Origin of the sequence: Lactococcus sp. S64 (assembly GCF_016516525.1) — a bacterium.
GTDB lineage: Bacteria > Bacillota > Bacilli > Lactobacillales > Streptococcaceae > Lactococcus > Lactococcus lactis.
Genome location: NZ_JACVUQ010000004.1, coordinates 57672 through 173014, shown reverse-complemented (window position 1 = coordinate 173014; position 115343 = coordinate 57672). Strand labels below are relative to the sequence as shown.

Sequence of the window (115343 nt, the reverse complement as noted above, 5' to 3'; positions counted from 1 at the left end):
ATCTTAGCTAACGATGTTGTAACGCTTGAAGGAGTTCCAGATATTTCTGATGTCGCAAGTTTAGTCGAAATCATGGAAATCATGGGAGCAAAAATTGAACGAAATCTTGAAGAAGGACGACTTGTGATTGATACACGCAGTGTTGTTTCTCGTCCCCTTCCTTATGGAAAAATCAACTCTTTACGTGCTTCTTATTATTTCAATGGGGCACTTTTGGGACGTTTTGGTCAGGCAACAGTAGGCTTGCCTGGTGGCTGTGATTTAGGCCCTCGTCCAACGGATTTACATGATAAAGCCTTTAAAGCTCTAGGGGCTAAGAAGATTCAAGAAGAAGAAGCTGAGCACTTAGAAGTGATTGGTGATTCGTTAGTTGGAACAACCATTTATATGGATGTTGTTTCTGTTGGGGCAACAATTAATACTATGCTTGCTGCTAGTCGTGCAAAAGGTTTAACTATCATTGAAAATGCTGCCCGTGAACCTGAGATTATTGATGTGGCGACACTTCTAAATAGTATGGGCGCACAAGTTCGAGGAGCTGGGACTGACATTATCCGCATTACTGGAGTGGATGAAATGCACGGTGCTCAACATACGGTGATTCCTGACCGTATCGAAGCGGGAACTTATCTTGCCTTAGCAGCTGCTATGGGAGATGGTGTCATCATTGAAAATGTTATTTATGAACACTTGGAATCTTTCATTGCTAAACTTGAAGAAATGGGTGTAGGTTTGACCATTCGTGAAGATAGTATTGAAGTTCATAAATCAGAAAATCTAAAATCAGTCAATATTACTTCTGTTCCTTACCCAGGGTTTGCGACGGATTTGCAACAACCAATTACACCACTTTTATTGAAAGCAAAAGGTCGTGGTTCAATTGTTGATACGATTTATCAAAAGCGTGTCAATCATGTCCCTGAATTAGCTCGTATGGGTGCTAATATTTCTGTTTTAGATGATCGAATTATTTATGACGCTCCCAATGAATTAACTGGTAGTTGTGTTCAAGCAACTGACTTACGTGCTGGTGCGGCTTTGGTTACTGCTGGAATTATTGCCAGTGGAACTACAAAAATCTCTAATATTGAGTTTATCCTACGTGGTTATGACCACATTATTGAAAAATTGACTGCTGTTGGTGTAGATATTCAATTGATTGAAGAGTGACAAAAGTGATTTATTTTCGTATAGACTAATGAGAAAGGAAATAAGATGGCTGATAAATTAAAATTTGAAATCATTGAAGAATTGATTGTTCTCTCTGAAAATGCAAAAGGTTGGCGTAAAGAATTAAATCGTGTTTCTTGGAATGATGCTGAACCTAAATATGACATTCGTACTTGGTCACCTGACCATGAAAAAATGGGTAAAGGAATTACTTTATCTGAAGAAGAATTTGGTGTTCTCTTAAAAGAATTAGGAAATAAATAAAAGCCCTGAGATTTCAGGGCTTTTTAATTTTTTAATGCTCGGTCTCAAGAGAGTTGAAAAGTTTAAAGACTTCGCTATAGGAATTTAAAAGAGAAGAGGCCTCATGATTCTCAGGATTTATTTTCAACTCATATAATGCTTTCAAATAGACCGTAGTTACTTTTTCGTAAAAAAATAAATCACTCTTAGTATGTGACTCAAGATATGTAAAAAGCAAGGGGAGAGAATCTAAAAAATTATTTTCTATAAATATGGGAATGAGGCGAAGAATTATCTTAAGAATTTTAGGACTGATAAAGTCTAAATATTCATCTTCAGCGGATATAATTTTTTGAATTAATTGCTCTTGTGTTTTATTATCAAGGAGAGAAAGACAAGAGCTATACAGATAAAGTTCATAGGCACAGAATTTATTAATTGAAAGCAGATATTCTTTTAGATAGAGAGTATCTTTTTTATTTACTTGAATATTAGGGTCAATCAGATGAAGTTGGGATTTGATTTGGATAATATTGAGTTTGTGACATTTTATACTGGGGTGAAGCGTAAGCAAGTCGGTCTCTATTTTAAGGAGCTGATGAAGTTTTTCTTTATCTTCAATTTCAAATTTTTGACAAAAGTCATAATTAAAAAGAGGGCCTTTAGATAAGTTAGAAAAATAGGCTTCATGATAAAATTCCTCAAGACTGACATTGATTGCCTTAAGACTACTAAGAAACTTTGTAAGCGTCATGTCCGTTTTCCCTCTTTCAAATTTGGAAATTTGAGCATAAGAAATATCTTCGCTAGCCACTTCTTTAATTTCCATATTTTTAAATTTTCTCAGCCTTCTAAAGGTTCTTCCTAAGTTAGTATCCATAACTTTCTCCATATGTTCATATATGATTATTTTTGTTTATTTAAAGCGTTGACTTTAATGTTAATAATATTATATAATAATTTCATAATTTTCAGTTAATTAAAGTCTTTTGATTTTATATATTGAAAGAAGGTGGGTCCAATGCAATGCTTAAGATTATAGTATAACCGAAAAAATAAAAGTATGGAGGAAAAATAGATGAATTATATAGATGGAAAAGCTATTGGTAGCCATGAAGTATATTTAAATAAACTTGGGAGTGCTACACTTAATGCTACTTATAGAGTCACTTATGTTAGCCAAAGTTCAAATTCTGCAACAGTTATGGTAAATGGAGAATTATTAGACTTGAAAGTTGGCACAATTATTTATGAGGGGCAATTTATCAGTACGAATTCTTCGCACGTGGAAATCATCAGTAGCATGAATCAATTATATAGATTAGGAACAGAAAGTGAATTTTGTATCGAAAATACGGCTGAGGGTATGTTGCCAGTAGTTTTTGGAAAGGTTTATCGTAAATTTTTACGTGGAATTCCAGAATTTATTTCAGGTGGAAAATATCGTACAAGTTGTTGGAATGGTATGGAAGAAACAGCTATCTTAAATTTGGACGGAACCAAAGATGAGTATTATAGTTTTGAAAATGCTGTAAATATTTATGAGTATGATGAAGCAGGGCGACAATTTCAAATTGCTCATATGGAGCCATTTACTAAAATGATTCTTTCATTTGATGAGAGTAGTAAAATGAGACAAAGATATAAAGTTTCTAGTGTTTTGGAAATGACTAATAGGGAGATAGATTGGATTTACAATGTCTTTGTGAAGCCTATTAACTGGAGATGATATGAGAAAATTTAAATCGTATTTTTTGTTGCTTTTTGAGGGATTGAAAACTTTTTCTAAAGCGAGTAGGTGGGGGACTTTTGTGCTTGTTATTTTGGTTCCGATTGAAGCACTTGTTCCGACAGGGATTATTTTTTCTATTCAAAAAGTAACAACCGAACTGGCTAAAGGTTCGGTTTTTTCGATGAGTTGGGGAATTTTTTGGGCAGTTTTGCTTTTGATCTCAAATATTATTCCGCCAGCGACAACGGCTATTTCAGGTTATTTGACGGACGTCTTGATTGCAAACATTAATCAAAAATTAATAGATAAAGCAAGTGAAATCAAGTCATTGGAAGTTTTTGAAAATGATGAATTCTATAATGATGTGGAAACAGTTAGGAGTGAACTTTCTTGGCGACCAGTAAATTTAATTGTTTTCACGCTTTCCAATGTTCGTTATATTATTTCTTTACTTTCTTTGCTTGTTTTACTTTTTAACTATACTTGGTGGTTACCTTTAGCAATCGTGATTGTTTTAGTACCTCAAAGTTTAATTCATTATCGAATTCAACAGGAGGCTTTTGAAACTTTGGTAACAAGGCGACCAGAAGCACGTAAGATGAATTATCTACTAGAAATTGCCTTAAATCGTGATTATGCTAAAGAGAGTCGTCTTTTCAATGTTTTTGATTTTTTGAAGAAACGGTATTGGAAACTCTTTTACACGGTACATAAGGAAGAAAATCGGATACGCATGCGACAATTTGGAATTGCTTTGATTTTTATTATTATAAGTTCACTTGTATCAATGTTCGCTTTTATTTATCTTGTATTTCAAGTTCGTTCAGGTAAATTATCTCTTGGAATTGTCGTAGGTTTTGCTTCAAGTTTGGTTGCAGCAATTTCGGCCTCGAATGGCCTAGTAGAGGAATCTGACCTGCTTTATGATACTTTGATGTGGTTGGAGAAATATCTTAAATTGATGAGAAAGTCATTCACTGAATCCGGCTATAAAAGTATTACTGAAATCAATCAAATTAGTTTAGATAATGTATCCTTTGCCTATCCAAAAGAAAATCAAAAAGTTCTTAAAAGTATTTCTCTTGGGATTAAAAAGGGGGAAAAAATCGCTATTGTAGGTCAGAATGGTTCCGGGAAATCAACCTTATTGAAATTATTAGCTGATTTATTTACTCCGACAAGTGGTCAGATTTTAATTAATAATGAAGATTTAAGAGAAATAAAGCATGAAGACTACTGGGCAAAAATTTCTCCTGTATTTCAGGATTTTTCAAGATTTAAATTTTCTGTCGGAGATTCTATTAGTTTTGAAGAGAAAACAGGAGTTGATGAAGCTTTACAATTTTCAGGATTGCCTGATTTGAATTCAGAACTTCAATTGGGCAAGGAGTTTGGTGGAACTGATTTGTCAGGAGGACAATGGCAGAAGTTAGCAATTGCTAGAGCTTTTTATAAAAATAATGTGGAACTGTATCTTTTTGATGAGGCTAATAGTGCACTTGATGTGCACAGTGAAAAACAACTCTATCAAAAATTGATGGAGCTGTCTGCTGGAGCAACAGTAATTTGGATTACTCATCGAATGACTTCAGTCAAATTATCTGATAAAGTTATCTACTTAGATAAAGGCAAGGTATTAGGGTTTGATTCTCATGAAAATCTGTTAAAAAATGAAAACTATGCGTCTTTGTATCGAGAACAATTTGAATAAAAAAACTGCTCATTACAATCGGGCAGTTTTTTAATGGGTAAATGTTATCACAATAAGGATAAGATAAATAATCAAAGTAATAAAGAAGGTCAAGCGCCACCAGAGTTTTAAAAAGCGACGATAGGTAAATTGTTTATAATAAAGCAAATCAAGCAACAACAAAACAAGCGCTAAGCCAGAAATGATTAGCAGGTAGTATGGAATGATGCTGATACTTGTAACATTTTTAGAAAAAATTTGCATCCCTAAGATGAGAAATAGTGTAAAAACATCTGGAATTTTTAGTTTGCGATTGGTTAAGTGACGAAGTCTAAAAAACTTGAAAATGAAAACCAATGCAATAAAGACAATAAGGGGATAAAGCGCCATAAGTACTTTTATAAACATAGACTAATTGTATCGGTTTTGCCTTAGTTTGTAAAGTATTTATTTGTGTGAGAAAGTGCACGAATAAGTGCTAAGCCAAAGATAGTAACAAGGACAGCTTTAATAAATTCAACAATGACAAATGGTGTGAATCCAAGCTTTAAGGCCAATGACCAGTCGACATTGGTAAAAAATTTGAGCCACAATGTTCCGATAACTAACATAAGCAGGTGTCCTACAATATTTATGATAAAAGCAGGGATGGTCTTATAATTAATTTGATGAAGGCCAAAAGAAATAAGGGTTCCCATTATTAAAAAGGCAATTAGAAAACCACCTGTTGGACCAAAAAGAACCGCAATTCCTGATGTCCCTCCAGTGAATACGGGAATTCCAATAAATCCTAGCAGGAGATAGAGTAAGATAGCAAAAAAAGTTTCACGCGCTTTTAGTACTGTGGCAACAAGTCCTACGGCAAGTGTTTGTAAGGTGACGGGCACAATACCAATTGGGATAAACAGAGGAGAGAGAACCGCAATAATTGCTGCACCAAGAGCAATTAGGGTTAAAGAATATAATTTTGTATTTTGCATTAAGAATCCTTTGTTTTATGTATAAAATAAAATATACTAAAAAAGAAGAATTTTTGCAAACTCTTGCTCTAATAAACAAAAAATTACTGACAGAAATTCTGTCAGTAATTTTATTCTCTAATTTCGACAAATTGAGCATGAACAAAGTCAGCGAGAACTTTAGGAGCGATTTTTATGCTACGCCCAACTTCGCCAGCTGAACAAACGATAAAGTCGTGCTCTAAGGCAATAGAATCAATAAAAATTGGGAATTTTTTATTTTGCCAAATCCCTACAGGATTATTTGCACCGTGAATATAACCTGTCGTTTTTTGCAAGTCTTTTTGAGGAATCATGCTTACTTTTTTATTGCCCGAAACTTTGGCCAATTTTTTTTCTGATAAATGCTCTGTCAGTGGAAGAATACCAATGACAGGACCAGTTTTATCGCCGATTAGTGCTAGGGTTTTATAAATATCACTGCGACTGATATCCACAGGGAGGCTATTACTTTCTAAAGCGTTAATTGCAAGTCCAGTATGCTCAATTTTTGCCTTATCAAGAATTTGTTCTACAAGTGTTTTCTTTAATTTTTGCTTTTTAGACATAGCTTTATTATAGAAGAATTTATGCTGACTGACAAGATAAAGTAATTTTACTGACAGATTTTATTTTTTGTAAAAGTTACTGACAGATTTTATTAGTAATTGCTATAAATGAAAAGTTTGGGGAATTTTTTGACGAAAATGATCAAAATGACAAATGCAGCAATAGCAGTAAAAATTGCACTGATTCCATTGACAGCAAGAGAATAAGCCACGGCTCCCCAGCCTTTCCAAGCGTATTGGCTCCAGAAAATGATTCCGGCAATAAAATGGAAGAAGTATTTAAGAAGAACAGCAACAAAAGTTCCCAAAAGAACTGGTGCAAGTTTTAGAGGGACTGTTTTTTGGCGGAAAAGTCCAGCAATTCCAAGTGAAACAGGGGCGATGAGATATTCAAGGAAGGCTTGAGACAAGGTTAAAATATAAGCGTGCCCAGTAATCATTGACAGAATTCCCCAGATTAATCCACCGACAAGTCCAGCTGTTAGGCCGCGACGAAAACTGAGAATAAGAATTGGGATACAGGCGATTTCAACAATAATCCAGCAATAAACAGTATTTGGAATAAGGCTGATGATGAAGGCGAGTGCCGCCATGAAGGCAATTTCCGTTAACAAACGGACATTGAACTTAGAATTAGACATAAAAAAACTCCTTTTTGATGCGCACAAAAGGAGGGTTAGAAATTAGACATTTGTCTTAACACATTCCTACGCTGGCATTACCCAGATCAGGTCAGATGGTATTTCTCGCTACTGACAGTTTTGTCAATAGACCCATTGTGCAAATATTTATTTTTACTCATTAAGTTTAGCACATTTTAAGTTGAAAAGCATTTTTTTAAGATTGTTAATCTATTTTATAAATTAAACTTAAAAAATATTTAAGGCAACATAAAAAATCAATAATTCAAAAAAAACGAAAGTCTGTTAGAATAAGTCTATACACAAATTCGGACAAAATAAAAGCGGTCGAGTAAGTAATTGTGAAGGTCAGCACAGAGAGCTTGTAGCGGTGAGAGCAAGCCTGAGTGAAGCAATGAAAATGGCTTGATAAGCGTAGCAAGAGTAAGGTTTAACTAAGCTCTTGACGGAATGGTTCTCGTTATTGAACTTGAAAGTTGCCTTTGGAATCTGAAAATTTTCAGTGAACTAAAAAGTGCTTAAATCAAGAATGGTACCACGATATAGCTCGTTTCTTTATATGAAATGAGCTATTTTTATTTAGCATGAGCGCTTTATCTTGAAGAATTTGTTTAGATTTAGAAAAATTAACAGGTGCACGGTTAATTTTTCTAATAGATGTAAAAGTTTATCAAAAGGGGAATAATTGATTTTGAAAAATAAATCAATTAGAAAAAAGGGAGAAGAAATGAATCCAAGAAACAGAAATATTTTAATTGTCGTTATTGTTGTTGTAATTGTTGCTATCGCTGCATTTTTCGGTTTTAATCATAAATCTGGTGAAAGTAAAACGGCAAATAAAACTGTGAATATTGGAATAATGACAGGAACAAAAGAAGATGATGCCATTTGGTCAACTGTTTCTAAAACAGCTAAAGATAAATATGGAATTACTTTAAAATTCACTCATTTTACAGATTATACACAACCAAATACAGCTTTGAAAAACGGCGATATTGATTTGAATGCCTTCCAACATTATGCTTTCTTGAATGCTTGGAATAAAGCTAATGACGGTGATTTGAAAGCAATTGGTAATACAACAATTTCACCAATTCGTCTTTATTCTAAAAAAATTACTTCATTGAGCCAAATTAAATCAGGAGATACAATTGCAGTACCTAATGACGCTTCAAATGAAAGTCGCGCACTTTATGTCTTGAAGAATGCTGGTTTGATTGGCCTTTCTGTATCAGGTGACACACTTGCGACGGTCAAAGATATTAATTCAAATCCAAAAAATTTGGTCATTAAAGAATTAGATGCGGCACAAACACCGCGTGCGCTTGATTCAATTACAGCGGCAGTAATTAATGACGATTTTGCAACAACAGCAAAATTAACGGTTGAAGAGTCTATTTACACTGAACCTGTAAACAAAGATAGCGAGCAATGGATTAATATTATCGTTGCAAATAAAAAAGATGCTAATAACAAAATTTATAAAGAAGTTGTCAAAGCCTACCAAACTGAAGCAACGAAAAAAGCAATTGAGAAAGCTTATCCTGATAAGAGAAAAATTGCTGCTTGGGGATTGAAACTCGACTAAGTAATTTCGTTAAAAAGTAACGGTTAGGTGAAAACTTTGGAAATTTCTACTTTAGAAATTTCTGCCTTAGGGCTAATAAATTTTACTGACAGAAGACTCAAACTGATTACGAACGGTTTGGTCAGTAGAAATTGGAGAAGATTATGAATCCTAGAAATCGTAATATAATTATTGGAATAATTGTTGTTGTTATTGTAGCTATTGCTGGATTTATCGGCTTTGGTCAAAAATCTCAAGCAAATAAAACGGTAAATAAAACAGTGAAAATTGGGATAATGACAGGAACAAAAGAAGATGACAGCATTTGGCAAACGGTATCTAAAACTGCTAAAGATAAATATGGAATTACTTTGAAATTCACACACTTTACGGATTATACTCAGCCAAATACAGCATTGAAAAATGGCGATATTGACTTAAATGCCTTTCAACATTATGCTTTTTTAAAAGCATGGAATAAAGCAAATAATGGCAATTTAGTGGCGATTGGGGATACAGTGATTTCGCCAATCAGCGTTTACTCAAAACAACTCAAAAATATTTCAGATATCAAAGAGGGTGGAACCATTGCGGTACCAAATGATGCTTCTAACGAAAGTCGTGCCCTTTATGTCTTGAAGTCTGCGGGCTTGATTAAATTGGATGTTTCTGGTCAAACACTGGCGACGGTCAAAGATATCACATCAAATCCAAAAAATTTGGTCATTAAAGAACTTGATGCTTCACAAACTGCGCGTGCTTTAGATTCAGTCGATGCAGCAGTTATCAATAATAATTATGCCGTTACTGCTGGTTTAAAGAAATCTGATGCCATTTTTACAGAACCAGTTAATAAAGATAGCCAACAATGGATTAATATTATTGTTGCTAATAAAAAAGACGAAAACAACACTGTTTATAAAGATGTTGTCAAAGCTTATGAAACAGAAGCAACCAAAAAAACTATTGCTAAAGCTTATCCGGACAAGAGTACAATTCCTGCTTGGGGCTTGAAATTAAAATAATTGTTTTTAATACTCAAATAAGTCTCTCTTCATTGAGAGACTTATCGTTCAAAGAAGGTCTGGACACTTGTGAAATAGAATATTTTATAAGTATTCAGTAGAATTTGGGGAAAAATTTGAATCCGAAAAATAGAAATATTATTGTTGCACTTGCAGTGATTATCGTTGTTGCTTTGGTTGCTTTCTTTAGTTTAAATCATCAAGCAAGTAAAAAATCAACCGCTCAAAAAACAGTTAAGGTTGGAATCATGAGTGGGGACAAGCAAGACCAAGAGGTTTGGAAATCAGTAGCTAAAACCGCCAAAGAAAAATATGATTTAAAGCTAAAATTTGTTTATTTTTCTGATTATAATCAACCTAATGAAGCACTTCTTTCGGGAGATATTGATGTCAATGCCTTTCAATCTTATAATTATGTGAAAACTTGGAATAAAGCACATAAGAGTGATATTGTGGCAGTAGGAAATACTTATATTACCCCAATGCACATTTATTCAAAAGAAGTCAGCAAATTGTCAGATTTAAAAGAAGGGTCAACCGTTGCAATACCAAATGATGCTTCAAATGAAAGTCGGGCATTGTTCGTGCTCCAAAGTGCAGGTTTGATTAAATTGACAACAAGTGATTCTAGCAAATTAGTTGGCTTACCAGATATCACAGAAAATCCGCATCAATTGAAATTCAAGGAAGTGGATGCAAGCCAAACACCGCGTGCGCTTGATTCTGTTGCTTTGTCAGTGGTTAACTATAATTATGCAACTGCAGCTAGCTTACCAAATTCTGAATCTGTCTATATGGAACCTCTCAACAAAACTTCTGCTCAGTATATTAACTTTATTGCTGCGACAAGTAAAGAAAAAAATAATAAAGTTTACAAAGAAGTTGCCAAGGCTTATGCTTCAAAAGCGACAGAAAAAGCAATCAAAGAACAATATCCAGATGGCGGAGAATTGCCAGCTTGGAACTTGAAACTTTGAAAATGAAAGGATTTATTTATGAATCCAAGAAATCGAAAAATTCTTTTTGGAAGTTTGCTTTTGCTGGTTATTATCGTTGGTTTAATCACTTTTACTTTAAGGCAAGGAAAAAGCAAATCTACTTCTGTCAGTAAAATCGTAAAAATAGGTTTGATGCCTGGTGGGAAACAAGAAGATGCCATTTGGAAACAAGTTCAAAAAAATGCAAAAGACCAATTTGGGATTACTTTAAAATTTGTCAATTTTACTGACGGAGATCAGCCCAATAAAGCTTTGGCTAACCATGAAGTGGACCTCAATGCCTTTCAACATTACGCTTACTTGAAATCATGGAATAAAGCTAATAATGGAAATATCGTATCAATTGGTGATACAATTATTACGCCGATTCATTTGTATTCGACAAAGTATAAAAATGTGACGGAAATTCCTGATAAAAGTACGATTGCTATCCCAAATGATGTTACCAATGAAAGCCGCGCCCTTTATGTTTTAAAAAATGCAGGACTCATTAAACTTGATACTTCTAGGGGAGCATTAGCAACGGTTAAAGATATCAGAGATAATCCGAAAGGCTTAATTATCAAAGAAATTGATGCAAGTCAAACCCCACGTGCGCTTGATTCTGTTGCTGCAGCAGTCATTAATTATAATTTTGCTATTTCAGCAAAAATTTCGGAGAAAGAATCAATTTATCAAGAACCTTTAAATGAAGATTCAGCTCAATGGATTAATTTTATTGCGGCAAATCAGTCTGATAAAAATAATAAAGTTTATAAAGAAGTGGTCAAAGCTTATGAGCAAAAAAATATCGCTGATACCATTAAAAAAGAATATCCAGATGGTGGAGAACTCCCCGCTTGGAATTTAAAATTGTAACTAAGAAAACTCGTCAGAGACGAGATTTTCTGTCAGTACTGACAAAAGAGAAAATAACTTTGTCAGTACTGACAGAGAATGAAAAAAGATAAAGGAAAACAATATGACAGCAATTATTGAATTAAATAATCTTTCTGTACAATTTCATCAGAAAGGACGATTAGTCACAGCAGTAAAAGATGCTACTTTACACATTGAAAAAGGGGATATTTATGGAGTAATTGGTTATTCTGGGGCTGGTAAATCAACTTTGGTCAGAACCATTAATCTCCTTCAAAAACCGACCAAAGGTCAAATTGTGATTAATGGTGAGAAGATTTTTGATAGTGAAAATCCTGTAAAATTTACTGGCGCGAAATTACGTGAGTTTCGTCAAAAGATTGGGATGATTTTTCAACATTTTAATCTTTTAAGTGAAAAAACCGTTTTTAATAACGTGGCTTTTGCTTTACAGCATAGCCAAATCGAAGATAAAAACGGGAAAAAACGTTATCTTACAAAAAAAGAAAAAACGGATAAAGTGACCGAATTATTAAAATTAGTTGATTTAGAAGAGCTTTCTGATAAGTATCCAGCTCAGCTTTCTGGGGGACAAAAACAAAGAGTTGCTATTGCGCGTGCGCTTGCTAATGACCCTGAGATTTTGATTTCAGATGAAGGAACATCAGCACTTGATCCAAAAACAACCAATCAAATCTTAGATTTACTTAAATCTCTTCATGAAAAATTGGGAATCACAGTTGTTTTAATTACACATGAGATGCAAGTGGTTAAGGAAATTGCTAATAAAGTAGCTGTTATGCAAAATGGTGAAATCATTGAACAAAATTCATTAATTGATATTTTTGCACAACCTAAAGAAGCTTTAACAAAACAATTTATTGAAACAACAAGTTCGGTCAATCGTTTTATTGCCAGTCTTTCTAGAACAGAACTTCTGGCACAATTAGCAGATGACGAAGAATTAATTCACTTAGATTATTCAGGTTCAGAGCTTGAAGACCCTGTGGTTTCTGATATTACGAAAAAATTTGATGTAACAACCAACATTTTCTATGGTAATGTTGAGTTACTTCAAGGACAACCTTTTGGTTCATTAGTTTTGACCTTAAAAGGTTCAAGTGAACATCGGGCTGCCGCAAAGGCATATTTTGTTGAAAGACATTTAAAATTTGAAGTTTTAGGTAAAATTGAAAGGACGGTAGACTAATGGCAGAATGGTTTGCACATACATTTCCTAATGTGGTTTATTTAGGATGGACAGGTGAGACGGGTTGGTGGACAGCAATTGTTCAAACGCTTTATATGACATTTATTTCAGCACTTATTGGTGGTTTATTGGGATTGATATTTGGAATTGGTGTTGTGGTGACTGCTGAAGATGGAATTACACCTAATCGACCATTATTTTGGATTTTAGATAAAATTGTTTCTATCGGACGGGCTTTTCCCTTTATTATCTTATTAGCAGCAATTGCTCCCTTGACTAAAATTTTGGTGGGCACGCAGATTGGTGTTACTGCGGCTTTAGTTCCATTGGCTCTAGGAGTGGCTCCTTTTTATGCCAGACAAGTTCAAGCTTCGCTTGAGTCTGTTGACCATGGAAAAGTTGAAGCAGCTCAAACGGTGGGAGCTGATTTTCTCGATATTGTTTTCACGGTCTATCTTCGTGAAGAATTAGCTAGTTTAATTCGTGTTTCAACCGTTACTTTAATTTCCTTGATTGGTTTGACTGCAATGGCTGGTGCGATTGGAGCTGGTGGACTAGGAAATACGGCCATTTCTTATGGATATAATCGCTTTGCCAATGATGTGACTTGGTTTGCAACCATTTTAATCTTGATTTTTGTTTTATTGGTTCAGCTTGTTGGTGATTTCTTAGCTAGACGGGTTTCACATCGATAATTTATCAAATAATTTTAGATAAAAATATTTTATAAAAAGGAGAAACAATGAAAAATAACTCTGTAAAAATTGTTGTTGCTACTGGGATTGGGGCTGCTTTGTTTGTGATTATTGGTTGGCTAATTAATATTCCTACACCAATTCCAAATACTAGTATTCAATTGCAATATGCGGTCCTTGCCCTATTTTCAGCCTTATTTGGCCCTTTAGCTGGTTTCTTGATCGGATTTATTGGTCATGCCCTTAAAGATTCATTTCTCTATGGTGCGCCTTGGTGGACTTGGGTTTTAGGCTCAGGTTTAATGGGCTTATTTCTAGCTTTTGGAGTCAAAAGAGAAACTTTGACTCAAGGAATTTTTGGAAATAAAGAAATCATTCGTTTTAATATTGTTCAATTTTTAGCCAATGTCGTAGTTTGGGGAATTATTGCTCCAATTGGGGATGTTTTAGTTTATAGTGAACCGGCAAATAAGGTCTTCACACAAGGAATTGTTGCTGGTTTAGTAAATGCATTGACTATTGCCGTAGCAGGAACTTTACTACTCAAACTCTATGCTGCTACCAGAACCAAATCTGGCTCACTCGATAAAGAATAAAAAGCTCCAGATATGCTAAAATAAAAGCAGCAAATATTTGCTGCTTTTACGCTTGTATCGGTTTAATAAAGCACAAAAAATAAAGTATCTCTAAAAAGAAGGATAAAAATGGAAGCCTTAATTTCGTTCAAAGATTTTACATTTAAATATGATTTACAAAAAAATCCAACTTTAAAAAAGATTAATTTGGAAATATTTCCTGGGGAAAAAGTACTGATTGTCGGTCCTTCTGGTTCAGGTAAATCAACGATTGGTTCTTGTCTTAATGGGATTTTGCCTCATTTACATAAAGGAGAAGCAAGTGGGGAACTCTCAATTGCTGGTTTGCCCTTTGGGACTTCAATTGCTGAATTATCTGAAAAGGTGTCGACGATTTTGCAAGATACTGATGGCCAGTTTATTGGTTTGAGCGTTGCTGAGGATATTGCTTTTGCTTTGGAAAATGATGGTCTGATTCATGATGAACTGGTCAGTAAAGTGGCCTATTGGTCAGACAAAACAGAAACAAATAAACTCTTGAATCATCGCCCCCAAGATTTGTCGGGAGGACAAAAGCAGCGGGTTTCTTTAGCTGGTGTTTTGATTGATGAATCGCCAATTTTGCTTTTTGATGAACCTTTAGCCAATTTGGACCCGCAAACTTGCTTAGAAACAATGGCTTTGATTAAGGATATTCATGAAAATAATGAAGTCACTACGATTATCATCGAACACCGAATCGAAGAAGTTTTACCGCTAGGCATTGATAAAATTGTCGTGGTCAACGACGGCGAAATTGTTGCAACTGGAAGTCCTGCTGAATTATTAAAAACAGAAATTTTTAATGAAAATTCATTACGCGAGCCCCTCTATCTCTCAGCATTAAAAGCTGCAAATGCTACAAAATTACTGACAGATTTTTCTGACCTAAAAAGTTTGGAAGTTCTGTCAGCAAAAAAATTACTGACAGATTTTTTAGACACTTATAAATTTACTGACAAGGCTGTCAGCAAAAATAATATTCTGTCAGTAAAAAATTTATCAGTAAATTTTGCTCAACATGAAGTTCTAAAAGGTATTAATATAGAAGTTCAAGAAGGAGAAAAAATTTCAATTGTCGGGAAAAATGGAGTTGGTAAGTCAACCTTTGCCAATGCGCTCTGTCATTTTGTTGAAGCGGGTGGCGAAATTTTATACCGAGGGCAATCGATTATTGCTGATTCTATTTCTGAACGTGCGAAAAAAATTGGCTATATTATGCAAAATCCAAATCTGATGATTTCGCAAAATATTGTCAGTGATGAGGTGGCAGCTGGTTTACGACTCCGTCATGTTGATGAAAAAATGATTCAAGATAAAGTTGAAGAAATTTTGAAAGTTTGTGGGCTTTATCCTTTTAGAAATTGGCCAATTTCTTCCTTGAGTTATGGTCAGAAAAAAAGAGTAACGATTGCTAGTATTTTAATACTAGAACCTGAAATTTTAATCCTTGACGAGCCAACAGCTGCTCAGGATTTACAATCTTATCGGGAAATCATGGATTTTCTTGACGAACTTAATCGCCGTCTTCATTTAACAATGATTATGATTACACACGATATGTATTTAATTACAGAATATAGTGACCGGACCCTTGTTTTTGCTGACGGGAAAATTATTGCTGACAGCAGTCCTTATCAAATTTTAGAAAATGAAGATTTTGTAAAAATGGGCAATTTAAGTCAACCAAGCCTTTATCAACTTGCCAGACAAACAGATACCAATCCCGTTTTACTGACAAAAGCTTTCATCAATTTTCAGAATCAGGAGAGATTAAAGCATGAATAATCAACTTAGTGTTCTAGGCTATCAAGCTGGAAATTCTTTTATTTACCAACTGAATGCAACAGCAAAACTCCTTTTCTTTCTATTGATTTCTATCAGCAGTATGGTGACTTATGATACGAGATATTTGGCTTTTGTTGCTTTATTTTCGGTAGTTTTATTTTATTTTTCTAAAATTCCTTTTTCATCAGTAAAAAGGGTTGCCCAATTTGCAGCAATTTTTGCGATTTTAAATCTGCTTTTTGTATTTATTTTTGACCCTGGATATGGCGCGCGACTTTATGATTCAAAAACAATCCTTTGGGGACCTCTTACTTTAGAAGAACTTTTTTACCTTTTTAATCTCGTCTTGAAGTATTTTTCAACCATTCCGCTCGCTTTACTCTTTATCTTAACTACTAATCCGAGCCAATTTGCCAGTAGTTTAAATAAAATTGGTCTGCCTTATCGTTCCTCATATTCGGTTTCCTTAGCACTGCGCTATATTCCTGATATGCAAGAAAAATTTTTAGCAATCCGTAATGCTGGACAGGCCAGAGGAATGGATTTATCAAAAAAAGTAGGACTTTTTTCGCGAATAAAATTAAATGTTCAATTGTTACTTCCTTTAATTTTTTCCAGCTTAGAACAAATTGATACTATTTCCACAGCTATGGAGCTTAGACGATTTGGTAAAAAGAAGAAAAGAAGTTGGTATTCTTATCAACCTTTGAATGTAAAAGATTACTTGGTTATCTTGCTTTCGCTTTTAGGAGTGGCGATTGTTATTCTTCTCTTCTTTGTAAATCAGGGCCGATTTTTTAATCCATTTCATTAATAAAAAAGCAGGTTTTCTGCTTTTTTTCTTATCTTGCAAAAATGGGTGGAAAATGGCATAATAGGACTTGTAAAAAACTTTTGACAAGCCAATTGTTTGCAAAAGATAATAAAATTTGAATTAAATCTTAAAAAAGAACTTCCAAAAGAATTAGAAGGGAAAAACATGGAAAATAAAATACGTGAATTGCGCCGATTATCTCATCTTTCACAAGAGGATGTCGCACATATCGCTCACGTCTCGCGTCAGACGATTAATGCGATTGAAAATGACAAATACGACCCAGAGTTAACGCTTGCTTTCAAACTTGCGGAAACCTTAGGGACAACCGTTGATGAGCTTTTTAACTATCAACCAACCGTTGTGAAAAGGAAAGAAAACGATGTATTTTGGTGCGAAAAATATCAATGTGTCTTATGGAAAAGAGCAGGTATTGAAAAACGTAACGCTGTCGATTGAAAAAGGAAAAACGACAGCTATTATTGGAGTCAATGGTTCTGGAAAATCAACGATTTTAAAGGCACTTGGACGTTTAATTAAATCGGATGGACAGGTTATCTTTGATAATCAACCTTTAAGTCAACATTCTAATCGTGAAATTGCTAGAATTTTAGCGCTCTTACCTCAATCAATTACTGCCCCAGCTGATATTACAGTCTATGAACTTGTCAGTTTAGGACGTTTCCCACATCAAAAATTAATGCAACAACGTCTCTCAAAAGAAGATATTTTGTTCATAGAAGAATTGATGAGAGAAACAAAGATTTGGGACATTCGAGAAAGTAAGATATCAGAACTTTCTGGTGGACAAAAACAAAGAGTTTTTATCACGATGATTTTAGCTCAAGATAGTGAGATTATTTTATTAGATGAACCAACGACTTATCTAGATTTAGCTCATCAGTTAGATATTTTATGTTTATTAAAAGATTTGGCGACAAAGAGAAATAAAACCATTGTTTACGTCATTCACGATTTAAATCATGCCGCTCGTTTTGCTGACAATCTAGTCCTTGTTAAAGACGGAGAAGTGGTTGAAGAAGGAACTGTTGATGAGTTATTTACTCAAAAAACGTTGAAAGAATGCTTTGGATTAGATGTCACTTTAGGATGTGATACCTTTACCAAAAAATTAATGATTACTGGGGTGAAAGATGCCTAAAAAACATTTTCTGACAATCTTTTTTGCCCTAGTTTTTTCTTTACTTTTTTTGTCAGTAATATACCTGATGCTTGGAAATAAAAATGTTCCTCTGACAGAAATTTTAGTAAATAAAATGGTCTTACAATTAAGATTTCCACGGTTAATAAGTCTATATCTCACAGGATTTCTCTTATCTGTCAGTGGATTTATTGTTCAAATTATGACTAGAAACCCAATTGCCGAAATGGCAACTTTAGGGATTTCTGGTGGTTCGAGCTTGGCTTTATCACTCATTTTAACTTTGGGTTGGTCAACGAATGATGGGATTTCAGTTCTAGTTTCATCACTAGGAGCATTTATTGCTTTAGCCGTCGTCATGCTTTTGACTGCCAGAACGCATTTTCAGCCATTAAAAGTTGTACTAGTTGGAACGTCAGTTGGACTTTTTGCAACTAGTTTAGCCAGCTCCTTGACTTTTGCCAGCCACGATACACAGGCCTATTTTCGCTGGATTGTGGGTTCTTTTTCAGGGATAACTAATACTAAAGTTCTTTTGATGGCAGTAGTAAGTCTTATTTTTCTTATCCTCTTGCTTTTATTTTCAAAACAAATTTATTTATTGAATTTTGGTGATGAGCTTGCTCAATCTTTTGGGATTTCTGTCAATTTTGTTCGTTTAGTCATTATGTTTTTAGTTGCGCTGGCTTCTGGTGTAACTGTTGCCTCAGTTGGGGTGGTCAGCTTTGTCGGTTTGATTGCTCCACATATTGCCAAGAAGCTTGTCAGAGCTAATTTTTGGCAAAATGTAATTCTGTCAGTACTGACAGGAATGTTATTGCTTGTTTTAGCTGATTTGATAGCCAGAAATTTATTTAAACCTTACGAATTTCCAGCAGGAAGTCTAACCATGCTTCTAGGTGCTCCCTTCTTTCTTTGGGTTATTACAAAGGAGGCAAAATAAAATGAAAAGAAAATTCACTTTACTTTTTGTCCTGCTTTTGGTTTTGATAGTGGTTGATTTGACGCAATTTTCAACAAATCCTCAAATTCTATCAATCCTAATTCCTAATTTTCGTCTTCCTCGTTTAATAACAATCCTGTCAGCTGGAATTGCTCTTTCCTTATCAGGCTTTATTATCCAAAATATTACAGAAAATCCTTTAGCTGATAGTGGAACAATTGGGATAACCTCTGGTGCTTCGGCAGGAAGTGTTGCTTTTTTACTGATTGCTGACCATTTTAAGCTGACAGGACTTTGGAATTTTTCCTATCCTATTTTTGCTTTAATAGGTGCTCTTCTTTCATTTGTCTTAATTTACTTTTTTGCCTTAAGAAAGCAAGTTTCTTCTGTCAGAGTTTTACTGACAGGAATTGCAATTACCGCTTTTTTCCAAGCATTAATCACAATTGGTCAGCTTTCAGTCAATGCCTTTGACTTTCAGAAAGTTGCAGTTTGGCTGTCAGGAGATATCTGGCAAACGGGAAGCACTTATTTGTTCATTTGTGTTCTCTTATTAGTAATTGGCTTGATTATTTTGCCATTTTTCTTAAGAAAACTTGAAATCCTCTCACTAGGCGAAGAAATGGCAACTACTTTAGGATTAGAAGTTCAAAAAACGAAAATCTATCTTTACTTGTTAGCGCTCCTTTTTGCAGCTGTCGGTGTTTTATTGGTTGGAGGATTAGCATTTGTTGGTTTAATTGCTCCTCATATTGCTCGTGAAATCGTTGGTTTTAAATCACGAAAAAGTTTAATTGCCACCGCACTTTCTGGTATGATTATTTTATCTTTTGCTGATATTATTTCACAAACAATCATTGCGCCATCAAGTTTACCTTTAGGTTTTGTAGTTGCCTTTATTGGCGCTCCATACTATATTTATCTTATTCAAAAAGTTTAAGAAATTAATTTACTTTTAGTAAATTTCTTATAAAAAAATATCGGCTTATTTTTAAAAAATAGCCTAAAAATAGAGGAGAATCTTTTGAAAAAAGTACTCACAACCCTAATCGCTGCAGGAGCTTTACTTACTTTAGCTGCCTGTTCATCAAATTCATCATCAAAAAAAGCGACATCAAGCGATGATAAAGTGACCTTTCACGCTTTAAATGGGGACGTCAAAGTTCCTAAAAATCCTAAACGTATTGCTGTTCAAAATTATCCAGATGAAGTCGCTTCATTAGGTGCAAATGTTGTTGGAACAGATTCATGGGCCTTTCCAAATACCTTCTTATCAAAAGACCAAAAGAAGAATATGGTTGATTTAGGAGCACCAAAATTCAATATGGAAAAATTAATTGCTCAAAATCCTGATTTGATTATTACAGTTGATAAAGACCAAGTAGCAGACTATCAAAAAGTAGCCCCTACTGTTCTTGTCAATTATAAGGACCTCTCAGGAATGAATAAATCATTGGATTACTTCGCTAAACTCCTTAATCGCGAAGATGAAAAAGCAAGTTTCCTTAAAAACTTTAAAAAAGAAGCCGATAAGCAAAAAGAAAAATTGGCAAAGGTTGATGTTAAACCAGCTAAAAACACAATTTCACTTCTTGAACTCCAAGGAGATAAGGTTTATGCCTTCGGTGACAATTTTGCTCGTGGCGGACAAGCTTTGACGACTGGTTTAGGCTTTAAAGAATCAAGCAAAATGGCCGAACTCTCAAAAGGCGTAGGTTATGCTGAAGTAAATACCGAAAGCTTAGGAGAATTTGATGCAGACTATATCTTTATTGACTTTGCAGATAAAGATAAAGAACAATATGCTGCATTAAAAAATAATCCAGCTTGGCAAAACCTCAAAGCAGTTAAAGAAGGACATGTGATTACGATGGACTACGACAAAGTTTACTTCTTTGGCGGACCAACAGCGGCTAAAGAAGAGCTGTCACTCTACACTGACGCTATCATTAAAGCTACAAAATAAAAAGAAAAAGTGTATAATCAACTTATACACTTTTTTTGTAAAAAATTAAGGACTTTATGACATGAATATTAAACAATTACGGTACGTCGTCGCCATTGCTAATAGTGGAACTTTTCGTGAGGCTTCAGAGCAACTCTTTGTTAGTCAACCCTCAATGTCGATTGCGGTTAAAGACTTGGAGCAAGAACTAGGTTTTCAAATCTTTGAGAGAACAAATACAGGTGCGACTTTAACTATTGAAGGCGAACGTTTTTATGAACAAGCACAGACTGTTTTACGTAATTTTGAAACTTTTGAATCAAAATATTCTAAGCCAAAAGAGTCTGATAAGACTTTCTCAGTTGCCAGTCAACACTATGATTTTCTAGCACCAGTTGCAGTGGAATTTGCAAAGAAAAATCCTGAAATCAAAAATTTTAGAATTTTTGAGTCAACCACTTATAATATTTTGCAAGAAGTGGCGCAAGGGCACAGTGAACTTGGAGTGGTTTATCTCAATAAACAAAATCGCTCAGGGATTTTAAGAATGCTCAATAAACTTGAATTAGATTACGAAGAAATTTTCTTATCGCAAACGCATATCTATATTCGCAAAGGCCATCCACTAGCTCAACGTGAAACAATTTCAGATGATGATTTAAAACCGCTGGATCGTGTGCGATTTACACAAGAAAATGAACAGTTTCTTTACTATTCTGAAGATTTGGTTGAGACTTTTGAAAATACCTTGATTTATAACGTCACTGACCGTGCAAGTTTAAATGGAATTTTAGAACGGACAGATGCCTACGCAACAGGTCTTGGTTTTATTGATAAAGAGAGCGTCCATAATGTAACAGTTGTCCCTATGGAGGGAGACAATGGAAATAGTTTGATTTTAGTCAAGCATCGTGGACATTTATTATCAAATGCGGCGACTTCTTATAAACGTAGTCTTGAAGTTTACTTTGAAAACTATGAATTTTAAACAATAGCTAAAATAAATACTCTCTGAATAATTTTCAGAGAGTATTTTTATAACTTATTATAATTTACTTGCTTGGTCTTTTTGAGCCAAACGAATGAGGAACATTGCAAGGAGAATGATAATGATTCCCCCAAGTGGAGTAAAGACAACACTTGAGCCTTTAGAAATTTGTCCTCCAACAAATGAGCCTAAAGTAATTCCGACATTGAAAGCTGCGATGTTAAAAGCTGAAACTAGAGTAATATCTTTTGGCGTAAATTTCTCTGCCAATTGAACAACGTATAGTTGTAAACCAGGGACATTCATAAAGGCAAACAAGCCCAAAAGTAAAGTTGCAATCAATCCCAAAGGTTGCGAAGCTAAACTTGCACTGATAAAAAGAAAAAGTAAACTCAAAGCTAAAGCCGCAAACATTTTTTGAAGGGCAGGTAGGATATTTTTATTTGCTAGATGTCCACCTAGTGAATTACCAATGGCAACCATCACACCATAAGCAACCAGAATAATCACTACTGTACTTGCTGAAAATCTAAAAGTTCCTTCAAGGATTGGTGTAAGATAAGTATAAGCCGCGAAAGTTCCTCCATAACCAAAAGCGGTGATAAAAAGAGACATTAAAATTGATTTATTAGTAAAAATTCTAGCAAGCCCACTTAAATTAATTTTTCCGGGAATTGGAAGCCCTTTTGGAACAAGAATACTAGTAGCAATCAGTCCAATTAAGCCAATAACAACAATGAAAACAAATGACATATGCCAGTTAGAGTGCTGACCAATGAAAGTCCCTAAAGGAACACCAATGACAGTAGCAACGGTTAATCCTGTAAACATGAGGGCGATTGCTGAGGCCCTTTTCTCAGGTCGAACAACATCAGCGGCAATGACTGTGGAAATTGACATGAAAATACCATGAGCAAGTGAGGCAAGAACCCGTCCTACTAAAAGTAAAAGGAAAGTTGGAGCGAAAGCTGACAGTAAATTACCAAGAATAAAGAGACCCATAATCGAAACCATCAAAGTTTTTCGATTCCAAGTTCCTGTAAGAATAGTTAATAAGGGAGCACCAACCGTTACCCCTAAAGCATAAAGAGAAACGGTTAAACCCGCTTGAGATAAACTAATATTAAAGGTGTTGACAATCATTGGCATTAAACCAACACTGATAAATTCGGTTGAGCCGATAGCAAAAGCATTAATTGCTAGAGCTAGAAGAGTGAGACTGGGAGATATTTTTTTCATTATGCTTCTTTCTTAAAAATTAAAATGTTCTGGATCTGGACCGACACGAAGTTCTTCATTGAGTGAATTGATAGCTTTCATATCTTCAGAGTCAAGTGAAAAATCAAAAATTTGACGATTAGCTATCATTCGTTCACTTTTAATAGATTTTACATTTACTAAAATATCTTGTTGAATATCCCAACGAAGAATAATTTGAGCCACAGATTTTCCATGTTTATCAGCAATTTTTTTGAGGACTTCATTGTCTAATAATTGACCTTGCATCAAAGGTGACCAAGCTTGAACCTTGATATCATGAAGTTCTAAGAAATTACGAAGTTCTTCTTGTGATAATTTTGGATGGAGTTCAATTTGATTTAATACGGGAGTGATTTCAGCATAGCTAAGAAGTTCTTCTAAATGTGATTTTTGAAAGTTACTGACACCAATCGCTTTTATTTTGCCTGCTTTATATAAATCTTCCATTGCTTTCCAAGCTTCTTTGTAAGCATAATGTGTGCCTGGCCAGTGGATAAGATATAAATCTAGATAATCTAAATCCAATTTTTTCAAACTTTCTTCAAAGTTTTGAATTGTTTCTTCATAAGAATGATTATCTCCCCAAAGTTTTGAAGTGATGAAAAGATCATCACGAGAAAGTCCTGTCATAGCCAAACCTTCTTTAATTCCTTGACCAGTTCCTTCTTCATTTTCATAAATTTTAGCTGTATCAATTAAACGATATCCGTTAACAATTGCGTTTTTGACAACATCAGCGGTTTCGTCATTTGGAATTTGAAAAACTCCCAAACCAAGTTCCGGAATTTCAATCTGATTATTAAGTTTCATTTTTTGCTCCTCATATATTTTATTTTGGCAGAAAATTAGTATATAATAAATAAAACCTCTTGAACAGTACCTACTTTTTTGTGTCATACATACTAAAAAGTAATAATTGGATAAAATAAGGGATTAGAAAGGAAATTAATTTTGAAAAAAATTTATAATATTGGTGTCGAAGCGACAATGGATGTTATTGGTGGAAAATGGAAACCAATTATTTTGTGTAATTTAAGACATAATCCAAGTCGTCCAGGAGAATTGAGACGTCAAATTCCAGGAATCAGTCAAAAAATGCTGACTCAGCAATTAAGAGAATTAGAAATTGATAATATTATCGTCCGTAAGGTTTATAATCAAGTTCCACCGAAGGTTGAATATTCTCTAAGCCCTTATGGTGAAACTTTAAATGGTTTATTAGATATTCTTTGCTCGTGGGGTGAAGGTCATGTCCAAACTTTAAAAAGTATGGGTGAAGAAGTTCAAATTTTAGAATAAGAGAACTTAGAAGAGGATCCGCAAGATGTACCAACCAGCTTTCAATAAAATTCATCACATCGCTATCATTGCCGCAGATTATGAAAAATCTCGTCAGTTCTACGTTGATATTTTAGGATTTTCAATCATTCGAGAAAATCATCGTCCAGAAAAAGGAGATATCAAGCTTGATTTAAAGATGAATGAAGAAACAGAAATTGAATTATTTATCAAATCTGATGCCCCTAAACGCTTAACTTATCCAGAAGCAAAAGGCTATCGCCACTTAGCTATTAAAACGACAAATATTGAAGAAGATAGAAATTATTTAATAAGTCAAGGAGTCAAAGTGGAGGAAATTCGTCAGGACGAAATTACTGACAGAAAAATGCTTTTTTTCTATGATCCAGATGACTTACCAATAGAACTACATGAGTAATTTTTAAAAAATGGAAATGAAGAAATGGTTTTTAGGTTAGCCAAAGCTTCTGTCAGTAAATAAAAGGGCTTACAGAAAATAAAAGCTAGAAAAAAAAGGAAAAATGTAGTAAAATTAACTTTGTAAATGAACGAACTAAATTTCGTTCAAGTAAAAATAAACGGAGAATACACAAAATGCCAAAATTAGTATTTGCACGTCACGGTGAATCTGAATGGAATCTTGCTAACCTTTTCACAGGTTGGGCTGACGTTGACCTTTCTGAAAACGGAACTAAACAAGCGATTGAAGCTGGTAAATTGATTAAAGAAGCTGGAATCGAATTTGATATTGCTTACACTTCAGTATTGAAACGTGCTATCAAAACAACTAACCTTGCTCTTGAATATTCAGATCAACTTTGGGTACCAGTTGTTAAATCATGGCGCTTGAACGAACGTCACTACGGTGGTTTGACAGGTTTGAACAAAGCTGACGCTGCTGCAAAACATGGTGATGAACAAGTTCACATCTGGCGTCGTTCATATGATGTATTGCCACCAGCAATGGATCATGATGATAAATATACAGCTCACGGAGACCGTCGTTACGCTGGTCTTGAAGATTCATTGATTCCTGATGCTGAAAACCTCAAAGTTACTTTGGAACGTGCTCTTCCATTCTGGGAAGACCAAATCGCTCCAGCTTTGAAAGAAGGAAAAAATGTCTTCGTTGGTGCTCACGGTAACTCAATCCGTGCACTCGTTAAACAAATCAAAAAACTTTCTGATGACGAAATTATGGATGTTGAAATCCCTAACTTCCCACCACTTGTTTTCGAATTTGATGACAACTTGAACGTTCAAAACGAATACTACTTGGCTCCTAAAAAAGCATAATATTTGAATGAAAATACTCTAAGTTATAGTAGATACTCATCTATTTAGGACTTAGAGTGTTTTTTTGTAATCAATGCAATAGTTTGTAAGTTTTTGAACAAATTAATTGATTCTTCATTTTATTCTTGAGATAATTTAATAGTAAAGCTTTAAAGAAGAAAAAGGAGAATCTTATGTCATTAGTAGGTAAAAAAATAGAAGAATTTTCAACAGATGCTTATCTTGGTGGGAAATTTATTAAAGTTTCCGATAAAGACTTTTATGGAAAATGGTCTGTGCTTTGTTTCTATCCAGCAGACTTTTCATTTGTTTGTCCGACAGAGTTAGAAGATTTAGAAGAAACTTATCCAACCTTGAAATCGCTTGGTGTAGAAGTTTACTCAGCTTCAACTGACACCCATTTTGTCCATGCTGCTTGGCATGAACATAGTGATGCTATTTCAAAAATTACTTATCCAATGCTTGCAGACCCTTCACAAAAAATTTCACGTGCTTTTGATGTTCTTGATGAAGAAGCAGGATTGGCTCAACGTGGAACATTTATTATTGACCCAGACGGTGTGATTCAAGCGCTTGAAATTACGGCTGATGGTATTGGACGTGATGCAAGTCAATTGGTCGATAAGATTAAAGCTGCTCAATATGTGCGTAATCATCCAGGGGAAGTTTGTCCCGCTAAGTGGAAAGAGGACGGAGCAAGTCTTCACGTTGGTATTGACCTTGTAGGTAAAATATAGAATAAAAAAAGTGAGTCTTGGCTCACTTTATTTGTCTTTAGAAACTTAATGACAGAAAGGTTTAATATGATTTTAGATGAAACTCTTCGTGCTCAGTTGATGCCTTATATGGATTTGTTGGAAAATCCAATTATTTTAAAAGTTGATGCAGATTTAGAGAGCGAAAATGGGAAAAAAATAGTAGAATTTACAGATGAACTTGCAAGTTTGTCCGAAATGATTTCAAAAGAAACAGCAAAACTCAATCGAAAAACAGCTTTCTCTATTGAAAGAGAAGGTGTTTCTGGAGTCCTTTTTTCAGGGCTACCATTAGGTCATGAGTTGAATTCATTGGTCTTGGCGCTTGTCCAAGTAAGTGGACGCCCTCCACGGATTGAACAAGAATTAGTTGAGCGAATTCAAGCGATTCAAAATCCACTTCACTTTGAAACTTATGTGAGTTTAACTTGTCATAACTGTCCAGATGTTGTCCAAGCATTAAACACAATGAGTATTCTCAACCCCAATATTAGTCACACAATGATTGAGGGGGGAATGTTTCAAGAAGAAGTGGAAGCAAAAGGAATTATGGCGGTTCCAACTGTTTTCAAAAATGGTGAAGAATTTCATAATGGACGAGCTAGTCTTGAAGAATTACTAGAAAAAATTACTGGTCCAGAGAGTTCGGAAGCTTTTTTTGATAAAGACCCTTATGATGTTTTAGTTGTTGGTGGAGGCCCTGCTGGTGCAAGTGCAGCTATTTATGCTGCACGTAAAGGGATTCGGACAGGTTTAATCGCTGAACGCTTTGGCGGTCAACCACTAGAAACTTTAGGAATTGAAAACCTCATTGGAACGCCTTATGTTGAAGGGGTTCAACTTGGTCGTCAGCTTGCAGAACATGTGAAAAAATATCCTGTAGATTTGATGAACTTGCAAAAAGCAGTTAAGCTAGAGAAAAAAGATTTGATTGAGGTGAGTCTTGAAAATGGGGCACTTCTAAAAAGTAAGTCAGTCATTATTTCAACGGGCGCTCGTTGGCGAGATTTGGGAATTCCAGGAGAGCAAGAATTTAAAACCAAAGGAGTCGCTTACTGTCCACATTGTGATGGTCCTTTGTTTGCAGGAAAAGATGTAGCGGTTATCGGTGGCGGAAATTCAGGAATCGAAGCAGCTATTGATTTAGCTGGTTTGGTTAGACATGTTACTGTTCTTGAATTTTTACCTGAACTTAAAGCAGACAAAATTTTACAAGAAAAACTTGCGACCCTAAATAATGTTACTGTCCTCACCAATGTAGAAACAAAAGAGATTTTAGGAGATGACAAGGTTAGAGGTTTGAATTATCAAGTTCGCGGCTCTAAAGAAACTGTTCATTTGGAACTTGCTGGTGTCTTTGTATTAATTGGTTTAGTTCCGAATACTCAGTGGTTGGAGGGAACAATTGACTTATCCGCGCGTGGAGAAATTTTGACTGATAAAGTTGGAGCGACAAATCTTCCTGGTGTTTTTGCAGCGGGAGATTGTACGGATAGTGTTTATAAGCAAATTATTATTTCAATGGGGACTGGGGCGACCGCTTCTCTAGGTGCTTTTGATTATTTAATAAGAAACTAAAATTTTAGATGACAAAAAAGAAAACGTATTTGAGTTTTCTTTTTTTATTTGATTAAATTGATAGGAATCAAAATTGTAAGGAAAAGTTTTCATAAATGTGGTAAAATGTTTAAGTACAAATTTTGAATGTAAAAACTATTTATAAAACTCATTCTTGGAGTCGAAATGTCAGATAATAAAAGAAAAAATGATAAGCGCAAGCAATCCGATAAGTCTAAAAAATCACATAAAGAAGTAAAAATTTTAAAAGATCCAACTAAATTAATTCCAAAACGAGTGAATCTCTTGTTTTTTGTTATCTTTGTTTTGTTTATGATTTTAATTGGAAAGCTCTTCAATATGCAGGTATTGAATTCACATTTCTATGCCGAAAAATCAATTAGTGCAGGTGGAGATGTTCAAATTATTGAAGGTGCGCCTCGCGGAAATATTTATGATGCAACAGGAAAAGCTTTGGCATCTACAGTTGCGGTTCAGGCTGTTGAATTTACAAGAAGTCAAAATGCTACTGCTGATGAAATGTATCAGGTAGCCAATAAGTTAGCAACTATTTTATCTAATAACATTGATGTTGCTGATTTGACAACGCGTGATAAAAAAGACTATTTCTTGGCTAATTCTAAAAATCTAGAAAAAATAGCTAATAGTTTATCTGAAAAGGAAAAGAAAGATAAACATGGTAATGATTTAAGTGGTTCACAAATTTATGATGTCGAATTAAGTAAAGTTAAAGATAGTGACTTGAATTTTACGGCAGAACAAACTTTTGCCGCAAAATTATTCAAAGAAATGAATAGTACTACTACTTTTAACACTACTAAAATTGCTACTGGAAATATTACAGCAGAGCAACAAGCGACAATTGCCGAACAAGAAGGCGATTTACCAGGAATTACAATTGGAACTTCTTGGGACCGTTCATATGCTCAAAATTCTTTGACACCACTTATGGGAACTATTACTTCACAAAAATCAGGAATTCCAGCAGAGGATTTGGATGCCTATCTTAAAAAAGGTTATCAACGTAATGACCGTGTGGGAACTGGGCTTCTTGAAAAGGGATACGAAAGTGAACTTCAAGGAACACATAATATCAGTAAGGTTAAATTTGACAAAAATGGTGATGTTTCTGGAACAAAAACAATCCAAAAAGGAAAACGTGGGGATGATTTAAAATTAACTATTAACCTAGATTTCCAAAACGGGGTTAATAATATCGTTAAAACACAATTAGATCAACTGATTGCCCAAGGCTATGGTCAGTATAATAGAGGGGCTTATGCTGTTGTGTTAAATGTTAAAACAGGGGCAGTCTTAGCTTTATCTGGCTATCAACGAGATCCTAATACAGGAACAATTACGGAAAATACTTTAGGGACTTTCCAAAGTGTCTTCACACCGGGGTCTGTTGTCAAAATGGGAACATTGACTGCTGCTTGGAATGCTGGTGTAATTTCTGGAAATGACACTTTAACGGCACAGTCTATTCAATTTAAAGATTCTAATCCTATCAATGACTGGTGGGGAGACGCTTCACCAATGGCTTTAACAGCTGTTGAAGCTTTGCAATATTCATCAAATACTTACATGATGCAATTGGCAATGAGAATGTTAGGTGCTCCTTATACGGCAGCTAATCAATTTTTGGATGATACCAACCGAGTAAAAGTTTATGAGCAGTTTCGTAAGGCTTTTGCTTCTTATGGTTTAGGGGCATCAACTGGTTTTGATATACCTGGAGAATCAACGGGATATCTCCCTTCAGCTAAATCTGAAGCGGCTTCTGGGGTCAATGTATTGTATGAATCATTTGGTCAGTATGATAATTATACGCCGCTTCAGTTGGCGGTTTATGCGGCAACTTTAGGAAATAACGGAACTCGTTTGTCACCACATATTGTTCAAGGAATTTATGAAGGTGGAACTGACGGACAGCCTGGCACGCTTATCAAAAATATTACTCCTAAAATCATGGATAAGGTAAATATCACTCCCGATAATATGGATGTTCTTCATCAGGGGATGTATGCTGTTGTTCATGGGGCTGGTGGATTGACTACTGGTCGTTCAATGGATTCATCAAAGGTTTCTATCTCTGGTAAAACAGGGACTTCCGAAAGTACAAAAGTATTGGCAGATGGTAGTCAAGTTATTGTAACAGCTAATAATGCAGTGGCCTTTGCTCCTTCTGACAACCCAGAAATTGCTATTGCGGTTGTACTTCCAGATAATACTGAAAGTAATGCTTCAAGTGGAACAAAAGCAAACCAAAGTATTGTAACGGGAATTACTGATTTGTATTATTCAAATGAGGCTTTTCGTAAAAATTAAAAAAAGTTCTCTCTGATAGGAGAGGCTTTTTATTTATAAGTGATTGAGAATTCTATCACCTTTCCTTTTCATTTTCAGTCTTTTATAGTAAAATTAATAAATTGAATAAAATATTTACAAGTGAAGAATTGGTGAAATATGTATTATCCTGAACCTATTGCTCGCCTGATTGAGTCGTTTTCAAAATTACCAGGGATTGGTCAAAAAACAGCGACTCGATTGGCTTTTTATACGATTGGCATGGAAGATCAAGATGTCAATGAATTTGCAAAAAATCTTCTGTCAGCAAAACGGGATTTGAGTTTTTGCTCGATTTGTGGGAATTTAACAGAAAGTGATCCTTGCGCCATTTGTACCGACCCAACGCGTGATCGAACAACTATATTGGTCGTTGAAGAATCTAAAGATGTTCTTGCTATGGAAAAAATTCGGGAATATCGAGGACTTTATCATGTTTTGCATGGTACGATTAGTCCAATGAATGGGATTTCTCCTGATGAAATTAATGTTAAAACATTGATTACAAGATTAATGGATTCAGAGGTTAAAGAAGTGATCATCGCAACTAATGCCACTTCTGACGGAGAAGCAACCGCCATGTATCTGGCTCGAATGATTAAGCCTGCAGGAATTAAAGTGACTCGCTTGGCTCGTGGATTAGCTGTAGGGTCTGATATAGAATACGCAGATGAAATTACTTTATCAAAAGCGGTAGAGAATCGGTTGGAAATTTGATTTTTTCTGTGGTAAAATAAAAAAGACAATTACTGACAGAATTGTATTGTAAAAATATCGCATGCTGTCAGTAAAAAGAAGTGTCTGACAAAGCTGTCAGTAAAAAAGGAAGAAATATGTCAAAAGAAACATTAATTTTGTTGTATGGTGGTCGTTCTGCTGAGCGAGAAGTATCAGTTTTATCAGCAGAATCGGTGATGAGAGCTGTTAATTATTCTCGTTTTGTTGTAAAAACTTACTTTATCACTAAGGGTGGTGAATTCATAAAAACGCAAGAATTTACTGACAAACCTGCTGAAGAAGAAAAACTACTGACAAATGATTTGGCAGAATCTTATCCAAAGATTTCACCAGCAGCAATTTACGAAAAAGATGCCGTTGTATTCCCAGTTTTACATGGACCAATGGGTGAAGATGGCTCGATTCAAGGATTTTTAGAAATTTTACGTTTGGCATATGTTGGTCCAAATATTTTATCTGCGTCAAGCACAATGGATAAATTATTGGCAAAACACGTTTTTGAAGCGGTTGGTGTACCCCAAGTTCCTTATGTTGCGGCTTTTGCTGATGAAAATCAAGGAGAAATTGCTCAAGAAGTAGTCGAAAAATTAGAATTTCCAGTTTTTGTTAAACCTGCTAATATGGGTTCTAGTGTTGGAATTTCAAAAGTTGATGATTTAGCAGACCTTCAACCTGCGCTAAGCGAAGCCTATAAATATGATAACCGTGTTGTCATTGAACAAGGGGTGGATGCGCGTGAAATCGAATGTGCTGTTTTGGGAAATAATAGTGACGTTTCTGCAACGCTTCCAGGTGAAGTTGTGAAAGATGTTGAGTTTTATGATTACAACTCAAAATATATTGATAATAAAATTCAAATGGACATTCCAGCAAAAGTTCCTGCTGATTTAGCTCAAAAAATGCAAGAATATGCTATAAAAGCGTACAAAGCAGTCAATGGGACGGGCTTGTCACGTTGCGATTTCTTTGTGACTAAGGATGGAAATGTTTATCTCAACGAAATTAATGCCATTCCAGGATTCACACAATGGTCAATGTATCCATTGCTTTGGGAAAATATGGGCTTATCTTATTCTGATTTAATTGAAAAGTTAGTTGATTTAGCTAAAGAAACTTTTGAAACACGTGAAAATCATCTTTTATAAAAAATACAAATCTGTCAGTAAATCGATTGCTGACAGATTTTTTTGTCAGTAAAAAGTGTTATAATGGAGTCACTATGAAACTCACAATTCACGAAATCGCCCAAGTCGTTGGCGCAAAAAATGATTGGTCGCAACTGGCAGATTTGTCAGTCAATAAAATTGAATTTGACAGCCGTTTGATTGAAAAAGGGGATATCTTTTTGCCACTTAAGGGGGCACGAGATGGTCATGATTTCATCGAAATCGCTTTTGATAATGGAGCAATAATCAGCTTTTCAGAAAAAGAAGTCGAACAAGCTCATCTCTTGGTTGACGATAATCTGCTTGCTTTCCAAAAATTAGCAAAATATTATCTTGAAAAGACAAAAGTTCCAGTTATTGCGGTGACAGGTTCAAATGGAAAAACAACAACCAAAGACATGATTGCTGCTGTTTTGTCTAAGAAATTTAAAACATACAAAACACAAGGAAATCACAATAATGAAATCGGCTTACCCTACACCATTTTACATATGCCGGACGATACTGAAAAATTAGTTTTGGAAATGGGAATGGATCACCCTGGTGATATTGATTTTTTATCAGAACTTGCTAAGCCTGAACTTGCTGTCATTACCTTAATTGGTGAAGCACATCTTGAACATATGGGAAGTCGCGAAAATATTGCTAAAGGGAAAATGGGGATTACGGCTGGTTTGCATGGTGAGCTTATTGCCCCTGCTGACCCAATTATTAATGCTTTTATCCCAGACAATCAAAAAATTATTCGCTTTGGTTTGCCCGGTGAAGATTTATTTATTACAAAATTAGTCGAACACAAAGAAAAATTAACTTTTGAAACTAATTTTTTAGATGAATCAATTACTATTCCAGTTCCTGGTAAATATAACGCGACGAATGCTATGTTAGCTGCTTATGTTGGCTTACATTATGGACTTTCAGAAGCCGAAATTAAAAAAGCTTTGAAAGAAGTAGAGCTGACCAGAAATCGGACAGAGTGGAAAAAAGCAAAAAATGGTGCAGACCTTTTGAGTGATGTTTATAATGCCAATCCGACAGCAATGCGTTTGATTTTGGAAACTTTCCAAGCCATTCCTAAAAATGAGAATGGTCGAAAGATTGCAGTTCTTGCTGATATGTTAGAACTTGGACCCAGTGCAGCCCAACTCCATAAAGATATATTGAAATCTATTGATTTCAATAAAATTGATAAAGTCTATCTTTATGGTGAAATGATGAAAAACTTGGCAGAAATTTCGACTGACAAAGCGGTCAGCTATTTTACAGATTTAGATTTACTGACAGAAAGTCTGTCAGCAGATTTGAAACCAACTGACCAAGTATTATTCAAAGGTTCAAATAGCATGAAACTTTCAGAGGTTGTTGAAAAATTATAATGATAAAAAATACTGACAGAAAGTTAGTATTTTTTTATTTTCATTAAATTATCAGAAAAATACAACAATATTCTTGACAATGTATTTTTGAAAAAGTATAATAAGTCCACATTTAATTTTCAGAATAATATGAAAATTCAATAGTATCTTTACGATTTGGAGAAAGCAGATGAAACAAGGAAAAATTATTGGACTCACCAGCCTTATTGCCCTGTCAGGAATTATTTTAGTGGCCTGTGGCACAAAAACAAGTGAGCAAAAAAACATCAAATTTTCAATTCCCACAGATGTGGCATCACTTGATACTACAATTTTAACTGACCAGTATTCTTATGATGTTGCTGGAAATGTGGAAGAAGGATTGACACGCGTTGACTCTAAAGGAAATGCTGCCTTAGCACTTGCAAAATCAATTGACGTTTCAAAAGACGGCTTGACCTACACGGTTACTCTTAGAGATAATTTGAAATGGTCAAACGGTGACAAGTTGACTGCTAAAGATTTTGTTTATTCATGGAAAAGAGCAGTGGACCCTAAAACTGGTTCAGAATATGCCTATTTGATGGGGGCAGTTTCTGGGGCTAATGATATTATTTCTGGTAAATCATCACTCGATAGTCTAGGAATTAAAGCCGAGTCAGATACAGAATTTACAGTCACATTGGCACAACCAACACCATATTTTAAATTTCTCTTGTCAGAACCTGTTTATTACCCTCTTGACCAAAAAGTTGTTGATAAATATGGCAAACAATATGGAACGTCCTCAGATAAAACCGTTTATAATGGACCATTCATGTTCAAATCAGATAAAGGTTGGACAGGAACCAATAAAACTTTTTCAATTTATGCCAATCCAAACTACTATGATAAGTCGGCAGTCAAATCTAAACAAATTGATTTCCAGGTCATTTCAAATGCAAATACAGGAGCACAGCTTTATAAACAAGGGAAACTTGATTTTACACTCCTTTCAACAACTGATTTGATTAATGCCAATAAAAAGACGAAAGGTTATACTGTCTTTAAACAAGCACGGACAGATTATATTGAATACAATCAATCTGGTAAAAATGCCTCAAGTCCAGACGCCCAAAAAGCACTAGCTAATCAAAATATTCGTGAAGCCTTAAATTTGGCAACTAACAGAGCAGGAGTCGTCAAAACAGCCCTACCAGGTTCGACCGTTGCGACAAGCTTTACACCAGTGGGAATGAGCAAGACCTCAACAGGAGAAGATTTTGCAACTTATGCAAAACAAGATTATCGCTATGACCCGACAAAAGCAAAAGACCTCTGGGAAAAAGGATTAAAAGAGCTTGGTTTAACCAAGCTCACCCTTAGCCTTGAAGCTGCTGGAGATTTAGCACCGTCAGAAGCAACAGCCAACTTTTTACAAACAGCCTATCAACAAAATCTACCAGGCTTGACTGTCAATTTAAAACTTGTTCCATTCAAACAAAGATTGAATGACGCTCAAAATGGAAATTTTGATATGGTTCTCTCAGGTTGGGGTGGAGATTACGCTGAACCTTCAACTTTCTTGCAACTCTTTACGACAGGCCAATCATATAATGACGGTAAATTTTCTAGTAAAACTTATGATGATGCCTTTAAAGCAGCAACAACAACGCCAGACGTTCTTGAACCAGCCAAAGTAGATGAACATTACAAAGCGGCAGAAGCAGCCCTCTATCAAGGGTCATACATCAATCCAGTTGATTTCCAAGCCAATCCAGCTTTAATGAATCCTAAAATTACAGGCCTAGAATTTCATTCAACCGGTTTAGCTTACGACCTAAAATCGGCTTATGTTAAATAAAAAATACAAAAAGATAAATTTTCTGAAAATTTATCTTTTCTATTGAATATTCTTTCTGCAAAAATAAAACACGAACCAGTCAGAGCCCAATTAAATGAAAGGGTTTTAAATAAAAGTGTAGTAAAAAAATCTTTTTCAAAAGTTTGTGAAAATTTTCCGCTATTTAAAAATTAAATGTTAATTTTCAGAAAACATAACCATTATACTTTACAATTCAGGTTGAATTAAGTATAATACCAATATAATAAATTTTCTGACAATAATAAAAATTGCGAAGTCAGACACAATTCATGAAAGAGGGAAATTACATGAAGACTTGGAAAAAAGTTACCTTAGGTACAGTTGCACTTGGTTCGGCAGCTTTGCTTGCAGCATGCGGCAATAGCGGTTCTAGCTCATCGTCATCATCAAAAGACATTCAATGGAATTTGACATCACCTATTCAAACATTGGATTCATCACTCGCGACAGATACATATTCAAATATCATTATTGGTAATACCAATGCTGGTTTGACACGTGTGGACAAAGATGGTAAAGCACAGCCAGAATTGGCAAAATCAGTTGATGTATCAAAAGATGGCTTGACATATACTTTCCATCTTCGTGATGGCTTGAAATGGTCAAACGGTGATGCTTTGACAGCTAAAGACTTCGTTTATTCTTGGCAACGTGCGGTTGATCCAGCGACTGCTTCAGAATACGGATACCTCCTTGGCCCAGTTAAAAACGCCAACGAGATTAATGGTGGTAAAGCTGATAAATCAACACTTGGTGTTAAAGCAACTGATGACAAAACATTTGTTGTTACCCTTGCACAACCAACACCATACTTTGAATTCTTGACAGCTAACTCTGTTTATTACCCACTCAACCAAAAAGTAGTTGAAAAATACGGGAAACAATACGGAACATCTTCAGAAAAAATGGTTTACTCAGGACCATATAAATTTGAAAAATCAAAAGGTTGGAACGGTTCAAACCAAACATTCTCAATCGTGAAGAATGATGATTATTGGGATAAGAGTGCAGTTAAAACTAAAGAAATCGACTTCCAAGTGGTTCAAGACCCTAAAACTTCATTTAACCTTTATAAACAAGGTAAGATTGTCCAAGCAAGTATTGGTGACCCAGACCTTTTCAAAGCAAATAAAAATAATAAAGATGTCGTATCTTTGGATGAAGCAACAACAGCTTACATTCAATATAATCAATCTGGGAAAAATAAAGCTCTTGCTAACAAGAACATTCGTGAAGCCTTCAACCTTGCTACTGACCGCCAACAATATGTTGATACAGTAACGCCTGCTTCGAATCCTGCGACAGGCTTAACACCAGCGGGTATGGCTAAAACAAATACTGGTGAAGACTTTGCTAAGTATGCAGCACAACCATATAAATACGATGCCACAGCAGCTAAAGCAGCTTGGGCTAAAGGATTGAGCGAAATTGGCGAAACTAAACTTACTTTGACTTTAACAACTGATGATACATCAGCTTCTAAAGACTCAGCAACTTTCCTTAAACAAGCATGGGAAAAACAACTTCCAGGTTTGACTTTGAATATCAAATCAGTACCATTTAAACAACGTTTGAATGACTCTACTACTGGTAACTTTGATATGGTTATCTCACTTTGGGGTGGTGACTATGCTGAACCGTCAACTTTCCTTGATTTATTTGTAAAAGATGGACCAAATAATAATGGTAAAATCAATAACGTTACTTATGATAAAGCCATTAAAGCAGCTGAAGTAACAGATGCGCTTGATCCTGAAAAGCACTATGCAGACTATAAAGCGGCTGAAGAAGCACTTTATACAGAATCAAATCTCAATCCGCTGTACTTCCGTACAACTCCAGTCCTCCGTAATCCTAACCTTAAGGATGTACGCTTTGGTTCAACTGGTTTAATGTATGACTTCAAAACAGCTTACCTCAAATAATAATAGAGTTTTAGAGCAAGAAAGTTAGGATTGGCAGATTGCCAACCCTATCTTTTGCTTAGATTAGGAAATTTTTTATGATTAAATATATTCTTAAACGTTTGGGGCTTTTGCTTCTGACTTTGTTCCTGATTGTGACATTGACTTTCTTTATGATGCAAGTCATGCCCGGAACACCTTTCTCAAATCCCAAACTAACGCCAGATCAACTGGAAATTTTAAAACATGCCTATGGTTTGGATAAACCGCTTTGGCAACAATACTTTATCTATGTAGGACACATGTTCACAGGTAATTTTGGAACATCATTTGTTTATACAAACCAACCTGTTATTACAATGATCGCTCAACGTTTACCAGTTTCAATGCAACTTGGAGTTCAAGCGCTTATTCTTGGGACAATTCTTGGAGCCTTTATGGGAAAAGCTTCCGCTCGTCGTAAAAATGGCATCCTTGATGGAATTTTCGGTTTTGTTTCAGTCCTTGGGATTTCAGTTCCTTCATTCGTAATTGGTACCTTAATCCTTCTTTACTTAGGATTTAATTTGAATCTTTTCCCAATTTCTGGTTGGGGAACCTTCTCACAAACAATTATGCCAACAATCGCTCTTTCTTTTGCTCCAATGGCTGTGGTAACTCGTTTTGTTCGTTCTGAAATGATTGAGTCTTTATCTTCTGACTACATCTTGTTAGCTCGTGCTAAAGGACTTTCTGAAAAAGAAGTGGTCAATAAACATGCATTGCGTAATTCATTGATTCCAATGCTGACTTTGATTGGGCCAATGGCTGCCAATCTTTTGACAGGTTCGGTCTTGATTGAAAAAATCTTTTCAATCCCCGGGATTGGTTCACAATTTGTTGATTCAATTCCAGCCAAAGACTTCCCAGTTATTATGGCAACAACAATTGTCTATGCAGTAATCTTGATGCTATTTATCTTAGTTACAGATATTCTGACTGCAATTGTTGATCCACGAGTTCGTCTCTAGAAAGGGTTTGTCGAAATGGAAAATTTAAATAAAGACTTCACCCTTGTTGGTTCAAAGGGTTCAGATTCAACAGAAAAAATTGCGAAACCTGCCTTGAGTTTTTTCCAAGATGCTTGGCGTCGTTTTAAGAAAAATAAAGTAGCTTTGGTTGCCATGTGGATTATTGCGATTACATTGGTTTTCTCAGTAATCTCAGCATTTGTTGTACCACAATCAAAGGCAAATTACTTTGATCCAAATAAATCACAAGTTTATGGAAATCTTCCGCCAAAACTATCAGGTAATTTACCATTTTGGAATGGTGAATTTAAAGCACCGGGTTCTACTGAAAGAACAGATGTCTATAAATCACAAGATGTTCCAAGCAAAGACAAATATGTCTTCGGGACTGATAAATATGGTCGTTCATTAGCTAAACGAACAATTGTTGGTTTGCGTATTTCATTGATTATTGCCCTTGCTGCCGCCTTGATTGACTTAGTAATCGGGGTGACCTATGGGATTATTTCCGGCTGGATGGGCGGAAAAGTCGATATGGTCATGCAACGGATTATTGAAATCATCCAATCTGTACCTAACTTAGTTGTAGTAACAATGCTTGCTCTACTTTTGGGACAAGGAATTTCATCAATTATTATTGCGATTGGTCTATTTGCATGGACCGGGATGGCCAGGCAGGTACGGAACATGGTTCTCTCCTATAAGGAGCGTGACTTCGTCTTGGCCTCAAAAACTTTAGGACAATCTACTTGGAAAATTGCAGTAAAACATTTGTTGCCAAACGTTTCAGGGGTTATTGTTGTCCAAATCATGTTTGATATTCCAAGTATGATTATGTATGAGGCTGTTTTATCAGCGATTAACCTAGGGGTTAAACCGCCAACGTCTTCTTTGGGGACTTTGATTAATGATGGGATTGCAAGCTTGCAATTCTATCCATTCCAATTGATTATTCCAGCAGTAGTATTGTCTGTGCTTTCACTCACATTTATCTTCTTTGGAGATGGTTTGCGTGATGCATTTGACCCTAGAGCAAGTGAGGATTAGAAATGGCAGAAGAAAAAGTATTAGAAGTTAAAAATTTGCATGTCAATTTCCACACCTATGCTGGAGATGTTAAAGCGATTCGTGATGTATCTTTTGATTTAGAAAAAGGGCAGACCCTAGCGATTGTTGGTGAGTCTGGCTCTGGTAAATCAGTAACAACAAAAACTTTGATGGGCTTGAATGCGAAAAATGCGGTAATACCACAAGGTGAATTATTATTTAAAGGGCGTAACCTTCTTGATTTAAAAGAAGAAGAGTGGCAAAAAATTCGTGGAAATGAAATTTCAATGATTTTCCAAGACCCAATGACTTCTCTTGACCCAACAATGCGTATTGGAAAACAAATTGCTGAACCTTTGTTGAAACACAACAAAGGAATGAGCAAGGCCGATGCCATGAAACGGGCCCTCGAATTGATGCAACAAGTCGGAATTCCTGATGCCGAAGTGCATATTAATGATTATCCACACCAATGGTCAGGCGGGATGCGTCAACGTGCAGTTATCGCGATTGCCTTGGCTGCTGACCCTGAAATCTTGATTGCAGATGAACCAACAACTGCGCTTGACGTTACAATTCAAGCACAAATTATGCATATGATGGCTGAATTGCAAGAAAGAATTAATTCATCAATTGTCTTCATTACCCATGACTTGGGAGTTGTTGCTGGTTTTGCACATAAAGTGGCGGTAATGTATGCGGGTGAAATTGTTGAATACGGAACAGTTGAAGAAATTTTCTATAACCCACAACATCCATATACTTGGGGACTCTTAGATTCAATGCCAACGGTTGATTCAAGTGTGGACCGATTGGTTTCAATTCCAGGAACTCCACCTGATTTATTGAATCCACCAAAAGGGGATGCCTTTGCAGCACGTAATAAATTTGCCTTGGCAATTGATTTTGAAGAAGAACCTCCATACTTTGAAGTATCTCCAACACATTTTGCCAAAACTTGGCTTTTAGACCCACGAGCACCAAAAGTAACGCCTTCCGATAATATCTTGGCACGCTGGAAACGCTGGGAAGAATTGAAAGGGGATAAATAATGACAGAACCTAAAAAAGTAATTGAAATAAAAAACCTTGATTTGACTTTTAATAAAGGAAAGAAAGGGGCTAATAAGGCAATTAATAATGTTTCTTTAGATATTTATGAAGGAGAAACATTTGGTCTCGTTGGAGAATCTGGTTCTGGTAAAACGACGATTGGTCGAGCAATTCTTAAACTTTATGATAATTTCATTACTGGTGGAGAAATTCTCTTTGAAGGTAAAGATGTTCGTAATTTAAAAGGTTCAGAGTTGCGCGAGTATCGTTCAGAAGCACAAATGATTTTCCAAGATCCACAAGCTTCATTGAATGGACGGATGCGCGTTAAAGATATCGTTGCTGAAGGACTTGATGCCAATGGTTTAGTAAAAACAAAGGCTGAACGTGATGCTCGTGTATTGGAACTCTTACGTTTGGTTGGATTGAATGATGACCATTTGACACGTTATCCGCATGAGTTTTCTGGTGGACAGCGTCAACGGATTGGGATTGCACGTGCACTTGCCGTAAAACCTAAATTTGTCGTAGCTGATGAGCCTATCTCAGCACTTGATGTTTCAATTCAAGCTCAGGTTGTTAACTTGATGAGAGATATTCAAGCAAAAGAAAACTTGACTTACTTGTTTATCGCTCATGATTTGTCAATGGTTAAATATATTTCTGACCGAATTGGTGTCATGCACTGGGGGAAAATTTTGGAAGTTGGAACTTCTGACCAAGTTTACAATCATCCAATTCATCCTTATACTAAGAGTTTGCTGAGCTCAATTCCGTCACCAGACCCTATTTCTGAGCGGGAACGTACTCCAATTGTTTATGACCCAACGGCTGAATTGGATGGACAAGAACGTGAAATGCGGGAAATTACCCCAGGACATTTTGTTTTCTCAACAGAAGCAGAGGCAGAAATTTACAAGAAAAACGCTACTATATAAATAAAAAATTTAATGATAAAACAATTAGTTTTGCTGATTGTTTTTTCTTTTGGTTAATTACCAATCAAATTAATTTTTTAAGTCTTTAGTTTGTTGGTAAGATTTATAAAAATCAACTATAAAATCAGGGCAAATTTTGATATAATTAAAAGAACTATTTTTTTGAGGCTTAACCAATGTAAAATAAATTAAAAATATAAATGAATAATTAAAGAAAAAGAGAGTATAAATGACTTTACAAGAAGAAATAAAAAAACGCCGGACTTTTGCCATCATCAGTCACCCGGATGCTGGTAAAACGACGATTACTGAACAATTGTTGAAATTTGGTGGAGCCATTCGGGAAGCGGGGACTGTAAAAGCTCGTAAAACTGGTAATTTTGCTAAGTCAGACTGGATGGATATTGAAAAAGAACGTGGAATTTCTGTAACAAGTTCTGTTATGCAGTTTGATTATGCAGGCAAACGTGTTAATATTTTGGACACGCCTGGGCACGAAGATTTCTCAGAAGATACTTACCGAACATTGATGGCAGTTGATGCTGCGGTCATGGTTATTGACAGTGCTAAAGGGATTGAAGCACAAACGAAAAAACTTTTCCAAGTTGTAAAACGCAGAGGGATTCCGGTTTTCACTTTCATTAATAAACTTGACCGTGATGGACGTGAACCGCTTGATTTACTTTCTGAATTGGAAGAAATTCTTGGAATTGCTAGTGTACCAATGAATTGGCCAATCGGAATGGGGAAAAATTTCCAAGGTCTTTATGATTTTACGCATGGTCGTGTGGAAGTTTATCAACCTGAGGATGGCAAACGTTTTGTTGAATTTGATGAAAATGGGGAAGTGCCGGCTAGTCATCCTTTGACAAAAAATCCATTCTTTACTCAAGCTTTAGAAGATGCTGAATTACTTTTGGATGCAGGGAATCAATTTTCTGAGGAAGAAGTTGTTGCAGGGCAATTGACACCAGTTTTCTTTGGTTCGGCTTTAACTAGTTTTGGGGTAGAAACTTTCCTTGAAACATTTTTAGAATATGCACCAGAGCCTCATTCACACAAAACGGTGGACGAAGAAGAAATTGAACCTTTAAATCCTGATTTTTCTGGTTTCATTTTCAAAATTCAAGCAAATATGGACCCACGTCACCGTGACCGAATTGCTTTTGTTCGGATTGTATCTGGTGAATTTGAACGAGGAATGGATGTTAATCTTGTTCGGACGGGTAAGAAAGTGAAACTCTCAAATGTCACACAATTTATGGCTGAATCGCGAGAAAATGTTGAGAATGCTGTAGCTGGTGATATTATTGGGGTTTATGATACTGGAACTTATCAGGTTGGGGATACATTAACCACAGGTAAATTGAAAAAATCTTTTGAACCATTGCCAACATTTACCCCTGAGCTCTTTATGCGTGTCCAAGCGAAAAATGTGATGAAACAAAAATCTTTCCAAAAAGGAATTGACCAATTGGTACAAGAAGGAGCTATTCAGCTCTACAAATCTTATACAACTGGTGATATTATGCTTGGTGCGGTTGGGCAACTTCAATTTGAAGTCTTTAAAGACCGGATGGAGCGTGAATATAATTCTGAAACAATCATGACACCCATGGGGACAAAAACGGTTCGTTGGATTAAAGAAGAAGATTTAGATGAAAAAATGTCTAGTTCACGTAATATTTTGGCACGAGATCGTTTTGACCATCCTTTATTCTTGTTTGAAAATGAATTTGCCATGCGTTGGTTTAAAGATAAATATCCAGATGTTGAATTAATGGAACAATTTTCAGTATAAAATTACTGACAGATATTTTATATAGTAGAAAAGCTTATATTCTTTAAAAAATATCATAAAAATTTACTGACAGCTTTGTCAGTATATTTTTTATGAAAATATTTTAAAAAAGTAAAGGGCGTAAGCATTTTCAGTCAAAAAATTATGCTATAATAGATAAGTTACGTCAGGCGAGTCACATAAATTTCGCCTGTAGCAAGGGTTTCGTACCCTGTAATAAAAAGTTTGGCGTGGGAACACGCAGTAGAAATATAGGTAAAAAATGAAATTTAGTGAACTCGGCCTGTCAGAAGGAATCGTAAATACACTTACAGAGATTGGTTATGAACAACCAACACCGATCCAAGAACAAACAATTAAACTTGCACTTGAAGGGCGTGACGTTCTAGGTCAAGCGCAAACAGGAACTGGTAAAACAGCAGCATTTGGTCTTCCAACAATTGAAAAAATTGATGCTTCTAATCCAGCTATTCAAGCACTCGTTATTGCTCCAACCCGCGAACTTGCGGTTCAAGGACAAGAAGAACTTTTCCGTTTTGGTAAATCAAAAGGGCTTAAAGTTCGGACTGTTTTTGGTGGTTCAAGTATTGAAAAACAAATTAAAGGCCTTAAAGCTGGTGCACATATTGTTGTGGGAACACCAGGACGTTTGGTTGACTTGATTAAACGTAAAGCAATTAAATTGGATCAACTTGAAACTTTGATTCTTGATGAAGCTGATGAAATGTTGAATATGGGATTCTTGGAAGACATTCATTTCATCATTGAAAAAACACCAGAAGCTCGTCAAACATTGCTTTTCTCAGCAACAATGCCAAATGACATCAAAAAAATTGGTGTGAAATTCATGAAGAATCCTGAACACATCAAAATTGCAGCCAAAGAAATGACTGCTGACCGTATTGATCAATATTTTGTAAAAACAAAAGAATTTGAAAAATTTGATGTTTTGACTCGTTTGCTTGATGTTGAACGTCCAGAACTTGCAATTGTTTTTGGTCGTACAAAACGTCGTGTTGATGAATTGATTCGTGGTCTTAAATTGCGCGGTTACCGTGCTGAAGGAATGCACGGAGATTTGGACCAAAATAAACGTTTGGCTGTTTTGCGTGATTTCAAAGCAGGACATATTGACGTTTTGGTTGCAACTGACGTTGCTGCTCGTGGACTCGACGTGTCAGGAGTTACTCACGTTTATAACTACGACATTACTCAAGACCAAGAAAGCTATGTTCACCGTATCGGTCGTACCGGCCGTGCTGGTAAATCAGGACGTTCAGTAACATTTGTTTCATACAATGAAATGGGTTATCTTCGTGCCATTGAAAATATGACTAAAAAGCCAATGAAAGGCTTGAAACCACCTACAAAAGAAGAAGCTTACCAAGCGTCACTCTCAGTAGCTATGGATGATGTCCTTCGTGATTTGTCTGATGATTCAGCTAAAGCAAAATTGGCTAAATTTGACAAACAAGCAGCTAGCCTACTTGAAAAATTTGATGCTAAAGAATTGGTTGCTTTACTTCTTCAAGGTCGCGTAAAAGACCCTGATAATCAAGAAGAAGTTAAGATTACAGCTGAACGTCCATTGCCATATAATGGTGAAGGAAAAGGCTTCAAGAAAAAAGGTAAAGGTGGCGGCGGACGCTATAAAGGTCGTGGAAATGGCGACCGTGATGGCAACCGTGGCGGTTACCGTGGAAATCGTGATGGTAAAGATGGCGAACGCGGTGGAGATCGTAAACGCAACTGGAAAGACCGTGATGATAACCGTGGCGGTTACCGTGGAAAACGTGATGACCGTCGTTTTGACGATCGTAAACAAGGAGAAAAAACTCCTCGTAAACGTACCACAGGAACTGAAAAATCAGCTGGCTTCGTAATGCGTAGCCGTGGTGACAAATAAAAATAATCAAGAAATTTCGGTAAATAGAGGAATCATCAGTTAGCTGATGATTTTTTCTTTTGTCAGCTGTCAGTAATTTTATTGTTTGAAAGTTAAACAATAAATCTGTCAGTAGTTTTTGAATACAAGATTATTCTGTCAGTAAATTTGCACTGAACATAATTGGATTTAACAAGCTGACGGAGATGACAAATGATTTTTAAAAACTCTGTCGCTTTCCGTCAGTTTAAAGCGATTGCTTAATGAGCTTTAAATCGGCGAATAAAGAATTTGTCAGCTTTACTGATGATTCTGTCAGTAATTTTCACAATCATTTTTTAGAATTTTACTTAAAAAGAACTGATTTTATGCTATAATAGCGCTATGACAAATAACAAATTTAAATCAGGATTTGTGGCGATTTTAGGTCGTCCAAATGTTGGAAAATCAACATTTATGAACCACGTGATGGGACAAAAAATTGCCATCATGTCAGATAAACCTCAAACAACAAGAAATAAAATTCAAGGAATTTATACTACAGAAAATGAACAAATTGTTTTCATTGATACGCCAGGTATTCACAAACCACACAATGCTTTAGGCGATTTCATGGTTCAATCTGCTTATTCGACTTTACGTGAATGTGATGTCGTTTTGTTCATGGTTGCGGCTGATGAACCACGTTCAACCGGTGAAAATATGATTATTGAGCGCTTGAAAAAGGCAGAAGTTCCTGTCATTTTGGTCGTCAATAAAATTGATAAAATTCATCCTGACCGTCTTTTTGAAATTGTAGCCGATTATACTTCACAAATGGAGTTTTCTGAAGTGGTTCCAATCTCAGCTAAACAAGGGAATAATACAGAAAGATTAATTGATACGCTCTCTGAAAAATTGGACGAGGGTCCTCAATATTTCCCAGAAGATCAAATCACTGACCATCCTGAGCGTTTTCTTGTTTCAGAAATGATTCGTGAAAAAATCTTATTATTAACTCGGGAAGAAGTTCCACATTCAATCGCAGTCACTACTGACCAAATGACTCGAGATGAAGAAACTGGAAAGATTCATATCATGGCAACAATTATTGTTGAACGCAAGAGCCAAAAAGGGATTATTCTTGGTAAAGGCGGCGATATGATTCGTAAAATCGGGAAAATGGCTCGTCGAGATATTGAAATTATGCTTGGGGATAAAGTTTATCTTGAAACTTGGGTCAAAATCAAAAATGACTGGCGCGACCGAAAAATGGATTTAGCTGACTTTGGCTACAATCGTGATGATTATATGTAATGAAAATAGCGAATTGTCGCTATTTTTGTTTTATTATGAAATTTCCAGACAATTGTGATATAATATTGAAAATTATAATTATTATTGGGGGAAATTATGTGCGGTTTTTTATTTATGGAAACATCTGATTTAACGATAGAAGAGTTTAAAAGTAATTTGGAATTGATTGAGCATCGAGGACCAGATGACCAACAGCATGTTCGTGATACTTTGGGAAATGATTTTGGTTTTTGCCGACTTTCAATCATGGATTTATCAGACTTGGGACGTCAACCCTTTGGTTTAAATGGCAAAAGAGTTATGTGTAATGGTGAAATCTATAACTTTTTAAGTCTCCGTAAGTTCTTGGAAACAAAAGGTTATAAATTTACTGGTGATTCTGACTGTGAGGTTCTTTTACCACTTTTTGAAACTACTGGAATCGAAACAATGGTAAAAATGCTTGATGCTGAATTTGCTTTTGTCTTGGTTGATGAAAACACTGCTGAAATTTTTGCCGCTCGTGACCCCTTTGGGATTCGTCCACTTTTTTATGGTTATAATAAAGTAACTGGCAAAATTTCGTTTTCATCCGAAGCCAAAGCACTAATTTCAACATGTAATGATGTGACGCCATTTCCTCCAGGTTACTACTATGCCAATGGTGAATTTCATGTTTTTAATGACATTGCTGAGGTTTCAACAATTGTTGAAGAACCTTTGGCTGAAATTTCAGGACATATTCGTCGCAAATTGGAACGTGCAGTCAAAAAACGTCTTCATGCAGATGCTCCAATGGGCTATCTCTTGTCAGGTGGTTTAGATTCATCATTGGTTTGTGCGATTGCAGCTAAGGAATTAGAAAGTCCAATCAAAACCTTTGCTATTGGAATGGAAACCGATCCGATTGATTTGAAATATGCTCGTGAAGTGGCAGATTTCTTACGAACTGACCATACCGAAATTCTGATGACAAAAGAAGATGTACTTTCAGCAGTCCGTGAAGTGATTTGGCACTTAGAAACATGGGATATCACAACTATTCGGGCTTCTATTGGGATGTATTTAATCTGTAAATATATTCATGAGAATACAGAACTGAAAGTTTTGATGACTGGTGAAGTTTCTGATGAAATGTTTGGTTATAAATATACTGACTTTGCTCCATCAGCGGGTGCCTTTCAAAAAGAAGCTCAAAAACGAGTGCATGAACTTTATATGTATGACGTCCTGCGGGCTGACCGCTGTTTAGCGGCTCATTCTCTTGAAGCGCGTGTTCCTTTTGCTGATTTGGATTTTGCGGCCTATGTCATGTCTATTAATCCCAGCAGAAAATTGAATACTTATGGCAAAGGAAAATATCTCTTGCGTCATGCTTTTGAAGGGACTGAACTATTGCCAGATGAGATTTTATTCAGAGAAAAAGCTGCTTTTTCTGACGCTGTTGGTCACTCAATGGTTGACTATTTAAAAGAATTTGCTGACGAAAAATATTCTGATGAAGACTTAGCAAAGGCCAGTGAAAAGTATCCAAAACATACACCATTTACCAAAGAATCATTGATGTATCGTGAGATTTTTGAAGAATTTTATCCAGGATATGAAGATTGGATTCTTGATTTTTGGATGCCAAATCGCGATTGGGTTGGGGCAGAAGTTACTGACCCATCAGCTCGCGTCTTATCAAATTATGGTGATTCTGGAAAATAAATTTTGAAATCTTTATCATAAAAAAATGAATGAGAAATGTTAAAATAGTCACTGATGAAACTTATCTAATGATAAATTGTCAGTGATTTTTTTATATTTAAATTTAATTAAGAATACAAAAGAAAGTTGTCAGTAAAAAATGAATTAAAATTTACTGACAGACTTGTTAGTAAATTTTTTGATGTGAGGGAAAAATGCCAGAGTTACCAGAAGTTGAAACAGTGAGAAGAGAGCTTGAAAAAAGAATTGTTGGACAAAAAATTGTATCTATAGAAGCCACTTATCCAAGAATGGTTTTAACTGGTTTTGAGCAATTGAAAAAAGAATTGACAGGAAAAACCATTCATGGCATTTCACGTCGCGGAAAATATTTAATTTTTGAAATTGGCGAGAAAGATCGTTTGATTTCTCATCTGCGGATGGAAGGAAAATATCGACTTGCAAGCCTCAATGTTCCAATGGAAAAACATGACCATTTAGCCCTTAAATTTACTGACGAACAATTAATTTATGCTGACGTAAGAAAATTTGGAACTTGGGAATTGATTTTTACTGACCAAGTCCTTCCATATTTTTTGAAGAAAAACATTGGTCCGGAGCCAACTTATGAAACTTTTGATGAACAGATTTTCCGAGAAAAATTGCAGAAATCGACAAAGAAAATTAAACCTTTTCTACTTGAACAAACATTAGTGGCTGGACTTGGAAATATTTACGTTGATGAAGTGCTCTGGCTAGCAAAGATTCATCCAGAAAAAGTGGCAAATCAACTGACAGAAAGTTCTATTCATCTTTTACATGATTCCATCATTGAAATTTTGCAAAAAGCAATTAAATTAGGCGGCTCAAGCATCAGAACTTATAGTGCTTTAGGTTCAACAGGAAAAATGCAGGACGAATTACGAGTGTATGGAAAAACAGGGGAAAAATGTGTGCGTTGTGGCAATGAAATTCAAAAAATAAAAGTGGCTGGTCGGGGGACCCACTTTTGCCCATTCTGTCAGCAAAAATAATGACTTGATTTTTACTGACAGCTTTTAAAAATTAATTTAAAAAACTCAGTGACAAAGTTAATAAAAAAACGTATAGATAGAATATAGGGGCTTATAAAAAATCCTGAAAAATGCTATAATTAAACAATAAATAAAGAATAACGGAGATAAAATTTGGCAACAAAGAAAAAAACAAATTTTGATGATATTACCAAAAAATATGGCGCTGAACGTGACAAAGCTTTGGCAGATGCACTTGCTCTGATTGAAAAAGACTTTGGGAAAGGTTCACTTATGCGTCTTGGCGAAGCAGCCAACCAGAAAGTGTCAGTAGTAAGTTCAGGCTCACTTGCACTTGATATTGCGCTTGGTGCAGGTGGATATCCTAAAGGACGTATCGTTGAAATCTACGGACCAGAATCTTCTGGTAAAACAACAGTCGCTCTTCATGCCGTTGCAGCGGTTCAAAAAGAAGGTGGAATTGCAGCCTTTATCGATGCTGAAAATGCGCTTGACCCAGAATATGCAAAAGCGCTCGGTGTCAATATCGATGAACTTTTACTTTCACAACCAGACTATGGTGAACAAGGGCTTCAAATTGCTGAAAAATTGATTACATCTGGTGCGGTTGACTTAGTTGTTATTGACTCAGTTGCAGCTTTGGTACCTAAAGCCGAAATTGACGGTGAAATTGGTGATAGTTCAGTTGGGCTTCAAGCTCGTATGATGTCACAAGCCATGCGTAAACTTGCAGGACATATTAATAAAACAAAAACAACAGCTATTTTCATCAACCAATTGCGTGAAAAAGTTGGGGTTATGTTTGGTTCGCCAGAAACAACACCTGGTGGTCGTGCATTGAAATTCTATGCTTCTGTACGTCTTGATGTACGTGGTTCAACAAAAATCGAAGAAGGTTCTGGAGATAACAAGACCCAAATCGGTAAAATCACAAAAATCAAAGTCGTTAAAAATAAAGTGGCTCCACCATTCAAGGTTGCTCTCGTAGATATCATGTTTGGTGAAGGGATTTCAAGAACCGGTGAACTTTTAAACATTGCTGTTGATGAAGGAATCATCAAAAAATCAGGCGCTTGGTTTGCTTACAATGACGAAAAAATTGGTCAAGGAGCAGAAAAAGCGAAGAACTATCTCAAAGAACATCAAGAAATCTTTGATGAAATTGACCATAAAGTTCGTGCCGCACACGGTCTTCTTGATGAAGCAGAAGTAGCAGAAACTACAGAAGATACTTCAACAAAATCTAAGGCAACTAAAGCTAAAAAAGAAGAAAAAGTAGTCGAAACTGAAGAAATTGAACTCGAACTTGAAGATTAAAAAAACAGCTGATTATTCAGCTGTTTTTATTTTTTTAAAGAAAGTAAATAGTCCAAAAATAAGAACCCAAATCACAGAACCAATGGCCGGAACAATTGTATCTTTAAAGCAGAATAGTGAAATAAAGATTAGGACAAATCCAGCAATGGCTAATGGAATAAAGATGTGGGCTGCAGGTAAAACAAACCCTTTAGGATCAAAATCGCTTGATTTCCGATATTTAAGATAAGTAATTAAGGTCATCAGATAAACCACTAGAAAAAGATTGGTTGCGACACTTGTAATAAAGACAAAAGAATTAGAAATCGCAGGAATCATCGAGATGAATGGAGTAAATAGAATTAATAATGAGGTGAAAAGTAAAGCATTTACTGGTACACCAGCTTTTGAAAATTTAGTAAATGGTTTAAGTATTTTATCATTATTGAGTTTTGATAAAGAATAAAGATTACGAGTGATTGAAAAGAGGGCAGAGTTTAAAGCCGAAGCAGCAGAAGTTAGTACGACAAAGTTCACTAAAGCCGCTGCCCACTTGATTCCAATGAGTTGGAAAATGGTAACAAATGGTGATTTATCAGCCGGAATATCGCGCCATTGGTAGATACTCATAATTGCCAACAGTGCCCCAACATAAAAGAGGACAATCCGAATTGGAATTTGGTTAATCGCTTTTTTCAAAGTTGGTCTAGGATTATCTGTTTCTGCTGCAGTCATTCCGATGAATTCCATCGAAACAAAAGCAAACATGACCATCTGGAAGCTTTCAAAGAAATTAGAAAGCCCATTTGGGAAGAACTCGAAGCCTTTGGTGATATTAGTTACACTAACAGTATCAGTTCCTGTATGATAATGACTAAAAATGAGGATTATTGCCGTTAAAATCAAACCAATAATCGCCACAATTTTAATCATCCCAAACCAAAATTCGGTTTCTCCAAAAAATTTTGGATTTAAAGTATTCAATAAAGTTAGAAGAACTAATACAAAGACTTCTGTCATCCAAATTGGTAAATCCGGCAACCAAAAATTAATATAAGTCCCAATAGCAATTAGCTCAGCCATAGCTACAAAAACAACAACCAGTAAATAAGACCACTGAATAAAGTAACCAGGTTTTTCACCGAGATAACGTGAAACAAAATTTAAAAAGGAATGTTGATTGGGATCTTGGTAAAGCATCTCCCCGATAGCTCTTAAGAGAATATACATAAGCGCACCGATTATTAAATAAACAAAAATAATTGATGGGCCAGTGAGGTGAATCGATTTTCCGGCACCGAGGAATAATCCCGTACCAATTGTTCCAGCAATGGCAATAAGTTGAATATGCCTATTTTTTAAACCACGTTGTGAGGGCTTATTTTCTTCATTTTGATTTGTATTCATAATATTATATTATACGCTTTTTCATTTAGTTTTTCAGAAGTCACTCTGTCTAGGAAAAGATGACTCGCTTAGATTTTTTTATAGTGCGAGTAGAGTCCAAAGAAAATTGTCCAGACAATTGCTCCCAAGGCCGGATAAAAGGTATCAGCATTGAAAAACAAAGAAGCAAAGACAATTGCAAAGATAGCTACGATAAAGGGAACGGTAATTTGAGGTTTTGGTGTCAAGAAACCTTTAGGATTGTAATCTTCAGATTTGCGATATTGCCAATAAGTGTAGAGGGTAATAAAGTAAACCACTAAAAATAAATTAGTCGTACAAGAGGCTGCAAAATCGAAAGCATTTTTTATCTGAGGAATAAGAGTCAGGACAGGAGCCAAAAGCGAGAGAGCAGTTGCCATATAAAGGGCATTGATAGGAATTCCCGCCTTAGAAAGTTTTGTAAAAGGAGTTAATCTTCCTTTGTCATGCTGTTGAGCAAGTGAGTACATATTTCGTGTTGCTGAAAATAATGAACTATTAAGCGCTGAAGCAGCAGAAGTCAGGACAACAAAGTTAATGAGCGCCGCTGCCCATTTGATTCCAATAAGTTGAAAAACCATAACAAATGGAGATTTATCAGCCGGAATATAGTGCCAGTTGAAAATAGCCATAATAGCCAAAAGTGCTCCAACATAGAAAAGTAAAATACGTACTGGAATTTGATTAATTGCTTTTGGTAAACTCTTTTTAGGATTAACTGTTTCTGCCGCAGTCATTCCAATAAATTCCATAGAAGTAAAGGCAAACATAACCATTTGTAAGGCACCAACAAAGTTCCAAGCACCGTGTGGGAAGAGTTGAAAGCCATCAAAAATGTTGTTTAGTGAAGCAGAGTCATGAACGGTTTTTCCGCTTAAAACAGTGCTATAGTGAAAATTACCAGCTACTAAAATAATCGCAGTGACAATCATTCCAATGATTGCTGCTACTTTAATCATCGCAAACCAAAATTCAGTTTCACCAAAAAAGCGAGAATTTAAAGTATTAAGTCCAAAAAGAAGAGCTAGCATGACAATTTCAATCAACCAAAGTGGAACCTGAGGAAGCCAAAATTGAATATAAGTTCCGATTGCTGTCAATTCAGAGATACAAACAAAAACAATAACTAACCAATAAGACCACTGAGTGAAGTAACCTGTCCTGACGCCTGAATATTTTGTGACAAAATTTAAAAATGAATGCTGACTAGGGTCGTTGTAAAGCATTTCTCCGATTGTTCTTAAGAAAAAGAACATCGCAATCCCAATAAGAATATAAGCAAAGATAACGCTTGGACCAGTCATTTGAATGGTTTTCCCAGCTCCTAGAAAAAGTCCGGTACCAATCGTTCCAGCAATAGCAATAAGTTGAATATGTCGGTTCTGTAAGCCCCGTTGAGCTTCATGTTTCTCTTGAAGATTTTCCAAAAGTTTTCCTCCCTTAAATTATCAGATAATTCCAATAATGTGTTAATTATTATACCAAATTAATAAATTTGTATCAAGAGTCATATTCTTTTTTGCTAAAAATAACAGTAAAGTGTATCATTTGATATTTATGATATAATAAAAATATGTTAATAATCGACCAAAATCTATTGGAAATAGATAATTTGTTAGAAAAGATAATGGACGAGTTTTTGAAATTTCCAGAAGTTGAAGCTTATCAGAAAGCTAAAGCTGATTTTATGGCAGATGAAAATTTACAAAGTCAGCTTAAAACTTTACAGGATAATTCTGAATATATCGCTTTTCGCCCAGAGCTAAGAGCGCTTCAGCATGAAATAAATTTGAATGAGAAGGTTTATGCCTTTCGTTTGGCAGAAAATGACCTTCAACAAATTTTGACAGCTTTGACTAAGAAAATTACAAATAGTATTTCGGAACAGATTTATGTTGATGAGAATTTACCGTTGAAAGGAGGGCAACATGGACGACATCATGGAAAGCATTGAGAAAAAAGAAATTCGCCCCCTTTTTATAAAGGAGCGAATCGCAGTTTATGTTTATTGCTATTCATATAAAGGAACAAGACAATTAAGTAAATTTGGCGATGTGGTTTATACAAGCCAAAAATCAAATTATAGTTTACTCTATGTCAATAATGAAAATCTTTCAGATTTATTGAGTAAATTAAAAGATTTGAAATTTGTTAAAAAGGTACGTGTGGGTCATATTAAAGAACTTGACCAAAACTTTTCTGAAGCTTTTGCTCAAACTAATCTTGCCGTTAAAGAGGAAATTGAGCGCTTGTAAGTAAGGGAATAAAAGTGAGCTCACGTGTCAATAATGTAATTGGTATTGTGTATTATTTGAGTGAGCAGACTTTTTTTGTTAATATAGTAAAAAAAAGAGAGGAGACTTGGTAGAGTAATACTGCTTCATTAGATGAAGTTTGGAATTTGGAAAAAAGTTGTATTCTATAGATTCTGATTATCACTTCTTCTCAACCATGAAACGATACCCAAAACCAAGGAAGAAAAACTATGTTGGAGACTCATTATTACTTCACTCCCATTTTAGACCATTTAGAACCATTTGATCATAATGATTGGCATTTATATCCGATTGTCACTTTACCTGCGGCTAAGCAACTACGGGATGCAGAAGATTTGCCTAAAAATATTGTTTCGTTAAATGCTTGTTATGACCGTTTGCGAAAAGTATCACTTGATTATCTAACTGTAAATCTTTACGGACGAAAACAAGGAAGAGCTTTTCTCTTATTGTTGCAGGATGTTTTAGAAGAAACGACGATTTTAGATTATACAGTTCAAGTTCGTCAGCAGATTTTGAAAGAAATCGGCGTGTCTACTCTGAATTTTATGGAATATCGTTCTTTTGCTAAAAGACATCTCGCTTTAATGTTAAAAGATTTTAGAAAAAATGATTTTCAAGCTTCTCCAGCAAGTCTGATTATGACTAATGAGGAATGTTTGAAAATTGAAGATTGTCCTCATGCCCTCTTACAACAATACTTAGAACAAATTGAAAAAACTGCCTGATGCTTGTCAGACATTTTTTTTATAAAAAAATACTGACAGGATTCTGTCAGTAAAATTTTAAAAATTATTTTCGTAAATGTCTTAAACAGTCTAAAAAACGAACAACTTTGGATTTTGAAAAACGATATTCAACTCGATTTTTATCTAAAAAGTCAAAAAAGTCTTTTTTCCCTTGTTTGCTGTCATCTACTTCAAGCTCAAGCTCATAATCAGTATGCCCTAGATAATCATTCTTGTCTAATGCAGCAAGCCCAATTGGAAGATGTTGCTCATAACGAATCGTCGTCAAACTTCCAATTAAAGTGATTTCCTCAAGATTAATATCTCGTGCAGTTAGTAACTCACAGATTTCACTTAAATCAGTCTCTCCACAGACAATATTTCGCTCGCCAAGGAGTTGTTGAGCTTCTTCAAGACTGAGATCAATATTATATTCAATATTTCCAACTTCTTGCGGAACTTTTAAAGTCATTTCTGCGGACTTATCAAAAGTTCTAATACGCAAAGCCAATTTTTTCTTGCGTAATTTAAAATCTTTTGAATCTAAGTAGTGGTTAGTTTGCCTAACAGGGGTTACGTGAGTAAAGAGTTTTTTGAGCTGGTCATACTCAGCCAGCGACAATAGCGACTTATACTCAATCTCCAAATTCGTACTCATTAATTAATTTTTAAGATAATTTTCTAAAGAAAATATCTTTCCTTTCAGTTGGGTTAAACGATATATTAATTAAAAGTATATCAAAAGGCTGACTATAAGTAAAGTTGCGCCCTAAGTTGAAGAGGGAGAAAAGCTGGCTCAAAGCAGAGAAACAAAGGGAAGTTTTAAAAATGAAGGAGACTAGACAAGGACAGAAAATATGATAGAATTAAGGCTATGGAAAAAGTAGAAGAGAAATATCATTTAAAAGATTTTTGGGATTTTGGTTTGAAACAATTTCGGTCAGCAATTTTTGGAATTACCATTATTCTGTCATTAATTGTGACTACCTTCATCAAAATTCCACATCTTGCACGTTATGACACTTTATTGATTTGTGTCATCGTCATTCAAATGATACTTTTGGTCAGCAAATATGAGCGAGCTTATGATTTAATTCCAATCATGGTCTTCCATGTTTTGGGAATGATTTTAGAAATATTTAAAGTAAAGCATGGGAGTTGGTCCTATCCAGATGCCGGCTTATTTAAAATTATGGATGTTCCCTTATACAGTGCTTTTATGTACTCGGCAATTGGCTCATATATTGTTCGGGCAATAAAAGAGTTTGATTTAGAAGCAATCAATTGGCCGCATTGGTTGATGTCCATTGGTATTTCTGTTCTTATTTATCTCAACTTTTTTAGTGGAACCTTTGGCTTTGATTTCAGAAATATCTTTTATCTCTTTATTTTAATGATTTTCTGGAAAACTAAATTTACTTTTGTATTGCGGACAAAACGTTATCAAATGCCGGCAATTTTGAGTTTCTTTTTAATCGGTCTCTTTATTTATTTTGCAGAGAATATTGGTTCTTATTTTAGTGCTTGGACTTATTCTTATCAGTTAAAAGCTTGGCAATTTGTTGATTTAGGTAAAATCTCTTCATGGACTTTATTGATTATCGTTTCAATCATTATTGTTATTGAACTACAGAGATATTTTTCAAAAAAGATAAAAGTAAAAAATATAATTAAGAACTAAAAAGGGCAAAATGATTGCTCTTTTTTTATTGAAATTTAAAGCATTTAAGTAGCAATAATGTGAATAAAGCAAACTTATGTTAAAATATTAGATGTGATTCTAATAAATATAGAAGTCAGAAATCGTTTAAGATTTAAATACTCAAAAAAGGAGTATGTGAGAGCAATTGCTTTTGCAAAGTGAAAAAATGTTTAATTGGGAAGAATTCTTGGACCCTTATATCCAAACAGTTGGTGAGTTAAAAATAAAATTTCGGGGCGTTCGTAAGCAATATTTGAAGAAAGGACTTTATTCTCCGATTGAATTTGTTACGGGGCGCGTGAAACGTCGAGAATCAATCAGAAATAAGGCCAAACTTCGTGGTTACACACGCGAAAATTTAGCTGACATGGAAGATATTGCTGGTGTTCGAGTGATGGTCCAGTTTGTTGATGATGTTTGGGATGTATTGGAGCTTTTGCGTAAACGCAAAGATTTTAAAATTATTGAAGAACGTGACTATATTAATAACCAAAAAGCTTCTGGTTACCGTTCTTATCATGTAATTGTTGAATATCCAATTGATACAATTGATGGTTTCCAAATTGTCAATGCTGAAATTCAAATTAGAACTTTAGCCATGAATTTTTGGGCAACAATTGAACACTCCCTTAATTACAAGTACGGGGGCCTGATTCCTGAGGATGTCAAGGCAAGATTGACTAATGCAGCGCGTGAAGCTGCTCAACTTGATTTGGAAATGGGTGAAATCCGTGAGGATATTCAAGAAGCACAGTTACTTTTTGATAGTCCTCAGCAAAAACAAGACTTTAAAAAAGAAAATGGTGAAGAAAATGAACTTTGGTAAAAAAGTCTGGCTTATTGGAAATTCGAGTGAAAAATCCAAAAAAACGCTCAATAAATTGAGCAAGATTTTGAAAGCTGAACATTTCGTTTTTGATGATATTAATCCTGAAATTGTGATTTCAGTTGGAGGAGATGGGACGCTTTTAAGAGCAATGCACATGTACGAATATCAGCTAGATCGTGTGCGATTTTTGGGTGTTCATACGGGGCATTTGGGCTTTTATACTGATTTTACTGACGAAGATTTGTTTGAAGTCGTAGAGGCTCTTTATGATGAAAATCCAGCTCAAGCGATTCACTATCCACTCATTCGTGTTCAAGTTAGTTTTACTGACGGATATCAAATTGTACGACATGTTCTCAATGAAGCAACGATTCGACGTGCAAGTAAAACGATGGTTGGGGATGTTAGAATTTCTGATTATCTTTTTGAACGTTTTCGTGGGGACGGCTTGTCAATTTCAACTCCAACAGGTTCAACGGCTTACAATAAATCAATTGGAGGAGCCGTTGTTCATCCGCGAGTAAAAGCAATGCAAGTTGCTGAAATTGCAAGTTTGAACAATGTCGTTTATCGAACATTAGGTTCACCAATGATTGTAGCTGAGAAAGATACAATTACCGTTTGTCCTGCGCCAGAGGATGATTATAGTTTGACTTTTGATCAGTTGACTTTTGAATACAAAAATATCAAATCAATTGAGTTTTCTTTGGATGGAACAACGATTTCTTTTGCAAATTGTGCTCACACACCATTTTGGGAACGGGTCAGTAAGTCCTTTATTGGGGAGGTTGAGTAATGCAGTTTGCTTTTAGAAACGAGATTGAAGGAAGCATGGTTAAGTCAATGCTAAGCCGTCACGGTATTTCTAGGAGATTGCTGACAAAAGTAAAATTTGATGGTGGAAAAATAACAGTTAATGGTCAGGAAAAAAATGCCATTTATCGTCTGGAAAAAGATGATTTGGTGACGGTCACAGTCCCAGATGAGCCAGATAATGAAAAGTTAATTCCTGATGATTTTCCACTCAATGTCCTATTTGAAGATGACCACTATTTAGTGGTTGAAAAGCCAGCAGGCAAGCCATCAATTACAGGGTCCTTGCATCCGACTGGTGCCATGTCAAATGCTGTCAAAGGATATATTAGTCAAAAAAATTATGCTAATCAAACGGTGCATATTATCACTAGACTAGACCGTGATACCAGTGGAATCATGTTTTTAGCTAAACATCGTTATGCACATGCTTTAATGAATCAACATAAATTTCGCGACACGATGGAAAAACGCTATTTTGCTATTGTAAATGGCCAAGATTTGCCAGATTCTGGTCGAATTGATTTACCAATTGGACGTCGTGATGATTCGATTATTCAAAGGCAAGTTCGCTTTGATGAAAAAGCAAAAGATGCCCTGACTTCTTACGTTGTTGCTGAGCGAAAAAATGATTTAGCCCTTCTTGATATTATTTTGCATACAGGCAGAACTCACCAAATTCGTGTTCATTTTTCTCATTTGGGTTATCCTTTAATTGGTGATGATTTATACGGTGGAAATCATGATTTGATTTCACGTCAAGCCCTTCACTGTCACCATTTACAGTTCTTAAATCCTTTTACTGACGAAATGGTTCATGTTGAATTAGACATGCCAGAAGATATGAAAAACTTTTTATTTATTAAAATTTCCAGTTTTTAAGAATTTTAACAGATTTAATTTTTACAGGGTCAACAGGAGATGAAGCTTCGCCAGAACCACTTGATGTAACCTCGGCTTTCGCGATTTTATCAACGACATCCATTCCTGAAATAACTTGACCAAAGACAGTGTAACTTCCGTCTAAACTAGGGTATCCCCCTTTTTTATAAGCATCAATTATTTTTTGAGGATATTTAGTTTTGTCTTGAATTTGACTGGTCATATCTTGGGAATTTTGCACAATGAAAAATTGTGAACTGCTAGAGCTTGCTTGGCCGGTATTTGCTAAAGCAAGTGCGCCACGGATATTGTACAGTTGATTAGAAATTTCAGTATCAAATGTTTTCCCACCAAAAATTGAAGCAGTACCAGTTCCTTGATTAGAAGGGTCACCAGATTGAATCATGAAATCTTTGATGACACGGAAGAATTCATTGTTTTTGTAGTAACCATTTTTGGCAAGAACAAGGAAATTTTGAACCGCATTAGGGGCCAATTTAGGGAAAAGTTTAATATTGATATTTCCAGCAGTCGTTTTAATTTCGACCTCAGCTTCATCCTCAGCAACAGTTGTAGAAAGTTGTGGCAAAGTCAAATCATTAAGGGCAGTTGTAGAATTTTTTACTGCATCATGTAATTTATAATTTGTTGGATAATCAACTTTTTGGCTTGAAGAAGTGCTTGTACTACTTGCTGTATTATCAGTTGTTTTTGGACGATTTGCAAAGAAAACAAGGAGTCCAACGACAATAACTAAGACAATCCCAAAGATTGTAAAAAGAATTGTATTATTTTTTTTATTCGTATTCATAGGAATATTTTAACATAAAAATGAGTAATTATAAATTTTTATCAAATTAATTCTTGCAATTTCTAAAAAAAAGGTATAGAATATAGAAAAATCACGAAAGGAGAATCACGAAATGAATAACTTCTCATTACGCCATCATCATTTGCATAGATAAGAGTTGTGTCATACAGTAGGTATAGATACAGCTTTAGAGTACGCTCAAGTATCTATGCCGGTGATTCTCAAGAGACCGGTTGTAAAGACAACTGGTCTTTTTATTTGTTCGTGCTCTGGTTTGTAGAAAAAAACAAGAGATTAGAAAGCAAAGATTATGGAAAATCAAAATCAGGTCAAGCGCAACCTTAAACAGCGCCACATCACCATGATTGCATTGGGTGGTACAATTGGAACAGGTTTATTTTTAACCTCAGGAGCAACAATTAGTCAAGCAGGTCCCTGGGGCGCAGTTCTTGCTTATTGTTTTATTGGTATTATGGTTTACTTCGTAATGACTTCCTTAGGTGAGATGGCGACATATTTGCCCACTTCAGGTTCATTCTCCGATTATGGCGGTCGTTATGTTGATCCTGCTTTTGGCTTTGCATTAGGGTGGAACTATTGGCTCAATGGAGCGATTACCATTGCCGTGGATTTAACGACAGCAGGATTGATTACGCAGTTTTGGTTCCCGCACCTTCCGTCTTGGATATTTTCAGGAATTGCGACGGTCTTAATTTTTATTATTAATGTTATGGCGGTTGGAGCATTCGGGGAAACAGAATATTGGTTATCAACGATTAAAGTGATTACGATTGTCCTCTTTTTAGCTATTGGTTTACTTACCATTTTTGGAGTTTTGGGACAAGGAAATGTTGATGTCGTTGCCAATTTAAGTGCTGGCAATCATGGCTTTGTTGGTGGAATTTCAGGATTTGTTGGAGTTTTACTTATTGCCGGATTCTCTTTTCAAGGAACTGAGCTTTTAGGGATTACCGCAGGTGAATCTGAAGACCCAGGTAAGTCAATTCCTAAAGCAATGAACTCTATTTTCTGGCGTATCTTACTCTTTTACATCTTTTCAATCATTGTGATTGCTGCAATTATCAATTTTAAAGACCCTCGCTTGTTAAATCCAAATTCGACAGCTGTCATGAGTCCATTTACTATTGTCTTTAAAAATATTGGCTTTGCAGTTGCAGCTTCAGTTATGAATGCGGTCATTCTTACTTCGGTAATTTCATCAGCAAATTCAGTAATGTATGCTTCAACACGTATTCTTTATTCATTGGGACAAGAAAAAGGCGCACCAAAATTCTTTGGACGAACAGCAAAAAATGGAATTCCTTTTTATGCCCTATTAGCCACAACAATTATTTGTTTTATTGCTTTCTTAACTGGAATATTTGGAACGCAAATTTATCTTTTCTTGGTTGATTTATCATCACTAACAGGATTTCTTGCTTGGCTTGGAATTTCTATCAGTCATATCCGTTTTAGAAGAGCCTATATTGCTCAAGGGAAAAAATTGGAAGATCTTCCTTACAAAGCTAAATGGTTCCCATTTGGTCCAATTGTTGCGCTCTTGATGACTGCGGCAATTGCCATTAATCTTGACCCAGCCATGCTCTTTAGTGAGCACTGGGGTGAAGGCTTAGCTTTATACGCTGCAATTCCTATTTTCATTATTCTTTATTTTAGTTATAAATGGAAGTATAATACAAAAATTATTCCACTTGAAGAAGTAGATTTGAGTCGGGAAAAATAATATCTGAATCACAATTCGTATAGAGTTGTGGTTTTTTATTTATAATATAAAGAGAAGTAAGGACATTTTTTAAGAGTTACTTACCCAAAATTACCAAGTGAAAGAGGAAATGGGATGAAGTTTATCGCCATTGTTGGGACCAATGCTAGTTTTTCTTATAATCGAAAACTCCTTTGGTACATGAAAAAACATTTTACAAAAGAAGCACAAATTGAAATAGTAGAAATTACAGACCTGCCACTATTTTCTGAGGATATCAGAGAAATTCCTGAAGGGGTTCAGAAAATTGCAGAGGCAATAAGAGAAGCGGATGGTTTGATTTTTTCAACGCCTGAATATGATCATGCGATTACTGCTGCTTTGAAATCATTGATAGAATGGCTGTCATGGATAAAACCTCAGCCATTGAACAGTCTACCGGTTATGATTGTTGGGGTTTCTCTTGGAAATATGGGAACTGTTTTTGCCCAAGAAAACCTTCGACAAATTTTGAGTTCACCGGGTCTGGATGCTTTTGTTTTACCTTCCAATCAATTTCTTTTAGGACGAGCAGCTGAAGCATTTAATCAACAAGATGAATTGATCGATGAACGGACAATTAGCTGGTTGGAGCATTGTTTTAATAATTTTATGATTTACAGTAAAACATTAAAACCGATGAGACTTCCTTCGCTAAAAAAAGAGAATAATAAAGAAATAATTGAGAGTGAGGAAAGTAAAAACTCTACAGAAACCGATGAAGTTTGGTGGACTAAAGAAACGAATCAAGGATTGCCAGTTCTTTCCGATGCAGATACAGGAGCTTCTGAGTATGAAGAAGTGATTGAACCTGAAAATTCGGCCTATCTACAATTTTTGGAAGAGGGAGAAACTTGGGAGTTTGATGATATTGGAGAATTAAGAGGAAAATCGGAAGAAGAAGACTGATGAAAATTTTAGAAAAAAAGTCAACCTTGAAAATTTCCAAAACTTATCGAGCTTTAGGGACAGTCATTAGCTTAACAATTTATGGTCATCAAGACGAGGAATTATTAGATAAAACTTATCAATTAATCAAGTATTATGAGCAGCTTTTTACGGTAAATCGTGACCAATCAGAATTGATGGCTGTCAATCATAAAGCAGGAATAGAGCCTGTTCAAGTATCAGGAGTAGTTTATGGCTTAACAAAAATAGCGCTTGAAAAAAGCAAGGAAGCATTTGGTTTTAATGCAGCAATTGGTCCTCTCGTTAAACTTTGGCATATTGGCTTTTCAGACGCTAAATTGCCAACTCAAGCAGAAATAGATGAAAAGTTAAAAGTAATTAATCCAGATAGGATTATTCTAAGGGATGATGAATTTTCAATATTTTTGCCAGAAAAAGGGATGGAAATTGACTTAGGAGCGATAGCAAAAGGTTATATTGCCGACCGGATTAAAGATTTTTGGCATGCTTACGGTATTTCCTCCGGCATCATTAATCTAGGAGGAAATCTTCTATTGGTGGGAGAAGCTCCGCATCAGACAGATAAAAAATGGCGCATAGGCATTAGAAATCCTTTAACTAATGATAAAAAACCTGTGCTACAGCTTTTGTCTGGTGAAGGTTCTGTTGTGACTTCGGGAATTTCTGAGCGTTACTTGAAAGTGAATGATAAGATTTACCATCATATTATTGACTCCAAAACAGGTTATCCACACCATAATCAGCTGGCCAGTGTTACTGTTTTATCCCAAAAATCAATTGATGGTGAAATTGAAACGACCCGATTATTTTTTGCTGACGGTCCAATTGAAAATTGGCTGACAGAAAATCCGGAAGTTTATGGCGCTATTTTTATTAGTAAAGATAAGAAAATAAAAGCCGTTGGAATTCCCCAAAGTCAGATTTATGTTGCTGATCAAAGTTTTGAATTTGAATAAGTTAAAATTTAAGTGTAGATAATTTCTGTCAGTACTTTTGCCAATAAAAATTTACTGACAGAAATAAAAAAACCGCCAAATGCGGTTTTTATTTTTTATTTCATAGTTGGGAAAAGCAAAACGTCACGGATTGAAGTTGTGCCAGTAAAGAGCATCACTAAGCGATCAATCCCGATACCGAGTCCACCTGTTGGTGGCATACCGTGTTCGAGTGCTTCAACATAATCGTAATCGACACCAGTTGCTTCATCATCCCCAAGTTCTTTAGCTTTAGCTTGAGCTTCAAAACGTTCCAATTGGTCAATTGGGTCATTCAATTCGCTGAAAGCATTGGCGTATTCTTTACCGTTGATGAAAAGTTCAAAACGGTCAGTAAAACGTGGATCTTTTTCATTCATTTTAGCAAGTGGTGAAATTTCTTTTGGATGACCAAAAACGAAAGTAGGTTGAATCAAAGTTTCTTCAACATATTTTTCAAAGAATTCGTTAATGATATGACCAACAGAAGTGAAATGTTTTTCAACATGAATATCATGTTCTTTAGCAAGAGCTGTTGCTTCTTCAAAAGTCATCTCAGGCCAGAAATCAACTCCAGCAACTTCCTTGATGGCATCAACCATGTGAACACGTTTGAATTTTCCACCAACATTAATTTCTTTACCATCGTATTCAAGAACATCTTGACCAACCACTGTTTTAGCAACATGTTGGAAGATTCCTTCTGTCAAATCCATGATATCTTCAAAATCAGCATAAGCTTCATAAGATTCCATTGTTGTGAATTCTGGATTATGAGTCATATCCATTCCTTCATTACGGAAGACACGGCCAAGTTCATAAACTTTTTCCATTCCACCAACAATCAAACGTTTCAAGTGTAATTCAGTTGCAATACGAAGCGCCATATCAATATCAAGACTGTTATGATGTGTGTAGAATGGGCGAGCAGCAGCACCACCGGCTTCGTTGTTAAGTACTGGAGTTTCAACTTCAAGATATCCACGACCATCCATATAACGACGGATTTCACTGATAATTTTAGAACGAGTGACAAAACGATTGAAGCTTTCTTTATTTGAAATCAAATCCAAATAACGTTTACGATAACGTGTTTCAGTGTCAGTCAAACCATGGAATTTTTCAGGCAAAGGACGAAGCGCTTTTGAGAGGAAAGTCAATTTTTTTGCTTTAATTGACAATTCACCCATGTCAGTTTTCATGATTTCGCCTTCAACACCAAGGAAATCTCCGAGGTCAGCTTTTTTGAAAATTTCATAATTTTCTTCGCCGACTTCATCTTTACGAACATAAAGTTGAATTTGGCCTTCGCGGTCTTGAAGATGGGCGAAACCGACTTTACCTTTACCACGTTTAGTCATCAAACGACCAGCGACAATTCCTGAAAGTGCAAGTTCATGCAATTCTTCTTTCGTCTTTTCGTCATAAGCTTCGTGTAGTTCTTGTGAGTTGTGCGTACGTGTAAATTTATGTCCAAATGGGTCAATTCCCGCTTCGCGCAGGTTTTCCATTTTTTCACGGCGGACTTTCATTTGGTCATTAAGTTCTTCGATTTCAGCCAAAATAGTACTCCTTGTAATTTTTTATTCTCTCTATTTTAACATATTTTCAAAAAATTAACAGAAATTTTTTTGTCAGTAAACGCTTTAAGCATGGGCTTGAGAAGATTTTTTTACTGTCAGTAAAAAATGCTGATAAAATGACTGACAGAAATTTAGAAAATGATGAATGACCTTAAAGAATTTCTGTCAGTAAATTTTTTAAAACTCACTTAAATTTTTGATTTTTTTAATCACAGTTTTGAGCAATTTGTCTTGTTCAGACAAAAAAGAAAGACCATAAAAAATGCGTTGATAACGTTCGCCAAGACCTTGAAAAGCAATATTTTCATTAATAAATCGTTTTGAAATCAATGACAGGCCAATGCCAGCCTTAAGTTGACTGACAATCATATCATTGTTATTGACGCTGACCAAATTCTTTGGATTAAGATTATTTTCTTTAAGATAATTATGTGTATAATGAGCCACACCAGACCCTGCTTCGCGAATAAAAAAGATGTCACTTTCTGGATTGCCAGCAAGAACGAGTTCATCTTTAAAAAGTGGGAAAGTTTCGATGGTTTCATCCATCATCGGTTTTTCAATAATTCCAAAATGAATTTCATGATTACGAATTAAATCAAAAACCTCTTGAGAATCAAGCATCATTAATTCAATGTTAAGTTGTTCAAGTTCAGGAATTAAATTTTTAAAAATCAAAGGTAAAACAGTAGTTGCTGAACTATGGGAAGCAGCAATTTTAAAAGGTTTACGACTAGGTGTCTGATTTTTTAGGGAAAATTGTAATTTATTCCAATCATTGAGCGTTTTTAAAGCCTTAGGATAAAGAAGGTGGGCACTTTCTGTGGGAATTACTTCTTGGTGTTGCCCTCTTGAAAAAAGGTGAACTTTTAGTTCTTCCTCCAATTTTTTAATTCTAACAGTTGCGGTTGGCTGTGAAATAAAACATTGATTAGCAGCTCTGGTAAAGCTTTTGGTTTCAAACACAGCAATAAAAGTTTCGAGTAAAGCGAACATAAATCTTCCTTTAATTAATAAAAGTAATTTTAAAAATGATAATAATTTATTTTACAAAATAAAGGAGATTGTGTAAACTAATTGATGCTAGACAATTAAAAAAGGAAAAAGTAGAAAAATGTTAAAATTAAAAAATTATATTAAAAATGATAGACAGGCCATAATGAGTATTTTGCCAGGATTTCTGCTCTCATTTGCCATTGCTATAGTAAGTTATTTACTCAATCGTTTCATCTTCCATAGTTTAGGTTCAGCAACCATTGCAATATTATTAGGAATTATTTTAGGTAATTTGTACTTCAAACAAGTCACTTTGTTTGCAGGAACAGCTTGGTCAGAAAAAAAACTTCTGGAATTTTCAGTGATGTTTTTAGGGGCCACAGTCACTTTCCAAACCATTGGTAAGTTAGGATTCTCCGGAGTAGGATTTATACTAATACAAATGATTTCAACAATTATTTTTGTTTTGTTTATGGGTAAAAAACTAGGATTTTCTGCTAATGTTTCTGCCCTAATGGCTTCTGGGAATGCAGTTTGTGGTTCATCAGCAATTGCCGCAGTTGAACCAGTTATTGGAGCTGAAACCAGTGAGAAAAGAACATCGATTGCGATGGTCAATCTTATGGGAACTATTTTAATGCTAAGTCTTCCATTTTTAGGAACTTGGATATTCGGTAATAATGATTTATTAAGGGGGGCACTGATTGGTGGAACAGAACAATCTGTTGGTCAAGTCGTTGCTTCAGCAACAATGGTAAATCCAAACACAACAACCTTAGCCACTCTATTTAAAATTATGCGAATTATCATGCTCGTTTTTGTTGTTTTATATTTTGGTTTCAGAAGTAAAAAACAAAAAAGAAATGAACAAGGACCTACTCAAATAAAAATTAAAAGAAATTCTTTTTTACCCTGGTATGTTCTTGGTTTCTTAGTGCTTTGTACTTTAGATACATTGATTCATTTTGTGCCGGAAGTTTCAGCTACCGCAAAATTTCTATCCGGTTGGTGTGAAACCATTGCCTTAGCTGCTATTGGTTTACGACTAAATTTGGTTGAATTTATAAAAGCAGGAAAAAAATTACTGATTTATGGTTTATCTACTTTAGTCTTTCAAGTAGTTCTTGCACTTATTTTAATAAGCCTTTTAATCAAATAATTAGAATTAAAACGATAATAAAGTCACTAAACCAGAGATTTAGTGACTTTTTTGTGCTAATTATTATCAGTTAAATTTTTGAACCTAGTAAAAAATTATTAATCAATCGGACTCATTAATGTTAAACCAGATTAATCCCCAAAGTGAAGCAATGACTAAAAAGAGTAGAGCAAGCATTTTATTTTCCTTTATGTTTGTAAGGTTTGGATAGATTACTTAATAGATTCTATTACCTCTTTAAGTTGACTGACAGATTTTTCAAATTGTTTCTTTTCATAAGCATCAATATTTAGTTCAATGATTTCTCTAACACCATTTTGATTTACAATAGATGGAACACCGGTAAAGACACCTTCTTGACCATATTCACCACGTAAATAGGCAGAAACTGGTAGAATTGCTTGTTCATTATTTAAGATGGCTTTGACAATTCTAGCTGTACTCATTCCAATGCCGTAATAAGTAGCCTGTTTTTTATCAATAATCTCATAGGCAGCATTTTTTACCTTATTTGACAAATTAGACAAATCTTCAACCCCTATTTTTTTATTTTTAACAATAAATTCAAGAATAGGTTTTCCACCTACCGTCGTGTGTGACCAAACTGCAACTTCAGAATCGCCATGTTCGCCAATAATATATCCATGAACGCTCCGTGGATCAATTTCTAGCTTTGTGGCCAACTCTTTTCTAAAACGAGTAGTATCCAAAGTTGTACCAGTTCCGACAATTCGAGATTGATCAAGACCAGAAGTTTCCCAAGCGACATAGGTAAGAATATCCACAGGATTTGAAGCAATTACAAAAATACCATCAAAACCTGAGCCCATAACCTGAGTCACGATTGAGCGCATAATTTTAGCATTTGTATTAACCAAATCTAAACGTGATTGACCTGGTTTTTGATTCACCCCAGCCGTAACGACCACAATATCAGCATTTTTACAATCCTTGTAATCTCCAGCTCTCACAATAACATTTTCTTGCCCCCAAGAAACGCCATCTAATAAATCTAAGGCTTCACCCTCAGCTTTATCCTGATTAACATCTATCAAAACCAACTCATTAACAAGTCCTTGATTAATCATTGAATAAGCAATACTTGTTCCAACAAAACCTGTTCCTATAACAACTACTTTTCTGCTTGTAATTTTCATTTTTAGCTCCTTTTCAATTTATATATATTTTTTTTATAAAGCCTATCTGTTAAAAAGCCAAAGATAACTAATCATAGTACATAAAATTAAAATGATAGAAATTACAAAACTAATGATGATAAAAGCCAATTCTATCTCCTCCTTCAACCCCTTTTTCTGATGTCTTTTATAAAATCTATAATTATTTTATCTCTATTTTTGTAATGTGTAAAATGAATTTATTTTATCATTATTATTAATAAAAATAATAAAAAAACAAAAGCAGTTTGCTCATGTTTTTCTATTTTTATTAATTCTAATGAATTTCGGTTTCTTTTTTTATTTTACTAATTAATTTTTGAATCATAGGGTCTTTTTCTTCATCAAAAGAAACTCCTAGAAACTCTCTATGATAATTACTCCCAAGTTCTTGATAAGGGATATCATCAGTTAAAAATGATTTAGAAATTAAAGAAGAACCTAAGCCTGCTTTGATATGGGAAATAATCATCTCATTGCTATTCATACGAACGATGTTTCTTTGAGCAGAAGGAGCGGATTTGAGATATCTTTTGATATAATATCCAATTCCTGAACCAGATTCTCTGGTAAAGAATGTTTCTGAATCCGTATTTCCAGCAAGTACTAATTCATCTAAAAATAAAGGAAATGTTTCGGTTTGATCGCTAATGAGTAATCGCTCAATGATTCCAAAATGTAAATCATGATTTGCAACTAATTCAAATACTTTTTCTGAGTCATACATATTAATTTCTACATCTAAATGTTCCAACTCGCCTTCAAATACTTTAAAGATTCTTGGCATAATACTTAGAGCAGCACTGTGTGAAACCCCAATTTTGAAAGGATGTTTTGCAAGGGATTTTTTTTGAACTTCAGCTTGGTCTTCCTCCCATTTTTTTAGATAGGCAATAGCTTTGGGATAGAATAATATGGCGGCTTCAGTCGGAATGATTTCTTGGTGTTTTCCTCTTAAAAATAATGTTGATTTTAATTCTTCTTCGAGCTTCTTAATTCTCACGGTTACAGTGGGTTGGGAAATAAATAAATATTTTCCAGCTAAGGTAAAACTTTTAGTTTCATAAACGACGATAAAGGTCTCAAATAATGAAAACATGTGATTTTCTCCTTAAAATACAAAATAACAAATTATTTTTTTTAATTTATATGATTATAATAATTTATTTTACAAATTAAATCAACTATTATATATTATTAATAGAATCAATTATTAAAGACGAATTAATAAAAAATATAGAAAGAGAAGTCTATGATGTATTCAAAATTCATATCATTTTTAAAACAAATTCCCCTCCCGATATGTGGCTTAATTTTGGGTTTAATATCCTTAGGGAATCTCCTTTACAGTAAAGGTTACCCTATTTTAGGAAATTCTTACGATATGTTAGGTTTATTCCTGATGTTTTTAATTTTGCTCAAGATAGTACTGGCAATGAAACATACAATTTCGACTTTGAATGACCCAATTGTAGCCTCTGTTTCACCAACTTTTACGATGTCTTTAATGGTACTAAGCGTATTTTTAAAACGTTTGTCCGGCTTTAGTCTTCTTGCGAATGTTACTTGGTGGACTGCTTTAATCTTGCATCTTATCTTAATGATGTATTTTATTTATCTTCATGTGCTACCAAAAGAATTAAAAATACATGATGTTTATCCAAGCTGGTTTATTACTTTTGTAGGCATTGGGGTAATATCGGCAACATCACCAGATTTCGGTCTTGAAGTGGGTAAAGTTGTGGTTTGGATAACATTACTCTTTTACTTTATTCTTCTTCCTATTGTTATGCATAGAGTTTTCATTTTACGAAAAATGCACAAATCTTTACTTCCTTTGATTACAATTATCACGGCACCGGGTTCACTTGGTTTAGTAGGATACCTCACTGTTGTAGAAGCAAAATCTAAAATATTCGTTATCTTTTTATTTATTTTATCGCAAGCTATCTATTTTATAACTTTAGGCTTGCTGACAAAACTTTTGAGAAGTGCCTTTTATCCTAGTTATGCTGCCTTTACATTTCCTCTCGTTATTTCTGCAACTGCGGTAAATTTAACAAGTAAACTCAGCGTTTTTCAGTTCCTGAATTTAGAATTATTAGCGAATATGGAACTCCTTATAGCAATTGCAATCGTTACTTATGTGCTCATCAGATACTGTATTTTTTTAGGATCAAAATTAGTTCAGATTATGTCTGAAAAATATTCTCCTGAAAGTATATAAAAATAAATCATTGATAAAAATTACCACTAGGTCAATAATCTAGTGGCTTTTTATTTTGCTTTAAAAATAGAGTATATCAAGCTCAATAGAGCCTTAAGAAATCCTTTATAAATGAGACAATAATTTTAAAAATGCCTATAAAAAAAGGGACACATTGTGTTATAATTAGAACGCTGCGTGCTTTTTTTCTTTAATTAAAGAAGATTTGACTGGTTTTTTAACTTAAATTATTCAATTTTTTGAAGTATTTAATGATTAAAAGTATGCAAAAGAATATAGGAGAATAAAAATGACTGTATTATATGATGAAATCATGGTTCGTTATGGTGAACTTTCAACCAAAGGAAAAAATCGTGGTTACTTTATCAATCGTTTGGCAAAAAATATCCGCGAAGTCCTTGCAGATATGCCTGAATTAAAAATTACAGCAGTAAGAGATAGAGCACACATTGAACTTAATGGAGCAGATTATGCTGAAGTTTCAAATCGTTTAACAAAAGTTTTTGGAATCCAAAATTTTTCACCTTCAATCAAAGTCGAAAAATCAATGCCCATTATCAAAGAAGAAGTTGTGGCACTTTTTAAGGAGATTTATAGCGAAGGGCAGACTTTTAAAATTGCTACCAGACGAGCTGACCATAACTTTGAATTAGATTCAACAGAATTAAATATTGCTTTAGGAGATGTTGTTTTTGATAATTTCTCTTACGCAAAAGTACAAATGAAAAAGCCTGATATCACATTGCGCGTTGAAATCAGACAAGATGCGACTTATCTTAGTTTTGAAGATATAAAAGGTGCTGGAGGAATGCCAGTCGGAACGGCAGGACGTGGACATCTAATGCTCTCAGGTGGAATTGATTCGCCAGTTGCAGGTTATTTAGCGTTGAAACGCGGAGTTGAGATTGAGGCTGTTCACTTTGCTAGCCCTCCTTACACTTCACCAGGAGCTTTGAAGAAAGCCAAAGACTTAGCGGCTAAATTAACCGTTTTTGGAGGTTCAATTACCTTTATTGAAGTACCATTTACCGAGATTCAAGAAGAAATAAAAGCCAAGGCTCCACAAGCATATTTGATGACAATTACACGCCGTTTTATGATGCGCGTGGTTGATCGGGTTCGTGAAGAACGTGGTGGAAAAGTGATTATTAATGGAGAATCTTTGGGACAAGTTGCTAGCCAAACGCTTGGCTCAATGTCTGCCATTAATGAAGTAACTAATACTCCAGTTATTCGACCAGTAGTAACAATGGATAAAAATGAAATTATTGAAATAGCTGAAAAAATCGATACTTTTAATTTATCAATTCTACCATTTGAAGATTGTTGTACTGTCTTTGCACCACCTTCTCCAAAAACAAATCCAAAACTTGAAAATTGTATTCAATATGAAAAGAGAATGGATGTTGAGGGGATGGTTGACCGTGCGGTCAAAGGAATTATGCTCACAACAATTACTGGTGAAAACTGGGACCAAACTGAAGAAGAAGAATTTGCTGATTTCTTATAATAAAAAATGCTACTTATAATATTATGAGTAGCATTTTCATTTGATTAGGAAACTACGATTGATAGTCTAAACTTGACAAAGATTGGAAACAAGGATATAATTACCAACGTTATTTATAAACTTAGAAAAAATTAATTGAGTTCATCAGTATAACAAGACTTATTAGGAATTTTATTTAAAGAAGATGATACTCAATTTATAGGAAAGGATTTTATGTCAGACAGAATAAAGGCTTTAATTGCCTTAGGGATATTTACATTTATGTCAACATTGGATGGTTCAATTGTTAATATTGCTCTACCAACAATGTCAAAGGAGCTTCATGTCTCTACTTCTCAAATCACTTGGGTGGTGACAATCTATTTAATTGTAATTTCAGCGATTGTACTGATTTTTGGCCGTTTAGGCGATTTAATAGGTAAATCACGAATTGCCCGCATTGGTTGGGGAATTTTTATTTTAGGCTCTGCACTTGCTGGGTTAAATTTTGGTTGGGGCTTAGGTTTTCTTCTTTTTGCACGGGTGATTCAGGCTATTGGGGCGTCAATGTTTATGGCAACCGGTTTTGGAATTATTTCAGAAATTTTCCCACCTGAAAGTCGAGCAAGAGCACTTTCCATTTCAGCGATGTTTGTATCGGTTGGCTCAATCGCTGGACCTGCCCTTGGAGGACTGATTTTACAGGTCGCTTCATGGAATTATATCTTTTGGATAAATGTCCCTATCGGAATTTTAGCATGGATTTTTGGAAATCATGCTTTGCCAAAAGAAAAAACCAGTGGAAAATGGTCGGATATTGATTTTAAAGGTGGAACATTAATGACTTCTGTTATTGTTTTGCTTTTCTTAGCTCTTAATTTTGGGCAAGCTTTGGGTTGGACCAATCCATTAATTATTATTGGTGCATTGCTTGGCTTTATTCTCTTTGGAATATTTATTTTAACAGAGAAAAAGGTCGCTCAGCCTTTGCTTGATTTAGGAATTTTTAAATCAAAATTATTTTCAATGAGTATTATTATGGCTCTCTTTAATTTTACAGTAGCGATGTTCTCAAGTATTTTGTTACCATTCTACTTACAAGATTTTAGAAATTATGGGCCAGGCTTGGCAGGGATGATTATGATGGCTTATCCTGTTGCTATGCTGATTGCTAGCCCTTTAGCAGGTTCGGCAGCAGATAAAATGGATAAAGAAATTGTTACTTTTGTAGGAATTTCAGGGATTGTTTTGTCACAGCTTGGCTATTTACTGATAAATCCGCATTCTGCTCCATGGCTAGTTGTTGTTATTCTTTTGATTCAAGGAATGTCTATGGGGATTTTCCAAAGCCCAAACAATGCTTTGATTATGGAAACTGTTGACCGTAAGTATTTAGGAATTGCTGGGTCAGTTAATTCTCTTGCCCGTAATATGGCCTTTGTTTTAGGGACGTCTTTAGCAACATTGATTTTATTCACAGCGATGTCTAATCAGTTGGGTTATAAGGTGACAACTTATTTGCACAATCAACCAGATGTCTTTTTACACGGTTTCCACGTGGCCTTCTATTTTTCAACATTTCTTGTTTTAGTGACTTGGGTTCTTGGCTTATTCCGTTTGTTGGGACGTAAAAAGTAAAATAAAAACAATCTAAATGATTGTTTTTTTTGCTGACAGAATTTCTGTCAGTGAAATGTTTACATGTGTAAATTTTCACGTACTAAATATATTGATAATTTAGAAAAGTTTGCTATAATAATTTTTATAACACAAAAATAATTTCTATAAAGGAACAAAATATGTCTAAACTTCTTGTTGTAAAAGGTCACCCACTTACTGCTGATTATTCACTTTCACTCAAAGGTCTTGATGCTTTCGTCAAAGCCTATAAAGCTGCTCATCCAGAAGATGAAATTGAAGAACTAGATGTTTTCAGTGCTGATATTCCAACTTTGAATACTGAATTGGTCAGTGCAATGTTCGCAGGTGAAAATGCTGAACTTACAGCTTCACAAAAAGATAAATTGGCTCGTTTTGCTGGTTTTACAGAACAATTTTTGTCAGCTGATAAAGTAGTCATTGCTAATCCAATGTATAACTTGATGATTCCTGCTGAACTTAAATCTTGGGTTGATACAGTCAATGTTGCCGGTAAAACATTCAAATATACAGCCGAAGGTCCTGTTGGTTTAGCAAATGGCAAAAAAGTCTTGCACTTACAAGCTAATGGTGGAGTTTATGGAGCACAAGATCCAGCAACAATTTACATGTCAGCAATCTTCAATTTTATCGGTAGCGATTTTAGACAAATTGCCGTTGAAGGACATGCTTATGATCCAGAAAAAACAGAAGAACTTCTTGCTGAATTCATTAATAAAGTAGAGTTAGAAGCTCAAACATTCTAAAGAAAAGTCTGTCATTGAACAGACTTTTTATTGAATTTACTGACAGAAAATAGGAGAGTCATATGTTTTCTGTCAGTAAATTGAAAGGATAAAAAATGGTAAAACATCTTTTTAATTCACGTATTGATTGGTTAGGGGGAAGGAATTCCATCGGTGACTTACAGGCTGGGGCACTGAATGAAAAAATTTCAATTCCTAAAACTATGGATGGTCCAGGAGTCGGAACAAATCCTGATGAAATGCTACTCGGAGCAGCCAGTACCTGTTATTCGATTACATTAGCTGCCATGCTTGAGCGAAATGATATTCTCCTGGAACATCTGAAAGTAGATGCTAAAGGAATAGTTGATGTGACAAAAGGAACCTTTACTTATGAAAAAATAACTTATCATGTCGCTATGAAATTGACAAAAGAGTCAGATGAAGTTAAAGCAATTAAACTTGCCAAACGGGCAGAAAGTTCTTGCATGATTTCAAGAGCGATTCAAGGAAATATTGAGTTAGAAACGATTATTAGAATTGAAAAATAAAAAGTTACTGACAGGTCTGTCAGTAACTTTTTATTTTAATTTTTATTTTTCCGACGTTCTAAGAAGTCAAAAAGTAATGTATGATGATTACTTGCAAGTGAATAATCTTCAAGAATATTAACATTAAGACGCATATCTTTGGCTTCTCGTGCAGTAATTGCTCCAGAAAGTTCATGTTCAAAAATGACTTTACGTTCCAAATAATAGGCCCGCATCATTTCGGTAATGTTGTTAGGCTGAGCCTTATTCATCATCCGTGAAATATGACCACCAGTTGCGACGATTTCAGATGTTCTTAAACGTTCTGATTGCAAGAAATTCAATAGTTGCTCATCAAAGACACCATTTAAATTATCAAGAGCTTGCAAGATAAGTTCGGTATTATTGAAATAAAGTTCAGTAATTTCATCTCGTGTTGTTTCCATTGCCGCCTTTGTTTTCTTGAAATAAAAGTCAACATGTAAGACACGAGAGGTAAGTAAATGAAAAGCACGCAAGGCAATAACATAAACAAATTGGATACTGGAAACCAGTGAATGGACAATACTTGTTTCTAATGAGCGAATATATCGTTGATAAGTTCGGTAAGTATACATTGAAATTTTATTTTCACGCAAGGCAACTTCAAGACCTTCAGATTCAATTCGGATAATCAAAAGTTGCAAATCATTGTAATCAATCGCCATATCTGTTGACTCTTGTTCAATAATTAATTGTTGAATTCGTTCCTGATAAGCATCAATAGCGATATCATAACCCTGAGGGTTTTTAGCCGATTTCATATCCTGATGTAATTCATCAACTACCTCGGATAAAATCGCAATTTTAGAGATATTATTAACTTTAGAAACTTTTTTAACCGCAAAGAAAGGAAGAATGAACATTCCAACTAAGAAACTTAAGCCAGTTACCGCAGCGGCTAGAAAGACGAGAACGGGTTGAACATCTACAGTTCGTGGAACCAAAAGAATCGTTGCGATACTTACTGTTCCTTTAGAACCAGCAAAAGTGAGGAGAAATACATCATTCCAATAAGCAGAAAATGGTTGTTTTTGTTTAAGGGAGCGAAGCCAATAATAAAAAGCAATGACAATAAATCTGAGTGCAAATAATCCAGCAGTCAAGGCAAGAGCAAGAACAATTAAAAGTGCTGATGAATAAACAGGATCAACTAAAAGTGGAACTACAAGTTGATAAAGTTCAATTCCTAAGAAAAGAAAGACAAAGGAATTTAAAATAAATGTTAAAGTATCCCAAATTGTACTCTTGAGTTTTTCAACTTGAGCATCAAATAAAGTAGTTCTCTTAAGACCGTTTGCTGACATGACTCCAGCAACAACTGCAGCAATGATTCCAGAAACATGTAATTCTTCGGAAATGAGAAAGGCAGCAAGAGGAACAACCAGCTCTAAAAGAAGATAACCAGAAACATCCCGTGCGTCAACATCTTCCAGAAGTCTTAAGACAAGTCCTTTGATGTAAATTAAAGTAAAACCAATAGCAGCTCCACCAAGTGCTGAAATAACTAATTTCATTGTTGCATCTGGGAAAGAGAAATAACCAGTAACTAAAGCAACTAAAGCAATCTGAAAAGAAATAATTCCGGAAGCATCATTGAGCAAACCTTCACCTTGCAAAACACTCATAACCCGACGAGGGAAAGAGAAATTCTTTGATAAAGCTCCAACAGCTACAGCATCAGTAGGAGCGAGACTTGCTCCTAAGGCAAAGCAAGCAGCTAAAGGTAATCCCATGTAAATCCAATTAGAAATCAAACCCAATCCAAGGGTTGTAATGAAGACAAGAGGGAAAATTAAAACTAAAATAATTTTACTATGTTTTAAAATGTGTTTGACATCAGCTTCTTCGCTTTCTCTAAAAAGAAGAGGAGCAATAATAAATCCTAAGAAAAATTCAGGTGCGACATGTAAAACCTCGTCAGCACCAAAAAAGCCCAAAATAAGTCCTAAAACCACTTGAATAAGAGGGAGGGCAAGTTTTGGGAAAACTTTGTTAAGGACATTTGAAAAAACTAATACCAAAAGGAAAACAATGACATAAAAAATAATATGGAGCATAGAGTCCTTTCTGTGTAATTGACTAATGAGCGCTAAAAAGTACAAAGTAGAGCTATCAAAGCTAGCTCTACCGTACCTAATCTACATAATTTATTTCAAACGATTAATTGCTTTTTTCTTCAAAGCAATTTTTTCATTGATTTTTGAGCAGTCTTTTTTACCTAAAAGCGCTTTACAACGTTTGAGTTCCAAATCAGTGAGTTGACGTTTTACACGTTCTTTACGAGCAGCATCAAACTCACCATTTTTAATTAATTCAAGTTTTTGTTCAAGAATTAATTTTTTATTTTTAACTGCATCAATATAATATTTAAGCTCAGAAATATCATCGGCACTTGCATTTTTAGCCAACAAATCCCCTAATTTTTCATCAAGGGTAACGAGCTTATCAGTAAGTAGTTCAAGTTTAGCGTTGAGCTTTTCTTCTTTTTCTTCATCCGAAAGGGCCATGAAAGCTTCAAATTTCTTACTATCATCAAGTTTTTCAGATTCTTCAGGACGTTTATTGATGTACATCTCACGCAATTTATTTAACTTATCTTCAAATTTTTTATCTATCATTTTGATCACCTAAAAACATATTCAGTACAGTTATTATAACATATTGTGGCCTAAAAGAAAGAGCAATGCTCAAATTTTTTAATAAAAAAATCTGTCCCATTTAGAACAGAATTTTTGTTTTATTAATAAGTCAAAACGAAGTTTTTCTTTTTCCCACGACGAATGACAGTTAAACGATTTTCAATTTTATCTGAATCTGTAAGAACATAATCAAGTGCTTGAACACGTTCACCATTGATATAAATCGCACCATTTGTAATATCTTCACGAGCTTGTCTTTTTGAAGGAGCTATTCCAGCAGAGATTAAAAGTTCAACTAAAGTTAAATCTTCATCATCAGTAACTTGATGTTGTGGAGCTGCTTTAAGACCAGTTAAGATTGATTTAGCATCTAATTGACGCAAATCTCCGCCGCCAAATAAGATTTCTGATGTTTTAACTGCTTGTTCATAAGCTACTTTTCCGTGAACTAAGCTGACAACTTCACGAGCCAAAACTTTTTGGGCCAAACGCTCATGACGAGCTGCTTCAAATTGTTCTTCAATTTCAGCAATCTCTTCTAATGAAAGGAAGGTGAAAATTTTCAACATTTTTACAGCATCTGCATCATCAACATTAAGCCAAAATTGGTACATTTCATAAGGAGATGTTTTATCAGCATCAAGCCAAATTGCATTTCCTTCTGATTTACCGAATTTTTTACCAGTTGAATCTGTAATTAATGGAATAGTAATAACATGACCTTGCTTGTTCGCTTTACGACGTAAAAGCTCTGTTCCAGCAGTCATATTTCCCCATTGATCAGAACCACCAAGTTGTAAAGTAACATTGTGCAATTGGTTCAATTCGTAGAAATCATAACCTTGCATAATTTGGTAAGCAAATTCTGTATAAGAAATTCCACTTTCCATCCGTGATTTTACAGAGTCTTTAGAAATCATGTAGTTAACGGTGAAATGTTTACCCACATCTCTGAGGAAATCAATAAAAGTCAGATTTTCAAACCAGTTGTAGTTATTGGTCATTTCTGCCTTATTTTCACCATTTTCAAAATCCAGGAAACGCTCAAGCTGACTACGGATTTTTCCAGACCATTTTGTTACAGTGTCTTTTGTTTGAAGTGAACGTTCTGAATCTTTGAAAGAAGGATCACCAATCAAACCAGTTGCACCACCAACAAGCGCATAAGGTTTATGTCCAGCCATTTGTAGACGTTTCATTGTCAAAATTAGTACAAGATTACCTAAATGAAGAGAATCAGCGGTAGGGTCATATCCTACATAATAGGAAACCATGTCCTCCGTCAGCGCTTTAGAAAGCGCAGCTTCGTCCGTTGTTTGGAAAACCAAACCACGTGCTTTAAGTTCGTCAAAAATGTTCATAAAAAAATCCTTTCTATAATGATTGAGCTGTCCACTTTGGATAAAAAGTAAAAAAATTAACAGCACTGTTTTACATTATAACAAATTAATAAAAAAAATTCTGAAAGTGGCGAAAAATTATTTTAAATTTGATATAATAAAGGCATGAAAAAATCCTCAATTGACTCGCAAGAAGAAGCACGTGCGCGTTTAAAAGAAAAAATGGAAAATAAGCGGCGGAAACAAAGTAAGTCTCTGTCCAAAAATCCTAAAGATAATGATGAAAAATCGGGTTGGTCAATCACTTTTAAGGTGGTCCGCGGACTAATTGTAATTTTTGGAATAATTTTTGCTTTAGTGGGTGTCTTTGGTGCGGCGACAGGTGTAGGCTATTTTGCTCGATTGGTTGAGCAAACGAAGACACCAAATAAAACGGAAATGCTTGCAAAAATTAATGATATTCATGGCGTTTCTGTCATTAATTATAGTAATGGTCAAGCAATTTCGGATATCTCTAGTGATTTGGTGCGTGTTACTGTCAAAAGTGACGAGATTTCTCCTAATGTTAAAAATGCTTTAATTGCAACAGAAGATGATAGCTTTAAAACGAATAAGGGCGTGGTTCCTAAGGCAGTTGTTCGTGGAATTCTTGGTTCAGTAGGTGGTGGCACAAGTTCTGGTGGTTCAACCCTTACCCAACAGTTAATTAAACAACAAGTTTTAGGAGATAGTGTTACCTTCCAACGTAAAGCTAGTGAAATTGTCTATGCTCTTAAACTTAATAGCTACTTGAGTAAAGACCAAATTTTGACTGATTATTTAAATGTCTCACCTTTTGGGCGAAACAATAAAGGACAAAATATTGCAGGGATTCAAGAAGCTGCTCTTGGTATATTTGGAAAATCTGCGAAGGATTTAACAATACCTGAGGCTGCTTTTATTGCTGGGTTGCCACAAAGCCCTATCGTGTATTCTCCTTATGCGGCTGATGGTTCTCTAAAGTCAAAAGAAAACATGAGTTATGGTCTTGAACGTCAAAAAGAAGTCTTGTTTTATCTTTATCGTGGGGGCTATATTTCAGAAGCTGATTACAAGAAATACAAAGCTTATGATATTTCAACAGAATTTTTACAACCAGGAGTAGCTCAATCACAAGAACATGGTTATTTATATAATGTTGTTTATAATGAAGCAATTACTGATATCTATAATTATTTGATTAAGCGAGACAAAGTTTCGGCAACTGATTTAGGAAATGATAGTACTAAACAACGTTATCGAGAATTAGCTGAACAGTCATTGCAAAACGGTGGTTATACAGTAACTACAACTATCAATCAACAAGTATATGATGCAATGCAAAATGCCGTAACTAATTACAGTGGTTTGATGCAAGACGGTACGGGTCTTATTCAAACTGGTAATGTCTTAATGGATAATAAAACAGGGGCTGTTTATGGCTTTATTGGTGGATTAGACTTCTCACAAAGCCAAGTAAACCATGCCTTTGATACTAAACGTTCACCTGGTTCTTCAATCAAACCAATACTAGCTTATGGACCGGCAATTGACATGGGCTTGATGGGTTCTGCAAGTGTTCTATCTAACTATCCCGCAAAATATTCGAGTGGGCAAGACATCGAACACGTCGGCAATAAGGGAACGGAGATGATGCCATTTTCAGAAGCCTTGAATGTTTCTTATAATATTCCTGCTTATTGGACCTACCAAACGATTTTGAATAAAGGAAAATCTGTTGAACCTTACATGACGAAGATGGGATATGATGTTGCAGATTATTCTGTAGAGTCACTTCCTCTTGGAGGAGGAATTGATCCAACGGTGGTTCAACATACGAATGGTTATCAAACTTTAGCCAATGGTGGAAAATATGAACCATGGTATATTGTTGATAGTATCAAAGATGATACAGGAAATGTAATTTATCAACATCAAACTACTGGGGGGACTCAAGTATATTCTGAAGCAACATCTACCATTATGGAATATATGCTTCAAGATGCTATCAAATCTCAAAAAACAAGTAAGTTTTATGGTGAGTTACAAAGCCTTAATTCTTCTCTTGCAACTAATGTTCAATGGGCTGGTAAAACAGGAACAACTGATAATTATACAGACGTTTGGATGATGCTTTCGACACCTTCAGTGACACTTGGTAGTTGGGCTGGTCACGATGACAATTCTGCAATGTCTCAGAATTCAGGTTTTATTAATAACGCAAAATTTACAGCTAATTTGGTGAATGCAATTAATGCTGCCGATCCAAATATTTTCGGACCTGGTCAAAAATTTACTGACCCTAATAGTGATCCAAATGTGACTAAGAGTAAAGTATTAGTTTCTACGGGTGAAAAACCAGGAAAAGTTAATGTTAAATTATCAAATGGTAAGACACAAGAGGTTAATCTCGGTGGAGACACTACGACAAGCTTCTGGGCTACAAAGTCTGGTGCCCCTACAACCACATATGATTTTTCTATTGGTGGTTCGGCAAGTGATATAGCTGCTGGTTGGAAAAAGATATTGCCTAATTATAACTTTGGTCAATAAAATACAAAAAATCACTAGGATAGGTTTCCTAGTGATTTTTTCTTTTGTTTTTTAAATTTAATAGTTTTTAATTTCAGCTACTTTTTCAGTACTAAGTGATGTTACGATATTTCTCAAGAAAGTTTGTGCTTGATTGAAATCATCAATATTGAAAATTGTTTGATGACTGTGAATATAACGAGCAACAACACCAATCGTTGTTGAAGGGACTCCATTATTAGCTAAGTGGGCAGCACCTGCATCAGTTCCACCTTTAGCCATATAAACTTGGGTTTTAACTTTAGCCTTATCAGCAGTTTCAAGCAAGAAATTTTTCATTCCAGGGAGCATAATATGACCTGGGTCAAAGAAACGAAGCGTTGTTCCTTCTCCAAGACGACCGTTGTCATCACCAAACGTATCGCTAGCAGGTGAACAATCAACAGCAAAGAACAAATCAGGCTTGAACATAGTTGTAGAAACTTTGGCTCCACGAAGGCCAACTTCTTCTTGAACATTGGCTCCGATAATCAATGTAGCAGGTAATTCTTTGTCAGCTAAAAATTCAAGAAGTTCAAGAATCATTAAACAACCATAACGATTGTCCCAAGCTTTAGAAATAATATTTTTACCATTAGCAGAGAGAATTGTTTCAGTTTCTGGAATGATTACATCACCTTGAGCGATTCCAAATTCTGCAGCTTCTGCAGCATTTTCAAAAGCTCCATCAAAGACAATATCAGAAATGGCAGGAATTTGAGGAGTAACACCAGTTCCACGAAGAAGATGTGGAGGAAGCCCACCAGTTACGACAGGAATTTTTTTACCTGTACGTGTGAATAATGTAAAACGTTGTCCAGAGACAACTAAAGGATTCCAACCCCCAAGTGGAACGACCCGGAATGTTCCGTCAGCCTTGATTGAGCTGACCATAAAGCCAACTTCATCCATGTGGGCTGCAATCATAATACGTGGGGCATTTGCTACTTTTGAAGTTTTAGTGACAAATATACCACCAAGACCATCAAATTCTGGTTGATAACCAAGAGCAATCATGCGTGTTTTTAAATAGTCACGAACAGGTCCCTCAAAACCAGAAGTCGCTTGAATTTCTGTCAGTGCTTTTACTTTGTCGAATAGTTCCATTTTTCTCCTCCGGAATACTGAAAAATTTACTGACAGATTTGTCAGCAAAAATTTTGATGATTTACACTATAATTATACCAAGAAATATGTTAAAATTTCCATATGAAAAAAATACTAAAGTTTGGTTTGGGAATTATTGCGGGTGCAACAGTTGCTCACGTTGCTTATCATGGCTATAAAACTATGGAAGAAGAAGTGATTCATGAACTTACTGACAGAGCTCGGCAACATTTTTCAACAAGAAAAATAGACGCTTTTTGGATTTTTGAGGAGCCAACTACGGGTGCTCTTTTTGAGGGAGGACTTGTCAGTGAAAATAAGGCAATCACTTTTGAAATCAATGCTAAAACTTTAGAAGTCTTTGAAAAAAATGAAGAAATTCTGTAAGAAAGCTTAGTATTCATTTAGAAATAAAAGGAGAATGTAGAATGATTATTCCAGAAAATATTGAAAATTTAGCCGAACTTGTAAAAGGACCGGAAAAGACAGTCTTCTTTTTCACGGCTGGTTGGTGCGGAGATTGTAATTTTATTAAGCCAAAAATGCCAGAAATTGAAGTAGAAAATCCAGACTTTAAATTTGTTGAAGTAGACCGTGATGAATATATGGATCTTGCGATTGAATGGGGAATTATGGGAATTCCAAGTTTTGTCGTGATTGAGGATGGCAAAGAAAAAGCTCGTCTAGTAAATAAATTACGTAAAACAAAAGAAGAAGTCAATACTTTCTTAGCGAGTGCGAAATAGTATCATCGCAGGACAAGCGTTGATATATTAAGGATTATATTCTATAATAATCAAAGTTAAGAAATTAAAAGGGAAAAATAAGAAAATGATTGCAACATACAACACAAATGTCGGTGACGTTTTAATGCTTATCACTGCAAATGATAAGGGAGAAAAAGTAAACTTCGAACGTAAGGGAAAAGTAGCTCGTGTTTTTATTGAAGAAACTGGAGCGACGGTTGCTTGGAATATTTTTGAAGCGAAATCTCTATTGGCTAATTTGTCAGGAAATGGTCAAGTCGTCTTATCATCTGATGATATTGAAACGTTGAACAAAGAGCTTGGTAAATCAGGATTTAGCGATGTTCTTGTTCACGATGCACAACCCAAATTTGTTGTCGCTGAAATTGTTGAAATGGAAGATCATCCAGATTCAGACCATTTACATATCTGTAAAGTTAATGTTGGTTTTGCCGATCCAGTACAAATTGTTTGTGGTGCTCCAAACGCAGCTCTTGGCTTAAAAACAGTTGCTGCTTTACCTGGTGCTATGATGCCTAACGGCTCATTGATTTTCCCAGGAGCCCTTCGTGGTGTTCAATCTTACGGAATGCTTTGTTCAGCTCGTGAACTTGAATTACCAAATGCTCCTGAGGTTCGTGAAATCATTGAATTATCATCAGATTTATCCGCTGGTAAAGCTTTTGATTCAGAAACAATGTGGCAAGCATAATAATAAAACTGTCAAAATAGTTTATTTTGGCAGTTTTTATCTAAAAAAAATAAAATAAATTTTTCACAAAGTTCACAAGCGCTTACAAAAGAAAATAGAAGGACTTATGCTAAACTGAATAATGTAAAAAGAATTTTACATTTAAAGGAGAATTATTAGCATGAAAATCGTAGTTATCGGTACGAACCACGCAGGCATTGCTACAGCAAATACATTAATTGATCAATATCCAGGCCATGAGATTGTTATGATTGACCGTAACAGTAATATGAGTTACTTGGGGTGTGGGACAGCTATTTGGGTCGGAAGACAAATTGAAAAACCAGATGAGCTGTTTTATGCCAAAGCAGAAGATTTTGAAAAAAAGGGAGTAAAGATATTAACAGAAACAGAAGTTTCAGAAATTGACTTTACTAATAAAATGATTTATGCCAAGTCAAAAACTGGAGAAAAGATTACAGAAAGTTATGATAAACTCGTTCTGGCAACAGGTTCACGTCCAATTATTCCTAACTTGCCAGGAAAAGATCTTAAAGGCATTCATTTTTTAAAACTTTTTCAAGAAGGGCAAGCCATTGACGAAGAGTTTGCTAAGAATGATGTGAAACGGATTGCTGTGATTGGTGCTGGTTATATTGGGACAGAAATTGCTGAAGCTGCCAAACGTCGTGGAAAAGAAGTTCTACTTTTTGATGCAGAAAGTACTTCACTTGCTTCATATTATGATGAAGAGTTTGCTAAAGGAATGGATGAAAATCTTGCCCAACATGGAATTGAACTCCATTTTGGGGAATTGGCTCAAGAGTTTAAGGCAAATGAAAAAGGTCATGTATCACAGATTGTAACTAATAAATCAACTTATGATGTTGACCTCGTTATTAATTGTATTGGATTTACAGCCAATAGTGCATTGGCTGGTGAACATTTAGAAACCTTTAAAAATGGAGCAATCAAAGTGGATAAACATCAACAAAGTAGTGACCCAGATGTTTATGCTGTAGGAGATGTTGCCACAATCTATTCTAACGCTTTACAAGACTTCACCTACATTGCCCTTGCCTCAAACGCTGTTCGCTCAGGGATTGTTGCTGGTCATAATATTGGAGGAAAATCAATAGAGTCTGTTGGTGTACAAGGTTCTAATGGAATCTCTATTTTTGGTTACAATATGACTTCTACGGGCTTGTCGGTTAAAGCTGCTAAAAAAATCGGCCTAGAAGTTTCATTTAGTGATTTTGAAGATAAGCAAAAAGCATGGTTCCTTCATGAAAATAATGATAGTGTGAAAATTCGTATCGTTTATGAAACAAAAAGTCGCAGAATTATTGGTGCTCAACTTGCTAGCAAGAGTGAAATAATTGCAGGAAATATTAATATGTTTAGTTTAGCTATTCAAGAAAAGAAAACGATTGATGAATTAGCCTTACTTGATTTATTCTTCTTACCACACTTCAATAGTCCATATAATTACATGACTGTTGCAGCTTTAAATGCAAAATAAACCATAAAAATCTATCAATTGATAGATTTTTTATTTTTTTTGTGACAAATGTCCTAACTTTACGTATAAAAAGTTAGGAGGATTTTATTATGAATAAAACCATGTTAATTGGACGCTTAACCAGTGCGCCAGAAATTTCAAAAACAACAAATGATAAATCATATGTCCGTGTGACCTTAGCAGTCAATCGCCGTTTCAAAAATGAAAAAGGAGAACGAGAGGCAGATTTTATTTCAATTATTATTTGGGGAAAATCTGCAGAAACTTTAGTTTCTTACGCAAAAAAAGGAAGTCTTATTTCAATTGAAGGAGAAATTAGAACTAGAAATTATACGGATAAGCAAAATCAAAAACATTATGTCACAGAAATCTTAGGACTGAGTTATGATTTACTTGAAAGTAGGGCAACAATCGCTTTACGAGAAAGCGCTATAAAGACTGAAGAAACCTTACTTGATGCGGAAGAACTCCCTTTCTAATTTATTTCATAAAATCTAAATGTTTTCTCTTGACTAAATCTGACCATTGAGATAAAATAAGAATATGTTAGCACTCGTTTAATAAGAGTGCTAAAAAATAAAAAATGGAGGAAAATATAATGTTGAAACCTTTAGAGAATCGCGTAGTTTTACGTGTAAAAGAAGAAGAGGAAAAATCAATGGGTGGAATTGTGTTAACAAGCGCTTCCCAAGAAAAACCTCAAACAGCTGAAGTTGTTGCCGTCGGTGAAGGGAAAACAAATCATCATGGAACACTGATTTCTCCACTCGTAAAAGTAGGGGACACAGTAATTTTTGAAAAATTTGCTGGAACGACCGTAAAAATGGATGGTGAAGAATTCTTGATTCTCAAAGATTCAGACCTTCTTGCAATTGTAGAGTAAAATTATAAAAGCAATCATTTTTTTTGGTTGTCTTTTGTCTATCTTAAAATCTATAAAATTAAAAATATATTCTTAAAAAGGAGCTAAAATGTCAAAAGATATTAAATTTTCAAGTGATGCTAGAACAGCGATGATGCGTGGGATTGATATTCTTGCTGATACAGTAAAAACAACCCTTGGACCAAAAGGTCGCAATGTTGTTCTTGAAAAATCATATGGATCACCTTTAATTACAAACGATGGTGTAACGATTGCCAAAGAGATTGAACTTGAAGATCATTTTGAAAATATGGGAGCTAAACTTGTTTCAGAAGTTGCTTCAAAAACAAATGATATCGCAGGTGACGGTACAACAACAGCGACAGTTTTGACACAAGCTATCGTTCGTGAAGGTTTAAAAAATGTTACCGCAGGTGCAAATCCAGTTGGTATTCGCCGAGGAATTGAACTTGCTGCTGAAACAGCTGTTGCGTCAATTAAAGAGATGGCAATTCCTGTCCACGATAAATCAGCAATTGCGCAAGTAGCTACCGTTTCATCACGTAGTGAAAAAGTGGGTGAGTATATTTCTGATGCAATGGAACGTGTAGGTTCTGACGGAGTTATCACCATTGAAGAATCAAAAGGGATGCAAACTGAACTCGATGTTGTTGAAGGAATGCAATTTGACCGTGGATATTTGAGTCAATATATGGTTTCTAATACAGAAAAAATGGTTGCTGAATTAGATAATCCTTATATTCTTATTACCGACAAAAAAATCTCAAACATTCAAGAAATTTTACCGCTCCTTGAACAAATCTTGAAAACAAATCGTCCACTTCTTATTGTAGCTGATGATGTTGATGGAGAAGCATTGCCAACGCTTGTTCTTAATAAGATTAAAGGTGTCTTTAATGTTGTAGCTGTAAAAGCACCAGGATTTGGTGATCGTCGTAAAGCTCAATTGGAAGATTTGGCTATCTTGACAGGTGGTACAGTAATTACTGAAGAACTTGGTCTTGATCTTAAAGATGCTACTCTTGAAGCTTTAGGACAAGCAGCTAAAGCAACTGTGGATAAAGACCACACAACAATTGTTGAAGGTGCTGGTTCTGCTGATGCTATTTCTGATCGTGTAGCTATTATTAAAGCGCAAATTGAAAAAACAACTTCTGATTTTGACCGTGAAAAATTACAAGAACGTCTTGCAAAATTAGCTGGTGGTGTTGCAGTTGTTAAAGTTGGTGCTGCAACTGAAACAGAGCTCAAAGCAATGAAACTCTTGATTGAAGATGCACTTAATGCAACACGTGCAGCCGTTGAGGAAGGTATTGTTTCTGGTGGTGGTACAGCACTTGTTAATGCTATTGCTGCTTTGGATAAACTTTCAGAAGAAGGAGATATTCAAACAGGTATTAACATTGTTCGCCGTGCTCTTGAAGAACCAGTTCGTCAAATTGCTGCCAATGCAGGATATGAAGGTTCAGTTATCATTGATAAACTTCGTTCAGAAGAAGTAGGTACAGGATTCAATGCTGCAACTGGTCTATGGGTTAATATGATTGAAGAAGGAATTGTTGACCCCGCAAAAGTAACTCGTTCAGCTTTGCAAAACGCGGCTTCTGTTGCTGGTTTAATTTTGACTACTGAAGCAGTAGTTGCTAATAAGCCAGAACCAGCTGCTCCAGCTATGCCTCCAATGGACCCTAGCATGGGAATGGGTGGTATGATGTAATAAAAAAAGAACCCTTAGGGTTCTTTTTTTATTTGCTGTTGAGTAACTAAATATCGTAAAGTTGACTAGCATGTTCGTGACTAGTATCAAGGATCTTCAGGTCCTTTTTGGTATCGACATCATGTTGCTGTAAGTAACCATCCATAGTAAGATGAGCAAGTTCTTTGATATTATTATTTAAACTCAAGTGCCCTAGAAAGATTCGTTTTGTCTTATTACCATGAATACTAAAAGCAGCCTCAGCGCCGTCCTCATTAGATAAGTGGCCCTGGTCACTTAGGATACGTTGCTTTGTCCGCCAAGGATAAGCTCCCATGCGGAGTATCTCAATGTCATGGTTTGATTCCATAAGATAAGCATCTGCATTTTCAATGGTTCCACGCATTCTATCGGATACATAACCTGTATCAGTTAGCATAACAAAACTCTTGTTATCTTTCATGAAACGATAAAACTGTGGTGCGATGGCATCGTGACTCACGCCGAAAGATTCAATATCAATATCACCAAAAGTCATTGTTTTTCCCATTTCAAACAGATGTTTTTGTTCAACAGGGATTTTTCCTAAAGCATTTTTACTATCTAGTTCAGACCAAGTATCTTCATTTGCGTAAAGGTCAATACCATATTTTCTTGCCAAAACACCAATCCCTTTGATATGGTCACTATGTTCATGGGTAATTAATAAAGCATCAATATCATGAATGTCACGGTCAATTTCTGATAGTAAACTTTCTATTTTTTTTCCAGATAGTCCGGCATCAACAAGAATTTTTTTCTTTGGGGTTTCTAAGTAAAAAGAATTTCCTGTTGAACCAGAGGCTAAAATGGAATATTTAAAGCCATTTTGTTCAGTCATACAGTCTATTGTAGCAGAAAAATAGTGGGATTGCCATGAGCTTTTATATTTTATTTGAAAATAAATTTATCAGGTAATTCATTAGCTTAAGAGAGTTTTTTGTGTTAAAAGTCTAGGTTTATTCAAAAAATGAGTCCACAAATATGTATGGACTCTTTTTAGGGAAATTATTCATTATCCTCAAATTCAAACTCATCAGTACCATCATCCCAGTCATCTGCGGCTTCTAAAGAATATGGAAGAGTGAAACTAAAGGTCGTTCCTTTTCCTTCTCCTTCGGAGCTTGCAAAAATTGTTCCGCCATGTATTTTAACAATATCATGGACAATGGAAAGGCCTAAACCTGTCCCCCCAACTTTTGAATTTCTTGAAGCATTATCAACTCGGTAGAAACGGTCAAAAATCTTAAGTAAATCAGATTTTGGAATTCCCATTCCTTGGTCACTGATGGAGATTAGAACGTCACTTTCACGTTTTTCAACGGAAATTGTAATAGTTCCACCTTTAGGTGAATACTTAATTGCATTTCCGATGATATTGTCAATGACTTGAGCAATTTTATCGGTATCAATTTCGACCCAGATGGGCTGTTCAGAGTATTTTCTGACTAGAGTGAAATTAGAAGAGATTAAATCGTTTGATTCGGTTTCTAAAATTTGGTCTAAACGGTTAATTTGATAGTCTAAGAAGGCAATTAAATTAATCATTTCTTTATTAAGAACGATTCGGTCTTGATCCATTCTTGATAAAGTCAAAAGGTCGGAAATCATTCGAATCATCCGATTAGTTTCAGTAAGTGAAACATTAATAAAGGATGAAGCTGTTTCTTTATCCTCAATGGCTCCGTCTTCTAGTGCTTCCAAGTAGGCTTTTACTGAGGTGAGCGGAGTTCGGAGTTCATGAGAAACATTGGAAACAAAGAGACGGCGCTCTCGTTCGGCCTTGTCTTGTTCAGTCATATCATGTAAGACGGCAATAATTCCTGAGATGAAACCAGATTCACGACGAAAGAGGGCAAATTTAATGTGGAGCGAAATGGATTCATTCCCAGAATCATGTGTCTCAATAGTTATTTCAGGTTCTTTTTCTAATAAATCATAAAAATTATATTGGTCAGTAATTTTTAAAACTTCAACAATATTTTTTTGCATCAAGAGATCATTATCTGTATTCAAATAGTGCAAAGCTGATTTATTGGCCATAATAATATTTCCACGACGATCGGTGGCAATGACGCCATCAACCATATATGCGAGAATACTATCTAATTGATTACGCTGATTTTCAAGATTGTTCTGCGTGCGAACAATATCTTCACCAAGTTTTAAAATTTCATCATATAATTCATTGATTTCACTCGTCCCTTTTGGGATTTTATCGCGATTTAAATAGCCATTTTTTATGTTATTCATCTGTTTAGAAACATTCACAATCATGCGATGTTGCTGATTGAGAAAGACTAAAACAAAGACGAGTGAAAATAAGTAATAACCAATAAAAGTACTTAAATGAGCAAAATTGTAATCAAAACTGCTCATAAAAAGGATGACAAAAAGAAGTAGGTGTGCAACTACTCCTTTAAAAATCATTGAATTAAAAAATTTAATCATGTGGGTTGCTCATGTAGTAGCCAACCCCGCGGCGTGTTGAAACGTATTGTGGACGGCTTGGAGTATCTTCAACTTTTTCACGTAAACGACGAACAGTAACGTCAACTGTACGAACATCTCCAAAGTAGTCATAACCCCAAACGGTTTCCAAAAGGTTTTCACGAGTGATCACTTCGCCAAGGTGTTGAGCAAGGTAGTAAAGCAATTCAAACTCACGGTGTGTAAGGTCGAGTTGTTTATCATTTTTATAAGCCGCATAGTGTGCTGGATTGATACGGAGGTTTCCGATAATCAATTCTTTCTTGACATTGTCAGTAGATTCAGCAGGCGCGACATTGATACGACGCAAGTTTGCTTTAATACGAGCTAATAGTTCACGGTTTGAGAATGGTTTTGTGACATAATCATCAGCACCAAGTTCAAGACCAATTACTTTGTCAAATTCACTATCTTTAGCTGACACCATAATAATTGGAGTGTCAGAAGTTTTACGGATTTCACGTGCAACATCAAGACCATCAAGTTTAGGTAACATCAAATCAAGCAGAATAAGGTCAGGTTGTACTTCTTTAAATGCTTCAAGAGCTTCTTCACCATCAAAAGCTGTAAAGACTTCAAAACCTTCTTTGGTTAAATTAAATTTTACGATATCTGAGATTGGTTTTTCATCATCAACAACAAGAATTTTTTTCATAGTTGTCCTTTCAAGTGGAAAATTTTTTATTGAATGTTACTCGTATTTATTTGAATTAACAAATCAAGTAAGCTGTTTCAGTTATATTATACAATTTTTAGTAAAATTACGCAAAAAGAGACCCTATTATTTTTAGAAAAAAGATAAAATATTTGTTTTTTTGGTATAATAGAGGCTATGAATGGAATTCTAATTTCCCTTGAGGGACCCGATGGAGCAGGAAAAACAACGGTTTTAAAAGAAATTTTACCTGAAATCCAAAAAATGAAGCGCGAAATTGTCCCAACTCGTGAACCAGGCGGTGTTCGAGTGGCGGAAGAAATTCGCCAAATTATTCTTGATCCAAAGAATACAGAGATTGATTCTAAAACCGAGTTAATGCTTTTTGCGGCGGCGCGTCGTTTACATATGCAAGAAAAAATGTTGCCAGCTTTACAAGCGGGTAAAGTTGTCATTGTTGACCGATTTATTGATTCATCTGTCGCCTATCAGGGGTATGGCCGTGATTTGGGTGTCGAAGTTGTTGATTGGCTTAACTATTTTGCAACAGATGGGTTGAAGCCTGATTTGACGCTTTATTTTGATGTTGATACGGATGTTGCCCTTGAGCGAATTATGAAAAATCGAGCTGATGAGGTAAATCGTTTAGATTTGGAAAGAGCTGAGATGCATCGTAAAGTTCGTGAAGGTTATTTGGAGATTGTTGTAAAAGAACCTGAGCGTTTTGTAAAAATAGATGCAAGTCAACCTTTAGAAAAAGTGGTAGCTGATACACTTTCCGTCCTCAAAAAAAGATTTGTCAGTGAATTTTAAAGACAATTTAATCTGTCAGCAAAATTAAGAATGCTAAAAAATACTTACATTTTTCAAAAAATGAGGATGTTAAATAGTTTTTTTAATTTTGTTATTTAGACTAGATTTGGTAAATATTTAGAAAGGTTTCTTGTGGAAATAAAAGATATTCAGCCTCAACTTTATAAGCAGTTCTCAACGATTTTGCAACATGGAAAATTAAGTCATGCTTATTTATTTTCAGGGGGATTTGGTTCTTTTGAATTAGCAATCTGGCTGAGCCAAGCCTTATTTTGTGAGAATCCTGAAAATGCTTTGCCTTGTGGTCATTGTCGTTCCTGTCGTCTTGTTGCCCAACAAGAATTTACCGACTTACATATCGTTGAACCTGATGGACAAACGATTAAAACAGCACAAATTCGGGAGCTGACACAGGTTTTCAATGAATCTGGTTATGAGGGAAATCAACAGGTGCTTTTAATTAAGGAAGCTGAAAAAATGCATCCTAATGCAGCAAATGCTCTATTGAAATCAATTGAAGAACCAGAAACAGAAATTGTTGTTTTTTTACTGACAGACAATGAAAATATGATTTTACAAACAATAAAATCACGGACACAAATTATTAATTTTCCAAAAAATGTTCAATACTTACAAGATTTTTTGGAAAAGAATGGTATTTTAAAAACACAAGCAGAACTTCTTGCGGAAATCTGTAATTCGACTGACAAAGCATTAGAATTAGCTCAGCAGAGCTGGTTTAACGAAGGGCTCCAAAGACTTCAACAATTTGTAAAACTTCTAAAAACATCTGCTGACGAGGCGTTCTTGTATTTGAAAGAATTAGTCGAAATTTTTGATGACAAAGAAAAACAAAATCAAGCGTTTGAACTTTTATTACAACTTTTTAATCAAGAAAGAATGAGTCAGGAACTTTTAAAAACATTTCAGGCAATAAAAATGTGGAAAAGCAATGTCCGATTTGAGTCAAGTTTAACTTTTCTTGTTTTATGAAACTTGTCAAACTTATCCTTTGATTGAAAAATCTTATATCAGGAGAATATTATGATTTATGAAATAAAATTTGCACATGGCGAATCAAATGTATTTGCAATAAGTGATATAGAACTTGCTCCACAAACAGAAGTTATCCTTCGTTCAGATAAGGGAAACTTTTACGGAAAAATTGTACGTGAAATTTCTGAAGAAGCGAATCTTGAAATTCACCACACGATTGTGCGTGAAGTAAATGAGGATGATCTCCAAGTTATTGCAAAACTTGAAGAACGTTCTAAACAAGCCAAAGATAAAGTTCGCCAACTTGTCATCGAACAAGGTTTGGAAATGAAAATTATTGATGTTGCTTATAATTTCGACCAAATGCAACTTTTTATTTCGTTTACAGCAGAGAATCGTGTTGATTTTCGATTGCTTTTGCGTGAGTTGGCAACAACTTTTAGAATTAGGATTGAACTTCGCCAAATTGGGCCAAGAGATGCGGCTAAAATTCATGGTGGACTTGGACCTTGTGGACGTCCTTTGTGCTGTTCTGAGTTTGTTTATGAATTTCCAAATGTTTCAATCAAAATGGCCAAAAATCAAAATCTATCTTTGAAACAAAATAAATTGAACGGTCTTTGCGGTCGTTTGATGTGCTGTTTAACTTATGAAGATAGTTTTTATAAAGAAGCCCAACAACTTTTCCCAGATTTTGGTGAGTTTGTAACTACCTCAGAAGGAAAAGGAAAAGTTGTTGGCTTAAATGTTTTAAAAAATAGAGTAAAAATCCGCTTTGGAGAATATAGCAAGGATTTTGAACTTGCAGAAATTGAGGTGAATCATGGCTGATAAATATGATGTTTTCGACCAACTGGGCGAACTTGAAAATACATTAAATACCACATTAACGCAAATTTCAGGAATTCGCCAAGTGCTTGAAGCATCAATGACTGAAAATGCAACCTTACGCATGGAATTAGAAAAATTGCGTGACCGTTTGGCAGAATTTGAGAAAAAAGAAGTTAAAAAAGAAACGCCTAAAGACCAGCCAAATCCTAACTTGATTCAAATTTTTAATGAAGGTTTCCATGTTTGCCATCTGCATTATGCAGAACGATTGGCTGAAGGGGAATCTTGTTTAGATTGTTTGGAGCTTTTGTATCGCTGATGGAAAATAAATTTAGTATTCAACGGTCATTTAAAGGCCTAAAAACTGCTGGAAGTCTTTATTTGGTTCCAACACCAATTGGCAATATGCAAGATATGACTCTACGTTCTCTTGAAACTTTGAAAACTGTAGATTTGATTTGTTCAGAAGATACGCGAAATACTTTGCGCCTTTTAAACCATTTTGAAATTAAAGTTCCGCAAGAGTCGTTTCATGAACATAATTCCCAAGAAAAAATTCCTAAATTAATTGATTTTTTGAAAAAAGGACAATCTATTGCACAGGTTTCTGATGCTGGAATGCCTTCAATTTCTGACCCAGGCCATGATTTAGTTTTAGCTGCAATTGATGAAGGAATTGATGTTATCGCTCTTCCTGGTGCCTCAGCAGGAATTACTGCCTTGATTGCCTCAGGATTAGTTCCTCAACCTCATATTTTTTATGGCTTCCTTCCTAGAAAAAAAGGGGAGCAGCAAAAGTTCTTGAAAAGTAAGCTTTCTTATCCAGAAACACAAATTTTCTATGAGAGTCCTTTTAGAGTTGCGGATACTTTGGCTAACATGCAGGAAATTTATGAGGATAGAGAAGTTGTTTTAGTTCGCGAATTAACGAAGATTTATGAAGAATATCGTCGTGGTAAGATTTCAGAGGTTTTAGAATCTTTAACGGACCAACCAATAAAAGGGGAATGCCTAATTATTGTTTCAGGAGCGGATGAAGTGTCTCAAGAAGTTCAAGAGCCAGAATTGACAGCGCTCGAAGCAGTTAAAGTTTTAGTTGAACAAAGTGTGAAACCCAATGTTGCCATTAAACAAATTGCTAAAGAACGAGGTCTAAATCGTCAAGAATTATATGCAGAATTTCATGATTTATAAGCAAAAAGTTACTGACAGGCAGTCTGTCAGTAACTTTTTTATATTTTTGTTTGATTAAAATTTCTGTCAGTAAAATTTAACAGTGCCCGTCAACATTTTCGTTAATCCATTTTTGATTTTCCTCATCAAAAATTCTTAAAGAACGTTGTGAACGTACAAAATCAATGATTTCTTTACGATTTAGCTTTGTTTTACTGACAGCCGAGCCAACAGTAACAATTTCCATTTTTTCGATGAGTGATTGAAGAATTTCGTATTGATTTTCCATAAGTTATCCTTAGTGCAAATTGATAGATTCATTATAACAAAAAAAGATGGTCATCAACCATCTTAAAATGAGTAAATCCAAGTATTTTTAGCGCCATTTTTTAGAAGACGTTGACTGATACGAATAGCATCTTTTTCATTTTCAGCAAGAGCAACCATGACACCACCCAGCCCTGAACCAGTTAATTTAGCACCAAGTGCACCATTTTTACGAGCGGTTTCGACTAAATTATCTAGACGTGGATGAGAAACTCCCAAATCAGATAATCTTTCGTGAGCTTTATTCATGACATGACCAAATTCTTTGAGTTTGTCTGTCATCAAAAAATCTTTTGAATCGGTCGCTAATTGACCTAAATGATTAATTGAATCTTGTGTTTTTTCTTTTTCTTCAACAAGTTTTTCGCGAACAATATTGATGGCTTGACTCGTAAAGCCGTGAACACCAGTATCGCCAATCACGATAAAGCCATGAAGATTGAGTTCAAAGGGTTCAATTGTGCTGTCTTTAATAAACCACAAAGGGTGTTCAGAATTTACAGTTGCCACATCAATTCCAGAAGATTTTCCGTGAGTAATATTTTCTGAAAAGTTGGCATAAAAGAGTAAATCTTTTTGCGGAAGTTCAGCATCAAAGAAATCATAAAAAGCTCTGATAATGGCAGTTGCCAATGAAGCAGAAGCTCCCAAGCCACGTCCTTGAGGAATATTTGAATCAATTTCTAAAGAGAATGGCATTTTTGATGAATGAAATTTAGAGAGTAAGCGCATAATGAGTTGACGAATTCCTTCAAATTCATCTCCCATTAAATCAAGTCTTCTACGAAATTCGTTATTTTCAATGTATTGGCCATATTTTGATGAGGTAATTGTCACTGTAGTTTTAAGAATTGTTACAGGTAAGGCAATTGCTGGCTGACCATATACAACGGAATGTTCTCCAATTAAGATTAGTTTGGAATGGGCAATTCCCGTCCCCATTTTATTGATAGTCATTATTAACAATTCTCCTGCTAGATTAGTTTCTCATTTTGAAAATGTGAACTGCAAATTAGCATATTTTGGTTAAATTAAAGTCTTATCGAAGGAAAAATTCGATAAACTTTTTCCAATATCATAATTATGAATACAAAAACGTACCTGACAATTTTATAAAATTTCCTCTTGAAAATCAAGTTTTTGTTTCTCTTTTGGCTGTAAATTCATCATTTAGTCTGAAAAAATGTATTTTTTAGTGTAAAAAATAACTTATTGAAATGATAGGAGAGAAGAAAGAATCAAATTTTTGATATAATAGTTTCATGAAAAATATTGTTACTGCAAGGGCGCATACAAATATCGCCTTGATTAAATATTGGGGAAAAGCGGATATCGCTCTAAATATTCCAACAACCTCTTCTTTGTCAATGACTCTGGAGCCATTTTATACAACAACCTCTGTTGAATTTACTGACAATGAGTCTGATTCCTTGATTTTGAATTCTGAAGTGGCAGACAGCAACCGTGTCAGTCAATTTTTGGAAATGATGCGTGGACAATATGGAAATTTCCCTAAAGTAATGATTCAATCAGAAAATCATGTGCCAACAGCTGCTGGTTTGGCTTCAAGTGCTTCAAGTTTTGCTGCTCTGACAGCTGCTATGTTTGGACTTTTAGATTTAGAAAAAGATGATTCAGAAATGTCACGAATAGCTAGACGCGGTTCAGGGTCGGCTTCTCGGTCAATTTTTGGAAATTTTTCAGTTTGGAATAAAGGAGAAGATCATCAATCTTCCTTTGCGGAATCTTTTTACAACGAAGATATTGGTCTTTCAATGATTGTTGCTGAAATCTCTGCTGAAAAGAAAAAAATGTCGTCAACTAAGGGCATGCAATTGGCACAAACTGCACCAACTTACAGTGCTTGGGTTGAAAAATCAGCCATTCAACTGGAAGAAATGAAGCAGGCCATTTTAAATGCTGATATTGAAAAAGTTGGTCTAATTGCTCAGGATAATGCATTAGGTATGCATGAACAAAATCGTCTCTCTAATCAACCTTTTGATTATTTCACGCATGAAACAAGACACGTGATTGACTTTGTGAATCAGGCTTATCAATCAGGATTGCTTGCTTTTGTGACTATCGATGCCGGTCCAAACGTCAAAATTATTACTGACCACGCGACTGAAAAAGTTCTCTTAGCTAAATTACAAGCGGAATTTCCAGAATTAACATTTGATATCGCACGTGCTGGAGGCGCTTATGAATATCTCTGAGAAAAAAATGACAATCAAAGTGCCAGGAAAACTTTTTTTTGCGGGAGAATATTCGGTCACAAAAGAAGGAAACCTCGCCCTTATCACAACAATTGAAACAAATTTTGAAGTAAGAATTTCAGCTACTACAGGGAAATCAATTTTCAAAACAAATGTTGGACTGTCTGATTTTGAATTTTCTTTGTCTAAAATTGAATTTACTAAAGAAAATCCGTGGAATTTTGCACTGACATCTTTAAAAAATACTTTGTCAGCTGCTGACAGCATTGAAAAAAATTCTGTCAGTAAAATTTTATCTTCATCTCCAGAAATTTCTCTTGAGATTGTCAGTGATTTAGGCTTTGGTGAAAATAAAAAAGGCTACGGCTCAAGTGCTTCAGTCGTTTGTGGTCTAGTTAATGCAGTCAATCAGTTTTTTGATTTGCAGTTGTCACTTGAAAAACGTTTTGAAATTGCCGCAAAAACGCATTTTGAAGTTCAAGGCTCAGGTTCAATGGGCGATATTGCTGCTATTATGTATGGTGGTTCTGTTTTTTATCAAAATCATAAGCGAGTCATACCTCTCGAAATTCCTTGGGCAACTTATGTGGTTCAAACAGGAAAAGCGGCAAAAACGAGTGAAAAAATAAAAATAAAGCTTTCTGATGAATTTTATCAAGCTTCAAATGAGCTGGTCATTGAATTGGCAACGGCGATTGACATTCAAGATTTTTCTTTATTCAAAGAAAAGTTATCAGAAAATCAACTTTTGCTTTTGGAGAATATTCCAGAAGGTTATATGACTAAAGAATTAGCTATTGCTTTAAACTTACTCAATAGCTATCCTGAATTTGCTGCTAAAATCTCTGGGGCCGGTTTTGGGGAGAATATTATTTTATTTGCTCAAAATACCCAAGCTATTGCTGAAGTCCAAAATAAATTATCGGAATATGGAATCAATCTTGAAAAATTTAAGGTTGCTCAAAAAAATAACTGAGATAAGTCTGCTAAAAAGCAGAGTTAGATTTTAATGAATTGAGAAATAACTGATGAAAACTGAAAAAGAAATCCATCAACATCGCAAAGATGAACACTTATCGTTAGCTTATAAATATTGGCGTGAAGAAAAAAATCAGACCTCGGGCCTGACTTTTTCTGATAGTCGAATCATTCCTAATAGTTTGCCAGAATTATCTACTAAAAAAATCAACTTTTCATCAGAAGTATTTGGACAGAATTTTGAATTTCCTTTTTATATTGAAGCGATGACTGGTGGAACAGAGCGAGCAGATAAAATCAATGCTCAATTAGCAGAAATTGCGAAAAATCAACATTTAGCCATGGCGGTCGGCTCTCAATCGATTGCTTTGAAGTTTCCAGAACTAGCTGCTGGTTTCAGTGAAGTTCGTAAAATACACTCTTCTGGTTTTCTTTTTGCCAATATCGGCGCAGGTCATTCTCTAGAAAATGCCAAGCGAGCGGTGGATATGATTGAGGCAAATGCTTTAGAAATCCATGTCAATACAGCGCAAGAATTGCCAATGGATGAAGGAGACCGTGAATTTTATTGGTTAGAAAATATTAATGAAATTGCAAGTCAATTAGAAGTTCCAGTCATTGTCAAAGAGGTCGGTTTTGGAATTTCACAAAAAACCTTTAAAGCACTCGCAAAAACAGCTGTCTCAGGAATAAATATTGGGGGAGCTGGCGGAACTAATTTTGCTTGGATTGAACGTAAACGGAGTAAAAATGGTTTTAACTTGGATGAATTTGGTTTGTCAACGCTTGAGAGCCTTTTAGAAGCTAAAATGGCTGATAATAGAAAAAGTTTGATTGCAACAGGTGGAATTACTTCGGCTCAAGAGATTTTTAAATCTTTAATTTTAGGGGCTGATTTGTCAAGTTCTGCTGGTTTTATCTTGAAAAATCTTATGCAAACAGGGCCTGAAAAAGTAGAAGAAGTTATTGAACAATGGAAACAAGATTTGAATAAATTATTTGTTTTAACTGGTTCAAAAAATATTGAAGAATGTCGAAAGGTTGAGCTCCTTTACTCGACTAATATGCTTAATTTTATCCAACAAAGAAAATAATAAATTACAAATCAAATCATTTGGCAATGGTTTCAAAAACGACTATAATGAGAATAGAATTAAAAAAATAAACTAACTGAATTCATTCTCAATCTAGTCAAAATACCAAAGTATTAAGACTTCAAAATGGGTTCACATCTTAAAAGGAGAAATTACTATGGCATTTACATTACCTGAACTTCCATACGCGCCAAATGCGCTTGAACCTTTCTTTGACGAAGCAACAATGCGTTTGCATCATGGAAAACATCATCAAACTTATGTGAATAATCTTAATGCAGCAATTGAAAAACATAATGAACTTGATGACCTTAGCCTTGAAGAATTATTGACAGATTTGTCAGCAATTCCAGAAGACATTCGTACAGCTGTTCGTAACAATGGTGGTGGTCATTTGAACCATAGTCAATTCTGGCTTTGGCTTCGTCCAAACACTGACGGTTCTGAAAACCATGCTGACGGCGAAATTGGGGATGCAATTGCGAAAGAATTTGGTAGTTTTGAAACTTTCAAAACAGAATTTAAAGCTGCAGCCACAGGTCGTTTTGGTTCAGGATGGGCTTGGTTAGTTGTTGATGAAGCTGGAAAATTGAAAGTTGTATCAACTGCAAATCAAGATAATCCAATTTCTGAAGGGTTGACACCAGTTTTAGGACTTGATGTTTGGGAACATGCTTACTATCTTAAATATCACAATGTACGTCCTGATTACATTGAAGCATTCTTTAATCTTGTAAACTGGGATAAAGTTAACGAACTTTATGCTAAAGCAAAATAAAATGATGATGAGGCTCTCCTTTAAGGAGAGCCTTTTTTTATTTTAGAGAAACCTTTTTTAATGTTAGACTATTCTTTTGGAAATTTATCTTATTTTTACAAAAAGATGTTTTAAGGAGATTTTTTTAAACTTAAATGTTTATATTTTTGATTAAATAGTGCTAAAATATTATTGTAATCGGTTACATTTTTGTTTTAAAAAATATGGAAGGTCAAATGCATTAATAATTGCATAGGAATAGAGGATTATGAAAGATATTGGAAACTCTTCAAACTTTACCGAAGAAGAAGAGCTATTTTTGTTGCGGAATAAACAAGGAAAAATTGTCGGAATTAAAGATTTAAAGCAGGCAAATTTTCAAGAAACAATGAAAGACTGGAAAAAACATTTACCAAAACCTAGCCTTCTATCAATTATCATTTGGGTGGCGGTCGCTTTACTAGGTGGTCTTGCTTGGTCGTTGATTGCTCTGGCTCAAGGAGAGACGATTAATGCGATTTGGTTTGTTATTGCAGCAGTTTGTTCTTATTTGATTGGCTATCGTTTTTATGCTTTATATATTCAACGTAAAATTATGCGTCCAAATGATTTACGGGCAACTCCTTCGGAAAGCCATAATGACGGAAAAGAATTCGACCCAACTAATCGAGTTGTTTTATTCGGTCACCATTTTGCTTCAATTGCTGGAGCTGGGCCTTTGGTTGGACCAGTTTTAGCGGCACAAATGGGTTACTTACCAGGGACAATTTGGATTATTTTCGGAGTTATTTTTGCCGGAGGGGTACAAGATATGCTTGTTCTCTGGTATTCTCATCGTCGTCGAGCAAAATCTATTGGGGCAATGGCTCATGATGAAGTTGGCAGATTTGCTGGTGGCTTGACTTCATTTATTGTATTTATCATGACAATGATTGTTCTTGCTGTTTTAGCTTTGATTTGTGTGACGGCGATGGCAAATTCTGCTTGGGCAGTCTTTTCGATTGGGATGACCATCCCAATTGCCTTGTTAATGGGAATTTATTTGAAATATATTCGCCCAGGGCATGTGAATGAAATTTCAGCGATTGGTTTTATTCTCCTTTTAGTTGCTATTTTTGGTGGCCGTTGGGTTTCAGAATCTTCATTTGCGCATATTTTCATGCTTTCGCCAACTGCTTTAGTTTGGTGGGTCATGGGCTATACTTTTATTGCAGCCATTATCCCCGCTTGGATTTTACTTACGCCTCGTGATTACTTATCCATGTTTATGAAAATTGGTACAATTGCTGTTTTAGCAATAGCTGTAGTTGGTGTGCGTCCAGATGTTACGATTCCAGCTCTGACTAATTTTGCACATAATACAGATGGTCCTGCTTTTGCTGGTTCCCTCTTTCCCTTCTTATTTGTTACGATTGCCTGTGGAGCCTTGTCTGGTTTCCATGTAATGATGTCTTCTGGAACAACGCCTCATTTGATTGCTAAAGAGTCACAAACGCGAATGATTGGTTATGGTGGGATGCTCTTTGAATCATTTGTTGCTATTATGGCTTTAGTCGCTGCGATTTCTCTTAATCCTGGAATTTATTATTCTATGAATACCCCTCAAGCTAGTATTCAAAAACTCGCAGCTTCAAGTTATCAAGCAGATAAAAGTGCCGAATATAATGCTGCCAAAGCAATTCCAAATGTAGCCATGATGCCTGATGGTTCAAAACTCAGTATTGACTGGGAAGGAACGACTGGTGAAAAAGCACTTGAGCAAGTGGCAAAAGATGTAGGTGAACAATCAATTGTTTCACGGACTGGTGGTGCACCAACTTTAGCCGTTTCAATGTCAAATATTCTACATAAGGTTCCACTTATTGGTGGGACAAATATGATGGGATTCTGGTATCATTTTGCGATTATGTTTGAGGCGCTCTTTATCCTGTCCGCTGTTTCAGCGGCAACAAAATCGACTCGTTATTTACTTAATGATGCCCTGCGTGGCTTCAAAAAATTAGGTCGCTTAGGTGATGATGATTGGTTACCTAGTAAAATTATAACGACAGCAGTGATTGTTGGAGTTTGGGGTGCTTTGCTTTTGATGGGCGTTTCTGATCCGAATGGTGGAATAAAAATCATGTATCCGCTCTTTGGGATTTCTAATCAATTAATTGCGGCGGTAGCTCTGGCTATTGTTTGTGTCATGGTTATCCGTAAAGGTTATCTTAAATGGGTTTGGATTCCAGCACTTCCTTTAGTTTGGGATGTTTGTGTAACTTTTGCGGCCAGTTGGCAAAAAATCTTTTCAAATGATGTCAATATTGGTTACTTTGCTTCTTATTCAGCAGCAAAAGCCCAAGTGGCTTCTGGTAAATTATCTGGTCTAGCATTAACGAATGCGCAAGCAACCATGCGTAATACAATGATTCAAGGAAGTCTGTCAGTCATTTTCTTACTTTGTGTGGCTATATTATTAGTCATCTGTGCCTTTAAAGTTGCTAAAATTTTAAGAACAAATGAAGTTGGTGATAAATTTAGCTCAGAAGAAGTTTTTGAAGAATCAAATCTTTTTGAAACTTCAAGTTTCTGGCCTAGTAAGCTTGAACATAAGGTTTTAAAAAGTAAAGTTAATGAATAATGGAAAATAAAAGTTACTGACAGGATTTCTGTCAGTAACTTTTTATTTATAATATAATCACTGACTTCAACGTTGAACAGCTGTCAGCAATTTTTTCTAATTTTAGCGCCATCAGTAAATTTTAAAAATAAAAATGCTGACAGATTTTAAAAATGAGTTTAAATAGTGGCAAGAACTGGTTTCTTAAATGTTTTTTTTCTGATATAATAGAAAAAAGTCCCTTCCATGGATAAATCAGCAAAAACAGAGATTCGTCATTTTTTAAATGAAACGAATAATCCTCAACAAATGAAAGAAAAAAATGAAATTTACAGACTTAAATTTTAAAGATTATATTAACCAAACGTTAGAGAATATCAAATTTGAAAAACCAACTGAAGTACAAGAAAAATTGATTCCAATTGTTCTCTCAGGCCGTGACCTGGTAGGGGAATCAAAAACTGGTTCAGGAAAAACACACACTTTTTTACTCCCAATTTTCCAAAAAATTGATACTGATCTTGATGAAGTGCAAGCAGTCATTACGGCTCCTTCACGTGAATTAGCTACTCAAATTTACAAAGCAGCTCAAGAATTTACAAAAGTTAATGACAAGCTTCGTGTTTCAAACTTTGTTGGTGGGACTGATAAGGCCCGTCAAATCAAAAAATTGGAATCATCACAACCACATGTCGTAATTGGAACACCAGGTCGAATCCATGACTTAATCAAATCTAATGCTTTAATTGTGCATACTGCTAATACTTTTGTTGTTGATGAAGCGGATATGACGCTTGACATGGGATTTTTGGCAGATGTTGACCAAATTGCTTCAAGTTTTGGTAAACGCGTGCAAATGCTCGTTTTCTCAGCAACTATTCCTCAAAAACTTCAACCATTTTTGAAAAAATATTTGCATAATCCTGTCATGCAAAAAATCGCCAATAAGACAGTAATTTCAGATACAATCGAAAATTGGCTTGTTTCTACCAAAGGAAGTTCACATAACCAACTTTTGCTCCAATTGACAAAAGCAACGAATCCTTACATGGCAATGATTTTTGCCAATACCAAAGGTCGTGTTGATGACATTCATCATTTCTTGACAAGTAACGGACTTAAAGTTGCAAAAATTCATGGTGATGTACCGCCACGTGAACGTAAACGTATCATGAATTCAATTAAAAATTTGGATTATCAATATGTTGTGGCAACCGATATTGCCGCGCGTGGAATTGATATTGAAGGTGTATCACACATTATCAATGATGAAATTCCAAAAGATTTAACTTTCTTTGTTCACCGAGTGGGTCGTTCTGGCCGTAATGGATTACAAGGAACAGCCATTACACTCTATAGTCCTTCTGATGATTCAAGTATTCGTGAGATTGAAAAAATGGGTGTTACATTCCAACCAAAAGCTATTAAAGATGGTGAAATTGTTGATTCTTATGACCGTGACCGTCGTGAAAAACGGACGAAAAAACAAGATGAAATTTCAACAAAAACCATTGGTGCCCTTAAAAAAGGTAAAAAACACGTTAAACCAGGTTACAAACGTGCAATTAAATGGCAAATTGAAGAAGATAACAAGAAAAAACGCCGTGCTGAGCGCAATAAAAATGCCCGTAAAACACGTGATTCTCGTAAACAAAGTTTTTAATTAATGAAAAAGACTTTTAAGATTATAGGCGCTTTTGTTGGTCTAATTCTTTTGATTTCAGTAATTTGTCTTGCTTTGATTCTTAGCAAATCTACTGACAGAACTGCTGAAAACTCCACAGATATTAAAACAATTTTAGTCCTTGGCTCACGAATAAATCAAAATAAAAAACCAGCCAAGATTACTCAAGAGCGGCTAGATGCAGCGCTCTTGCTTGCTAAGAATAATCCGCAAGCCAAAATTATTGTGTCTGGAGCAAAAGGAGCTGACGAGCCTGTTAGTGAAGCTTTTAGTATGAAAAATTATCTGATAAGTCATCATATTAGGGCTGACAGAATTATTAGTGAAGATAAGGCGGGTGATACCGCGGAAAATATCGCTTATTCCAAAAAATATTTTGACGGAAAAACTGTGATTGTCACTAGCGATTTTCATCTTTACCGAGCCTTGTATCTAGCAAAACAAGAAGGTGTAAAAGTAGAAGGCTTTGCTGCAAAGACAAAAGTCAATAATCTTCTTTATTATCCTAATTATTATGGTCATGAAATTCTTGGCTTAATCTATGCTTTCGTTTTTGGAAAAGGCTAAGAAAATTTCAATTATTATAAGGATAAAAGCTGTCAGTAATTTTTACTGACAGTTTTGCTAAAATTTGGCAAATCCTTTCAAACAATGATTCTGTCAGTAAATTTTCAAAAGAATTTGTGGCGGAGCTAAATATTTCCAAATACGGAGAGTAAAAAATGATGTTTCTACCCGAACAAATCAGTAAACTTAACGAGCTTGAAACGCTAGTTTTTGATTTTATCATTAAATCACCTGAAGAAGTCCAACAAATGACGATTCGTGATTTAGCAAGTCAAGCCCATGTTTCAACTTCGACAATTGTCCGACTATGTACAAAACTTGGTTTTGAAGGTTGGTCTGATTTAAAATTTTACCTCAAAAATCAACTCAAAGAAAAAACACCAGAAGAGCAACATTATGATAATATGCTCGAATTCAACATGTTTTTACGTCGAATGAATACAGATAATTATCAGGCAAAACTCAATAATGCTGCACAAATGATTGCTAAAGCTGATTATACCGTGTTTTTAGGTTTAGGAACATCTGGTTCATTAAGTGAGTATGCTACTAAATATTTTGTAAATACTGGATTACGAAGCTTCGTTATTTCTGACCCGTTTCAAGCTGTTCAAGTTCAGGGTATGGGAAATGTTGTGGCAGTAATCATGTCTGTGTCAGGTGAAACAGAACAAGTTGTTAATAAAGAATTGGAGTTTAAAGCGGGCGGAGCAAAAATTATTTCGATTACAAATAATGAAGATTGCACCGTTGCTAAACTTGCTGATTACCAACTCTCGTACAATCTTGTTAACGAATGGTCCAAACAGTATCCTTTAGGGAATTTGACCACGCAACTCCCAGTACTAGCTATTTTAGAAATTTTAGCTCATAAATCGATTGATTATCATCTTAAAAAATAATAAATTTGTTCCAAAAAGAGAAACAAATATTTCAAAAAGCTACTATTTGATAGTAGCTTTTTTATTTTATGCCATAAAAGTCGCCTAAAGCTTGCTACAAAGCGAAAAATAAACTAATTAGTAAAATTTTTAAAGCACTTTCAAAAAATAGATAACGCTTGCATTATGAAAATGAAAACGTTATAATTATTTTTATAAAGAACGTTAAATTATAAAACGTTAAGAATAAGGAGAAATAATTATGGCAGATAAAGTTATTGCACTTGCATGTGCAGCCGGTATGTCAACATCACTTTTGGTATCAAAAATGCAAAAAGCAGCAGCAGATAACGGGAAAGATTACGAAATTTTCGCAAAATCAACAGCGGACATTGATAACATGCTTGCCGGAACAGGCTCACCAAAACCTGACGTTCTTCTTTTAGGCCCACAAGTTGCCTTCATGAAAGGTGAAGTTGCTAAAAAAGCTGAAATCGCTGGTGTGCCAATGGACGTTATCAAAATGCAAGATTATGGAATGATGCGCGGAGATAAAGTTCTTGCAGCAGCTGAAAACTTGATGAATTAAGGTTTGAAAATTTCAAACTTGTGAAAGAGCGAAAGCTCTTTTACTATGTAAAAATCTAAGCAAAGAGAAATGGGAAGATAAGAAATGACTGATAAATACGAGAATCCAACAAGTGATGACTACATGGGTGTTGTAATGGGCATTATCATGAGTGGAGGAAATGCCAAAGGTTTAGCCTTCCAAGCCATTCAACAAGCCAAAGCTGGTGAATTTGCCGAAGCTGAAAGTTCATTAAACGAAGCGAGCGAACAACTTCGTGAAGCACATGACGTTCAGACTGACCTTTTGACACGTTTAGCTCAAGGCGAAAAAATTGGTTGGAATCTTTACATGGTTCATGCTCAAGACCACTTAATGAATGCGATTACCTTTAAAGACCTTGCTGTAGAAGTTGTCGGTCAAGAACAACGCCTGCAAGCACTTGAAAACAAATAATATAGCTCCTAGCTTATTAGAAAAGCAAGATTAAAAGTTGCGGAGACGCAACTTTTTTCTAACCAAAAAGTTTAAAGAAGAAAGGAGAGAATGATGAGTTTTTTTGGAAATGTTGACTTTCAAAAATTAACCTACACGGAAAGAACTTGTTATAGTTATTTACGAGATAATGTTGATAAAATTCCTTATATGCGAGTCCGTGATATTGCTCTGGAAGCACATGTTGGAACTTCTAGCGTCATGCGCCTCATTCATAAAATGGGTTATGATTCATATACAGATTTTAAAGAGTACATTATTGATAAAAAAGAATTGGAAAAAGGAAGCTCAAATACGGCAATTCCCTTTTCACTAGATATTTTCTCTAACGATATTGAACAACGTTTGGATAATCTGGCACATCGAGTCATTGAAAGTGACAATATCATTTTTACAGGAGTAGGTTCCAGCGGTTTAATTTGCGATTATGCAGCCAGAAGATTAGCGGGAGTTGGAATTAATACCTTTTCATTTAGTGATGTGACTTATCCAATTGCTTCAAAATTACAAAATACAACCAACACTTTGGTAATTGCTTTATCCATCTCTGGGGAAACGAATGAAATCATTGAAGTACTGACCAGTTTGCGCTCTAATAAAGATGTCTATATTTCATGTATCACACCAAAATTGAATTCAAGTATTGCTGAACTGAGCGATTTTGTCCTTACTTATCGAATTAATGAACACCGAATCAATACGCATTATGATTTGACGAGTCAATTACCAACAGTTTATTTGACTGAGCGTTTAACAGATTTGGTTTATCAATTATCAAATTAAAAAGCCAAATTGGCTTTTTTATCTGCTCAGCCGTTCCTAATCGTTTGATGGATAAAACAAAAAAAGTTAAATTGAGATAACAAATATAATTTGCAAGGCTAATTTTCGCAACCTTAAAGGAAACTTATATGACATTTTTGGCACATTAGTCTTCACGAGTGGTACAGAACCAAAGTTTTGGAAAAACAAGAAACCGCTTTCTTTCTTTTGCTCTTTAGTGTTATAATGAAAATGTAGAAAAGATGAACGTGAAACCAGTTCATCAAAAAAAGTAAAGGAGACTGTTCAACCATGAACAATTTTATTCAAAACAAAATCATGCCTCCAATGATGAAATTTTTGAATACCCGTGCAGTCACGGCAATCAAAAATGGTATGATTTATCCTATTCCATTTATCATTATTGGTTCAGTATTCTTGATTCTTGGTCAATTGCCATTCCAAGCAGGCCAAGACTTCATGAACAAAATCAAATTGGGCCCACTCTTTTTACAAATTAATAATGCTTCATTTGGTATTATGGCCTTGCTTGCCGTATTCGGTATTGCTTACGCGTGGGTTCGAGATGCAGGTTATGAAGGAGTTCCTGCTGGTTTAACTGGTATTATCGTTCACATCTTGTTGCAACCAGACACAATTCATCAAGTAACATCTGTTACTGACCCAACTAAAGTTTCAACTGCTTATCAAGTAGGGGGAGTAATTGACCGAGCTTGGTTAGGTGGGAAAGGGATGGTTCTTTCAATCATCGTCGGACTCTTAGTCGGTTGGATTTACACTGGCTTTATGCGTCGTAACATCACAATTAAAATGCCGGAACAAGTTCCAGAAAACGTTGCGGCATCATTCACTTCACTTGTTCCTGCAGGAGCAATCATTGCCTTAGCTGGTGTTGTTCACGGAATTACAACAATCGGATTCAACACAACTTTCATTGAATTAGTTTATAAATGGATTCAAACTCCATTACAACACGTAACTGATGGTCCTGTCGGCGTCTTCGTTATTGCCTTTATGCCAGTATTTATCTGGTGGTTCGGTGTTCACGGAGCGACAATCATCGGTGGGATTATGGGACCATTGCTTCAAGCCAACTCTGCTGACAATGCTGCCCTCTATAAAGCAGGACATCTCAGTCTTTCAAATGGAGCCCACATCGTTACACAATCATTCATGGACCAATACTTGACAGTTACTGGTTCTGGTTTGACCATTGGTTTGGTTATCTTCCTCTTAGTGAGTGCAAAATCAGTTCAAGGTAAAACTTTAGGACGTATGGAAATTGGACCTGCAGTGTTCAATATTAATGAACCAATTCTCTTTGGTCTTCCTATTGTCTTAAATCCTATTCTTGCAATTCCATTTATCTTAGCACCATTGATTTCAGGAATCTTGACTTACTTAGTGATTTATCTAGGAATCATTCCACCATTTAACGGAGCTTATGTTCCATGGACAACACCCGCAGTTCTTTCAGGATACCTTGTAGGTGGCTGGCAAGGTATGGTTTGGCAAGTTATTATCCTTGCATTGACATCACTTCTCTACTGGCCATTTGCCAAAGCTTATGACAATATTCTTCTTAAAGAAGAAGCTGAAACAGAAGCTGAAATTAATGCTGCTGAATAATAGCAAATTTTAGATGAGCTCAAGAATTCTTGAGCTTATCTTATTAAAAATGTTAATTCTAAAAATTTAAAAGGAGAAATTATGACTTTAAAAAAAGACTTCCTCTGGGGAGGAGCAGTTGCTGCACATCAACTTGAAGGAGGATGGAATGCCGGCGGAAAGGGAGTTTCTGTTGCTGATGTCATGACAGCAGGGAGCAATGGAGTAGAGAGAAAAATCACAGATGGGGTAATTGAGGGAGAAAATTATCCGAATCATGAAGCTATTGATTTTTATCATCGCTACAAAGAAGATATTGCACTCTTTGATGAATTGGGATTAAATTGTTTTAGAACTTCCATTGCATGGACTCGTATTTTTCCAAATGGAGATGAAGCAGAACCTAATGAAGAAGGATTGCAATTCTATGATGATTTATTTGATGAGTGTTTAAAACATGGGATTGAACCTGTAATTACTCTATCTCACTTTGAACTTCCTTATCACTTAGTGACAGAATATGGTGGCTTTCGTAATCGTAAACTCATTGATTTCTTTGTCCATTTTTCAGAAGTCGTAATGAATCGTTATAAAGATAAAGTTAAATATTGGATGACTTTCAATGAAATCAACAACCAAGCAAACTATTTGCGTGATTTTGCACCATTTACTAACTCTGGTTTAAAATTCCCAGAAGGAGCAAGCGAAAAAGAACGTGAAGAAATGATGTATCAAGCGGCTCATTATGAGTTGGTTGCTTCTGCCAAAGTTGTCGCTCTGGGACATAAAATCAATCCAGATTTCCAAATTGGATGTATGATTGCCATGTGTCCGATTTATCCTGCAACTTGTAAACCAGAAGATATGATGGCTTCAACCGTTGCTATGCAACGTCGCTATTGGTTTGCAGATGTTCATGTTCGCGGACATTACCCAAGCTATTTAAAAGCCTATTTTAACCGTAAGGAATTTAAACTTGATATTCTTGATGATGATTTGAAAGCATTGGAAGAAGGAAAAGTAGATTATATTGGTTTTTCTTACTACATGAGTTTTGCAATTAAAGACCATGGTAAAGCTCCTACTTTTGATTACAATGAAGATAAAGATTTAGTCAAGAATGAATATGTTAAAGCTTCTGAATGGGGCTGGCAAATTGATCCTTTAGGATTACGTTATGCAATGAATTGGTTCTATGAACGTTATGAAAAACCACTCTTCATTGTTGAAAATGGTTTTGGTGCTGTAGATGAAGTTGAAGCTGACGGAAGTATTCACGACCCTTATCGAGTAGATTATTTAAAAGCTCATATAGAAGCAATGAAAAATGCTGTAGATTATGATGGAGTTGACTTAATGGGTTATACTCCGTGGGGCTTTATTGACCTTGTTTCTGCTGGGACAGGTGAGATGAAAAAACGCTATGGCGTCATATATGTAGATAAGGATAACGAAGGAAATGGGACATTAGAACGTTCGAAAAAAGACTCCTTTACTTGGTATCAAAAAGTTATCGCAACAAATGGTGAAGAACTTTAAAAATAAAAGACACGAAAGTGTCTTTTTATTTTTATTGGAATGTAAAGAAAACACTCCAAAAGTGGAAAAAGTAGTATAAAGGGTACGTAACTGTATTTTATTAATTTTTTGGTGAACTTTAAAGCCTAATAAAGTAAAAATATCAGATTATAAGTTATTTTCATGTAAAAAACGTTTCCGATATGAAAAGAACAAGGGTTAAATTTCCAACTAGCTTTTGACAAATTTGTTCATTTTGCTAAAATATCTTTACTGAGTAGTTCATGTGTAACAGAAAGGGGTTTTATGCAAGCAAAATATAGGGGACAGCTTGTAGAAGTCTGGAAAATTTCGCATCGACCAATTCATGAAATATGGGTTAGGCAGGCTTTTGAACAAGAACGGCTTTCTTGGAATGAATGGAATAAAAACGTTTTAAATTTTGAGTCAATTTCAGGAGATTTGGCTTTAGTTGGCGATTTTTTGATTCAAAAAGATGGAAGAAGATTTCATGTTGTCAGCAGAGAAAATGTTCAGCGGGATTTGGTCTTTATGGACACAGAAACAAATTTTAAAATTGGTAATTAAAACAGAAAAGTTGCATAGCTCAAGTCATTTTTTATTGATTTGGAGTTAGCAAATGATTGTTAAAGCCTGTCGGTCGTGACTCAAATGATTTAACTGGAAGTAGAGTGAGCTCATGCTTGCCATAAATTTATTTTTCCGCTATAATAGTTTATGTTGTGGCGGCGTAGTGAAGTGGTAACACATGGCTCTGCAAAAGCTTAATCGTCGGTTCAAATCCGACCGTCGCCTTAATAAAAAAAGATACTTGCTTGGAAAAGCAAGTTTTTTTGTTTTAAATTACATCATTTTTTTAATAGAAATTTGCCTTTTTGATGTGCTTCGGTAATCATACTGACTGGTCTTTTGTGTTAAAATAGGAGCTATGAATATCGAGTCAAAAATTAAAGAGCTTACGGAAAAATTAAATCAGTATGCTTATGAATATTATACTTTAGATGAGCCTTCGGTAGAAGACAGTGAGTACGATCGACTCTATCAAGAATTGGTAAAATTGGAGGCTGAAAATCCACAACTAACTAGAGCGGATTCTCCAACGCACCGAACAGGTGGGGTTATTTTAGACGGATTTGTTAAATTTAGACACCCTTATAATCTCTATAGTTTAGGGGATGTTTTTTCGCGTGAAGAATTAGCAGTTTGGGAAGAACGAGTTCGCAAGGAAATTGCTAATCCAGAGTATATTTGTGAATTAAAAATTGATGGTCTTTCATTGTCTCTTTATTATGAGAATGGTTTGCTTGTGACTGCAGCGACTCGGGGCGATGGAACAACGGGTGAAAATATCACAGAAAATGTGAAACGGATCAAAGATGTTCCTTTAAAGCTTAAAGAAGCAATTGATATTGTGGTACGTGGTGAAGCTTATCTTCCACGTAAGAATTTTGCTAAACTGAACAAAGAGCGTGAACTTGAAGGAGCAGCTCCTTTTGCTAATCCAAGAAATGCGGCAGCTGGGACTTTACGTCAACTTGATACGAAAATAGTTGCCAAACGTGGTCTTGCAACTTTCCTTTATCAAGAAGCAAGTCCAGCAACCAATGACACTCAAGAAGAAGTCTTAGAATATTTTGAAGAACTTGGTTTCCAAGTCAATCCTGAACGTAAATTTGCTCGAAATATGGATGAAATTTGGGAATTTATTGAAGAGGCTACCCGTCTGCGTGACGAACTCCCCTATGATATTGACGGGGTTGTTGTAAAAGTTAATAATCTTGCTGAGCAGGAGGAATTAGGTTTTACGGTTAAGGCACCGCGCTGGGCGATTGCTTACAAATTTCCAGCTGAACAAGCAGAAACAGAAATTTTGTCTGTTGACTGGACTGTCGGTCGGACAGGAGTTGTCACCCCAACAGCAAATATGACCCCGGTTCTTTTAGCACAGACAACGGTTGCTCGAGCAACTTTGCACAATGTGGACTATATTGAAGAAAAAGATATCCGTATTGGCGATCATGTCTTGATTTATAAGGCAGGGGATATTATTCCGAAGGTTGGGAAAGTACTTTTGGATAAACGGCCAGAAGGTCTTGAAGGCTTAGAAATTCCAACGAAATGTCCAGAGTGTGGTTCGGAGTTAATTCATTTTGAAGATGAAGTGGCTTTACGCTGTGTTAACCCCTTATGTCCGGCGCAAATTCGGGAAAAACTAATTCATTTTGCTAGTCGTGATGCTATGAATATTGTGGGCTTAGGCCCGTCAGTCATTTCACAACTTTTTGATAAAAAATTGGTGGCTGATGTTGCTGATTTATATCAATTGACGATTGAAGATTTACTGACATTAGATAAGGTCAAAGAAACATTGGCTCAAAAAATTGTGTCAGCAATTGCGCAGAGTCGTGAAAATTCGGCGGAAAAATTATTATTTGGTTTAGGAATTCGTCATGTTGGTGGTAAAGCGGCTAAATTACTTTTGGAACGTTTTGCTAATCTTCGAGCGCTTTCTAAAGCAACAGAAGAAGAAATTTCTGAAATTCCATCTTTAGGTGGGGTCATTGCTACGGCTGTCGTTTCTTATTTTGAAACTGACGGAGCAAAAATTTTACTGGATGAACTTGAAAATACTGGTGTAAATTTTGATTATTTAGGGGCTGTTAATGTTGAAGGAATATTATCAGGTAAGACAGTTGTCTTAACTGGTAAATTGACGACTTTGAAGCGCTCAGAAGCAAAAGAAAAATTGGAAGCGTTGGGAGCAAATGTTTCTGGTTCTGTTTCTAAGAAAACTGATTTGGTAGTCGCCGGAGAAGAAGCAGGTAGCAAACTGACAAAAGCTCAAGACTTAGGAATTGAAATCTGGTCAGAGCAAGATTTGCTTGATTTATAAACTAATTTGTATTGAATATTACTGACAGACTTTAGTGAGAGCGTAAATTTACTGACAGAAATTTGAACCTTGGTTCAATTGGTGGGGTCACTCTTTTGGGAGTTTGTCAGTAAATTATTTTTTAAGAATGGATGAGAGAAGGTTTCGGAGAAAATGATGAAGGCGAGATTGATTTACAATCCGACATCGGGTCAAGAAATTATAAAAAAACATATTGCAGATATTTTGGATAAATTAGAGCAATATGGTTATGAGGCCAGTGCTTATCAAACCACAGCAGAACAAGATTCCGCAAAAAAAGAGGCGGCAAGAGCAACAGAAGCTGGCTTTGATTTAATCATTGCGGCTGGTGGTGATGGTACTATTAATGAAGTTGTAGCTGGAATTTCTCCTTTTGAGAAACGTCCTCAATTAGCTATTGTTCCAACGGGAACGACAAACGACTTTGCTAGGGCTTTAAAAATTCCAAGAGGAAAACCGCTTGAAGCGATTGAAATTATTGGTAAAAATCAGATTCTAAATATTGATGTCGGTCATGCCGTAATCAGAGAAACACAAGATGAACAGTATTTTATTAATATCGCTGCTGGGGGCGGTTTGACAGAACTTACTTACAGTGTTCCCAGTCATTTAAAAACGGCTTTTGGTTATTTGGCCTATTTAGCAAAGGGTGCAGAACTTTTACCTCGTGTGCGTAAAGCACCGGTTCGTGTTGTTCATGATGAAGGCGTATTTGAGGGTGATATTTCAATGTTCTTTGCCGCACTTACTAATTCAGTTGGTGGCTTTGAAAAGATTGCACCTGATGCTAAATTAGATGATGGACTTTTCACACTGATTTTGGTGAAAACAGATAATCTATTTGAACTTATTGCTTTACTTGCGATTGTAGCTAATGGAAAACATTTGGATGATGTTAATTTGGAATACATTAAAACAAGTAAAATAGAAATCGAAGCCTTAGGCGGTCAAAAAATTCTTCTTAATTTAGATGGAGAATATGGTGGAGATGCTCCAGTTCAATTTGATAATCTCAAAGGTCATTTGGATATGTATGTAAACCTTGATGAAATTAACGATGACCATTACCTTGGAGACGAAGAAACCTTGGCATTAGAAGCAGTTGCGCAAAAATTTGCCGAAGAAGCAAATAAAATTAAAGACGAAGATGAAGAAG

The 115343-nt window shown here is 35.3% G+C and carries 109 protein-coding genes, 1 tRNA gene and 1 riboswitch (2 of these 111 cut by a window edge); of the genes, 86 read left to right on the top strand and 24 right to left on the bottom strand.

The window, feature by feature from the left end:
- Both IAE51_RS06190 and IAE51_RS06185 read left to right on the top strand, forming a co-directional pair.
- Positions 1 to 1170, top strand: the 3' portion of a protein-coding gene (locus IAE51_RS06190; protein ID WP_200094991.1) for a UDP-N-acetylglucosamine 1-carboxyvinyltransferase. Its footprint begins 96 nt before the window's first position; only the last 1170 of its 1266 coding nucleotides appear in the window; its start codon lies beyond the left edge, outside the window; its stop codon occupies positions 1168 to 1170.
- Between the two features lie 45 nt (positions 1171 to 1215).
- The gene (locus tag IAE51_RS06185) at positions 1216 to 1434 is read left to right on the top strand and encodes a YdbC family protein (protein ID WP_003131683.1); all 219 of its coding nucleotides are present in this window, start codon (positions 1216 to 1218) and stop codon (positions 1432 to 1434) included.
- Between the two features lie 31 nt (positions 1435 to 1465).
- Here the strand turns inward: IAE51_RS06185 and IAE51_RS06180 are convergent, their stop codons facing one another.
- On the bottom strand, positions 1466 to 2242 hold the full coding sequence (locus IAE51_RS06180; RefSeq protein ID WP_223848608.1) for an Rgg/GadR/MutR family transcriptional regulator: 777 nt from the start codon (positions 2240 to 2242) through the stop codon (positions 1466 to 1468).
- A gap of 249 nt (positions 2243 to 2491) precedes the next feature.
- Between IAE51_RS06180 and IAE51_RS06175 the strand changes: the two genes are divergently transcribed.
- Positions 2492 to 3142, top strand: a complete 651-nt coding sequence (locus IAE51_RS06175; protein ID WP_200094989.1) for a hypothetical protein — start codon at positions 2492 to 2494, stop codon at positions 3140 to 3142.
- A 1-nt stretch (position 3143) separates the two neighbouring features.
- Complete coding sequence (locus IAE51_RS06170) at positions 3144 to 4856, top strand: ABC transporter ATP-binding protein (RefSeq protein ID WP_012897173.1); 1713 nt, start codon at positions 3144 to 3146, stop codon at positions 4854 to 4856.
- Between the two features lie 30 nt (positions 4857 to 4886).
- Here IAE51_RS06170 and IAE51_RS06165 read toward each other — a convergent pair whose 3' ends face one another.
- The 4 genes from IAE51_RS06165 to thiT all read right to left on the bottom strand — a co-directional run bounded on the left by IAE51_RS06165 (position 4887) and on the right by thiT (position 7043).
- The gene (locus IAE51_RS06165) at positions 4887 to 5243 is read right to left on the bottom strand and encodes a DUF3397 domain-containing protein (protein ID WP_200094987.1); all 357 of its coding nucleotides are present in this window, start codon (positions 5241 to 5243) and stop codon (positions 4887 to 4889) included.
- A gap of 23 nt (positions 5244 to 5266) precedes the next feature.
- Entirely contained in the window at positions 5267 to 5815 is a 549-nt protein-coding gene (locus IAE51_RS06160) for a biotin transporter BioY (RefSeq protein WP_200094985.1), read from the bottom strand.
- Positions 5816 to 5925: 110 nt separating this feature from the next.
- Positions 5926 to 6402, bottom strand: a complete 477-nt coding sequence (locus IAE51_RS06155; protein WP_003131680.1) for an aminoacyl-tRNA deacylase — start codon at positions 6400 to 6402, stop codon at positions 5926 to 5928.
- A 92-nt stretch (positions 6403 to 6494) separates the two neighbouring features.
- Positions 6495 to 7043 (bottom strand): energy-coupled thiamine transporter ThiT, encoded by a 549-nt coding sequence (thiT, locus tag IAE51_RS06150; RefSeq protein ID WP_200094983.1) that lies wholly within the window; start codon positions 7041 to 7043, stop codon positions 6495 to 6497.
- Between the two features lie 46 nt (positions 7044 to 7089).
- Positions 7090 to 7189: riboswitch (TPP riboswitch) on the bottom strand.
- 581 nt (positions 7190 to 7770) lie between these two features.
- Here thiT and IAE51_RS06145 point away from each other — a divergent pair.
- The 15 genes from IAE51_RS06145 (at position 7771) to IAE51_RS06075 (ending at position 21650) form a co-directional block, all read left to right on the top strand.
- Positions 7771 to 8631 (top strand): MetQ/NlpA family ABC transporter substrate-binding protein, encoded by an 861-nt coding sequence (locus tag IAE51_RS06145; RefSeq protein ID WP_010905280.1) that lies wholly within the window; start codon positions 7771 to 7773, stop codon positions 8629 to 8631.
- A 143-nt stretch (positions 8632 to 8774) separates the two neighbouring features.
- On the top strand, positions 8775 to 9635 hold the full coding sequence (locus IAE51_RS06140) for a MetQ/NlpA family ABC transporter substrate-binding protein (RefSeq protein ID WP_033900421.1): 861 nt from the start codon (positions 8775 to 8777) through the stop codon (positions 9633 to 9635).
- Between the two features lie 116 nt (positions 9636 to 9751).
- Positions 9752 to 10612 (top strand): MetQ/NlpA family ABC transporter substrate-binding protein, encoded by an 861-nt coding sequence (locus IAE51_RS06135; RefSeq protein ID WP_010905281.1) that lies wholly within the window; start codon positions 9752 to 9754, stop codon positions 10610 to 10612.
- 18 nt (positions 10613 to 10630) lie between these two features.
- A complete protein-coding gene (locus tag IAE51_RS06130) occupies positions 10631 to 11491 on the top strand; it encodes a MetQ/NlpA family ABC transporter substrate-binding protein (RefSeq protein ID WP_003131672.1) in 861 nt (286 codons plus the stop codon).
- Positions 11492 to 11594: 103 nt separating this feature from the next.
- Complete coding sequence (locus IAE51_RS06125) at positions 11595 to 12701, top strand: methionine ABC transporter ATP-binding protein (protein ID WP_003131670.1); 1107 nt, start codon at positions 11595 to 11597, stop codon at positions 12699 to 12701.
- Entirely contained in the window at positions 12701 to 13396 is a 696-nt protein-coding gene (locus tag IAE51_RS06120) for a methionine ABC transporter permease (RefSeq protein WP_003131669.1), read from the top strand. The genes IAE51_RS06125 and IAE51_RS06120 overlap by 1 nt, the downstream gene beginning before the upstream one ends.
- 47 nt (positions 13397 to 13443) lie before the next feature.
- Positions 13444 to 13992: an ECF-type riboflavin transporter substrate-binding protein gene (locus IAE51_RS06115; RefSeq protein ID WP_012897180.1), complete on the top strand. Its 549-nt coding sequence runs from the start codon at positions 13444 to 13446 to the stop codon at positions 13990 to 13992.
- Between the two features lie 108 nt (positions 13993 to 14100).
- The gene (locus IAE51_RS06110; RefSeq protein ID WP_058206225.1) at positions 14101 to 15798 is read left to right on the top strand and encodes an ABC transporter ATP-binding protein; all 1698 of its coding nucleotides are present in this window, start codon (positions 14101 to 14103) and stop codon (positions 15796 to 15798) included.
- Positions 15791 to 16612: an energy-coupling factor transporter transmembrane protein EcfT gene (locus IAE51_RS06105; protein ID WP_143459080.1), complete on the top strand. Its 822-nt coding sequence runs from the start codon at positions 15791 to 15793 to the stop codon at positions 16610 to 16612. The genes IAE51_RS06110 and IAE51_RS06105 overlap by 8 nt, the downstream gene beginning before the upstream one ends.
- Before the next feature lie 165 nt (positions 16613 to 16777).
- A complete protein-coding gene (locus IAE51_RS06100; protein WP_010905285.1) occupies positions 16778 to 17071 on the top strand; it encodes a helix-turn-helix transcriptional regulator in 294 nt (97 codons plus the stop codon).
- Entirely contained in the window at positions 16995 to 17774 is a 780-nt protein-coding gene (locus IAE51_RS06095; RefSeq protein ID WP_014570376.1) for an ABC transporter ATP-binding protein, read from the top strand. Before IAE51_RS06100 ends, IAE51_RS06095 begins: the two co-directional genes overlap by 77 nt.
- Positions 17767 to 18717 (top strand): iron ABC transporter permease, encoded by a 951-nt coding sequence (locus IAE51_RS06090; protein ID WP_010905286.1) that lies wholly within the window; start codon positions 17767 to 17769, stop codon positions 18715 to 18717. Before IAE51_RS06095 ends, IAE51_RS06090 begins: the two co-directional genes overlap by 8 nt.
- 1 nt (position 18718) lies before the next feature.
- A complete protein-coding gene (locus IAE51_RS06085) occupies positions 18719 to 19657 on the top strand; it encodes an iron ABC transporter permease (RefSeq protein ID WP_012897185.1) in 939 nt (312 codons plus the stop codon).
- Between the two features lie 84 nt (positions 19658 to 19741).
- Entirely contained in the window at positions 19742 to 20683 is a 942-nt protein-coding gene (locus tag IAE51_RS06080) for an iron-hydroxamate ABC transporter substrate-binding protein (protein ID WP_003131659.1), read from the top strand.
- Between the two features lie 61 nt (positions 20684 to 20744).
- A complete protein-coding gene (locus IAE51_RS06075) occupies positions 20745 to 21650 on the top strand; it encodes a LysR family transcriptional regulator (RefSeq protein WP_012897186.1) in 906 nt (301 codons plus the stop codon).
- Positions 21651 to 21707: 57 nt separating this feature from the next.
- Here IAE51_RS06075 and IAE51_RS06070 read toward each other — a convergent pair whose 3' ends face one another.
- Positions 21708 to 22889, bottom strand: a complete 1182-nt coding sequence (locus IAE51_RS06070) for an MFS transporter (protein WP_012897187.1) — start codon at positions 22887 to 22889, stop codon at positions 21708 to 21710.
- 12 nt (positions 22890 to 22901) lie between these two features.
- Positions 22902 to 23720, bottom strand: a complete 819-nt coding sequence (locus IAE51_RS06065) for an aldo/keto reductase (protein ID WP_029344816.1) — start codon at positions 23718 to 23720, stop codon at positions 22902 to 22904.
- Between the two features lie 141 nt (positions 23721 to 23861).
- Between IAE51_RS06065 and IAE51_RS06060 the strand changes: the two genes are divergently transcribed.
- From IAE51_RS06060 to recA, 21 genes are all read left to right on the top strand, one after another.
- Positions 23862 to 24209 (top strand): helix-turn-helix domain-containing protein, encoded by a 348-nt coding sequence (locus IAE51_RS06060; protein ID WP_003131654.1) that lies wholly within the window; start codon positions 23862 to 23864, stop codon positions 24207 to 24209.
- A 25-nt stretch (positions 24210 to 24234) separates the two neighbouring features.
- A complete protein-coding gene (locus IAE51_RS06055) occupies positions 24235 to 24627 on the top strand; it encodes a VOC family protein (RefSeq protein ID WP_003131653.1) in 393 nt (130 codons plus the stop codon).
- A gap of 176 nt (positions 24628 to 24803) precedes the next feature.
- Positions 24804 to 25505 carry a phosphoglycerate mutase gene (locus IAE51_RS06050; RefSeq protein WP_003131652.1) on the top strand — a complete coding sequence of 234 codons (702 nt, stop codon included), beginning with the start codon at positions 24804 to 24806 and terminating at the stop codon, positions 25503 to 25505.
- Positions 25506 to 25678: 173 nt separating this feature from the next.
- Positions 25679 to 26242 (top strand): alkyl hydroperoxide reductase subunit C, encoded by a 564-nt coding sequence (gene ahpC, locus IAE51_RS06045; protein WP_003131651.1) that lies wholly within the window; start codon positions 25679 to 25681, stop codon positions 26240 to 26242.
- Between the two features lie 66 nt (positions 26243 to 26308).
- Positions 26309 to 27838 carry an alkyl hydroperoxide reductase subunit F gene (gene ahpF, locus IAE51_RS06040; RefSeq protein ID WP_200094981.1) on the top strand — a complete coding sequence of 510 codons (1530 nt, stop codon included), beginning with the start codon at positions 26309 to 26311 and terminating at the stop codon, positions 27836 to 27838.
- Between the two features lie 165 nt (positions 27839 to 28003).
- The gene (locus IAE51_RS06035; protein WP_058208279.1) at positions 28004 to 30169 is read left to right on the top strand and encodes a penicillin-binding transpeptidase domain-containing protein; all 2166 of its coding nucleotides are present in this window, start codon (positions 28004 to 28006) and stop codon (positions 30167 to 30169) included.
- A 138-nt stretch (positions 30170 to 30307) separates the two neighbouring features.
- Positions 30308 to 30904: a recombination mediator RecR gene (gene recR, locus IAE51_RS06030; RefSeq protein WP_003131648.1), complete on the top strand. Its 597-nt coding sequence runs from the start codon at positions 30308 to 30310 to the stop codon at positions 30902 to 30904.
- 116 nt (positions 30905 to 31020) lie between these two features.
- Entirely contained in the window at positions 31021 to 32070 is a 1050-nt protein-coding gene (locus IAE51_RS06025; RefSeq protein WP_012897191.1) for a D-alanine--D-alanine ligase, read from the top strand.
- Positions 32071 to 32144: 74 nt separating this feature from the next.
- Positions 32145 to 33467 carry a UDP-N-acetylmuramoyl-tripeptide--D-alanyl-D-alanine ligase gene (gene murF / locus IAE51_RS06020; RefSeq protein ID WP_143459086.1) on the top strand — a complete coding sequence of 441 codons (1323 nt, stop codon included), beginning with the start codon at positions 32145 to 32147 and terminating at the stop codon, positions 33465 to 33467.
- Between the two features lie 169 nt (positions 33468 to 33636).
- Positions 33637 to 35289: a peptide ABC transporter substrate-binding protein gene (locus IAE51_RS06015; protein WP_187398558.1), complete on the top strand. Its 1653-nt coding sequence runs from the start codon at positions 33637 to 33639 to the stop codon at positions 35287 to 35289.
- Positions 35290 to 35597: 308 nt separating this feature from the next.
- The gene (locus tag IAE51_RS06010) at positions 35598 to 37235 is read left to right on the top strand and encodes a peptide ABC transporter substrate-binding protein (RefSeq protein ID WP_058206233.1); all 1638 of its coding nucleotides are present in this window, start codon (positions 35598 to 35600) and stop codon (positions 37233 to 37235) included.
- A 77-nt stretch (positions 37236 to 37312) separates the two neighbouring features.
- Entirely contained in the window at positions 37313 to 38224 is a 912-nt protein-coding gene (locus IAE51_RS06005; protein ID WP_003131640.1) for an ABC transporter permease, read from the top strand.
- 15 nt (positions 38225 to 38239) lie between these two features.
- A complete protein-coding gene (locus IAE51_RS06000) occupies positions 38240 to 39271 on the top strand; it encodes an ABC transporter permease (protein ID WP_200094979.1) in 1032 nt (343 codons plus the stop codon).
- Positions 39272 to 39273: 2 nt separating this feature from the next.
- On the top strand, positions 39274 to 40323 hold the full coding sequence (locus IAE51_RS05995; protein WP_003131637.1) for an ABC transporter ATP-binding protein: 1050 nt from the start codon (positions 39274 to 39276) through the stop codon (positions 40321 to 40323).
- The gene (locus IAE51_RS05990; RefSeq protein WP_168784680.1) at positions 40323 to 41261 is read left to right on the top strand and encodes an ABC transporter ATP-binding protein; all 939 of its coding nucleotides are present in this window, start codon (positions 40323 to 40325) and stop codon (positions 41259 to 41261) included. Before IAE51_RS05995 ends, IAE51_RS05990 begins: the two co-directional genes overlap by 1 nt.
- A 229-nt stretch (positions 41262 to 41490) precedes the next feature.
- The gene (locus tag IAE51_RS05985) at positions 41491 to 43062 is read left to right on the top strand and encodes a peptide chain release factor 3 (RefSeq protein ID WP_015425810.1); all 1572 of its coding nucleotides are present in this window, start codon (positions 41491 to 41493) and stop codon (positions 43060 to 43062) included.
- 262 nt (positions 43063 to 43324) lie between these two features.
- Complete coding sequence (locus IAE51_RS05980) at positions 43325 to 44968, top strand: DEAD/DEAH box helicase (RefSeq protein WP_012897199.1); 1644 nt, start codon at positions 43325 to 43327, stop codon at positions 44966 to 44968.
- A gap of 363 nt (positions 44969 to 45331) precedes the next feature.
- Positions 45332 to 46243, top strand: a complete 912-nt coding sequence (gene era / locus IAE51_RS05975) for a GTPase Era (protein ID WP_003131632.1) — start codon at positions 45332 to 45334, stop codon at positions 46241 to 46243.
- A gap of 96 nt (positions 46244 to 46339) precedes the next feature.
- Positions 46340 to 47932 carry an asparagine synthase B gene (gene asnB / locus IAE51_RS05970; protein ID WP_010905297.1) on the top strand — a complete coding sequence of 531 codons (1593 nt, stop codon included), beginning with the start codon at positions 46340 to 46342 and terminating at the stop codon, positions 47930 to 47932.
- A 194-nt stretch (positions 47933 to 48126) separates the two neighbouring features.
- Complete coding sequence (gene mutM / locus IAE51_RS05965) at positions 48127 to 48945, top strand: DNA-formamidopyrimidine glycosylase (protein WP_143459092.1); 819 nt, start codon at positions 48127 to 48129, stop codon at positions 48943 to 48945.
- Between the two features lie 153 nt (positions 48946 to 49098).
- Positions 49099 to 50262 (top strand): recombinase RecA, encoded by a 1164-nt coding sequence (recA, locus tag IAE51_RS05960; protein ID WP_033900453.1) that lies wholly within the window; start codon positions 49099 to 49101, stop codon positions 50260 to 50262.
- 12 nt (positions 50263 to 50274) lie between these two features.
- Here recA and IAE51_RS05955 read toward each other — a convergent pair whose 3' ends face one another.
- Both IAE51_RS05955 and IAE51_RS05950 read right to left on the bottom strand, forming a co-directional pair.
- Positions 50275 to 51648 carry an amino acid permease gene (locus IAE51_RS05955; RefSeq protein ID WP_003131627.1) on the bottom strand — a complete coding sequence of 458 codons (1374 nt, stop codon included), beginning with the start codon at positions 51646 to 51648 and terminating at the stop codon, positions 50275 to 50277.
- A gap of 68 nt (positions 51649 to 51716) precedes the next feature.
- Positions 51717 to 53096, bottom strand: a complete 1380-nt coding sequence (locus IAE51_RS05950) for an amino acid permease (RefSeq protein WP_012897204.1) — start codon at positions 53094 to 53096, stop codon at positions 51717 to 51719.
- Between the two features lie 146 nt (positions 53097 to 53242).
- On the opposite strand from IAE51_RS05950, the gene IAE51_RS05945 reads away from it, so the two are divergent.
- The 3 genes from IAE51_RS05945 to IAE51_RS05935 all read left to right on the top strand — a co-directional run bounded on the left by IAE51_RS05945 (position 53243) and on the right by IAE51_RS05935 (position 54673).
- A complete protein-coding gene (locus tag IAE51_RS05945; RefSeq protein WP_010905299.1) occupies positions 53243 to 53623 on the top strand; it encodes a YlbF family regulator in 381 nt (126 codons plus the stop codon).
- The gene (locus IAE51_RS05940) at positions 53610 to 53924 is read left to right on the top strand and encodes a YlbG family protein (protein WP_003131624.1); all 315 of its coding nucleotides are present in this window, start codon (positions 53610 to 53612) and stop codon (positions 53922 to 53924) included. Before IAE51_RS05945 ends, IAE51_RS05940 begins: the two co-directional genes overlap by 14 nt.
- A gap of 230 nt (positions 53925 to 54154) precedes the next feature.
- Positions 54155 to 54673, top strand: coding sequence for a hypothetical protein (locus IAE51_RS05935; RefSeq protein WP_003131623.1), 519 nt, complete (start codon positions 54155 to 54157; stop codon positions 54671 to 54673).
- Between the two features lie 64 nt (positions 54674 to 54737).
- Here the strand turns inward: IAE51_RS05935 and IAE51_RS05930 are convergent, their stop codons facing one another.
- On the bottom strand, positions 54738 to 55331 hold the full coding sequence (locus IAE51_RS05930; protein ID WP_010905301.1) for a CYTH domain-containing protein: 594 nt from the start codon (positions 55329 to 55331) through the stop codon (positions 54738 to 54740).
- 216 nt (positions 55332 to 55547) lie between these two features.
- Between IAE51_RS05930 and IAE51_RS05925 the strand changes: the two genes are divergently transcribed.
- The 4 genes from IAE51_RS05925 (at position 55548) to IAE51_RS05910 (ending at position 58899) form a co-directional block, all read left to right on the top strand.
- A complete protein-coding gene (locus tag IAE51_RS05925; RefSeq protein WP_023163745.1) occupies positions 55548 to 56354 on the top strand; it encodes a DUF817 domain-containing protein in 807 nt (268 codons plus the stop codon).
- A 187-nt stretch (positions 56355 to 56541) separates the two neighbouring features.
- A complete protein-coding gene (locus tag IAE51_RS05920) occupies positions 56542 to 57201 on the top strand; it encodes a GTP pyrophosphokinase family protein (RefSeq protein ID WP_058203389.1) in 660 nt (219 codons plus the stop codon).
- Positions 57188 to 58000 carry an NAD kinase gene (locus IAE51_RS05915; protein WP_003131619.1) on the top strand — a complete coding sequence of 271 codons (813 nt, stop codon included), beginning with the start codon at positions 57188 to 57190 and terminating at the stop codon, positions 57998 to 58000. The genes IAE51_RS05920 and IAE51_RS05915 overlap by 14 nt, the downstream gene beginning before the upstream one ends.
- The gene (locus IAE51_RS05910; RefSeq protein WP_200094977.1) at positions 58000 to 58899 is read left to right on the top strand and encodes an RluA family pseudouridine synthase; all 900 of its coding nucleotides are present in this window, start codon (positions 58000 to 58002) and stop codon (positions 58897 to 58899) included. Before IAE51_RS05915 ends, IAE51_RS05910 begins: the two co-directional genes overlap by 1 nt.
- Here IAE51_RS05910 and IAE51_RS05905 read toward each other — a convergent pair.
- Positions 58880 to 59710, bottom strand: coding sequence for a peptidylprolyl isomerase (locus tag IAE51_RS05905; protein WP_003131617.1), 831 nt, complete (start codon positions 59708 to 59710; stop codon positions 58880 to 58882). The genes IAE51_RS05910 and IAE51_RS05905 overlap by 20 nt on opposite strands.
- 310 nt (positions 59711 to 60020) lie before the next feature.
- Here IAE51_RS05905 and IAE51_RS05900 point away from each other — a divergent pair, with 310 nt between their 5' ends.
- The 3 genes from IAE51_RS05900 (at position 60021) to IAE51_RS05890 (ending at position 63358) form a co-directional block, all read left to right on the top strand.
- Positions 60021 to 61454 carry an amino acid permease gene (locus IAE51_RS05900; RefSeq protein ID WP_200094975.1) on the top strand — a complete coding sequence of 478 codons (1434 nt, stop codon included), beginning with the start codon at positions 60021 to 60023 and terminating at the stop codon, positions 61452 to 61454.
- Between the two features lie 114 nt (positions 61455 to 61568).
- Positions 61569 to 62381, top strand: coding sequence for an NADPH-dependent FMN reductase (locus IAE51_RS05895; RefSeq protein ID WP_017864118.1), 813 nt, complete (start codon positions 61569 to 61571; stop codon positions 62379 to 62381).
- Positions 62381 to 63358, top strand: coding sequence for an FAD:protein FMN transferase (locus IAE51_RS05890; RefSeq protein WP_058206239.1), 978 nt, complete (start codon positions 62381 to 62383; stop codon positions 63356 to 63358). The genes IAE51_RS05895 and IAE51_RS05890 overlap by 1 nt, the downstream gene beginning before the upstream one ends.
- Before the next feature lie 95 nt (positions 63359 to 63453).
- Here IAE51_RS05890 and lysS read toward each other — a convergent pair whose 3' ends face one another.
- Positions 63454 to 64938, bottom strand: a complete 1485-nt coding sequence (lysS, locus tag IAE51_RS05885; RefSeq protein ID WP_010905307.1) for a lysine--tRNA ligase — start codon at positions 64936 to 64938, stop codon at positions 63454 to 63456.
- Between the two features lie 198 nt (positions 64939 to 65136).
- Positions 65137 to 65955 (bottom strand): LysR family transcriptional regulator, encoded by an 819-nt coding sequence (locus IAE51_RS05880; protein WP_200094974.1) that lies wholly within the window; start codon positions 65953 to 65955, stop codon positions 65137 to 65139.
- A gap of 163 nt (positions 65956 to 66118) precedes the next feature.
- On the opposite strand from IAE51_RS05880, the gene IAE51_RS05875 reads away from it, so the two are divergent.
- Positions 66119 to 67114 carry a YeiH family protein gene (locus IAE51_RS05875; RefSeq protein ID WP_080756646.1) on the top strand — a complete coding sequence of 332 codons (996 nt, stop codon included), beginning with the start codon at positions 66119 to 66121 and terminating at the stop codon, positions 67112 to 67114.
- Positions 67115 to 67326: 212 nt separating this feature from the next.
- Here IAE51_RS05875 and IAE51_RS05870 read toward each other — a convergent pair whose 3' ends face one another.
- Positions 67327 to 68271 carry an L-lactate dehydrogenase gene (locus IAE51_RS05870; RefSeq protein ID WP_021722002.1) on the bottom strand — a complete coding sequence of 315 codons (945 nt, stop codon included), beginning with the start codon at positions 68269 to 68271 and terminating at the stop codon, positions 67327 to 67329.
- 295 nt (positions 68272 to 68566) lie between these two features.
- Positions 68567 to 69388, bottom strand: a complete 822-nt coding sequence (locus tag IAE51_RS05865) for a LysR family transcriptional regulator (protein ID WP_012897215.1) — start codon at positions 69386 to 69388, stop codon at positions 68567 to 68569.
- Positions 69389 to 69541: 153 nt separating this feature from the next.
- On the opposite strand from IAE51_RS05865, the gene IAE51_RS05860 reads away from it, so the two are divergent.
- The 5 genes from IAE51_RS05860 to IAE51_RS05840 all read left to right on the top strand — a co-directional run bounded on the left by IAE51_RS05860 (position 69542) and on the right by IAE51_RS05840 (position 74940).
- The gene (locus IAE51_RS05860; protein WP_200094973.1) at positions 69542 to 70516 is read left to right on the top strand and encodes a TDT family transporter; all 975 of its coding nucleotides are present in this window, start codon (positions 69542 to 69544) and stop codon (positions 70514 to 70516) included.
- A 289-nt stretch (positions 70517 to 70805) separates the two neighbouring features.
- A complete protein-coding gene (gene thiI / locus IAE51_RS05855; RefSeq protein ID WP_012897217.1) occupies positions 70806 to 72026 on the top strand; it encodes a tRNA uracil 4-sulfurtransferase ThiI in 1221 nt (406 codons plus the stop codon).
- 213 nt (positions 72027 to 72239) lie between these two features.
- Entirely contained in the window at positions 72240 to 73643 is a 1404-nt protein-coding gene (locus IAE51_RS05850; protein WP_003131604.1) for an MFS transporter, read from the top strand.
- Between the two features lie 161 nt (positions 73644 to 73804).
- The gene (locus IAE51_RS05845) at positions 73805 to 74410 is read left to right on the top strand and encodes an FMN-dependent NADH-azoreductase (protein WP_015425833.1); all 606 of its coding nucleotides are present in this window, start codon (positions 73805 to 73807) and stop codon (positions 74408 to 74410) included.
- Positions 74411 to 74505: 95 nt separating this feature from the next.
- Positions 74506 to 74940, top strand: a complete 435-nt coding sequence (locus tag IAE51_RS05840) for an OsmC family protein (RefSeq protein ID WP_109990649.1) — start codon at positions 74506 to 74508, stop codon at positions 74938 to 74940.
- 35 nt (positions 74941 to 74975) lie between these two features.
- Here IAE51_RS05840 and IAE51_RS05835 read toward each other — a convergent pair whose 3' ends face one another.
- From IAE51_RS05835 to tyrS, 3 genes are all read right to left on the bottom strand, one after another.
- On the bottom strand, positions 74976 to 77018 hold the full coding sequence (locus IAE51_RS05835; RefSeq protein ID WP_003131601.1) for a sodium:proton antiporter: 2043 nt from the start codon (positions 77016 to 77018) through the stop codon (positions 74976 to 74978).
- 90 nt (positions 77019 to 77108) lie between these two features.
- Positions 77109 to 77579: a hypothetical protein gene (locus IAE51_RS05830; protein ID WP_010905310.1), complete on the bottom strand. Its 471-nt coding sequence runs from the start codon at positions 77577 to 77579 to the stop codon at positions 77109 to 77111.
- Between the two features lie 122 nt (positions 77580 to 77701).
- Complete coding sequence (tyrS, locus tag IAE51_RS05825; protein ID WP_124137131.1) at positions 77702 to 78961, bottom strand: tyrosine--tRNA ligase; 1260 nt, start codon at positions 78959 to 78961, stop codon at positions 77702 to 77704.
- A 144-nt stretch (positions 78962 to 79105) separates the two neighbouring features.
- Between tyrS and IAE51_RS05820 the strand changes: the two genes are divergently transcribed.
- Positions 79106 to 81511 (top strand): transglycosylase domain-containing protein, encoded by a 2406-nt coding sequence (locus IAE51_RS05820; protein WP_033900466.1) that lies wholly within the window; start codon positions 79106 to 79108, stop codon positions 81509 to 81511.
- Between the two features lie 57 nt (positions 81512 to 81568).
- On the opposite strand, the gene pepA is transcribed toward IAE51_RS05820, so the two are convergent.
- Positions 81569 to 82636 carry a glutamyl aminopeptidase gene (gene pepA, locus IAE51_RS05815; RefSeq protein ID WP_033900468.1) on the bottom strand — a complete coding sequence of 356 codons (1068 nt, stop codon included), beginning with the start codon at positions 82634 to 82636 and terminating at the stop codon, positions 81569 to 81571.
- A gap of 102 nt (positions 82637 to 82738) precedes the next feature.
- Here pepA and IAE51_RS05810 point away from each other — a divergent pair, with 102 nt between their 5' ends.
- From IAE51_RS05810 to groL, 7 genes are all read left to right on the top strand, one after another.
- The gene (locus IAE51_RS05810; RefSeq protein WP_012897223.1) at positions 82739 to 83023 is read left to right on the top strand and encodes a hypothetical protein; all 285 of its coding nucleotides are present in this window, start codon (positions 82739 to 82741) and stop codon (positions 83021 to 83023) included.
- A 41-nt stretch (positions 83024 to 83064) separates the two neighbouring features.
- Positions 83065 to 83382 carry a thioredoxin family protein gene (locus IAE51_RS05805; RefSeq protein ID WP_003131595.1) on the top strand — a complete coding sequence of 106 codons (318 nt, stop codon included), beginning with the start codon at positions 83065 to 83067 and terminating at the stop codon, positions 83380 to 83382.
- Positions 83383 to 83467: 85 nt separating this feature from the next.
- Positions 83468 to 84094, top strand: a complete 627-nt coding sequence (gene ytpR / locus IAE51_RS05800) for a YtpR family tRNA-binding protein (protein WP_200094972.1) — start codon at positions 83468 to 83470, stop codon at positions 84092 to 84094.
- Positions 84095 to 84254: 160 nt separating this feature from the next.
- Entirely contained in the window at positions 84255 to 85595 is a 1341-nt protein-coding gene (gene nox, locus IAE51_RS05795; protein ID WP_023188995.1) for a H2O-forming NADH oxidase, read from the top strand.
- Positions 85596 to 85684: 89 nt separating this feature from the next.
- Complete coding sequence (locus tag IAE51_RS05790; RefSeq protein ID WP_010905314.1) at positions 85685 to 86074, top strand: single-stranded DNA-binding protein; 390 nt, start codon at positions 85685 to 85687, stop codon at positions 86072 to 86074.
- A gap of 119 nt (positions 86075 to 86193) precedes the next feature.
- Positions 86194 to 86478, top strand: a complete 285-nt coding sequence (gene groES / locus IAE51_RS05785; RefSeq protein WP_003131589.1) for a co-chaperone GroES — start codon at positions 86194 to 86196, stop codon at positions 86476 to 86478.
- Positions 86479 to 86566: 88 nt separating this feature from the next.
- The gene (groL, locus tag IAE51_RS05780; RefSeq protein ID WP_058212017.1) at positions 86567 to 88195 is read left to right on the top strand and encodes a chaperonin GroEL; all 1629 of its coding nucleotides are present in this window, start codon (positions 86567 to 86569) and stop codon (positions 88193 to 88195) included.
- A gap of 46 nt (positions 88196 to 88241) precedes the next feature.
- Here the strand turns inward: groL and IAE51_RS05775 are convergent, their stop codons facing one another.
- The 3 genes from IAE51_RS05775 to yycF all read right to left on the bottom strand — a co-directional run bounded on the left by IAE51_RS05775 (position 88242) and on the right by yycF (position 91358).
- Positions 88242 to 89054: an MBL fold metallo-hydrolase gene (locus IAE51_RS05775; RefSeq protein WP_003131583.1), complete on the bottom strand. Its 813-nt coding sequence runs from the start codon at positions 89052 to 89054 to the stop codon at positions 88242 to 88244.
- Positions 89055 to 89221: 167 nt separating this feature from the next.
- Positions 89222 to 90664: a cell wall metabolism sensor histidine kinase WalK gene (locus tag IAE51_RS05770; protein WP_200094971.1), complete on the bottom strand. Its 1443-nt coding sequence runs from the start codon at positions 90662 to 90664 to the stop codon at positions 89222 to 89224.
- Entirely contained in the window at positions 90657 to 91358 is a 702-nt protein-coding gene (yycF, locus tag IAE51_RS05765) for a response regulator YycF (protein WP_003131580.1), read from the bottom strand. The genes IAE51_RS05770 and yycF overlap by 8 nt, the downstream gene beginning before the upstream one ends.
- 177 nt (positions 91359 to 91535) lie before the next feature.
- On the opposite strand from yycF, the gene tmk reads away from it, so the two are divergent.
- The 5 genes from tmk to rsmI all read left to right on the top strand — a co-directional run bounded on the left by tmk (position 91536) and on the right by rsmI (position 95192).
- Positions 91536 to 92171, top strand: coding sequence for a dTMP kinase (gene tmk, locus IAE51_RS05760; protein ID WP_012897230.1), 636 nt, complete (start codon positions 91536 to 91538; stop codon positions 92169 to 92171).
- A gap of 132 nt (positions 92172 to 92303) precedes the next feature.
- Positions 92304 to 93164 carry a DNA polymerase III subunit delta' gene (locus IAE51_RS05755; protein ID WP_003131573.1) on the top strand — a complete coding sequence of 287 codons (861 nt, stop codon included), beginning with the start codon at positions 92304 to 92306 and terminating at the stop codon, positions 93162 to 93164.
- Positions 93165 to 93215: 51 nt separating this feature from the next.
- On the top strand, positions 93216 to 93998 hold the full coding sequence (ricT, locus tag IAE51_RS05750) for a stage 0 sporulation family protein (RefSeq protein ID WP_010905316.1): 783 nt from the start codon (positions 93216 to 93218) through the stop codon (positions 93996 to 93998).
- Positions 93991 to 94317, top strand: a complete 327-nt coding sequence (gene yabA, locus IAE51_RS05745) for a DNA replication initiation control protein YabA (RefSeq protein ID WP_011675472.1) — start codon at positions 93991 to 93993, stop codon at positions 94315 to 94317. The genes ricT and yabA overlap by 8 nt, the downstream gene beginning before the upstream one ends.
- Positions 94317 to 95192 (top strand): 16S rRNA (cytidine(1402)-2'-O)-methyltransferase, encoded by an 876-nt coding sequence (gene rsmI, locus IAE51_RS05740; protein ID WP_200094970.1) that lies wholly within the window; start codon positions 94317 to 94319, stop codon positions 95190 to 95192. Before yabA ends, rsmI begins: the two co-directional genes overlap by 1 nt.
- Positions 95193 to 95268: 76 nt before the next feature.
- On the opposite strand, the gene IAE51_RS05735 is transcribed toward rsmI, so the two are convergent.
- Positions 95269 to 95460: a hypothetical protein gene (locus IAE51_RS05735; protein WP_012897234.1), complete on the bottom strand. Its 192-nt coding sequence runs from the start codon at positions 95458 to 95460 to the stop codon at positions 95269 to 95271.
- A gap of 62 nt (positions 95461 to 95522) precedes the next feature.
- Positions 95523 to 96455 carry a mevalonate kinase gene (gene mvk, locus IAE51_RS05730; protein WP_003131564.1) on the bottom strand — a complete coding sequence of 311 codons (933 nt, stop codon included), beginning with the start codon at positions 96453 to 96455 and terminating at the stop codon, positions 95523 to 95525.
- 305 nt (positions 96456 to 96760) lie between these two features.
- On the opposite strand from mvk, the gene mvaD reads away from it, so the two are divergent.
- From mvaD to IAE51_RS05645, 17 genes are all read left to right on the top strand, one after another.
- Positions 96761 to 97717 (top strand): diphosphomevalonate decarboxylase, encoded by a 957-nt coding sequence (gene mvaD, locus IAE51_RS05725; RefSeq protein WP_058206246.1) that lies wholly within the window; start codon positions 96761 to 96763, stop codon positions 97715 to 97717.
- Positions 97704 to 98693: a mevalonate kinase gene (locus IAE51_RS05720; RefSeq protein ID WP_200094969.1), complete on the top strand. Its 990-nt coding sequence runs from the start codon at positions 97704 to 97706 to the stop codon at positions 98691 to 98693. The genes mvaD and IAE51_RS05720 overlap by 14 nt, the downstream gene beginning before the upstream one ends.
- Positions 98694 to 98745: 52 nt before the next feature.
- On the top strand, positions 98746 to 99789 hold the full coding sequence (gene fni / locus IAE51_RS05715) for a type 2 isopentenyl-diphosphate Delta-isomerase (protein WP_139917577.1): 1044 nt from the start codon (positions 98746 to 98748) through the stop codon (positions 99787 to 99789).
- A gap of 157 nt (positions 99790 to 99946) precedes the next feature.
- Positions 99947 to 100567, top strand: a complete 621-nt coding sequence (locus IAE51_RS05710; protein ID WP_003131560.1) for a superoxide dismutase — start codon at positions 99947 to 99949, stop codon at positions 100565 to 100567.
- A gap of 247 nt (positions 100568 to 100814) precedes the next feature.
- Complete coding sequence (locus IAE51_RS05705) at positions 100815 to 103169, top strand: carbon starvation CstA family protein (protein ID WP_003131559.1); 2355 nt, start codon at positions 100815 to 100817, stop codon at positions 103167 to 103169.
- 301 nt (positions 103170 to 103470) lie between these two features.
- Entirely contained in the window at positions 103471 to 104811 is a 1341-nt protein-coding gene (locus tag IAE51_RS05700) for a DEAD/DEAH box helicase (RefSeq protein ID WP_200094968.1), read from the top strand.
- Positions 104812 to 104814: 3 nt separating this feature from the next.
- Entirely contained in the window at positions 104815 to 105399 is a 585-nt protein-coding gene (locus IAE51_RS05695; protein WP_021721901.1) for a YdcF family protein, read from the top strand.
- A gap of 155 nt (positions 105400 to 105554) precedes the next feature.
- Positions 105555 to 106301 (top strand): MurR/RpiR family transcriptional regulator, encoded by a 747-nt coding sequence (locus tag IAE51_RS05690; RefSeq protein WP_010905323.1) that lies wholly within the window; start codon positions 105555 to 105557, stop codon positions 106299 to 106301.
- Between the two features lie 241 nt (positions 106302 to 106542).
- Positions 106543 to 106869, top strand: a complete 327-nt coding sequence (locus IAE51_RS05685) for a PTS sugar transporter subunit IIB (protein WP_003131553.1) — start codon at positions 106543 to 106545, stop codon at positions 106867 to 106869.
- Positions 106870 to 106953: 84 nt separating this feature from the next.
- The gene (locus tag IAE51_RS05680; RefSeq protein WP_003131552.1) at positions 106954 to 107304 is read left to right on the top strand and encodes a PTS lactose/cellobiose transporter subunit IIA; all 351 of its coding nucleotides are present in this window, start codon (positions 106954 to 106956) and stop codon (positions 107302 to 107304) included.
- A gap of 90 nt (positions 107305 to 107394) precedes the next feature.
- Positions 107395 to 108126, top strand: a complete 732-nt coding sequence (locus IAE51_RS05675) for a MurR/RpiR family transcriptional regulator (RefSeq protein WP_012897241.1) — start codon at positions 107395 to 107397, stop codon at positions 108124 to 108126.
- Between the two features lie 291 nt (positions 108127 to 108417).
- Positions 108418 to 109755: a PTS sugar transporter subunit IIC gene (locus IAE51_RS05670; RefSeq protein ID WP_003131550.1), complete on the top strand. Its 1338-nt coding sequence runs from the start codon at positions 108418 to 108420 to the stop codon at positions 109753 to 109755.
- 81 nt (positions 109756 to 109836) lie between these two features.
- Positions 109837 to 111273: a 6-phospho-beta-glucosidase gene (locus tag IAE51_RS05665; protein WP_200094966.1), complete on the top strand. Its 1437-nt coding sequence runs from the start codon at positions 109837 to 109839 to the stop codon at positions 111271 to 111273.
- A 285-nt stretch (positions 111274 to 111558) separates the two neighbouring features.
- The gene (locus tag IAE51_RS05660; RefSeq protein ID WP_003131548.1) at positions 111559 to 111840 is read left to right on the top strand and encodes a hypothetical protein; all 282 of its coding nucleotides are present in this window, start codon (positions 111559 to 111561) and stop codon (positions 111838 to 111840) included.
- A gap of 157 nt (positions 111841 to 111997) precedes the next feature.
- Positions 111998 to 112068: transfer RNA gene (locus tag IAE51_RS05655), tRNA-Cys, on the top strand.
- Positions 112069 to 112201: 133 nt separating this feature from the next.
- On the top strand, positions 112202 to 114166 hold the full coding sequence (gene ligA, locus IAE51_RS05650) for an NAD-dependent DNA ligase LigA (protein ID WP_200094964.1): 1965 nt from the start codon (positions 112202 to 112204) through the stop codon (positions 114164 to 114166).
- A gap of 153 nt (positions 114167 to 114319) precedes the next feature.
- Positions 114320 to 115343 carry the 5' portion of a diacylglycerol kinase family lipid kinase gene (locus IAE51_RS05645; protein WP_080735938.1) on the top strand. It continues 5 nt past the right edge of the window, so only the first 1024 of its 1029 coding nucleotides appear in the window; its start codon is at positions 114320 to 114322; its stop codon lies beyond the right edge, outside the window.

What these genes read in the sequence shown, in the direction of transcription:
- IAE51_RS05700 (WP_200094968.1), top strand. Translation starts at nt 103,471, where the DNA reads ATGAAATTTACAGACTTAAATTTTAAAGATTATATTAACCAAACGTTA.
- groES (WP_003131589.1), top strand. Translation starts at nt 86,194, where the DNA reads ATGTTGAAACCTTTAGAGAATCGCGTAGTTTTACGTGTAAAAGAAGAA.
- yycF (WP_003131580.1), bottom strand. Translation starts at nt 91,358, where the DNA reads ATGAAAAAAATTCTTGTTGTTGATGATGAAAAACCAATCTCAGATATC.
- murF (WP_143459086.1), top strand. Translation starts at nt 32,145, where the DNA reads ATGAAACTCACAATTCACGAAATCGCCCAAGTCGTTGGCGCAAAAAAT.
- IAE51_RS06085 (WP_012897185.1), top strand. Translation starts at nt 18,719, where the DNA reads ATGAAAAGAAAATTCACTTTACTTTTTGTCCTGCTTTTGGTTTTGATA.
- IAE51_RS05990 (WP_168784680.1), top strand. Translation starts at nt 40,323, where the DNA reads ATGACAGAACCTAAAAAAGTAATTGAAATAAAAAACCTTGATTTGACT.
- IAE51_RS05675 (WP_012897241.1), top strand. Translation starts at nt 107,395, where the DNA reads ATGATGAGTTTTTTTGGAAATGTTGACTTTCAAAAATTAACCTACACG.
- IAE51_RS05865 (WP_012897215.1), bottom strand. Translation starts at nt 69,388, where the DNA reads ATGTTTTCATTATTTGAGACCTTTATCGTCGTTTATGAAACTAAAAGT.
- IAE51_RS05690 (WP_010905323.1), top strand. Translation starts at nt 105,555, where the DNA reads ATGATGTTTCTACCCGAACAAATCAGTAAACTTAACGAGCTTGAAACG.
- IAE51_RS06145 (WP_010905280.1), top strand. Translation starts at nt 7,771, where the DNA reads ATGAATCCAAGAAACAGAAATATTTTAATTGTCGTTATTGTTGTTGTA.
- IAE51_RS06110 (WP_058206225.1), top strand. Translation starts at nt 14,101, where the DNA reads ATGGAAGCCTTAATTTCGTTCAAAGATTTTACATTTAAATATGATTTA.
- era (WP_003131632.1), top strand. Translation starts at nt 45,332, where the DNA reads ATGACAAATAACAAATTTAAATCAGGATTTGTGGCGATTTTAGGTCGT.
- IAE51_RS05920 (WP_058203389.1), top strand. Translation starts at nt 56,542, where the DNA reads ATGTTTAATTGGGAAGAATTCTTGGACCCTTATATCCAAACAGTTGGT.
- groL (WP_058212017.1), top strand. Translation starts at nt 86,567, where the DNA reads ATGTCAAAAGATATTAAATTTTCAAGTGATGCTAGAACAGCGATGATG.
- mvaD (WP_058206246.1), top strand. Translation starts at nt 96,761, where the DNA reads ATGAAAAATATTGTTACTGCAAGGGCGCATACAAATATCGCCTTGATT.
- IAE51_RS06170 (WP_012897173.1), top strand. Translation starts at nt 3,144, where the DNA reads ATGAGAAAATTTAAATCGTATTTTTTGTTGCTTTTTGAGGGATTGAAA.
- IAE51_RS05720 (WP_200094969.1), top strand. Translation starts at nt 97,704, where the DNA reads ATGAATATCTCTGAGAAAAAAATGACAATCAAAGTGCCAGGAAAACTT.
- IAE51_RS06155 (WP_003131680.1), bottom strand. Translation starts at nt 6,402, where the DNA reads ATGTCTAAAAAGCAAAAATTAAAGAAAACACTTGTAGAACAAATTCTT.
- IAE51_RS05980 (WP_012897199.1), top strand. Translation starts at nt 43,325, where the DNA reads ATGAAATTTAGTGAACTCGGCCTGTCAGAAGGAATCGTAAATACACTT.
- IAE51_RS05830 (WP_010905310.1), bottom strand. Translation starts at nt 77,579, where the DNA reads ATGATAGATAAAAAATTTGAAGATAAGTTAAATAAATTGCGTGAGATG.
- IAE51_RS05895 (WP_017864118.1), top strand. Translation starts at nt 61,569, where the DNA reads ATGAAGTTTATCGCCATTGTTGGGACCAATGCTAGTTTTTCTTATAAT.
- IAE51_RS05880 (WP_200094974.1), bottom strand. Translation starts at nt 65,955, where the DNA reads ATGTTCGCTTTACTCGAAACTTTTATTGCTGTGTTTGAAACCAAAAGC.
- IAE51_RS05820 (WP_033900466.1), top strand. Translation starts at nt 79,106, where the DNA reads ATGAAAAAATCCTCAATTGACTCGCAAGAAGAAGCACGTGCGCGTTTA.
- asnB (WP_010905297.1), top strand. Translation starts at nt 46,340, where the DNA reads ATGTGCGGTTTTTTATTTATGGAAACATCTGATTTAACGATAGAAGAG.
- IAE51_RS06185 (WP_003131683.1), top strand. Translation starts at nt 1,216, where the DNA reads ATGGCTGATAAATTAAAATTTGAAATCATTGAAGAATTGATTGTTCTC.
- IAE51_RS06120 (WP_003131669.1), top strand. Translation starts at nt 12,701, where the DNA reads ATGGCAGAATGGTTTGCACATACATTTCCTAATGTGGTTTATTTAGGA.
- IAE51_RS06095 (WP_014570376.1), top strand. Translation starts at nt 16,995, where the DNA reads ATGTATTTTGGTGCGAAAAATATCAATGTGTCTTATGGAAAAGAGCAG.
- IAE51_RS06090 (WP_010905286.1), top strand. Translation starts at nt 17,767, where the DNA reads ATGCCTAAAAAACATTTTCTGACAATCTTTTTTGCCCTAGTTTTTTCT.
- IAE51_RS05930 (WP_010905301.1), bottom strand. Translation starts at nt 55,331, where the DNA reads ATGAGTACGAATTTGGAGATTGAGTATAAGTCGCTATTGTCGCTGGCT.
- IAE51_RS05935 (WP_003131623.1), top strand. Translation starts at nt 54,155, where the DNA reads ATGTTGGAGACTCATTATTACTTCACTCCCATTTTAGACCATTTAGAA.
- IAE51_RS05860 (WP_200094973.1), top strand. Translation starts at nt 69,542, where the DNA reads ATGATGTATTCAAAATTCATATCATTTTTAAAACAAATTCCCCTCCCG.
- IAE51_RS06005 (WP_003131640.1), top strand. Translation starts at nt 37,313, where the DNA reads ATGATTAAATATATTCTTAAACGTTTGGGGCTTTTGCTTCTGACTTTG.
- ytpR (WP_200094972.1), top strand. Translation starts at nt 83,468, where the DNA reads ATGATTGCAACATACAACACAAATGTCGGTGACGTTTTAATGCTTATC.
- IAE51_RS05850 (WP_003131604.1), top strand. Translation starts at nt 72,240, where the DNA reads ATGTCAGACAGAATAAAGGCTTTAATTGCCTTAGGGATATTTACATTT.
- IAE51_RS05925 (WP_023163745.1), top strand. Translation starts at nt 55,548, where the DNA reads ATGGAAAAAGTAGAAGAGAAATATCATTTAAAAGATTTTTGGGATTTT.
- IAE51_RS05805 (WP_003131595.1), top strand. Translation starts at nt 83,065, where the DNA reads ATGATTATTCCAGAAAATATTGAAAATTTAGCCGAACTTGTAAAAGGA.
- rsmI (WP_200094970.1), top strand. Translation starts at nt 94,317, where the DNA reads ATGGAAAATAAATTTAGTATTCAACGGTCATTTAAAGGCCTAAAAACT.
- IAE51_RS05995 (WP_003131637.1), top strand. Translation starts at nt 39,274, where the DNA reads ATGGCAGAAGAAAAAGTATTAGAAGTTAAAAATTTGCATGTCAATTTC.
- IAE51_RS05710 (WP_003131560.1), top strand. Translation starts at nt 99,947, where the DNA reads ATGGCATTTACATTACCTGAACTTCCATACGCGCCAAATGCGCTTGAA.
- thiI (WP_012897217.1), top strand. Translation starts at nt 70,806, where the DNA reads ATGACTGTATTATATGATGAAATCATGGTTCGTTATGGTGAACTTTCA.
- IAE51_RS06070 (WP_012897187.1), bottom strand. Translation starts at nt 22,889, where the DNA reads ATGAAAAAAATATCTCCCAGTCTCACTCTTCTAGCTCTAGCAATTAAT.
- IAE51_RS06160 (WP_200094985.1), bottom strand. Translation starts at nt 5,815, where the DNA reads ATGCAAAATACAAAATTATATTCTTTAACCCTAATTGCTCTTGGTGCA.
- mvk (WP_003131564.1), bottom strand. Translation starts at nt 96,455, where the DNA reads ATGACTATCAATAAAATGGGGACGGGAATTGCCCATTCCAAACTAATC.
- IAE51_RS05940 (WP_003131624.1), top strand. Translation starts at nt 53,610, where the DNA reads ATGGAAAGCATTGAGAAAAAAGAAATTCGCCCCCTTTTTATAAAGGAG.
- IAE51_RS05955 (WP_003131627.1), bottom strand. Translation starts at nt 51,648, where the DNA reads ATGAATACAAATCAAAATGAAGAAAATAAGCCCTCACAACGTGGTTTA.
- ricT (WP_010905316.1), top strand. Translation starts at nt 93,216, where the DNA reads ATGATTTATGAAATAAAATTTGCACATGGCGAATCAAATGTATTTGCA.
- IAE51_RS06130 (WP_003131672.1), top strand. Translation starts at nt 10,631, where the DNA reads ATGAATCCAAGAAATCGAAAAATTCTTTTTGGAAGTTTGCTTTTGCTG.
- IAE51_RS05875 (WP_080756646.1), top strand. Translation starts at nt 66,119, where the DNA reads ATGAGTATTTTGCCAGGATTTCTGCTCTCATTTGCCATTGCTATAGTA.
- IAE51_RS05770 (WP_200094971.1), bottom strand. Translation starts at nt 90,664, where the DNA reads ATGATTAAATTTTTTAATTCAATGATTTTTAAAGGAGTAGTTGCACAC.
- IAE51_RS05810 (WP_012897223.1), top strand. Translation starts at nt 82,739, where the DNA reads ATGAAAAAAATACTAAAGTTTGGTTTGGGAATTATTGCGGGTGCAACA.
- IAE51_RS05845 (WP_015425833.1), top strand. Translation starts at nt 73,805, where the DNA reads ATGTCTAAACTTCTTGTTGTAAAAGGTCACCCACTTACTGCTGATTAT.
- IAE51_RS06055 (WP_003131653.1), top strand. Translation starts at nt 24,235, where the DNA reads ATGTACCAACCAGCTTTCAATAAAATTCATCACATCGCTATCATTGCC.
- IAE51_RS05695 (WP_021721901.1), top strand. Translation starts at nt 104,815, where the DNA reads ATGAAAAAGACTTTTAAGATTATAGGCGCTTTTGTTGGTCTAATTCTT.
- tmk (WP_012897230.1), top strand. Translation starts at nt 91,536, where the DNA reads ATGAATGGAATTCTAATTTCCCTTGAGGGACCCGATGGAGCAGGAAAA.
- IAE51_RS05910 (WP_200094977.1), top strand. Translation starts at nt 58,000, where the DNA reads ATGCAGTTTGCTTTTAGAAACGAGATTGAAGGAAGCATGGTTAAGTCA.
- IAE51_RS06000 (WP_200094979.1), top strand. Translation starts at nt 38,240, where the DNA reads ATGGAAAATTTAAATAAAGACTTCACCCTTGTTGGTTCAAAGGGTTCA.
- IAE51_RS05685 (WP_003131553.1), top strand. Translation starts at nt 106,543, where the DNA reads ATGGCAGATAAAGTTATTGCACTTGCATGTGCAGCCGGTATGTCAACA.
- IAE51_RS05665 (WP_200094966.1), top strand. Translation starts at nt 109,837, where the DNA reads ATGACTTTAAAAAAAGACTTCCTCTGGGGAGGAGCAGTTGCTGCACAT.
- IAE51_RS05735 (WP_012897234.1), bottom strand. Translation starts at nt 95,460, where the DNA reads ATGGAAAATCAATACGAAATTCTTCAATCACTCATCGAAAAAATGGAA.
- IAE51_RS05915 (WP_003131619.1), top strand. Translation starts at nt 57,188, where the DNA reads ATGAACTTTGGTAAAAAAGTCTGGCTTATTGGAAATTCGAGTGAAAAA.
- IAE51_RS06105 (WP_143459080.1), top strand. Translation starts at nt 15,791, where the DNA reads ATGAATAATCAACTTAGTGTTCTAGGCTATCAAGCTGGAAATTCTTTT.
- IAE51_RS05870 (WP_021722002.1), bottom strand. Translation starts at nt 68,271, where the DNA reads ATGAAAATTACAAGCAGAAAAGTAGTTGTTATAGGAACAGGTTTTGTT.
- IAE51_RS06035 (WP_058208279.1), top strand. Translation starts at nt 28,004, where the DNA reads ATGTCAGATAATAAAAGAAAAAATGATAAGCGCAAGCAATCCGATAAG.
- IAE51_RS06010 (WP_058206233.1), top strand. Translation starts at nt 35,598, where the DNA reads ATGAAGACTTGGAAAAAAGTTACCTTAGGTACAGTTGCACTTGGTTCG.
- IAE51_RS06180 (WP_223848608.1), bottom strand. Translation starts at nt 2,242, where the DNA reads ATGGAAATTAAAGAAGTGGCTAGCGAAGATATTTCTTATGCTCAAATT.
- IAE51_RS06075 (WP_012897186.1), top strand. Translation starts at nt 20,745, where the DNA reads ATGAATATTAAACAATTACGGTACGTCGTCGCCATTGCTAATAGTGGA.
- IAE51_RS05945 (WP_010905299.1), top strand. Translation starts at nt 53,243, where the DNA reads ATGTTAATAATCGACCAAAATCTATTGGAAATAGATAATTTGTTAGAA.
- IAE51_RS05790 (WP_010905314.1), top strand. Translation starts at nt 85,685, where the DNA reads ATGAATAAAACCATGTTAATTGGACGCTTAACCAGTGCGCCAGAAATT.
- IAE51_RS05680 (WP_003131552.1), top strand. Translation starts at nt 106,954, where the DNA reads ATGACTGATAAATACGAGAATCCAACAAGTGATGACTACATGGGTGTT.
- IAE51_RS05775 (WP_003131583.1), bottom strand. Translation starts at nt 89,054, where the DNA reads ATGACTGAACAAAATGGCTTTAAATATTCCATTTTAGCCTCTGGTTCA.
- IAE51_RS05670 (WP_003131550.1), top strand. Translation starts at nt 108,418, where the DNA reads ATGAACAATTTTATTCAAAACAAAATCATGCCTCCAATGATGAAATTT.
- ligA (WP_200094964.1), top strand. Translation starts at nt 112,202, where the DNA reads ATGAATATCGAGTCAAAAATTAAAGAGCTTACGGAAAAATTAAATCAG.
- ahpF (WP_200094981.1), top strand. Translation starts at nt 26,309, where the DNA reads ATGATTTTAGATGAAACTCTTCGTGCTCAGTTGATGCCTTATATGGAT.
- IAE51_RS06125 (WP_003131670.1), top strand. Translation starts at nt 11,595, where the DNA reads ATGACAGCAATTATTGAATTAAATAATCTTTCTGTACAATTTCATCAG.
- mutM (WP_143459092.1), top strand. Translation starts at nt 48,127, where the DNA reads ATGCCAGAGTTACCAGAAGTTGAAACAGTGAGAAGAGAGCTTGAAAAA.
- IAE51_RS05985 (WP_015425810.1), top strand. Translation starts at nt 41,491, where the DNA reads ATGACTTTACAAGAAGAAATAAAAAAACGCCGGACTTTTGCCATCATC.
- IAE51_RS06065 (WP_029344816.1), bottom strand. Translation starts at nt 23,720, where the DNA reads ATGAAACTTAATAATCAGATTGAAATTCCGGAACTTGGTTTGGGAGTT.
- IAE51_RS05905 (WP_003131617.1), bottom strand. Translation starts at nt 59,710, where the DNA reads ATGAATACGAATAAAAAAAATAATACAATTCTTTTTACAATCTTTGGG.
- IAE51_RS06115 (WP_012897180.1), top strand. Translation starts at nt 13,444, where the DNA reads ATGAAAAATAACTCTGTAAAAATTGTTGTTGCTACTGGGATTGGGGCT.
- fni (WP_139917577.1), top strand. Translation starts at nt 98,746, where the DNA reads ATGAAAACTGAAAAAGAAATCCATCAACATCGCAAAGATGAACACTTA.
- yabA (WP_011675472.1), top strand. Translation starts at nt 93,991, where the DNA reads ATGGCTGATAAATATGATGTTTTCGACCAACTGGGCGAACTTGAAAAT.
- IAE51_RS05705 (WP_003131559.1), top strand. Translation starts at nt 100,815, where the DNA reads ATGAAAGATATTGGAAACTCTTCAAACTTTACCGAAGAAGAAGAGCTA.
- IAE51_RS06165 (WP_200094987.1), bottom strand. Translation starts at nt 5,243, where the DNA reads ATGTTTATAAAAGTACTTATGGCGCTTTATCCCCTTATTGTCTTTATT.
- IAE51_RS06140 (WP_033900421.1), top strand. Translation starts at nt 8,775, where the DNA reads ATGAATCCTAGAAATCGTAATATAATTATTGGAATAATTGTTGTTGTT.
- nox (WP_023188995.1), top strand. Translation starts at nt 84,255, where the DNA reads ATGAAAATCGTAGTTATCGGTACGAACCACGCAGGCATTGCTACAGCA.
- IAE51_RS05900 (WP_200094975.1), top strand. Translation starts at nt 60,021, where the DNA reads ATGGAAAATCAAAATCAGGTCAAGCGCAACCTTAAACAGCGCCACATC.
- tyrS (WP_124137131.1), bottom strand. Translation starts at nt 78,961, where the DNA reads ATGAACATTTTTGACGAACTTAAAGCACGTGGTTTGGTTTTCCAAACA.
- IAE51_RS06015 (WP_187398558.1), top strand. Translation starts at nt 33,637, where the DNA reads ATGAAACAAGGAAAAATTATTGGACTCACCAGCCTTATTGCCCTGTCA.
- IAE51_RS05840 (WP_109990649.1), top strand. Translation starts at nt 74,506, where the DNA reads ATGGTAAAACATCTTTTTAATTCACGTATTGATTGGTTAGGGGGAAGG.
- IAE51_RS05890 (WP_058206239.1), top strand. Translation starts at nt 62,381, where the DNA reads ATGAAAATTTTAGAAAAAAAGTCAACCTTGAAAATTTCCAAAACTTAT.
- IAE51_RS06100 (WP_010905285.1), top strand. Translation starts at nt 16,778, where the DNA reads ATGGAAAATAAAATACGTGAATTGCGCCGATTATCTCATCTTTCACAA.
- IAE51_RS06050 (WP_003131652.1), top strand. Translation starts at nt 24,804, where the DNA reads ATGCCAAAATTAGTATTTGCACGTCACGGTGAATCTGAATGGAATCTT.
- thiT (WP_200094983.1), bottom strand. Translation starts at nt 7,043, where the DNA reads ATGTCTAATTCTAAGTTCAATGTCCGTTTGTTAACGGAAATTGCCTTC.
- pepA (WP_033900468.1), bottom strand. Translation starts at nt 82,636, where the DNA reads ATGGAACTATTCGACAAAGTAAAAGCACTGACAGAAATTCAAGCGACT.
- IAE51_RS06175 (WP_200094989.1), top strand. Translation starts at nt 2,492, where the DNA reads ATGAATTATATAGATGGAAAAGCTATTGGTAGCCATGAAGTATATTTA.
- IAE51_RS05660 (WP_003131548.1), top strand. Translation starts at nt 111,559, where the DNA reads ATGCAAGCAAAATATAGGGGACAGCTTGTAGAAGTCTGGAAAATTTCG.
- IAE51_RS06025 (WP_012897191.1), top strand. Translation starts at nt 31,021, where the DNA reads ATGTCAAAAGAAACATTAATTTTGTTGTATGGTGGTCGTTCTGCTGAG.
- recR (WP_003131648.1), top strand. Translation starts at nt 30,308, where the DNA reads ATGTATTATCCTGAACCTATTGCTCGCCTGATTGAGTCGTTTTCAAAA.
- ahpC (WP_003131651.1), top strand. Translation starts at nt 25,679, where the DNA reads ATGTCATTAGTAGGTAAAAAAATAGAAGAATTTTCAACAGATGCTTAT.
- IAE51_RS05835 (WP_003131601.1), bottom strand. Translation starts at nt 77,018, where the DNA reads ATGCTCCATATTATTTTTTATGTCATTGTTTTCCTTTTGGTATTAGTT.